Origin of the sequence: Mesorhizobium sp. ISC11 (assembly GCF_037162595.1) — a bacterium.
Classification (GTDB): Bacteria; Pseudomonadota; Alphaproteobacteria; order Rhizobiales; family Rhizobiaceae; genus Mesorhizobium; species Mesorhizobium ciceri.
On record NZ_JAVSPW010000001.1, the window covers coordinates 6,145,238 to 6,260,580 of the forward strand.

At 63.6% G+C, this 115,343-nt stretch carries 105 protein-coding genes (2 of these 105 running past the window's edge); 42 read left to right on the forward strand and 63 right to left on the reverse strand.

All coding sequences use genetic code 11. The features are described from left to right. Positions 1 to 173, reverse strand: partial view of a proton-conducting membrane transporter gene (locus RPF88_RS29720; RefSeq protein ID WP_337123714.1) — the beginning only. It extends 568 nt beyond the left edge of the window; 173 of the gene's 741 nt are visible here — the first part of the coding sequence; it begins with the start codon at positions 171 to 173; its stop codon lies off the left edge, out of view. Positions 174 to 534: 361 nt separating this feature from the next. Next, on the reverse strand, positions 535 to 2,367 hold the full coding sequence (locus RPF88_RS29725; RefSeq protein ID WP_337123923.1) for a M3 family oligoendopeptidase: 1,833 nt from the start codon (positions 2,365 to 2,367) through the stop codon (positions 535 to 537). A gap of 175 nt (positions 2,368 to 2,542) precedes the next feature. Between RPF88_RS29725 and RPF88_RS29730 the strand changes: the two genes are divergently transcribed. The 3 genes from RPF88_RS29730 to RPF88_RS29740 all read left to right on the forward strand — a co-directional run bounded on the left by RPF88_RS29730 (position 2,543) and on the right by RPF88_RS29740 (position 6,682). Then, complete coding sequence (locus tag RPF88_RS29730; RefSeq protein ID WP_127367010.1) at positions 2,543 to 4,078, forward strand: sigma-54-dependent transcriptional regulator; 1,536 nt, start codon at positions 2,543 to 2,545, stop codon at positions 4,076 to 4,078. Between the two features lie 409 nt (positions 4,079 to 4,487). Further along, positions 4,488 to 6,314, forward strand: coding sequence for a DUF882 domain-containing protein (locus tag RPF88_RS29735; protein WP_013529738.1), 1,827 nt, complete (start codon positions 4,488 to 4,490; stop codon positions 6,312 to 6,314). Positions 6,315 to 6,490: 176 nt separating this feature from the next. Next, on the forward strand, positions 6,491 to 6,682 hold the full coding sequence (locus tag RPF88_RS29740) for a hypothetical protein (protein WP_013529739.1): 192 nt from the start codon (positions 6,491 to 6,493) through the stop codon (positions 6,680 to 6,682). Between the two features lie 87 nt (positions 6,683 to 6,769). Here RPF88_RS29740 and RPF88_RS29745 read toward each other — a convergent pair whose 3' ends face one another. Beyond that, positions 6,770 to 7,408: a 2-dehydro-3-deoxy-phosphogluconate aldolase gene (locus RPF88_RS29745; protein ID WP_063173036.1), complete on the reverse strand. Its 639-nt coding sequence runs from the start codon at positions 7,406 to 7,408 to the stop codon at positions 6,770 to 6,772. Between the two features lie 311 nt (positions 7,409 to 7,719). Between RPF88_RS29745 and trhO the strand changes: the two genes are divergently transcribed. From trhO to RPF88_RS29760, 3 genes are all read left to right on the forward strand, one after another. Further along, on the forward strand, positions 7,720 to 8,640 hold the full coding sequence (gene trhO / locus RPF88_RS29750; RefSeq protein WP_013529741.1) for an oxygen-dependent tRNA uridine(34) hydroxylase TrhO: 921 nt from the start codon (positions 7,720 to 7,722) through the stop codon (positions 8,638 to 8,640). A gap of 115 nt (positions 8,641 to 8,755) precedes the next feature. Next, on the forward strand, positions 8,756 to 9,493 hold the full coding sequence (locus RPF88_RS29755) for a tellurite resistance TerB family protein (protein ID WP_013529742.1): 738 nt from the start codon (positions 8,756 to 8,758) through the stop codon (positions 9,491 to 9,493). A gap of 257 nt (positions 9,494 to 9,750) precedes the next feature. Then, positions 9,751 to 10,506 carry an SDR family oxidoreductase gene (locus RPF88_RS29760; RefSeq protein ID WP_064995626.1) on the forward strand — a complete coding sequence of 252 codons (756 nt, stop codon included), beginning with the start codon at positions 9,751 to 9,753 and terminating at the stop codon, positions 10,504 to 10,506. On the opposite strand, the gene RPF88_RS29765 is transcribed toward RPF88_RS29760, so the two are convergent. Then, the gene (locus RPF88_RS29765) at positions 10,507 to 10,881 is read right to left on the reverse strand and encodes a YciI family protein (protein WP_013529744.1); all 375 of its coding nucleotides are present in this window, start codon (positions 10,879 to 10,881) and stop codon (positions 10,507 to 10,509) included. A gap of 152 nt (positions 10,882 to 11,033) precedes the next feature. Continuing rightward, the gene (locus RPF88_RS29770; RefSeq protein WP_337123719.1) at positions 11,034 to 12,218 is read right to left on the reverse strand and encodes a pyridoxal phosphate-dependent aminotransferase; all 1,185 of its coding nucleotides are present in this window, start codon (positions 12,216 to 12,218) and stop codon (positions 11,034 to 11,036) included. Between the two features lie 83 nt (positions 12,219 to 12,301). Here RPF88_RS29770 and RPF88_RS29775 point away from each other — a divergent pair, with 83 nt between their 5' ends. From RPF88_RS29775 to denD, 4 genes are all read left to right on the forward strand, one after another. Continuing rightward, positions 12,302 to 12,988, forward strand: a complete 687-nt coding sequence (locus RPF88_RS29775; protein ID WP_013529746.1) for a GNAT family N-acetyltransferase — start codon at positions 12,302 to 12,304, stop codon at positions 12,986 to 12,988. A 10-nt stretch (positions 12,989 to 12,998) separates the two neighbouring features. Further along, positions 12,999 to 13,967 carry a cation diffusion facilitator family transporter gene (locus tag RPF88_RS29780; RefSeq protein ID WP_063168938.1) on the forward strand — a complete coding sequence of 323 codons (969 nt, stop codon included), beginning with the start codon at positions 12,999 to 13,001 and terminating at the stop codon, positions 13,965 to 13,967. An 89-nt stretch (positions 13,968 to 14,056) separates the two neighbouring features. Next, a complete protein-coding gene (locus RPF88_RS29785; protein ID WP_013529748.1) occupies positions 14,057 to 14,269 on the forward strand; it encodes a hypothetical protein in 213 nt (70 codons plus the stop codon). Between the two features lie 16 nt (positions 14,270 to 14,285). Further along, a complete protein-coding gene (gene denD / locus RPF88_RS29790; RefSeq protein ID WP_024502716.1) occupies positions 14,286 to 15,263 on the forward strand; it encodes a D-erythronate dehydrogenase in 978 nt (325 codons plus the stop codon). A gap of 25 nt (positions 15,264 to 15,288) precedes the next feature. Here denD and RPF88_RS29795 read toward each other — a convergent pair whose 3' ends face one another. The 4 genes from RPF88_RS29795 to RPF88_RS29810 all read right to left on the reverse strand — a co-directional run bounded on the left by RPF88_RS29795 (position 15,289) and on the right by RPF88_RS29810 (position 19,335). Then, positions 15,289 to 16,482, reverse strand: coding sequence for a nickel/cobalt transporter (locus tag RPF88_RS29795; RefSeq protein WP_063173033.1), 1,194 nt, complete (start codon positions 16,480 to 16,482; stop codon positions 15,289 to 15,291). After that, positions 16,479 to 17,147, reverse strand: a complete 669-nt coding sequence (locus tag RPF88_RS29800) for a DUF1007 family protein (protein WP_027161413.1) — start codon at positions 17,145 to 17,147, stop codon at positions 16,479 to 16,481. The genes RPF88_RS29795 and RPF88_RS29800 overlap by 4 nt, the downstream gene beginning before the upstream one ends. A gap of 89 nt (positions 17,148 to 17,236) precedes the next feature. Next, positions 17,237 to 18,136 (reverse strand): LysR family transcriptional regulator, encoded by a 900-nt coding sequence (locus RPF88_RS29805; RefSeq protein WP_024502714.1) that lies wholly within the window; start codon positions 18,134 to 18,136, stop codon positions 17,237 to 17,239. A 2-nt stretch (positions 18,137 to 18,138) separates the two neighbouring features. Beyond that, a complete protein-coding gene (locus tag RPF88_RS29810) occupies positions 18,139 to 19,335 on the reverse strand; it encodes an amidase (protein ID WP_027161414.1) in 1,197 nt (398 codons plus the stop codon). Between the two features lie 540 nt (positions 19,336 to 19,875). Here RPF88_RS29810 and odc2 point away from each other — a divergent pair. Both odc2 and RPF88_RS29820 read left to right on the forward strand, forming a co-directional pair. Continuing rightward, the gene (odc2, locus tag RPF88_RS29815; RefSeq protein ID WP_024502712.1) at positions 19,876 to 21,009 is read left to right on the forward strand and encodes an ornithine/lysine decarboxylase; all 1,134 of its coding nucleotides are present in this window, start codon (positions 19,876 to 19,878) and stop codon (positions 21,007 to 21,009) included. A 153-nt stretch (positions 21,010 to 21,162) separates the two neighbouring features. Beyond that, on the forward strand, positions 21,163 to 21,732 hold the full coding sequence (locus tag RPF88_RS29820; RefSeq protein WP_337123722.1) for a GNAT family N-acetyltransferase: 570 nt from the start codon (positions 21,163 to 21,165) through the stop codon (positions 21,730 to 21,732). 95 nt (positions 21,733 to 21,827) lie between these two features. On the opposite strand, the gene RPF88_RS29825 is transcribed toward RPF88_RS29820, so the two are convergent. The 9 genes from RPF88_RS29825 to RPF88_RS29865 form a co-directional block, all read right to left on the reverse strand. Then, positions 21,828 to 22,112 carry an SCP2 sterol-binding domain-containing protein gene (locus RPF88_RS29825; RefSeq protein WP_013529756.1) on the reverse strand — a complete coding sequence of 95 codons (285 nt, stop codon included), beginning with the start codon at positions 22,110 to 22,112 and terminating at the stop codon, positions 21,828 to 21,830. 197 nt (positions 22,113 to 22,309) lie between these two features. Beyond that, positions 22,310 to 22,825: a hypothetical protein gene (locus RPF88_RS29830; RefSeq protein ID WP_013529757.1), complete on the reverse strand. Its 516-nt coding sequence runs from the start codon at positions 22,823 to 22,825 to the stop codon at positions 22,310 to 22,312. A gap of 97 nt (positions 22,826 to 22,922) precedes the next feature. After that, positions 22,923 to 23,348 (reverse strand): hypothetical protein, encoded by a 426-nt coding sequence (locus RPF88_RS29835; protein WP_013529758.1) that lies wholly within the window; start codon positions 23,346 to 23,348, stop codon positions 22,923 to 22,925. 13 nt (positions 23,349 to 23,361) lie between these two features. Beyond that, a complete protein-coding gene (locus RPF88_RS29840) occupies positions 23,362 to 23,973 on the reverse strand; it encodes a rod-binding protein (protein ID WP_032808145.1) in 612 nt (203 codons plus the stop codon). A 99-nt stretch (positions 23,974 to 24,072) separates the two neighbouring features. Continuing rightward, positions 24,073 to 24,966: a carbohydrate ABC transporter permease gene (locus RPF88_RS29845; protein WP_275954458.1), complete on the reverse strand. Its 894-nt coding sequence runs from the start codon at positions 24,964 to 24,966 to the stop codon at positions 24,073 to 24,075. A 1-nt stretch (position 24,967) separates the two neighbouring features. Further along, on the reverse strand, positions 24,968 to 25,819 hold the full coding sequence (locus tag RPF88_RS29850; protein WP_420828973.1) for a carbohydrate ABC transporter permease: 852 nt from the start codon (positions 25,817 to 25,819) through the stop codon (positions 24,968 to 24,970). Between the two features lie 193 nt (positions 25,820 to 26,012). Then, entirely contained in the window at positions 26,013 to 27,338 is a 1,326-nt protein-coding gene (locus RPF88_RS29855; protein WP_013529762.1) for an ABC transporter substrate-binding protein, read from the reverse strand. Between the two features lie 37 nt (positions 27,339 to 27,375). Then, on the reverse strand, positions 27,376 to 28,461 hold the full coding sequence (locus tag RPF88_RS29860) for an ABC transporter ATP-binding protein (protein ID WP_063168933.1): 1,086 nt from the start codon (positions 28,459 to 28,461) through the stop codon (positions 27,376 to 27,378). Between the two features lie 422 nt (positions 28,462 to 28,883). Beyond that, a complete protein-coding gene (locus RPF88_RS29865) occupies positions 28,884 to 33,341 on the reverse strand; it encodes an autotransporter domain-containing protein (protein ID WP_337123724.1) in 4,458 nt (1,485 codons plus the stop codon). Positions 33,342 to 33,853: 512 nt separating this feature from the next. Here RPF88_RS29865 and RPF88_RS29870 point away from each other — a divergent pair. Continuing rightward, entirely contained in the window at positions 33,854 to 35,293 is a 1,440-nt protein-coding gene (locus RPF88_RS29870; protein WP_337123726.1) for a sensor histidine kinase, read from the forward strand. Positions 35,294 to 35,297: 4 nt separating this feature from the next. Beyond that, positions 35,298 to 35,993 (forward strand): response regulator transcription factor, encoded by a 696-nt coding sequence (locus RPF88_RS29875; RefSeq protein WP_337123728.1) that lies wholly within the window; start codon positions 35,298 to 35,300, stop codon positions 35,991 to 35,993. A gap of 186 nt (positions 35,994 to 36,179) precedes the next feature. Here the strand turns inward: RPF88_RS29875 and RPF88_RS29880 are convergent, their stop codons facing one another. From RPF88_RS29880 to flhA, 3 genes are read right to left on the reverse strand one after another with little or no spacing between them, the layout of a single operon-like run. Further along, positions 36,180 to 36,563, reverse strand: a complete 384-nt coding sequence (locus tag RPF88_RS29880; protein ID WP_013529767.1) for a hypothetical protein — start codon at positions 36,561 to 36,563, stop codon at positions 36,180 to 36,182. 2 nt (positions 36,564 to 36,565) lie between these two features. Continuing rightward, positions 36,566 to 37,318 (reverse strand): flagellar biosynthetic protein FliR, encoded by a 753-nt coding sequence (fliR, locus tag RPF88_RS29885; RefSeq protein WP_013529768.1) that lies wholly within the window; start codon positions 37,316 to 37,318, stop codon positions 36,566 to 36,568. Next, the gene (gene flhA / locus RPF88_RS29890; protein ID WP_027161423.1) at positions 37,315 to 39,402 is read right to left on the reverse strand and encodes a flagellar biosynthesis protein FlhA; all 2,088 of its coding nucleotides are present in this window, start codon (positions 39,400 to 39,402) and stop codon (positions 37,315 to 37,317) included. The genes fliR and flhA overlap by 4 nt, the downstream gene beginning before the upstream one ends. Positions 39,403 to 39,549: 147 nt before the next feature. On the opposite strand from flhA, the gene RPF88_RS29895 reads away from it, so the two are divergent. Together RPF88_RS29895 and RPF88_RS29900 are read left to right on the forward strand one after the other, a co-directional pair. Further along, positions 39,550 to 39,849: a putative quinol monooxygenase gene (locus RPF88_RS29895; protein ID WP_063168928.1), complete on the forward strand. Its 300-nt coding sequence runs from the start codon at positions 39,550 to 39,552 to the stop codon at positions 39,847 to 39,849. Positions 39,850 to 39,980: 131 nt separating this feature from the next. Further along, positions 39,981 to 41,762, forward strand: coding sequence for a chloride channel protein (locus tag RPF88_RS29900; protein ID WP_063168927.1), 1,782 nt, complete (start codon positions 39,981 to 39,983; stop codon positions 41,760 to 41,762). Positions 41,763 to 41,784: 22 nt separating this feature from the next. Here RPF88_RS29900 and RPF88_RS29905 read toward each other — a convergent pair whose 3' ends face one another. The 31 genes from RPF88_RS29905 to RPF88_RS30055 form a co-directional block, all read right to left on the reverse strand. Next, complete coding sequence (locus RPF88_RS29905) at positions 41,785 to 43,428, reverse strand: MFS transporter (protein WP_337123729.1); 1,644 nt, start codon at positions 43,426 to 43,428, stop codon at positions 41,785 to 41,787. Positions 43,429 to 43,657: 229 nt separating this feature from the next. Next, positions 43,658 to 43,924 carry a flagellar biosynthesis protein FliQ gene (gene fliQ / locus RPF88_RS29910; protein WP_013529773.1) on the reverse strand — a complete coding sequence of 89 codons (267 nt, stop codon included), beginning with the start codon at positions 43,922 to 43,924 and terminating at the stop codon, positions 43,658 to 43,660. A gap of 24 nt (positions 43,925 to 43,948) precedes the next feature. Then, the gene (flgD, locus tag RPF88_RS29915) at positions 43,949 to 44,356 is read right to left on the reverse strand and encodes a flagellar hook assembly protein FlgD (protein ID WP_013529774.1); all 408 of its coding nucleotides are present in this window, start codon (positions 44,354 to 44,356) and stop codon (positions 43,949 to 43,951) included. Then, a complete protein-coding gene (gene flbT, locus RPF88_RS29920; protein ID WP_337123731.1) occupies positions 44,356 to 44,799 on the reverse strand; it encodes a flagellar biosynthesis repressor FlbT in 444 nt (147 codons plus the stop codon). Before flbT ends, flgD begins: the two co-directional genes overlap by 1 nt. Continuing rightward, on the reverse strand, positions 44,796 to 45,143 hold the full coding sequence (gene flaF / locus RPF88_RS29925; RefSeq protein ID WP_013529776.1) for a flagellar biosynthesis regulator FlaF: 348 nt from the start codon (positions 45,141 to 45,143) through the stop codon (positions 44,796 to 44,798). Before flaF ends, flbT begins: the two co-directional genes overlap by 4 nt. Before the next feature lie 31 nt (positions 45,144 to 45,174). Then, positions 45,175 to 46,218, reverse strand: a complete 1,044-nt coding sequence (locus RPF88_RS29930) for a flagellar hook-associated family protein (protein WP_337123733.1) — start codon at positions 46,216 to 46,218, stop codon at positions 45,175 to 45,177. Between the two features lie 4 nt (positions 46,219 to 46,222). Continuing rightward, complete coding sequence (gene flgK, locus RPF88_RS29935) at positions 46,223 to 47,677, reverse strand: flagellar hook-associated protein FlgK (RefSeq protein WP_337123735.1); 1,455 nt, start codon at positions 47,675 to 47,677, stop codon at positions 46,223 to 46,225. A 27-nt stretch (positions 47,678 to 47,704) separates the two neighbouring features. Next, complete coding sequence (locus RPF88_RS29940) at positions 47,705 to 48,964, reverse strand: flagellar hook protein FlgE (RefSeq protein WP_337123737.1); 1,260 nt, start codon at positions 48,962 to 48,964, stop codon at positions 47,705 to 47,707. Between the two features lie 79 nt (positions 48,965 to 49,043). After that, positions 49,044 to 49,712 (reverse strand): response regulator transcription factor, encoded by a 669-nt coding sequence (locus RPF88_RS29945; protein WP_013529780.1) that lies wholly within the window; start codon positions 49,710 to 49,712, stop codon positions 49,044 to 49,046. Positions 49,713 to 49,935: 223 nt separating this feature from the next. Continuing rightward, a complete protein-coding gene (locus RPF88_RS29950; protein ID WP_050580446.1) occupies positions 49,936 to 50,523 on the reverse strand; it encodes a transglycosylase SLT domain-containing protein in 588 nt (195 codons plus the stop codon). Continuing rightward, complete coding sequence (fliK, locus tag RPF88_RS29955; protein ID WP_337123742.1) at positions 50,453 to 51,829, reverse strand: flagellar hook-length control protein FliK; 1,377 nt, start codon at positions 51,827 to 51,829, stop codon at positions 50,453 to 50,455. The genes RPF88_RS29950 and fliK overlap by 71 nt, the downstream gene beginning before the upstream one ends. Continuing rightward, complete coding sequence (locus tag RPF88_RS29960; protein ID WP_024502693.1) at positions 51,826 to 53,208, reverse strand: chemotaxis protein MotC; 1,383 nt, start codon at positions 53,206 to 53,208, stop codon at positions 51,826 to 51,828. The genes fliK and RPF88_RS29960 overlap by 4 nt, the downstream gene beginning before the upstream one ends. Further along, positions 53,205 to 54,542 (reverse strand): MotB family protein, encoded by a 1,338-nt coding sequence (locus RPF88_RS29965; protein WP_013529784.1) that lies wholly within the window; start codon positions 54,540 to 54,542, stop codon positions 53,205 to 53,207. Before RPF88_RS29965 ends, RPF88_RS29960 begins: the two co-directional genes overlap by 4 nt. After that, the gene (locus RPF88_RS29970; RefSeq protein WP_024502692.1) at positions 54,539 to 55,165 is read right to left on the reverse strand and encodes a hypothetical protein; all 627 of its coding nucleotides are present in this window, start codon (positions 55,163 to 55,165) and stop codon (positions 54,539 to 54,541) included. Before RPF88_RS29970 ends, RPF88_RS29965 begins: the two co-directional genes overlap by 4 nt. A gap of 3 nt (positions 55,166 to 55,168) precedes the next feature. Then, on the reverse strand, positions 55,169 to 56,815 hold the full coding sequence (gene fliF / locus RPF88_RS29975; protein WP_013529786.1) for a flagellar basal-body MS-ring/collar protein FliF: 1,647 nt from the start codon (positions 56,813 to 56,815) through the stop codon (positions 55,169 to 55,171). Positions 56,816 to 56,949: 134 nt separating this feature from the next. After that, entirely contained in the window at positions 56,950 to 58,014 is a 1,065-nt protein-coding gene (locus tag RPF88_RS29980; RefSeq protein ID WP_024502691.1) for a flagellin N-terminal helical domain-containing protein, read from the reverse strand. Positions 58,015 to 58,281: 267 nt separating this feature from the next. Then, complete coding sequence (locus RPF88_RS29985) at positions 58,282 to 59,283, reverse strand: flagellin N-terminal helical domain-containing protein (RefSeq protein WP_337123747.1); 1,002 nt, start codon at positions 59,281 to 59,283, stop codon at positions 58,282 to 58,284. A gap of 200 nt (positions 59,284 to 59,483) precedes the next feature. Then, positions 59,484 to 60,215, reverse strand: a complete 732-nt coding sequence (fliP, locus tag RPF88_RS29990) for a flagellar type III secretion system pore protein FliP (protein WP_013529789.1) — start codon at positions 60,213 to 60,215, stop codon at positions 59,484 to 59,486. Further along, positions 60,212 to 60,706 (reverse strand): flagellar basal body-associated FliL family protein, encoded by a 495-nt coding sequence (locus RPF88_RS29995; RefSeq protein ID WP_013529790.1) that lies wholly within the window; start codon positions 60,704 to 60,706, stop codon positions 60,212 to 60,214. Before RPF88_RS29995 ends, fliP begins: the two co-directional genes overlap by 4 nt. A gap of 17 nt (positions 60,707 to 60,723) precedes the next feature. Continuing rightward, the gene (gene flgH, locus RPF88_RS30000) at positions 60,724 to 61,431 is read right to left on the reverse strand and encodes a flagellar basal body L-ring protein FlgH (RefSeq protein ID WP_013529791.1); all 708 of its coding nucleotides are present in this window, start codon (positions 61,429 to 61,431) and stop codon (positions 60,724 to 60,726) included. After that, on the reverse strand, positions 61,428 to 62,015 hold the full coding sequence (locus tag RPF88_RS30005; RefSeq protein ID WP_337123751.1) for a MotE family protein: 588 nt from the start codon (positions 62,013 to 62,015) through the stop codon (positions 61,428 to 61,430). Before RPF88_RS30005 ends, flgH begins: the two co-directional genes overlap by 4 nt. 3 nt (positions 62,016 to 62,018) lie before the next feature. Beyond that, on the reverse strand, positions 62,019 to 63,260 hold the full coding sequence (locus RPF88_RS30010) for a flagellar basal body P-ring protein FlgI (protein WP_013529793.1): 1,242 nt from the start codon (positions 63,258 to 63,260) through the stop codon (positions 62,019 to 62,021). Then, positions 63,257 to 63,784 (reverse strand): flagellar basal body P-ring formation chaperone FlgA, encoded by a 528-nt coding sequence (gene flgA, locus RPF88_RS30015; protein WP_063168917.1) that lies wholly within the window; start codon positions 63,782 to 63,784, stop codon positions 63,257 to 63,259. The genes RPF88_RS30010 and flgA overlap by 4 nt, the downstream gene beginning before the upstream one ends. Positions 63,785 to 63,787: 3 nt before the next feature. After that, entirely contained in the window at positions 63,788 to 64,576 is a 789-nt protein-coding gene (gene flgG, locus RPF88_RS30020; RefSeq protein ID WP_013529795.1) for a flagellar basal-body rod protein FlgG, read from the reverse strand. Between the two features lie 11 nt (positions 64,577 to 64,587). Continuing rightward, positions 64,588 to 64,914 carry a flagellar hook-basal body complex protein FliE gene (locus RPF88_RS30025; RefSeq protein ID WP_013529796.1) on the reverse strand — a complete coding sequence of 109 codons (327 nt, stop codon included), beginning with the start codon at positions 64,912 to 64,914 and terminating at the stop codon, positions 64,588 to 64,590. Next, positions 64,914 to 65,330, reverse strand: coding sequence for a flagellar basal body rod protein FlgC (gene flgC, locus RPF88_RS30030; RefSeq protein ID WP_013529797.1), 417 nt, complete (start codon positions 65,328 to 65,330; stop codon positions 64,914 to 64,916). Before flgC ends, RPF88_RS30025 begins: the two co-directional genes overlap by 1 nt. A 2-nt stretch (positions 65,331 to 65,332) precedes the next feature. After that, positions 65,333 to 65,713 (reverse strand): flagellar basal body rod protein FlgB, encoded by a 381-nt coding sequence (flgB, locus tag RPF88_RS30035; protein ID WP_013529798.1) that lies wholly within the window; start codon positions 65,711 to 65,713, stop codon positions 65,333 to 65,335. Between the two features lie 80 nt (positions 65,714 to 65,793). After that, on the reverse strand, positions 65,794 to 66,633 hold the full coding sequence (locus RPF88_RS30040) for a hypothetical protein (protein ID WP_337123757.1): 840 nt from the start codon (positions 66,631 to 66,633) through the stop codon (positions 65,794 to 65,796). Further along, on the reverse strand, positions 66,620 to 68,023 hold the full coding sequence (gene fliI, locus RPF88_RS30045; protein WP_024502685.1) for a flagellar protein export ATPase FliI: 1,404 nt from the start codon (positions 68,021 to 68,023) through the stop codon (positions 66,620 to 66,622). Before fliI ends, RPF88_RS30040 begins: the two co-directional genes overlap by 14 nt. 3 nt (positions 68,024 to 68,026) lie before the next feature. Further along, a complete protein-coding gene (gene flgF / locus RPF88_RS30050; RefSeq protein WP_013529801.1) occupies positions 68,027 to 68,749 on the reverse strand; it encodes a flagellar basal-body rod protein FlgF in 723 nt (240 codons plus the stop codon). A 7-nt stretch (positions 68,750 to 68,756) separates the two neighbouring features. Beyond that, on the reverse strand, positions 68,757 to 70,568 hold the full coding sequence (locus RPF88_RS30055; RefSeq protein WP_024502684.1) for a DUF1217 domain-containing protein: 1,812 nt from the start codon (positions 70,566 to 70,568) through the stop codon (positions 68,757 to 68,759). Between the two features lie 147 nt (positions 70,569 to 70,715). Between RPF88_RS30055 and motA the strand changes: the two genes are divergently transcribed. The 6 genes from motA to RPF88_RS30085 are packed head-to-tail and all read left to right on the forward strand — an operon-like array spanning position 70,716 to position 75,554. Beyond that, entirely contained in the window at positions 70,716 to 71,591 is an 876-nt protein-coding gene (gene motA, locus RPF88_RS30060; RefSeq protein WP_013529803.1) for a flagellar motor stator protein MotA, read from the forward strand. A 32-nt stretch (positions 71,592 to 71,623) separates the two neighbouring features. Further along, positions 71,624 to 72,571, forward strand: a complete 948-nt coding sequence (locus RPF88_RS30065; RefSeq protein ID WP_013529804.1) for a FliM/FliN family flagellar motor switch protein — start codon at positions 71,624 to 71,626, stop codon at positions 72,569 to 72,571. A 16-nt stretch (positions 72,572 to 72,587) separates the two neighbouring features. Beyond that, a complete protein-coding gene (gene fliN, locus RPF88_RS30070; protein WP_023809994.1) occupies positions 72,588 to 72,974 on the forward strand; it encodes a flagellar motor switch protein FliN in 387 nt (128 codons plus the stop codon). A gap of 43 nt (positions 72,975 to 73,017) precedes the next feature. Then, entirely contained in the window at positions 73,018 to 74,028 is a 1,011-nt protein-coding gene (locus RPF88_RS30075) for a flagellar motor switch protein FliG (protein ID WP_013529806.1), read from the forward strand. 9 nt (positions 74,029 to 74,037) lie between these two features. After that, positions 74,038 to 75,120 carry a flagellar biosynthesis protein FlhB gene (gene flhB, locus RPF88_RS30080; protein WP_027161440.1) on the forward strand — a complete coding sequence of 361 codons (1,083 nt, stop codon included), beginning with the start codon at positions 74,038 to 74,040 and terminating at the stop codon, positions 75,118 to 75,120. After that, entirely contained in the window at positions 75,117 to 75,554 is a 438-nt protein-coding gene (locus RPF88_RS30085) for a hypothetical protein (RefSeq protein ID WP_024502682.1), read from the forward strand. Before flhB ends, RPF88_RS30085 begins: the two co-directional genes overlap by 4 nt. 34 nt (positions 75,555 to 75,588) lie before the next feature. Here RPF88_RS30085 and RPF88_RS30090 read toward each other — a convergent pair whose 3' ends face one another. From RPF88_RS30090 to RPF88_RS30105, 4 genes are all read right to left on the reverse strand, one after another. Next, positions 75,589 to 76,359, reverse strand: coding sequence for a helix-turn-helix transcriptional regulator (locus tag RPF88_RS30090; protein WP_027161441.1), 771 nt, complete (start codon positions 76,357 to 76,359; stop codon positions 75,589 to 75,591). Next, the gene (locus RPF88_RS30095) at positions 76,356 to 77,066 is read right to left on the reverse strand and encodes a helix-turn-helix transcriptional regulator (protein WP_013529810.1); all 711 of its coding nucleotides are present in this window, start codon (positions 77,064 to 77,066) and stop codon (positions 76,356 to 76,358) included. The genes RPF88_RS30090 and RPF88_RS30095 overlap by 4 nt, the downstream gene beginning before the upstream one ends. Positions 77,067 to 77,617: 551 nt before the next feature. Continuing rightward, complete coding sequence (locus tag RPF88_RS30100; RefSeq protein WP_127367437.1) at positions 77,618 to 78,649, reverse strand: histone deacetylase family protein; 1,032 nt, start codon at positions 78,647 to 78,649, stop codon at positions 77,618 to 77,620. 26 nt (positions 78,650 to 78,675) lie between these two features. Continuing rightward, entirely contained in the window at positions 78,676 to 79,437 is a 762-nt protein-coding gene (locus RPF88_RS30105) for a TetR/AcrR family transcriptional regulator (RefSeq protein WP_224675608.1), read from the reverse strand. Positions 79,438 to 79,591: 154 nt separating this feature from the next. Between RPF88_RS30105 and RPF88_RS30110 the strand changes: the two genes are divergently transcribed. From RPF88_RS30110 to RPF88_RS30145, 8 genes are all read left to right on the forward strand, one after another. After that, positions 79,592 to 81,271, forward strand: coding sequence for an amidohydrolase (locus RPF88_RS30110; RefSeq protein ID WP_337123766.1), 1,680 nt, complete (start codon positions 79,592 to 79,594; stop codon positions 81,269 to 81,271). Between the two features lie 141 nt (positions 81,272 to 81,412). Then, a complete protein-coding gene (locus tag RPF88_RS30115) occupies positions 81,413 to 82,507 on the forward strand; it encodes an ABC transporter ATP-binding protein (RefSeq protein ID WP_013529814.1) in 1,095 nt (364 codons plus the stop codon). A 2-nt stretch (positions 82,508 to 82,509) separates the two neighbouring features. Then, positions 82,510 to 83,430, forward strand: a complete 921-nt coding sequence (locus tag RPF88_RS30120) for an ABC transporter permease (protein ID WP_013529815.1) — start codon at positions 82,510 to 82,512, stop codon at positions 83,428 to 83,430. After that, positions 83,423 to 84,223, forward strand: coding sequence for an ABC transporter permease (locus RPF88_RS30125; RefSeq protein ID WP_013529816.1), 801 nt, complete (start codon positions 83,423 to 83,425; stop codon positions 84,221 to 84,223). Before RPF88_RS30120 ends, RPF88_RS30125 begins: the two co-directional genes overlap by 8 nt. Before the next feature lie 23 nt (positions 84,224 to 84,246). After that, complete coding sequence (locus RPF88_RS30130) at positions 84,247 to 85,281, forward strand: ABC transporter substrate-binding protein (protein WP_027161445.1); 1,035 nt, start codon at positions 84,247 to 84,249, stop codon at positions 85,279 to 85,281. 64 nt (positions 85,282 to 85,345) lie between these two features. Beyond that, on the forward strand, positions 85,346 to 86,542 hold the full coding sequence (locus tag RPF88_RS30135; protein ID WP_337123767.1) for a serine hydrolase domain-containing protein: 1,197 nt from the start codon (positions 85,346 to 85,348) through the stop codon (positions 86,540 to 86,542). Positions 86,543 to 86,579: 37 nt separating this feature from the next. Continuing rightward, positions 86,580 to 87,761, forward strand: a complete 1,182-nt coding sequence (locus RPF88_RS30140) for a serine hydrolase domain-containing protein (protein WP_063168912.1) — start codon at positions 86,580 to 86,582, stop codon at positions 87,759 to 87,761. Positions 87,762 to 87,887: 126 nt separating this feature from the next. Further along, on the forward strand, positions 87,888 to 90,215 hold the full coding sequence (locus RPF88_RS30145; RefSeq protein ID WP_337123768.1) for a Tex family protein: 2,328 nt from the start codon (positions 87,888 to 87,890) through the stop codon (positions 90,213 to 90,215). A 58-nt stretch (positions 90,216 to 90,273) separates the two neighbouring features. Here RPF88_RS30145 and RPF88_RS30150 read toward each other — a convergent pair whose 3' ends face one another. The 3 genes from RPF88_RS30150 to RPF88_RS30160 are packed head-to-tail and all read right to left on the reverse strand — an operon-like array spanning position 90,274 to position 91,793. Next, positions 90,274 to 90,585 (reverse strand): type II toxin-antitoxin system RelE/ParE family toxin, encoded by a 312-nt coding sequence (locus tag RPF88_RS30150; RefSeq protein WP_024502672.1) that lies wholly within the window; start codon positions 90,583 to 90,585, stop codon positions 90,274 to 90,276. Positions 90,586 to 90,588: 3 nt separating this feature from the next. Next, positions 90,589 to 90,843 (reverse strand): type II toxin-antitoxin system ParD family antitoxin, encoded by a 255-nt coding sequence (locus tag RPF88_RS30155; protein ID WP_063173003.1) that lies wholly within the window; start codon positions 90,841 to 90,843, stop codon positions 90,589 to 90,591. 53 nt (positions 90,844 to 90,896) lie between these two features. Continuing rightward, positions 90,897 to 91,793: a LysR family transcriptional regulator gene (locus RPF88_RS30160; protein WP_337123769.1), complete on the reverse strand. Its 897-nt coding sequence runs from the start codon at positions 91,791 to 91,793 to the stop codon at positions 90,897 to 90,899. Between the two features lie 137 nt (positions 91,794 to 91,930). On the opposite strand from RPF88_RS30160, the gene RPF88_RS30165 reads away from it, so the two are divergent. The 8 genes from RPF88_RS30165 (at position 91,931) to amaB (ending at position 104,549) form a co-directional block, all read left to right on the forward strand. After that, a complete protein-coding gene (locus RPF88_RS30165) occupies positions 91,931 to 93,127 on the forward strand; it encodes an acyl-CoA dehydrogenase (RefSeq protein ID WP_337123770.1) in 1,197 nt (398 codons plus the stop codon). A gap of 112 nt (positions 93,128 to 93,239) precedes the next feature. Then, positions 93,240 to 96,599, forward strand: a complete 3,360-nt coding sequence (locus tag RPF88_RS30170) for a transglutaminase family protein (protein ID WP_337123771.1) — start codon at positions 93,240 to 93,242, stop codon at positions 96,597 to 96,599. A 6-nt stretch (positions 96,600 to 96,605) separates the two neighbouring features. Then, positions 96,606 to 99,017, forward strand: a complete 2,412-nt coding sequence (locus tag RPF88_RS30175; protein ID WP_063173000.1) for a circularly permuted type 2 ATP-grasp protein — start codon at positions 96,606 to 96,608, stop codon at positions 99,015 to 99,017. Between the two features lie 3 nt (positions 99,018 to 99,020). Then, entirely contained in the window at positions 99,021 to 99,905 is an 885-nt protein-coding gene (locus RPF88_RS30180) for a transglutaminase family protein (protein ID WP_013529827.1), read from the forward strand. A gap of 84 nt (positions 99,906 to 99,989) precedes the next feature. After that, positions 99,990 to 101,096: a DNA topoisomerase IB gene (locus tag RPF88_RS30185; RefSeq protein ID WP_224675618.1), complete on the forward strand. Its 1,107-nt coding sequence runs from the start codon at positions 99,990 to 99,992 to the stop codon at positions 101,094 to 101,096. A gap of 107 nt (positions 101,097 to 101,203) precedes the next feature. Beyond that, positions 101,204 to 101,578, forward strand: coding sequence for a YciI family protein (locus tag RPF88_RS30190; protein WP_013529829.1), 375 nt, complete (start codon positions 101,204 to 101,206; stop codon positions 101,576 to 101,578). After that, positions 101,575 to 102,849 carry an RNA polymerase sigma factor gene (locus RPF88_RS30195; protein ID WP_013529830.1) on the forward strand — a complete coding sequence of 425 codons (1,275 nt, stop codon included), beginning with the start codon at positions 101,575 to 101,577 and terminating at the stop codon, positions 102,847 to 102,849. Before RPF88_RS30190 ends, RPF88_RS30195 begins: the two co-directional genes overlap by 4 nt. A gap of 185 nt (positions 102,850 to 103,034) precedes the next feature. Continuing rightward, positions 103,035 to 104,549 (forward strand): L-piperidine-6-carboxylate dehydrogenase, encoded by a 1,515-nt coding sequence (amaB, locus tag RPF88_RS30200; protein ID WP_337123772.1) that lies wholly within the window; start codon positions 103,035 to 103,037, stop codon positions 104,547 to 104,549. A 62-nt stretch (positions 104,550 to 104,611) separates the two neighbouring features. Here amaB and RPF88_RS30205 read toward each other — a convergent pair whose 3' ends face one another. From RPF88_RS30205 to RPF88_RS30220, 4 genes are all read right to left on the reverse strand, one after another. Further along, on the reverse strand, positions 104,612 to 105,472 hold the full coding sequence (locus RPF88_RS30205; protein WP_164919874.1) for a hypothetical protein: 861 nt from the start codon (positions 105,470 to 105,472) through the stop codon (positions 104,612 to 104,614). 386 nt (positions 105,473 to 105,858) lie between these two features. Beyond that, complete coding sequence (locus tag RPF88_RS30210) at positions 105,859 to 106,191, reverse strand: hypothetical protein (RefSeq protein WP_024502663.1); 333 nt, start codon at positions 106,189 to 106,191, stop codon at positions 105,859 to 105,861. Between the two features lie 62 nt (positions 106,192 to 106,253). Further along, positions 106,254 to 107,102, reverse strand: a complete 849-nt coding sequence (locus RPF88_RS30215) for an endonuclease/exonuclease/phosphatase family protein (RefSeq protein WP_013529834.1) — start codon at positions 107,100 to 107,102, stop codon at positions 106,254 to 106,256. A 108-nt stretch (positions 107,103 to 107,210) separates the two neighbouring features. Next, the gene (locus tag RPF88_RS30220) at positions 107,211 to 108,674 is read right to left on the reverse strand and encodes a phospholipase D-like domain-containing protein (protein WP_024502662.1); all 1,464 of its coding nucleotides are present in this window, start codon (positions 108,672 to 108,674) and stop codon (positions 107,211 to 107,213) included. A gap of 308 nt (positions 108,675 to 108,982) precedes the next feature. Here RPF88_RS30220 and RPF88_RS30225 point away from each other — a divergent pair, with 308 nt between their 5' ends. The 4 genes from RPF88_RS30225 to RPF88_RS30240 all read left to right on the forward strand — a co-directional run. Further along, positions 108,983 to 109,183: a hypothetical protein gene (locus tag RPF88_RS30225; protein WP_082826544.1), complete on the forward strand. Its 201-nt coding sequence runs from the start codon at positions 108,983 to 108,985 to the stop codon at positions 109,181 to 109,183. 614 nt (positions 109,184 to 109,797) lie between these two features. Then, positions 109,798 to 110,160 (forward strand): hypothetical protein, encoded by a 363-nt coding sequence (locus tag RPF88_RS30230; RefSeq protein WP_063168905.1) that lies wholly within the window; start codon positions 109,798 to 109,800, stop codon positions 110,158 to 110,160. 12 nt (positions 110,161 to 110,172) lie between these two features. Continuing rightward, a complete protein-coding gene (locus RPF88_RS30235; protein ID WP_064995671.1) occupies positions 110,173 to 110,688 on the forward strand; it encodes a helix-turn-helix transcriptional regulator in 516 nt (171 codons plus the stop codon). A 195-nt stretch (positions 110,689 to 110,883) separates the two neighbouring features. Further along, positions 110,884 to 115,343 carry the 5' portion of a beta strand repeat-containing protein gene (locus RPF88_RS30240; RefSeq protein ID WP_337123773.1) on the forward strand. 535 nt of this gene lie beyond the right edge of the window, so the window shows 4,460 of its 4,995 coding nt (coding positions 1–4,460); the start codon lies at positions 110,884 to 110,886; the stop codon falls past the right edge of the window.

Genomic DNA, 115,343 nt, shown 5'->3' on the forward strand with positions numbered 1-115,343 from the left:
TCGAGTTCGCCGGTCAGGCGGTCGCTGTCGGTGCGCAGCCTGTCGCGTTCGCTGCGTGTACGGTCGAGATCGCCGCGCAAGCTGTCGAGTTCACCGCGCAGGCGCCCCCAAAGGAACCAGCCGACCAATACGCCTATCAGGAACGCCAGGACCACGTAGAAAAAAGTGCCCATTGTCTCTCTCCAGTCAGATCCGTCTGCCGTGGGTCATGATCTTCGGCGAAGGACTACTCTTGGTGGTTCCGCGGTAAGCAGAACAGCCGGCTTCGGTTCGAGCTGTCGGCGATCGGCTTTGCTTGCCCATGGCCAACGGCCGTTGTCGCGTTCGCCTGAGCGCCACGGCCGGCTGAGATTTCTCCTCGCCGATCCGCATGCGCTCCGGCTGAGCTTGGAGCGAAGGCTATCATAGAGCTTGTGGAAAGCTATCGGAAAACTTCGGTGGAGAGTACTTCAAGAACAGATATTTAGGGCGATAGTAGAGCTGTCCCAACATGCATTCCGGCTAAACTGTTAGAGCGACGCCTGGGGGCGCATTTCAAGTGTCGAGCGCTTCCAGCTCGTCGATCAGGCCACCGATGACGCCAAGTCCGATCTGCCAGAAGGCGGGATCGGTGGCGTCGAGCCCGAAGGGCGCCAGAAGCTCGGAATGATGTTTGGTGCCGCCGGCGCGCAGCATTTCGAAATACTTGTCCTGAAAGCCGCGCTCGGCGTTCTGGTAGACCGCGTAAAGCGAGTTCACCAGGCAGTCGCCGAAAGCATAGGCATAGACATAAAAGGGCGAATGGATGAAGTGCGGGATGTAGGTCCAGAACACCTCGTAGCCTTCGCGCAGCTTGATGGCGGGACCCAGACTTTCGGCCTGCACTTCGAGCCAGAACTGACCGAGCCTGTCGGAGGTCAGTTCGCCGTTCTTGCGTTCGGCATGCACCTTGCGCTCGAATTCATAGAAGGCGATCTGGCGCACGACCGTGTTGATCATGTCCTCGACCTTCTGGGCGAGCATGGCCTTGCGCTCGCGCCGGTCGGTGGTCTGGTCGAGCAGCGAGCGGAAGGTCAGCATCTCGCCGAAGACCGATGCCGTCTCGGCCAGCGTCAGCGGCGTCGAGGCCATCAGCGCACCCTGGCCGCCGGCCAGCACCTGATGCACGCCATGGCCAAGCTCGTGCGCCAGCGTCATCACATCGCGCGGCTTGCCCATGTAGTTGAGCAGGACATAGGGATGCGCCGACGGTACGGTCGGATGCGCGAAGGCGCCAGGCGACTTGCCGGGCCGCACCGGCGCGTCGATCCAGTTGCGGTCGAAGAAGGTTCGCGCGATCTCGGCCATGTCGGGCGAAAAGCGCTGATAGGCGGACAGCACGGTGTTCCTGGCCTCGTCCCAGCCGATGATCGCCTGGGGCGTATCCGGCAACGGCGCGTTGCGGTCCCAATGGTTCATCACCTCCATGCCCAGCCAGCGTGCCTTCATCGCGTAGTAGCGGTGCGAGAGGCGCGGATAGGCATCGCGAACGGCGGAGGCCAAGGCGTCCACCACACTGCGCTCGACGCGGTTGGCCAGATGGCGTGAATCGGCGATATCCTCGAAGCCACGCCAGCGGTCGGATATCTCCTTGTCCTTGGCCAGCGTGTTGGTGATCAGCGTGAAGGTGCGCAAGTTCTTGCGGAAGGTCGTGGCCAGCGCCTCGGACGCCCGGCGGCGCACCTCGCCGTCGGCGTCCTGCAGACGGTTCAGCGCCGGCTCCAACGTCAGTTCCTCGCCGTCGATGTGGAAGCGAAGGTCGGTCATCGTCTCGTCGAACAGGCGGTTCCAGGCGCCGCGTCCGGTGATCGACTTTTCGTGGAAGAGCTGCTCGACGCGGTCCTCGAGCTGGTAAGGCTTGTCCTTGCGCAGATCGAGCACCCATGGCCGATAGTGGCCGAAGGCGGGATCGCCGGCGAGCGCGCCTTCGATCGACGCATCGTCGATCAGGTTGAGTTCGAGCGCGAAGAACAGAAGGTGCGCGCTGGCGTCGGTCATCTTCTCCTGGATGTCGCCATAGAGCTTGGCGCGCTGGGGATCGGCGGTGTTTCCGGCATAAACCAGTCCCGCATAGGAGACGATGCGGCCGATCAGTTCCTCCAGCGCCTCGTAGGCGACAAGCGCCTCGCCCAGCCTGCCGGCGCCGCCGCGCTCGGCTTCGGCGGCCAGCGTACCCTTCCAGCGGCTCTCGAAACTGGTCGCATCGGTGGCGGCCTTGGCGATGTCGCGCTTCAGCTCCGGCGCGTCCATGCCGGCATAGAGGTCGGCAAGGTTCCATTCCGGCAAGTCGCCCAGCTCGGCCGCGCCTTGACCCGACGCCGGCGCCGCCAGCCGCCGTGCGGAAATCATGTGGCCAGAATCCCTATGCATTGCCGACACCTTCCGTGGCCAAGGTTCAAGGAGAAACCAGAAGCCGGTCAAATCCTAAGGAATTCATTCACCGGGTTTTTTGAAACCTTATTTAGAACCCTGTGCCAAGATGGTCCACAGGGCAGAATTCCTCGGGCGGGCAGTCACACCAGTCATGACAGGTTCCATACTCATAGTCGATGACGATCCGGTGCAACGCCGGCTGCTCGAAGCGGCGGTGACGCGGTTCGGCTACAGCGCAATCGTGGTCGACGGCGGCGCGGCCGCTCTCGACATCCTCGATGGGCCCGGCGCCCGCGAGGTGTCGGTGGTCATCCTCGATCTGGTCATGCCCGGTCTCGACGGTATCGGCGTGCTGAAGGCAATGCGCGAGCGCGACATCAACGTGCCGGCGATCGTGCAAACCGCGCAGGGCGGAATCGAGACCGTGGTTTCGGCGATGCGTCATGGCGCCTTCGATTTCGTCGTCAAGCCGGCGTCTCCCGACAGGCTGCAGGCATCGATCGGCAATGCGCTCAAGGTCGAGGCCGTCGAGGGCGAGGTCAAGCGCACATCGCGCCGGCGCGGCGGCCTCCTGACCTTCAAGGACATGATCACGCACAGCCCGGCCATGGACAGGGTGATCCGTCTTGGCCAGAAAGCGGCGGCATCCAACATCCCGATCCTGATCGAGGGCGAGTCCGGCGTCGGCAAGGAACTGGTGGCGCGTGCCATCCAGGGCAGTGGCGACCGCCGCACGAAGCCCTTCGTCACCGTCAATTGCGGCGCCATTCCAGACAATCTGGTCGAATCGATCCTGTTCGGTCACGAGAAGGGCTCGTTCACCGGGGCCACCGACAAGCACACCGGCAAGTTCGTCGAAGCGCATTCGGGCACGCTGTTTCTCGACGAGATCGGCGACCTGCCGCTCGACGTGCAGGTCAAGCTGTTGCGCGCGGTCCAGGACGGCGAGGTCGACCCTGTCGGTGGGCGCTCGACCGTCAGGGTCGACATCAGGCTGATTTCGGCGACGCACCGCAACCTCCTGCAGCAGGTCAAGGACGGCAAGTTCCGCGAGGATCTGTTCTACCGGCTGAACGTCTATCCGATCTTCGTGCCGCCGCTGCGCGACCGCCGCGACGACATCCCATATCTGGTCACCCATTTCATGGAGAAGGTCGCGCCGGCCGACCCGCACCGTCGCCTGCAAGGTATTTCGGCGGCAGCGCTCGCGGTGCTGCAGGCCTATGACTGGCCCGGAAACATCCGGCAGCTCGAAAACGCCGTCTTTCGCGCTTCGGTGCTTTGCGAAGGCGATGTGCTTGCCGCCGAGGACTTCCCGCAGATCCGGGCGCAAGTGGAAGGCACCGTCAACCTCGATGTGGATGGCGACGCGCCGTCGCCGTCCTTGCCTTTGCAGGCGCGCGATGACGAAGCCTTGCCCGGCGAGGGCGGCCCGGCAATCGCGTTCGATCCGCCGGCAAGGCTGCAGCCTCGCTTCGGCACGTTGCGGGCGCTCGACGAGCGCGGCAATGTGCGGGCACTTGCCGATGTCGAACTCGAGATGATCAAGCTTGCCATCGATCACTACAACGGACAGATGAGCGAAGTCGCCCGCCGACTCGGCATCGGCCGCTCGACGCTCTATCGCAAGCTCAAGGAACACGGCATCGATCCGGAGACAGGCCGCGTCGATCGACTAGCCTCCTAAGGGCGATGCCGGGCTGAGCTTTGGCCCGGCTTCCGGCTTTGCCACAAGGCCGGCGCCAGCTTGCAATGCCACAACGGGCCTTGTATCGCCGTTTCGGCGGCATTGTGGCTGTCCCGTGGACAGCTCTGTTCACGCATTAAGGCTAACGGTAACAGATCGTGTTTGGGGCGAAGGCGAAAATCCGATCTAAACCAGCGGTTTACCAAGAAACCTTGTGAACAATTTTTGACGGGATATCGCCACGGTGTTACCGCATTTCGGCTTCAATAAGCGATGATTAACCATTAGGATCGATATTCGGGTGTGCTAATGCCACATCCGTTTGGACAAATCCGGGGACAAACGGCAGCCTGCAAGGCCTTTTGATTTGAACAGAATCGAACGACACACAAACAGGCGGCACCATCATTTGAGCGTCTGGCCGAAGTGGCTGGCAGTGTTGGTTGTCGCTTTTGGTTTTGTTGCCGCGGCTGCGAGCGGAGCCAGCGCCGAAACACGGTCGCTGAAGCTGTATCATCTCCACACCCACGAGAAGGCCGAGATCGTCTACAAGCGCAACGGCCGCTACGTTCCCGAGGGTCTCCGCAAGATCAACATCATTTTGCGCGACTGGCGTCGCAACGAGCCGACCAAGATGGATCCGCGCCTGCTGGATCTCGTCTGGGAGGCGTATCGGGAAGCAGGTGCCACGGACTACATCCAGGTCGTGTGCGGCTATCGCTCGCCGTCGACGAACTCGATGCTGCGCAGCCGCAGCAGGGGCGTGGCCGAGAAGAGCCAGCACATGCTCGGCAAGGCGATGGATTTCTATATTCCCGGCGTGCCGCTGAAGAAGCTGCGCAACATCGGCCTCAAGATGCAGGGCGGCGGCGTCGGCTACTATCCGTCATCCGGTTCGCCGTTCGTCCACATGGATGTCGGCAATGTGCGCCATTGGCCCGGTATCAGCCGCCAGGAACTGGTCTCCCTGTTCCCCAATGGCAAGACGCTGCATGTGCCGAGCGACGGCAGGCCGCTGCCCGGTTTTGAGCAGGCGCTCGCCTCCTACAAGGCGCGCAAGGGTTCAGGCTCGCCGGCCATCGAGATGGCCAGTGCCGGCGGCAGCAGCAAGAAATCGGGTGGATTCCTGTCGGCTTTCTTCGGTGGCGGCGGCGACGACGAGGCCGACGACAGCGCCGATGTCGAGACCGCTTCGGCCGCCCCCCCGCCCAAGGCGAGAAACCTGAAGCCGGCAGCGGCGGCCAAGACCAGCAACCTCCCGGGCATCGCCATCGTGGCGCCGGAGAATGCGCGGCGCGCCGAGATTCCGCAGGTGACCGAACAGCAGGCTCCGGAGCCTGAACAGGACACGCCGGAGACGATCATCGCGGCATTGCCGGCCCGAAGCATTCCGCTGCCGGATTTCGCACCGCGGCCGAAAGCCGATGTCGGCGCGCAGCAGCCTGAGAATGTTCCCTTTGCGATGGCGGAGGCGACAGCCACCACCGAGCAGGCCGTGGCGACCGCGCATGCGCCGGCGAGCGTTCCTTTCGGCATGGCCGATGCAACGGCTTCGGCTGATGCGACCCAGGTCGCGGTCAACAACATACCGTTGCCGACATGGCGTCCCGACAATTCGCTGCCGGCCGCTCTGGCTGCGCCGCCCAGCAAGGATGTGCTGATGGCGCTGGCCGAGACGGCCGACCAAGGCAAGACCGCGACCGATGCGTTCTCGGTGCTGCCGACGGCACGGCCCGAGATGGCCAGGCCGGACGCGGTCAAGGCCGTGCTCGACGAGGCCAATGCCCAGGTCGGTGCGGCCGATTACCAGCTTGCTTCCTTGTCCGGGTCCGAGCCGCGTTCGGCGTTCAACGATCCGGGCACCAACGCCGCATCGCCGCGCGATGCTGTCGTAGCCCGCCCAGTCGGTTCCGATCCGGCCGCCGCGATCGGCGCCGGCGTCAAGACGACGCGCAAGGAATCGAGAGCCACCGCCCGCGACCTGAAGCCAGGCCCCAAGGCCATGGTGGTTGCAGCCGCACCGCAGGCCGCCCGTTGGGCCTTGACCAGCGGCGAGCAGGTCGCCACCGTTTCAAGCGCGACGACGGCGCCGGGTTACGCCTACAGCATCGTGCACACGCCGCCGAGCGAGGTCTACACCGCTGGCTTCCAGCCGAGCAGCCAGGTGGCCGATGCCAATCGCTTCACCGGCAACGCCGTCAAGTTCATGTCGGTAGCCCGCTTCCAGACCAAATGACGGCAAACCAATCGACAAAGCCGCGCCGGGCAACCAGCGCGGCTTTTTGCTGCGTGGCCGGATCCGGTCGCGCGGCCCGCCGGCTTCCGATCACACCGGCCTGACATTGCCGTGATCGTGGAACGCCTCGGGCCGTCAACGGTTTCTCCCTCGTTCGTTCAAACCCGGGGATACCCATGAAGAAGATTCTACTGGCATCGGTCATCGCGTTGGCAACCGCTTCGGCGGCCATCGCCCCTACGCAGGCCGAAACCATTGTCGTCAAGACCCACGATCACATGCACATGAAGAAGCACTGCCGGACCAAGGTTGTCACGACCTGGAAGCATCATCATAGGGTGGTCAGGGAAGTCAGGGTCTGCAACTGATCCAGCCAAGGCAGGCCTGGAAAAAACATCCGGCGGAAACCCGGTCGACGCAAGTCGGCCGGGTTTTTCCATGCCGCCATGAAAGCCTTATTTTGTGAGCTTGCTCGCCGCGCGCGCCAAGGCTTCGATCTCGTCCCATTTGCCGGCCTTGACGAGGTCGTCGGGCGCCACCCAGGAGCCGCCGACGCAGACCACGTTGGGCAGGCTGAGATAGTCAGCTGCGTTCTTGGCCGAGATGCCGCCGGTCGGGCAGAATTTCACATCGGCGAGCGGCGAGGCGAAGGCCTTCAGCGAAGCGATGCCGCCCGACTGCTCGGCCGGGAAGAATTTCAGGAAGCGCAGGCCGGCTTCGCGCGCGGCCATGATCTCGCCGGGCGTGATCGCACCGGGCAGCAGCGGAACATCGCTGGCGGCGGCTGCCGACAGAAGCTCGCGGGTGATGCCGGGGCTGACGATGAAGCGCGAGCCCGCGGCGGCCGCCTCTTCGAACTGCCTGGCATCAAGAATGGTGCCGGCGCCGACGATGGCTTCCTCGACTTCACCAGCGACCCGCCGGATCGCTTCCAGCGCGTCGGCGGTCCTCAGCGTGATCTCGATCGCAGGCAGGCCGCCGCGCGCCAGAGCGCGGGCCAGCGGCACGGCATTGGCGACATCGGAGATCTTCAGCACCGGGATGACGGGCTGGCCGTTGAGGAGCGACAGAAGTTTTTCGGTCTTGCTGGGCATGTGTCTCTCCGTGGCGTGGGACAATTCAACCGATTAGCAGAAGGCCGTTTTCCTGTCCACGAAACCGGCCGTGTCGCGATGTCACGCGTCGCCCATACTCGCCAAGCCCAAGTTGACAAGGGTGGCTGCCGGCTCGATGGTGCCGACAGCTTTTGTCCGGGTGGCTTTTCAGGATAGGAATTTTTTCTTGACTCCCTGATCTCAGCTATGGTACAAATTCACCCATGGTGCAGATTTGCGCCAGTGACCCGCCGAACAGGATGCCTGCTTTGCCTTGAATCGGCTTGCTCGAGCGTCTAGTGGCTTCGGCGATGACATCACTTCCACTCCTTCGCGTCGCCGCGCTCTACCGGTTTGCCCGGCTCGACGCTTTCGAAGAACTGCGCGCGCCGCTCGCCGCATTCTGCTGCGGGCGCGGCATAAAGGGCACGCTGCTGCTGGCGCATGAAGGCATCAACGGCACCGTCGCCGGCAGCGAGACGGCAATTGCCGAACTGATCGCGTATCTCGAAGCCATCGAAGGGCTTGCCGGACTCGAGGTCAAGTACAGCGCGGCCGCGGACATGCCGTTCCATCGCATGAAGGTGCGGCTGAAGCGCGAGATCGTCACCATGGGTGTCGATGACATCGATCCTTCGAAAAGTGCCGGCACCTACGTTGCGCCGGCCGACTGGAACGCTCTGATTTCGCAGCCCGGCACTGTCATCATCGACACGCGCAACGCCTATGAGGTGTCGATCGGCACGTTCAAGGGTGCGATCGACCCGGCCACCGCAAGCTTTCGCGAGTTCCCGGCCTGGGTGGAAACGCACCGGGCGGAGCTCGAAGGCCGCAAGGTTGCGATGTTCTGCACCGGCGGCATACGCTGCGAAAAGGCGACCGCCTATGTCAAATCGCTCGGCTTCGAGGATGTCTTCCATCTCAAGGGCGGTATCCTCAAATACCTCGAAGAGGTTCCGGCTGAACAGAGCCTCTGGCAAGGCGAGTGCTTCGTCTTCGATGAGCGGGTTTCGGTGTCGCACGGCCTTGCCGAGGGCGACGCGGAACTGTGCCGCGCCTGCCGCCACCCGCTGACGCCGGGCGAGCTGACGTCGCCCAAATTCGCTGCCGGTATTTCGTGCCCGCATTGCTTCGATGCGCGTTCGGACGAGGACCGCCAGCGTTATGCCGAGCGCCAGCGCCAGGTCGAGCTTGCGCAGGCGCGGGGCAGGGGGCCGCATATCGGCTCCTGATCCAGCATCGTGCTGCTGCAAAGCGGCTGCCTGTCATTGCAATCTCAAGTTTCGGGACCTACGTCTTCGACGTTCGAAACCCGCCCGTTGGCCGGGCAAATCCTGGAGGCACTGAATGTTCGATCCCAAGAAGCTTCTCGACGATCTGCTCGGCTCGCAAATCCCCGGCACCAGCGGCACCGTTCGCGACAAGGCGGGGCAGGCCGTGCAGATGGCCAAGGACAATCCGCTGGCCGCCGGTGCGCTGGCCGCGGTGCTGCTCGGAACCGGTACTGGCCGCAACGTGACGGGCGCCGCGGTGAAGCTTGGCGGACTGGCCGCGATCGGCGGCCTCGCCTACAAGGCCTACCAGAATTACAAGGCCGGCAACGCGCCCGCGGAAGCACCGGCGGCCGGCCAACCGGAATTGCTGCCGCCGCCCAAGGATACCCCCTTCCACCCGTCGCAGGCGCCGCAAGGCGAGGACGAATTCACGCTGACCCTGGTGCGGGCGATGATCTCGGCGGCGAAGGCCGATGGCCATATCGACGATGAAGAGCGCCAGAAGATCGCCGGCAAGCTCAGCCTGGCCGGCATAGGCTCCGATGCCGAAAAGTTCCTGATGGCGGAGCTGGCAAGCCCGCTCGACCTCGACACGCTGGTGGCCGGCGCCAAGACCGATGCGCAGAAGCTCGAACTCTACACGGCGTCGCGCCTGACCATCGATCCCGACACACGCGCCGAGCGCGGTTATCTCGATCTGCTCGCCGGCCGGCTCGGCCTGCCGGACGCGCTGGTCGACCATGTCGAGGCGACGGTTTCGGCGGCCAAGGTACCGGCCAAGGCCGGGACGTCACCCAATCCGCGCTGGTAGGCCAAAACGGCACAAGGCGCACTTTCCGGGTTAACCGCTCATTAACCCAGCAAGCGCATCATTCTATCCAGTCGGATCGGCTTTTCCTCCTCCCAAGCCCGGTTCAGATCAGGGGCGGTCGCCAATGGCCGCCCTTTTTGTCGGTCCGCCGGATGGACGCGCTTGCCATCGCCGCCGTCATTTGCGATGCCTTCCTTTTCGAGCCAACCCCCCAAAATCAGTCGAGCAAGCGCAGCGCTGCCGGAGGACAATAGCCCATGACCGAGCAAAGAACCGCCATCGTCACCGGGGCCGGCACGGGCATCGGCAAGAGCGTTGCCACGGCGCTGCTCAAGGCCGGCTGGAACACGGTGTTCTGCGGACGCCGCAAATCCGTGCTGGATGCAGCCGTGGCTGAGGCCGGGTCCACCGGCGCCAAGGCCCTGGCGGTTGCCTGCGATATCAGCAAGGCAGGCGAGGTCGACGATCTGTTCGAGACCGTGGCGGCGGCCTTCGGCCGTGTCGACCTGCTCTTCAACAATGCCGGCATGGGCTACAAATCGACGCCGATCGACGAGATACCGGTCGAAGTGTGGAACGATATCGTCGGCGTCAACCTCACCGGTTCGTTCCTGTGCGCCCGTGCCGCCTTTGGCGCCATGCGCAAGCAGAAGCCGATGGGTGGCCGCATCATCAACAACGGTTCGGTGTCGGCCTATGCGCCGCGCCCAGGCTCGGTGCCCTACACGGCGACCAAGCATGCCATCACCGGACTGACCAAGACGCTGGCGCTCGACGGCCGGCCCTATGACATCGCCTGCGGCCAGATCGACATCGGCAATGCGCTGACCGATATGGCACAGCCGATGACGGTCGGTGTGCCGCAGGCCAATGGCTCGATCGCAGCCGAAGCGGTGATGGATGTTCAGCATGTCGCCAACGCCGTCGTCCACATGGCCAGCCTGCCGCTCGACGCCAACGTGCTGTTCATGACCGTGATGGCGACCAAGATGCCGTTTGTCGGGCGTGGGTAGTTATTTCCCGGCCAGCGGCACGCCGGGCTTGAACAGCAGAATGGGCCTGATCTCGTAAACGGCGGTGGGATTGACGCGGCGAAGGTCGCGGGCGATCGCGATGGCCTCGTCTCGCGTGGCGCAGTCGACGACATAGAGCCCGAGCAACTGTTCCTTGGTTTCGGCGAAAGGACCGTCGATGATCACACCGTCGCCCGGGCCGCGCAGGGTGATGGCATCCTGTGTTGCGCCCAGACGCGCGGACGGCCCCAGCGTGCCTTCCTCATGAAGCCGGGTGTTGATCTTCAGCAGGTCGGCCATAAGTGCTGCATCTTCCTGCGGCGTCAGCGCCTTGATCGCATCTTCCACGTGATAGGCAAGGATTGCGTAGAACATTTTATGTCACCTGCTTCGATCCTGATCCAGGGAGCGTAGCGGTTCCCGACACGCCCGCCCAGCCTTGGCCGTGCGTGTCCGGACAGATCATGACACCATCATGGTCGCCAGCCGCAACCATCCGGAAAGAGGCCACCGGCCCGCTTTCAAACCTACTTCGCCAGGAATGCTCCGATCCGCTCCAGCGCGCGCAAGATGTTCTCCTCGGAATTGGCGTAGGAGAGCCTGATATAGCCTTCGCCGAGAATGCCGAAATCGGGGCCGCCGATCAGCGCCACGCCGGCCTCGTCGAGCAGTGCCGAGGCGAGCTTCTTGGCCTTCCAGCCGATCTTCGAGACGTTGGGGAAGGCGTAGAACGCGCCCTTGGGCGTGATGCAGGAAATATTGGGCAGGGCATTCAGTCCCTCGACGACGATCTTCCGGCGGCGGTCGAAGGCGCGCATCATCTTGTCGACGTCGTCCTGCGGGCCGTCGATGGCGGCGATGCCGGCAAACTGGCTCGGCGCGTTGACGCAGGACCAGCAATTGACCGCCAGCTTGCGCACCTTGTCGTAGAGATGGGCGCCCTTGTCGCCATTCGGCCAGATCGACCAGCCCATGCGCCAGCCGGTCATCGCCCAGGTCTTCGACCAGCCATTGAGCACGATCAGCCGGTCGCGGATTTCGGGAAAGCCGAGCAGCGAGCAATGCGTCTCGCCATCATAGGTCATGACGTCGTAGATCTCGTCGGAGAGGATGGCGACCTGCGGATGCGCCTCCAGCCCCTTGACCAGTTTCTCGATCTCGGCGCGAGGCGTGACGCCGCCGGTCGGATTGGCGGGCGAGTTGAGGATCAGCAGCCTGGTCTTCGAGGTGATCAGCGCCAGCGTCTCCTCGGCCGAGAAGGCAAAGCCGTTTTCTTCGCGCATCGGCACGGGAATGGGTGCCGCACCCGTGAACTCGATCATCGAGCGGTAGATGGGGAAGCCGGGGTCCGGGTAGAGGATCTCGGCGCCGGGCTCGCCGAACATCAGGATCGCGGCGAACATGGTCGGCTTGCCGCCGGGCAGGATCATCACCGTTTCGGGCGATATCTCGACACCGGTGGTGGTCAGCGTGCGGCGCACCACCGCCTCGCGCGTCGCCAGCAGGCCATTGGCCGGCGTGTAGCCGTGATGGCCGTCGCGCAGCGCCTTGATCGCCGCCTCGACGATGTGCTGCGGCGTCTTGAAGTCGGGCTGGCCGATGCCGAGATTGACGATGTCGCGGCCTTGTTGGGCAAGTGCTGTGGCCCTCGCAAGCACGGCGAAGGCGTTTTCCTCGCCAAGGCGGTCGAAGGCCGAAATCGTGTGGAGCATTTTTCCCGTCCGTGTGGTTCTTGCTGTTGGGTCGCGTTTTTGTGAGCCTCAGCCCGCAAAAGTCAAACGGATTGGAGCATTCGGTGTCGGAAAATCTGAAGGATTGGCAACCGCGTCCGCGGCCCGAACGCAAGACCATCGACGGTCGATACGTCCGGCTTGAACCGCTAAGCGCTGCAAAACACGGCGACGGCCTCTATGAAGCGTCCTCCGTGTCCGATATCGACGACCGCTTCGCCTGGTTGCCCGACTATCCGCCGGAGACCCGCGCCGCCTTCCAGCCATGGCTGGACAAGGTCGAGGCCAGCGAGGATCCGCTGTTCTTCACCGTCATCGACAAGGCCAGCGGCAAGGTCGCCGGACGCCAGACGCTGATGCGCATCGATCCGGCCTACGGCGTCATCGAGATCGGCAACATCTATTGGGGACCGCTCATCTCGCGCAAGCCGGGAGCAACCGAAGCGCAGTTCCTGTTCATGAAATACATCTTCGACGGGCTCGGCTATCGCCGCTACGAATGGAAGTGCAACAACCGCAACGAGCCATCGAAGCGGGCGGCCGAGCGGTTCGGCTTCAAGTTCGAAGGCATTTTCCGCCAGCATCTCATCGTCAAGGGTGAAAACCGCGACACTGCGTGGTATTCGATCATCGACAAGGAATGGCCGGCGCTGCGCAGTGCCTATGAGGCGTGGCTCGATCCGGCCAATTTCGATGGCGACGGCCGGCAGAAGCGACGGCTCGAGGATTTTCGCGCGGAATTCGGCGCTTAGGAGTTCACTATTGGCACATACCCACGATCACACCGGGCACGGTCACGGCCCTGGTCATGTGCATGGCTCGACCGACAAGAAACGCGTTCTGATCGCAGCCTGCCTGACCGGCGGCTTCATGGTCGCCGAGGCGCTTGGCGGCATCCTCACGGGCTCGCTGGCGCTGCTGGCCGATGCCGGCCACATGCTCGCCGATTCGATCGCGCTCGGCCTTGCCTGGTATGCGTTTCATCTTGGCGGCCGGCCGGCGACCGTTCGCCTCACCTATGGCTTCGGCCGGGTCAAGACGCTGGTGGCCTATACCAACGGCATCGCCATCTTCGTCATCGCGCTGTGGATCGTCTATGAAGCCTGGGGACGCCTGCAGGCGCCGGCGCCGGTGCTTGGCGGGCCGATGCTGGTGGTGGCGATCCTCGGCCTGCTGGTGAACCTCGGCTCGTTCTTCGTGCTGCATGGCGGCGACCGCGAGAGCCTGAACATGCGCGGCGCCATCCTGCATGTGCTTGGCGACCTGCTCGGCTCGGCGGCGGCCATCGCGGCGGCGCTGGTCATCCTGGCGACCGGCTGGACGCCGATCGACCCGATCCTGTCGGTCCTGGTTTCACTGCTGATCCTCTACACGGCGTGGTCGCTGATGCGGGAGGCCGCCCATGTCCTGCTCGAGGGCGTGCCGCCAAGCCTCGACCGAGATCTGATCGCCAGGGATATCCAGACGACGATCCACGGTGTGCGCGAAGTGCACCACATGCATGTCTGGTCGCTCGACGGGACCAGCAATATGGCGACGCTGCATGCCTGTCTCGACGAGGGCGTCGATGCGCATCAGGCGGTGAGTGCCGTCAAGAAGCGGCTTGCCAGCGAGCACGGCATCAGCCATGCCACCGTGGAACCGGAATTCGGGCAATGCGCCGACGATGGCGACGAGCACGACCACGGGCACGAGCATGAAGCGGCTGCATATCACGACCACCATCACTAGGACCGGATCGATCGATGTCGATCGTCCTGCCTCAGGAGTTGCAAAACCTTGAAAACCAGCTTGACGAACGCCCATCCTCCGGACGCGGCATGATGGACCGCGACACCAGGAACGCGGTCATCGCTGCCGCGTGGATCATGCTGCTGTTCGGTATAGGCGCCTACTATCTGCCGACCGTGATGCTGGCACTCGGCAGCCTTTCCACTGTGCTGGCCGGCGCCTTTGGCATCGTCTTCGTGCTGGCGTTCTTCTCGGTGTTCTGGCTGCGCGCCCGCAACCAGCGCAAAAACCAGGGTAAATAGGCAAGGGATCTTCGACATGCGCATTCTGATCACTGGCGCCGCGGGTATGGTCGGCCGCAAGCTCATCGCCCGGCTGGCCAAGGACGGGACGCTGCGCGGGGGCAAGATCACCGCGCTCGATCTCCACGATATCGTGCCGCCACAGGCGCCGAGCCTGGATGGCGTCAGCGTCACGCTGCACACCGGCGATCTCGCCGAAGCGGGTGCCACCGAGCGCCTGGTCGCATCGCGCCCCGACGTCGTCTTTCATCTCGCCGGCATCGTATCCGGCGAGGCGGAGGCGAATTTCGAACTCGGCTACCGCGTCAATCTCGATGGCACGCGCGCCCTGTTCGATGCCATCCGGGTGGCGGGCTTTGCGCCGCGCGTCGTCTTCACCTCGTCGATCGCGGTGTTCGGCGCGCCGTTCCCGGACGTCATTCCCGATGACTTCCATCCGACGCCGCTGACCTCTTATGGTACCCAGAAGCAGATGAGCGAAGCGCTGCTGGCCGACTATTCCAGGCGCGGGTTCTTCGACGGTATCGGCATCCGGCTGCCGACCATCTGCGTGCGGCCGGGCAAGCCGAACAAGGCGGCGTCGGGCTTCTTCTCGGGCATCATCCGCGAGCCGTTGAGCGGCCATGAGGCGATCCTGCCGGTGCCGCGCTCGGTCGTGCACACGCATGCCAGCCCCCGCTCGGCGGTCAACTTCCTGATCCATGCGGCGGGGATCGACGGCAGCGCTGTCGGGCCACGCCGCAATCTGACGATGCCCGGCGTCGCCGTCACCGTCGGCGAGCAGATCGAGGCGCTGGAACGCATCGCCGGGCCGAAGGCGGTAAGCCTGATCCGCGAGGTTCCGGATGACACGATCTGGGCGATCGTCAAGGGCTGGCCGACGCGCTTCGAGGCAAAGCGGTCGCGGGAGCTCGGCTTCAGCGCCGAAAAGAGTTTTGACGAGATCATCCGCGCTCACATCGAGGATGAGCTCGGCGGCAAGATCGCGGGTTAAACTCCGACCCTCGTGGCGCCGGGCATCATCCGCCGCTCGCCAGGCTTGCCGACAGCAGCAGCAGTCCGAACAGGAACACGAAGGCGGCGCCGCCGATCTCGACGATCGAGTGGATGCGGTTGCCCATGCGGCCGTCGCCGGCGAAATAGACCGCCCAGTTCTTGGCGGTCACCGCCAGCGTCGCCAGTGCCGAAACGGTGATGGCGGTGCCCAGCGACATTGCCAGCACCGACAGCAGGCCGCCGAGCCAGAGGCCGTTGAGCAGGGCGAAGCTGAGCACGATCAGCGCGCCGGAGCAGGGGCGGATGCCGACCGCCGCCACCGCTGTCCAGGCCGTGCGCCAGTCGAAGCGGTCGCCTGACAGCAGCGCCGGATCGGGTGCGTGCGAATGGCCGCAGGTGTCGCAGACTTCGCCGGCCGCGTGATCGTGATGAGCATGATCGTGTTCGGCATGATCGTGATGATCGTGCGAAGGGCCGTGCACATGGTCATGCGCGTGTAGAGCGTGCGAATGGGCATGCGCCGAATGGCTGTGAGCTGCATGGGAATGGCCGGCATGCGAATGCGCGCCGTGCGAATGACCCCCATGAGAATGACCCGCGTGAGAATGGCCGGCATGAGCCGCCGACAGGCTGTAGGCCGGGCCCTTGCCGAACAGACGCAGGACGGAAGGACCGAGTTTGCGCCACAGCAGCCAGGCGCCGAACAGGGTGACGAAGACAAAGCTCATGATCTCCATGAACCAGGCTGCGTCCGTCATCGAGACGGAGGTGCCGCGCAGGACGAAATAGGCGACCCCCATCACCGCGACCGCGGTCAGGCCCTGCAGCAGCGCCGAGACGAAGGACAAGAGGATGCCGCGCCGCAACGCCACTTCATTGGCCACCATGTAGGACGAGATCACCGCCTTGCCGTGACCGGGGCCGGCGGCATGGAAAATACCGTAGGCGAAGGACAGGCCGACGAGTATCCAGATCTTGCTGCCGTCCTGGCGCATCGCCTTCATCGCCGTTGCCAGCGCGCGGTAGAATTCCTGCTGCCTGAGATTGATCCACATCAGGATATGGGCGAACGGGCCGGTGGTGGGCGCCATGCCGTCATTGACGCCGATGCCGAGCGAACTCTGGGCATGAGCGGCGTCGGCGAAATGCATCATGGCGACTGTGAGGGCCAACAGGCCGAATGCCAAACGCAGGGACGGTTTCGTCACCGGCTTCATCCTTCTGGCTGACAGGTCAGTTCGAGCTTGGTGGCGAAGATCTTGCTCATATCGGTGCCGGTCGGATCGTTGAAGAAGGCATCGGTGAGGGTCTTCTGGTTTTCCTTGATGGCCTCGTCGGGGTCGGGACGGACCACCTTGCTGGTGCAGTTCGAGGGCAGGCCTTCGACCGTGATGTTGGAGTCCTCGGTGAAGTCGATCGCCGTGTAGAATGTCGGATCGTAGACGCCGATATCGATCTTGCCGTTGAGCTTGATCGGCACCTTCGGTTCGGACTCGAACAGGATGATCAGCTGGTCGTTGTCGAAATTGGCCATCAGATGCGGCGGCGGCGTCATCGCCACGTCCTTGCCGTCGACGGTGACGAGCTGGAAGTAATTGAACTCCGCCAGCGAGGCATGAACGGTGTCGGCGACTTCCTTCAGCTCCTTGTCGTCGAGCTTCAGGTCGGAGTTCTTGTCGAACTCCATCATCACCGTCGAGGAAAACAGGTCGTCGAAGCGCCAGAGATGACGCAGAGCCTTCACGCTTTGGTGATCCGGGGAGAGGATCACATCGAGGCGAGCCTCGGCGAAGACGTGTGGATGCACGTAAGCCGGTCCAGTGGCGGCAAAGCTAGCCGCCAAGGCCGAAGCCAGCATGATTGCGTGCCGTTTCAGGTGCATTCTCGGTCGCGATTCCCTAGGCCTCGGAAGAGTTGCCGAGAGTTACCAGAAAGGGGGCGAAATTGGGACCGCTGCTCGGCTGAAGTGGGTCAGGCAACTTCACGCGTCCTGAACCACTGCACCAGGAAGTCGACGAAAACGCGGACCTTGGCCGGCAGATAGCGGCGGTGCGGGTAGACGGCGAAGATGCCGCCGCCCGACAGGATACGGTCATCTATCACCGACACCAGCCGGCCGCTCGCGAGGTCGGGCGCGGCAATGAAATCCGGCAGGACGGTGAATCCCAGCCCGGACACGGCCGCGGCTCTCGCCGTCATCGGGCTGTTGACCTCGATCGGACCCGACACCGAAACGCTGACCGGATCGCCATTGTCGCCCTTGAACGGCCAGTTGTTCAGTCCGCGGCCATTGGTGTCGACGATGCAAGGCATGCGGCTGAGATCCTGCGGCCGTGTCGGCGTGCCGTGCTTGGCGATCAGTTCGGGGGAGGCGCAGAGCTTTATCGAAAATGGCGCCAGACGCCTGGCGATCAGCGACGAGTTCTCCAGCCGCGAGATGCGCACCGCAAGGTCGAAGCCTTCCTCGACCAGATCGACGAAGCGGTCGTCGAGCTGGATGTCGAGCACGATGTCTGGATGCTGCTTGGCGAAGTCGATCAGCGACTGGCCGATCGGCGCGTCGGCGAAGGTGCGGGGCGCCGACAGCTTGATCCGGCCGCGCACGTCGCCGGAGGATTCGCGCACCGCGTCGGCCAGGCTGTCGACCTCGCGCACGATCTCCGAGGCGCGCCGGTAATAGGTGTGGCCGGCCTCGGTCATCGAGAACTGGCGCGTGGTGCGGTTGAGCAGCAAAGCGCCGAGTTCGTCCTCCAGCTCGCGCACATATTTCGACAGCAAGGCCTTGGAGCGGCCGATCTTGCGCGCCGCCGCGGAAAAGCCCTCGGCCTCGACCACGTCGATGAAGGCACGCATGCGCGTCAGTGTGTCCATGGTCAGGCCTTTCGTGCCGCGTCGAGAAGTTTCCGGCCGAGCCGTATCAGGGCAATGTCGCTGCCGGAAGGGCCAAGCAGCGACAGGCCGAACGGGGCGCCGGCGACCGAGCCGACGGGCAGTGTGATCTGTGGAAAACCGGACAGGCCGGCCAGGCACAGAAGCTGGAGCGCCCGTTCGCGATAGGCCTGGAACTGCTCCGGCGTGCTGTCCACGTAAGGCGCCGGACCAGGCACCGTCGGCAGGACAAGGAAGCCGTCCTTGCCGAGCAGGGCGCTCAGTTCGCCGCGAAAGGTCAGACGCCGCACCTTCTCGGCCTGCGCTGTCTTGTCGTCGACGGCGCGGCCGAAGCCGAAACGCTCCTCGACGCCGGGGCCGAGGCCGCGCTCGCCGCTGGTGATCCATTCGCCATGCACCGCCCAGGCCTCCCTGGCCTGCAGCCGGCGAAAGCACCAGTAAAGTTCATCGGGAGATGAGGAGAAGCGGATTGCCGGCGTCGCCGGCGCGCCGAAAACCGCGCCCGCCAGCCCCTTCATTCCGGCATATTCGGCCAGCGCCGGGCGGGCGACCAGCCCGTCCAGCCAATCCAGCGCCAGCGGCCGGTCCAACACGTGCTGGTGCGGATCGCGGCCGAGCAGCAGCTTGCCGACGGTCTCGTAGGTCTCGATGTCGTCGGCGAACCAGCCGAACGTGTCAAGGCTCGGCGCCAGCTTCATCGTGCCGTCGAGCGAAATGCGGCCATGCGTGGTGCGCAGCCCGATCAGTCCGCAAAAGCTCGCCGGCGCGCGGATCGAGCCGCCGGTGTCGGAACCAGTGGCGATATCGGCCAGCCTGCCCGCCACCGCCGCCGCCGACCCCGATGAGGAGCCGCCGGTGACGCGGTCGGGTGCCGCCGGGTTCACCGGAAACGAGAAATGCGCATTCTGACCGAACAGCGCGAAGGCGAGCTCGTCGGTCTGCGTCTTGCCGACGAAGCGTGCGCCGGCATCGAGGATCATCTGCACGGCGGGTGCGGTGCGCGAGGCTGCGTGGCTTTCGGCGAATTTTTGCAAATTGCCGCAACCGGTGCGGTAGCCGGCGACGTCGTATATGTCCTTGACGGCCAGCCGCAGGCCGGCCAACGGGCCGAGCTGGGCATGTGCCACGGGCATCTGGCGAAGATCGAGAAAGGCGTTGAGAGGGCCGTGCGTGCCTGTCATCGTTCGATATCCGGATACGGTTGCCGCAACATTGTTCGACGCCAGAAATTTTACAACCTGCGATACGATTTTTATTGATTGTGAAAGTCTTCGCCCTTATATCGCGCTTGCCCAAAGTCGCACGTGCCTGTGGGTGTCCGCCGATCCTCGAATGGTGAGGGAAATCGGTAAGGTAACTGGAGCCAACCCCTCCAGTCGGTCTAGCGGCCAACCGCCAGCCCGAGGACACCTTGAAGCAACGACGGTGCGGGCCTTTCTGGTGTTCTGCCGGTTGTCCAAAAACCGGGGTTACTGAAGAGGCACACCTTCATTGCCGGCAGTGCGGACGGGTCTCCCATCCAAGCCAAGGCAGACAAAGCGAACCGAGGCCGGGCAAGGCCAAGGTTCACCGCCGCGAGACGGCGCTTCATGGTTCCGGGGTCTCCACCGGCTGGTTCCATGGATTTCCGTCCCGCCTTTGTCCACCGCGAGTTCGCGAGGCCGACAGCCCGCGTCCCGCAGCCTTATTGCGCGCCGAAAGGCGCTGATGGAGAGACCCCGATGGCCACCCAGCGCATCCTTGACTTCCTCGCCACCCGACGTCCGACCGGCCCCTGCCTCGTCGTCGACCTCGATGTCGTGCGCGACAATTTCCGCGCCTTCGAGAAGGCGCTGCCCGATTCCAGGATCTACTATGCGGTGAAAGCAAACCCGGCGCCGGAAATCCTGCGCCTGCTTGCTGCGATGGGCTCGTCCTTCGACACCGCTTCCGTTGCCGAAGTCGAGATGGCGATGGACGCTGGTGCACCGGCGGACCGCATCTCCTTCGGCAACACCATCAAGAAGGAGCGTGACATCGCACGCGCCTACCAGCTCGGCATCCGCCTGTTCGCCGTCGATTGCGTCGAAGAGGTCGAGAAGATCGCCCGCGTCGCGCCCGGTGCGCGCGTGTTCTGCCGCGTGCTGACCGATGGCGAGGGCGCCGAGTGGCCGCTGTCGCGCAAGTTCGGCTGCGTGCCGGCGATGGCCGTCGACGTGCTGCGCCATGCCAAGGGGCTCGGCCTCGACGCCTATGGCGTGTCGTTCCATGTCGGCTCGCAGCAGACCGACCTGACCGCCTGGGACCGCGCGCTGGCCGACGCCAAGGTGGTGTTCGCGACGCTCGCCGAGGAAGGCATCGTCTTGAAGATGGTCAATATGGGCGGTGGTTTCCCGACGCGCTATCTGCGTGACGTGCCGGCCGCCCAGGCCTATGGCCAGGCGATCTTCTCGGCGCTGCGCAAGCATTTCGGCAATGCCATTCCGGAGACCATCATCGAGCCGGGCCGTGGCATGGTCGGCAATGCCGGCGTCATCAAGTCGGAAGTCGTGCTGATCTCGAAGAAGGCCGCCAACGACAATGTGCGCTGGGTGTTCCTCGACATCGGCAAGTTCGGCGGCCTGGCCGAGACGATGGACGAGGCGATCCGCTACCCGATCGTCACCGCGCATGACGGCACGGAGACCGCACCTTGCGTGCTCGCCGGCCCGACCTGCGATTCGGCCGACGTGATGTACGAGAAGACGCCCTATCTGCTGCCTTTGTCGCTGACCATCGGCGACGAGGTGCTGATCGAAGGCACCGGCGCCTACACGACCACCTACTCGGCGGTCGCCTTCAACGGCTTCGAGCCTCTCCGATCCTACGTGATCTGACGGCGCTTGCTCAGCGCATTTTCGAACGGCGAACCGGACACAACTTCGCCTGAAAATGCGCTGAGAGAGCCGATCAGATCATCCCAGGTGGGCGACTTTCGTCCACCCGGGCTCGCCTGTGGAACAGATCTCCGCTCGCCAGGGATTACGGAAATGGAAATGCCAGTTGAAATTGGGGGCCACGCACCGGCCTTTGTGATGGTTGCCGAAACCGCCGCCGATGTTGCGGCGCGCGAGGCGTTGCTCGATCGGGCCATGGGGCCGAAGCGCAGGAAAAAGTCGTCGGAGAAGCTGCGGCGTGGCCGGCGGCCCTCGGAAGGCCTGGTCTTCGTCGCCCGCGATGCCTCGGGCGGCGTCGCCGGCACCGTGCGGCTGTGGGATGTAAGGCTGGGCGAGGGCGGTGCGGCTGCGCTGCTGCTTGGCCCGCTTGCCGTCGATCCGTCGCTCAAGAACGCCGGCATCGGCTCGGCCCTGATGCGCCATGCCATCGCCGAGGCGGCACGTCTTGGCCATGCCGCGATCCTTCTGGTCGGCGATGCGCCCTATTACGCGCGCTTCGGCTTCTCGGCCGAGAAGACCGGTTCACTTGCCATGCCGGGACCCTATGAGCGGCACCGCCTGCTGGCGCTGGAACTGGTGGAAGGCGCGCTTGACGGCGTGCACGGCACGCTGAAGGCTGCCGGCCGCAAGCTGAAGGCGCAGGCGTTGACATCGGCGGCCTGAGATACGAAGCCGCCAGCATTTCATGCAAAAACGCCGCCCGAAAAGGCGGCGTTTTTTCGCGATTGGTGGGCGCCACCTTGGGCGCCTGCATGCCTTCAGCCGATCAGTTGGCTGAGCGCCATGGCAACGGTCATGTCGCCTTCGACCTTTATCTTGCCGGTCATGAACGCCATTGTCGGGTTCAGGTCGCCAGCGATCAGCGAATCGAGATCGTCGAGCGAGAGCTTGATGGTGCAGTCGGTGGGTGCATCGGTGTTCGAGACGGTTGCGCCGTCGATGACGATGACGCCGTCGCTGCCGGTGTCGAATTTCACGGAACGATCGAACCCGCTGCTGGCCACGCGCGACTTGATCTTCTCGGCAATCTCCTGAACGCTCACGCTGTTCTCCTTGTCTGGTTGCATCTGTCTCGCAACGGCGCTTCGATCCAGCCGAAGCCCGTGCCGCGGTTTCGCGATCACGGTCGCTGCCGCATATAGCTTTGGGTTGACGTTTACGTCAACGCGAATTCAGGCGGTTGGTTCCTGCCGTTGCGGCAGGCGAGCCTGGAGGAGGCCGGGAATGCGAGCCCGGCAACTCAGTGTTCCTTGAACGCCTTGGTCATTTCGCTCGCCGTCTCGCTTTTCTTGCGGCGCAGCCAGTTGTCGCGGATTTCGTCCTTCGACAGGAAATTGACCTGGTCGATCAGAACCTCATGCACCAAAGGCGCCCCGACACGCGTGTTGACGGTATCGCGGATGGCGGCGCGGAAGGCATCGAGATCGATCGTCGCCTTGTTGGTGAAGTCGATCTGCGGATTGGAATAGAGGTAGGAATAAACCTGGTCGGTGATCAGCGCTTCGGCGGGAATGGACAGTTTCTTGATCTGCTCGGGTTCGACCGTGTAGACAAGCTTGGTCAGGAAATAGCCGCCGATCTCGGAGTCGCGGATCAGCGGCACCGAAATGATGTCGGTCTTGACGTAGTCGAGGCCGCCCAGCATCGGCTTCGGCGTTTCGCCGACACCGCGCTCGCCGGCCGCCTGGAAAGAATAGAACACGGCGCCCAGCGTTGCGGCGCAGATCCAGACGGCGATGGCGATGACCTTGATCATCGGGCCTTGTCAGTCCCTTGGTCAGTCCCTTGCAATGGCAACGCGGCACGGCGCCGTTGCCGAGGCAGGATCTCCGATGTGTCGCCTGTGTTCGCCATCACGCCTTTATCCAGCCGAACTCGCCGGCGGAATAGGTGCCGTCGGTCTCGGCGCGCTGGATGGCGTGCCGCAGCAGGCTGGCGACTTCGTTGACCGCGCTGAGATGCGCCAGGATCGCCGCTTCGTTCTTCGCCAGCTTCTGGCGCAGCCGGGTCAGGCCCTCGCGGTGCTGCTCGAGGAATTCGGCTTCGCTGCCGCCCTTCATGGCGCGGGTCAACTCGTAGAGGTAGCGGCTCTTGCGGGCGTTCGATGCCTTGAGATCATAGTTGGTGGCGTTACGGATGCCTGCCGTCTCTTCCTCGACCACTTCCTCGATGCGGCCGATGATGGCGGCGAGATTGCCGGGCCGCGCGAACGGGATCGGCGCTTCCGACGTGGTCGTGCGTGCTGGCAGGTTGGGGGTGGATTCCGAAAAGTCGGCCATGGCGTTTCCCAGTTTAGATCTTGATATTTGTTTTTATGGTCGTCTCGTCACCGGTCATCGATCCCGCAGCCTTGCGCTGCAATTGATGGACCAGCGAGGTCGACAGGCTGTTTTGCTGGTCGACCTCGGTCTTTTCCGGCCCGCCCGAAACCGGACCGACGGGCACGACGCGCTTGCCTTCGAGATAGTGGTCGGCGAGCATCGATTTGGCGATGCCGATGCCGCCGCGTTCGGCCATCACGTCGGCCACCCGCTCTGCAAGCTGCGATTTCCACATGTCGCCGGCCAAGCCCTTGCCGTAGACGCCCTCGGTGTCCTTGGGCAGCATGTTCTGGATGAAGGTCTGCAGCACCATCGCCTCGAACTTCTTGAATTTCTTGGCCGGGTCGGTTGCAGCGGCGGCCTTGTCGGCTGTGGCGCGCGACAGGATCGAGCCGGCATCGACGGAAGCGGCTGTGTCGAGTGAAAACGTGCCCGTAGCGCCGCCGGCCCGCTTTGCCAGCGCGGCGCGGGCGGTCTCGATATCCGCCGGGTCGACGGCTCGGGCCACATCCATAACGATGTCGCTGGGTGGAGAAATCGCCAAGAAAGTCCGCCTTTTACCGGTTTTCCCTGACCAGACCATGCCTCAACAAGCTTGTGGCAGGCTTGCGGGAAGGAGAGGGAGCGGAGTGCGGGGATCGGATCGAAGCTGCCGGCCGAGGGTGGGATTTGCGCCTCAGCCTCACTCCTTGACCGCCCCCGTCATCGAGGAGACGTAGTGCTCGACAAAGAATGAATAGAGCACCACCACCGGCAGGGAGCCGATCAGCGCGCCTGCCATCAGGGCTCCCCATTCATAGACGTCCGAACGTACCAGCTCGGTAAGCACGCCGACCGGCACGGTCTTGTTTTCGGACGACTGGATAAAGGTCAAGGCGTAGATGAATTCGTTCCATGACAGGGTGAAGGCGAAGATGCCGGCGGAGATCAGGCCGGGCACCGACAGCGGCAGAACTATCTTGGTCAGGATTTGCCAGCGGCTCGCTCCGTCGATCAGCGCGCATTCTTCCAGTTCGAAGGGTATCGAGCGGAAGTAGCCCATCAAGAGCCACGTGCAGAATGGAATGAGGAACGTCGGATAGGTGAGGATCAGTGCGAACGGCGTATCGTAAAGGCCGAGGTTGAACACCATTACCGACAGTGGAATGAACAGAATCGAGGGCGGCACGAGATAGGCCAGGAAGATCGCCAAGCCGACCTGCCGCGCCCCGGAAAACCTCAAGCGTTCGATCGCATAGGCTGCGAACACCGCCGCCAGCAGCGACAGGAAAGTTGCGGCGGTCGAGATGATGATCGTGTTGAGAAGCCAACCCGGATAGGACGTCTCGAAGAGCAGATACCGAATATGCTCGAGCGTCGGATGGACGACCCAGAACGGGTTGAAATTGGCATAATCCGTCATCTCGAGATTGGGTTTCACCGCCGTGATCGTCATCCAGTAGAACGGGAACAGCAACACGATGACGAAGATCAGGAGCGGCAGATAAACGGTCACCACGCGCCGGGGCAGGCTCTGAAGATAGCCCATGCCGCCTTCATCCGTGTTCGGACGATCGTTCGTTTCGATCGCGGCCATGTCAGTCTCCACCGCCCTGCTGCCATTTACGACGTTGCAGCCCGAAATAGCTGAAAAGGATCGCCGCAAGCAGGAACGGGATCATCGCCACCGCGATCGCGGCTCCCTCGCCAAGCTGGCCGCCGGAAATGCCGCGCTGGAACGAGAGCGTCGCCATCAGATGGGTGGCATTCACCGGCCCGCCGCGAGTCAGCACATAGATCAGCTGGAAATCGGTGAAGGTGAACAGGACCGAAAAGGTCATGGTGATGGCGATGATCGGCGTCAGCAGCGGCAGCGTCACATAGCGGAACAACTGCCAACGGCTGGCGCCGTCGAGCGTCGCGGCCTCGTAAAGCGATTGGGGAATCGTCTGCAGGCCGGCCAGCAGCGTGATGGCCACGAAAGGAATGCCGCGCCAGACATTGGCGGCGATCACCGAGGCGCGCGCGTTCTCCGGATCGCCAAGGAAATTGATGCGGTGGTCGATCAGTCCCATCTGCTGCAGCGCCCAGGAGAGGATGGAGAACTGCGAATCGTAGATCCACCAGAAGGCGATGGCCGAGAGCACCGTCGGCACCACCCACGGCAGCAGGACAATCGCGCGGAAGAACGATTTGAAGGGAAGGTTCTGGTTGAGGAGGAGCGCCAGCCAGAGGCCGAGCGCGAATTTCAGGATCGAAGCGCTGATCGTGTAGAGCAAGGTGTTGAAGACGGAGAGCCAGAAGACGGCGTCGCTCCACAGATATTCATAGTTTTCGATGCCGATGAAGATGCCGGGGCGGCCGATGCGGGCATCGGTGAAGCCGAGCCAGACACCGAGCCCCAGCGGATAGGTCAGGAAGACAAGCAGCAGTGCAGCCGCCGGAAGCATGAAGCCGAAGCCAAGTGCGTTCCGGCTTTCGCTCCAGCGCGATAGAATCCGTGAGAAGATCGAAGATCGCGGCTGGATAGCAGCTGACGGCACGGCCATGGGTCGGCTCCTGCTGAGGTCTCATTGATCGGCCGGATCGGCCACGATGCAATCCGAAGCCAGCCGGGCAGCCGCGCTGCCCGGCTGAACCGGCTCAAACGCGATAATAGCGATTTGCCCGCTTCTCGGCCTCTTCCATTGCCTCTTGCGGCGTCGCCTGGCCGGTCACCGCTTTGGCGAACATATCGACCAGCACGTAGTCGGCCATGGTTGCCGCCGAAGCATAGCCGAGCGGCCCGGCATAGCCGTTAGGCCGCAGAGTAGCCGAAGCCTTGGCGTAAGCGGCGTTGTTGGGATCGGCAGTCCATACCGGGTTGTTGTCGAATGCCTTCAGGGTCTGGCAGCAATATCCGGCCGAGGAGGTGATCCAGTCCTTCATTTGCGGTTCCTCGAACATGAACTGCAAATACGCCTTGGCCGCGTTGGGGTAGGGCGTGTAATTGAAGATGACAGCCGTGGTCACCTGGAACAATTCGACGGATTTGCCGACAGGACCGATGGGCAGGTTGGTGGTGCGTATGTCCTTGGCGATTTCAGCCAGCTTCGGATCATTGTCTTTATTGATTTTGGCGGTGTTGTAGGCCGAGATGCCGTTGGCGATGACAGCCAGTTCGCCGGCCAGGAAGGCGCGGTTGTTGTTGACGTCGAGCCAGCTTTCCGTGCCTGGAATGAAGGTCTTGTAGAGTTCCTGCGCGTATTCGATGGCCTTGAGGGTCTCGGGGCTGTTGATCGTTACCTTGCCGCTCTCGTCGACCATCTGGCCGCCATGGCTCCACAGCAGCCAATGAGCATAGTTGTTGCCGTCGCCGACGCCATGGCCATGCGTGAAGCCGGCCGGATGGCCCTTCGCCTGCAAGGCCTTGCAAAGTTCCAGGAAGCCTTTCGTGTCTTTGGGAAACTCCGAAAAGCCGGCCTCTTTCACCCAGCTTTCCCGATAGACGATGGCATTTCCGATCGTGGCCAGTGGCAGGCCGATGAATTTGCCTTCCCGGGTCGCATATTGCTTTGGTCCATCATGCCAGCCGCCGTATTTCGAGCCGAGATACTCGCCCAGTTCGCTCACGTCGTGCAGCTTGTCGGGATATTGGTGCGGGTCATCGAACCAGACGAACATCAGGTCGGGGCCGGAGCCGACATTTGCCGCGACCGCCGCCTTGGGGCGAATGTCCTCCCAACTTTCCTTGTCGACGCGGACCGCGACACCGGTCGCTTCGGTGAAGCGCTTGGTGTTGGCCAGCCATTGGTCCTCGTCGCCCTGGACGAAGGGCGACCAGCGCAGCAGCCTAAGCTTGGCGCCATCCTCGGGTTTGTATTTCGGTCCGTCCTGGGCAAGGGCCGGAGAGCTGATGAACCGACTTCCCAAGGCACCCGCCGCCGCGCCGGCGGTGGTGCGGATCACGTCACGTCTGGTGAACTTCATGCTCGTTTCCTCCTGCTTGTTGTCCTTGCCTGTGGTCCTACTGATCGGTACGTGTTTGGAACCTCTGTCCGGTTTCTCCGTGAAAGAGATGGATGAGGCCGGGCTCGGCCGTAAGCCGGATGGTTTCGCCCGGCGTGAAGGAATGTCGTTCCCGGAAATTCGCGACGATCTCTTCGCCGCCGGCTGTCCGGCCGATGAGCTGCACTTCGGACCCGGTTGGTTCAACCACCGCGACGGTGACCGGAATGCCCCGGTCGTCGGACAGCCGCAAATGCTCGGGCCTTATTCCCAGCACCACAGGCTCGCCATTGGGGATGGAAAGTGCCGAGGCCAACGGGACTGAAATCCCCCCGGCGCCGCGGAACGAGGGTGAGCCGTCAATAGCGATCTCGCCCCTCAGCAAATTCATGGCCGGCGAGCCGATGAAGCTGGCGACAAAAAGATTGTTCGGCCGGTCATAGAGTTCCAGCGGCGGCCCTATCTGCTCGACGATGCCGTCATGCATGACCACGATCTTGTCAGCCATGGTCATGGCCTCGATCTGGTCGTGCGTGACGTAGACTGTCGTGGTCTTGAGGCGCTGGTGCAGTTCCTTGATCTCGGCGCGCATCTGCACCCTGAGTTTGGCGTCGAGATTGGACAGCGGTTCGTCGAAGAGAAAGACCGCCGGATCACGCACGATCGCGCGGCCCATGGCGACGCGCTGGCGCTGGCCGCCGGAAAGCTGCCGAGGATAGCGCGCCAGCAACGGCACCAGCCCAAGGATTTCGGCCGCGCGGCGCACGCCTGCATCGCTCTCCGGCTTGGAAACTCCTTTGAGCATCAGCGAGAACGCCATGTTCTCGGCAACGGTCATGTGTGGGTAGAGCGCATAGTTCTGGAAGACCATGGCGACGTCGCGCTCCTTGGGCGCAACGTTGTTGACGACACGTTCGCCAATCGCGATCTGGCCGCGTGAAATCTTTTCCAGGCCGGCGATCATTCTGAGAAGGGTTGATTTTCCGCAGCCCGATGGTCCGACCAGAGTGACGAACTCGCCGTCCTCGATGTTCACGCTGACCCCGTGCAGGATCTCGACAGCGCCGAATGATTTGTAGACTTCGCCAATTGCGACAGACGCCATCGATCCTCCCAAGAAATTCCTGCGACCTCGTCGAAGGAACAACGCTTCCGCTAGCGACAGCCCTGGCTCCTCCCAGGCTCACGCTAGGCCGAAACGGTAGCGCTACCAAACCGGGCTGTAAAGCGTTTAGGGGAAAGCCGAACCTTGGGAGGGTCCGCTTCGCGCCACACAATCCTCCCAGCTGCTCCTGCGTCCGCTTCTGCGCGATCAAGTCCGGCACCTGCGGTCGCAGCGTTCGCGTTCATCACAGTTGCGCACGTCCTTGTAGGCTCGCTCCGACCGGCGGCGATAAGGCTGGCTTCCTGCCTGGCGCTCGCGAGGTTCGCTTCCTGGCGTACGACCGCCTGGGCGATGCGACAAGCGGATTGAATAGCCCCTTTTCCGTCAGGGGCAGTCATTCCGGAACGATCCTTCCCGCTTGATTAGAATTCCACGTTGAGTTTTGCATTGAAGCCGTTCTGCTGGACGCCGGAGCCGAACTGACCCTGGTAGGCGACGCTGAGGGTTGCGGCATCGGTCAGGTTGAGATCGAACCCCGCTTCGATGGCGGCACTGTCCTTGGCGATCGGCACGCCAGCGATCGTGAAGGCATCACCGGCAGAGAAGGCATGTGTGCTGGTCGGTATGACGTCGCCATAGGCATGGCGCCAGCCCAGCATGCCGCGCGCTGTGGCATTGATGGCGCCGAGCGTGAAGCCGGCGGAGGCTCTGAGACCAAGCGTGGTGAAGGTGGCGTCGGTGGTCTGGCTTGCACTGGTCAATGCCGCCGCACCGCCCTTTTCCGTGAAGCCGTCCGTATGCAGGTTGACATAAGCGAGGTTGGCAAAAGGCTCGAAGGCCGCGACTGGCGTATCGATGCGATAGCCGAGTTCCCCGAACGCCTGGAAGGTGCCAGCGTTGTAGTCGCCGCTCAGGCTGTCGGCAAAGCCGGGCATGGCCACCGAGCGCGATGTCTTCATGTCATGCCACGTATAGGCAAGCCCGGAGCGGAAGGCGAGAGCGCCCCGCTGCGTGCCACCATAAAGGCCGAGATGATAATTGTCGCTCGAGCCTGACGAGGATCGGCCGTCGGCATCGAAGCTCGTGTGGCTGTAGCCAGTCATGATGCCAAGCCGCACATCCTCCGCGACAAGGCCGTCGACGCCGGTAAGAAAGCCGCCGGTGGAGGTATCGAGGCCTGCGGCATTGCCGTCGCCGTCGAAGGAACCCCATGACCCGAAAGCCGTGCCCCAGGCGGCAAAGCGATCGGTGGTGGCAGGCGCCAGCATCGGACCGCCTTCGCCATAGGCCAGCACCGGCGATGCCGGGATACCTACCCCCTCGAAGGCCGCACGCAGGCGGTCATTGATGGCATCGCGGACAAAATGGCTGTCCTCGATCAGCGCCGATTTGGCGGACGCATGGATCTCGCCAGATAACACATCGAAGGCTTCGCGTGCGGTTTCATCGTCCGGCAGGCCGGCGATTGCATCGTAGATCGGGTTGCCCGACCCGGCGCTTTCGGCGCCATTGGCGGTGGCACACTGGTTGCGGGTGCCGGCCACGTCGCAGAACGACACGTCATTGCGGGCAACGTCGAGATAGATATTACTGGCGTCATAGGCGAGTGCCAGATCGACAAACGGGGCGTTCTGGTCGAACGCATCATAGGTGCCGGTCACGCCCTGATCCGCGCTCAGGATCGTGTAGCGGGTTCCGGCACTGTAGCCGCCCGGCGCTTTGAGCGCGAAGACGGTGCCACCCTGGATGGTGGCTTTGCCCGTCACGTCGATCAGGTCGGAATTGCCGGCCGGATTGATCTCGACTTCGTAGGTCGAGCCTATCTCCTGCGTGTAATCGCCTGACACATTCAGCGTGCCGATCGAATTGCCCGGCGTAATCGTGCCGCCAGAAGCGATCGTGGTCGTACCCACCGTTCCCGAACCGCCGAGCGTGCCGCCGGCTGCAACCGCAATGGCGCCAGCAATGCTTGCCCCGGAATGGCTGCCGTCGCCGACAACGAGCTTGCCGCCGCCGATGGTGGTCAGACCGGTATAGGTGCTGACGCCGTTCAGCGTCAGCGTGCCGGCGCCGGTCTTGACGAGGCTCCCTCCGATGCCAGTGCTGCCATCCTGGATGACGCCGCCGATGGTGTCGTTCTTATCCAATCCGCCAAGCGTCAGCACCTTCGAGCCGAGAAAGACGAGACCATCGCCCGAAAGCGAGCCAATCGCGATACCGTCCGACGTCATTTCGGAGATGTCGACCTTTCCCCCCGTATCGTTGATGATCGTGGCGCCATCCGCGGTGTTGGCGCCATGGAAGCCAACGAAGCCGCCCTTGTTGGTGATGGCGGCGCTGCCGGCAGACGCGGTGTCGTAGAAGTCGAGCGTTCCTTGGATTGTAACGCCAATCGTGGCATTGGCGGCGCTCGAATTGCCGTTGAAGGACGTCCTGCTACCATTGCCGGTGATCGAAGCCGCACCGGCCGATGTTTCGTCGTTGAAGTTGATGCGGCTTTGGGTAGTGACGATCGTCGCCGTTCCCGCCGACGCACTGCCATCGAAGCGCATCGTTGCGTTTGTTTCCATGACGATGTCGAGGCTCTCGGCGCTTGCATCATTGATGAAGCGGAGGTCACCGGCCTTGACATTCACCGGTCCGCTGCCCAGCGCGCCTGTCGTCGCCGCGGTGATGAATCCTGCCGAAACCGTCGTCCCACCGGCGTAGCTGTTGGCGCTCGAAAGCACCAGCCCGCCGGCCCCGGTCTTGGTGAGCGCGCCGGTCCCGGAGATGACGCCGTTCGCCGTCAGGTCGGCATCGGTCTGGAACGTCCCACCGCCGGCATCCAGGGTGACGTTGCGCGCCGTCGCGAACGCCGCCGTGTTCCGCAGCGTGCCGCCGTTGAATGTCAGGGCACCGCTTGCAGCGCCGAGATTGGCATCGGAAGAAACGGAAATAATCCCGCCTAGAAGCCGCGTGCCGCCCTGATAGCTGTTGCTGCCTTCCAGGACGAGCGTGCCGCCTTCCGTCTTGCTGACCCCGCCCGCGCCTGTAATCGTCGTCGCGATGGCGGCTGCCGTGCCTGCCAGCACCCGGATCTCGGCATTGCCGGAGCCGCCTACGTCAAGTGTGCCTGGGCCTTCCAGGCGATAGCCGTTGTCGACGAATTGCAGGCCCTTGAAGCTTTGCGCTCCCTCGACGGCGATCGTGCCGCCGTCGAAGCCGCCCGGTTCGTTCTTGAACACCGCATGGTTGCCTGCCCAGGAGACGAGAGTATCGCCGCCCTGGTTCAGCCATTTTTCGTTCGTGGTGTTCCAGGTCCCGTCGCCGCCCTGCCAGTGCTGCAGCGTGTCGTCTCCCGGCGTGCCCGAAGCGGGAACAAACAGATCGACATTGCCATTCCCGGCCTGGATTTCATAAAGACTGGCATCGCGATAGGGAACCGCACCGATCGTCAACCCATCGCCGGACAGCGTTCCGCCATAGGTCATCAGCCGGTAATAACCCAAGCCTGCCGACCCGTCTCCCGGGTTTCCGCTCTGTGCCAGGTTAATCGTGCCATTAAGCGTAAGGTTGTCACGCACTGCTATCTGGTCGCTCACGCCCGTGGCCGGATTTCCGGCCGTGCCGGGACTACCCAGCTCGTAATCGAGGATCGATCCGGCCGACAGCTCCAGATTGCCATCGACCGTCAGCGTACCCACCGAATTGCCTGGCGCGATATGCCCGCCATCGGCAACCGTCGTCGTGCCCACCGTGCCCGAGCCACCGAGCGTGGCGCCGTCCTCGACATTGATCGTGCCACCGAGGAAGCCGGCACTGGCATGGTTCCCGACAAGAAGCGTGCCGCCTGCAACAGTGGTGGCACCGGTGAAGCTGGAACTGTCCGTGGCCAAAACGGTCGTGCCGCTTTCATGGAGGATGGTCCCCAAGCCGGTCAGGGAAGGGGTGAAAATCAGATCGGACCCATCGGGATTTCCCAGATGATTGAACACAACCGTGCCTGTGCCAGCGCCAAAAGCTATCGATGCCGCATCAACCGTGCCGGCGGCCTTCGCCACTTCCCCACTTGCCGCACCGATGTTGAGCGTTCCGAATGATCCTGGCTGGGCCGCCAACCCAACGATAGCAGGACCCCCGGCAAGCGAAACCTGTCCGCCCTCCGACAGAGTCAGCGTGCCCTTGCCCAAGACGCCAACGGCAATGATGGAGTCGCCTGTCCAAACCGACCCGGGGCCCGTAATATTCACAATTCCGGTGGCTTGAGCATCCCAACCAACAATGGCGTTGTTGCCGCTGGAAACCTGCCCGCCATTTTCAATGCTGAGCGATCCATTGCCAAAGAGACCAACTGCGATGGCATCAACGAGTGTCCAACCCGAATCATTTCCGGAAATCACCGCGGAGCCAGTGCTGCCCGCGCCATACGCCACAACTCCCGAATCGTTGAAAACCTGACCGCCATTCTCGACGATCAAGCTCCCTTTCCCTTTGGAATCCCCATTGGAATCCCCGACCCTAAGGACGTCGGCAGTCCAGGTGGCCGACCCTGAAACTCTTGCGGTTGCCCACTCGTCCGGATCAGTTCCGTCAGTAGCAATGATCCCGGTAAAAGAGGTGAGCTGTGTGTCGATGTCGAGCGTGCCCCCCATGACGCCCAGGTTGCCCGCGAGGTCGGAAGCGTCGCCTGACAGCGTCAGCGTACCGGCGCCGGCCTTGCCGAAATGGCCGGGGCCGGTAATGGTCCCGGCATAGGTACCGTCGCTCGCCTGGTCGAAGACGACGGCGCCGGTGTTCACGCCTGAGAAGGTGAGATTGCCGCCGAAGCTGTTGGTGTCGCCGACCAAGGTGCCTTGATCGATGGTCCAGTCCTGCGCACCCGTGCCGGTCAGGGTCACGGTATTCGTCCCGGCCTTGTTAAAGCTCGTGAAGCCGACGAACTCGTCACTCGCGCCTACCGTGGCCGTATTCACGAGCTTCGAGACATCGAAGGCCGGTGTGGAAGGCCCCCGCGAGCGCCGTGGAGCACAAAAGTACAAGCGGGCGTATGAGCGAGCGACGATCGCGAATTGTCATGGAATTCCCCCCGTGTGCCGCAAGCAACGATTCCGCGGCCGGCCCGATCGCCGAGCGTCCCGCGAAAATCATCGCTTGCCGCTGCGTCGGGTCGCGTGCGTCCGCCACGCACATCGCCCGACTGCTTCCTCACAATCCGCCCGGCGAAACCACCAAGACGATCGCGGCCGATGATAAAACGTCCTCTCCCGACAATTCCACCGATCAATTCTATTGAATTCTGACCAATTCTTGCACGGGCGGATCGCGCTTGCCTCCCCGCACAACTCCTGCGAGATTCAACATTTGGCGCATCGGGGGGTGCGGCAGGGGAACCCCGTGCGAATACTCGACCATGCTTGATCTGAAGACCGTTCTGGTTGTTACGTTTGCAACCGCAAGCCTGCAGGCCGTCACCTGGTTGTTTGTGTGGCTGGCGTGGCGCCGCCTCTATGAGTTGAAGTTTCTTGCGGCCGGCTTCGTCGCTATCGCGGCGGGGGTGCTGCTGATTCTCCTGCGTGGGGAGCAGCCGGCGGCCTGGGCCATCGTGCTCCACAACACGATCATCAAGCTAGGCCTGGTGTTGCTGGCCGAGGGTCTGGCGCGCTTTCTGGGACAGCCACGCTATACCTGGATCAGCATTTCACTGCTGATTTTCCAAATTGTCGCATGGAGTGCCGCCCTCGCGATGGATCCGGGCGACATTGCTATACGCATTCACGCATCGACCTTCTTTACGGTCGTGATGATGTCGGTGATGTGTCTTGGGCTGATGCGGGACCGGACGCAACCAACCCTCCTGCGCTGGATCACGATCGGTGTGCTTGCCGAGTATATCGCGGCTAGCGTTCTCCAGAGCATCATCGAATACCGGCTGCCGGTCGATTTTCAAGGCGCCTCGGTTCTGGCCGACCGCAACGCCTGGTATCTGCTGCAGGGCGCGCTGTTCCTGATCGCCTTTTTCGGCTGCCTGCTGTTCATGGTCAGTTCGCGGCTGTCCTCTGCGCTGCTGGAGAAAAATATCGCCCTGTCGCGGGAGGTACGGGAACGACGACGGCTGGAAAGCCGGTTGAACGCGAGCCTGGCGGCCGAACGTGTGCTTCGCGACGAGCAGGCGGACTTCATGCGCGTCGTCAGCCACGAGTTTCGCACCCCGCTCGCCATCATCCGCAACGCGGCCGACATGATCGGCCTTGTCGGCCACAAGTCGCCCGAAGCGACACGAGAACGGATTGCCGGCATTGGCGAGGCGCTCGATCGCCTGTTTTCCCTGATCGACCGCTTCATGGCCAATGATCGCGACAGCGGGTTTCAGCCGGAGATGATACGCGTCGGTTTGCTTATTGCCGATGTGCGGCTGCATTTCGGGATGACCGGGCGCGGCGAGCGCCTGATCTTTACGGCGGATGACGACGCCGTTTCGCTTGTCGCCGATCCCGAGATGCTGGCGACCGTCCTGATCAACCTCATCGACAATGCGCTCAAATATTCGTCGGAGGACCAGCCAGTGGATATCGATGTGCGCAGCGAAGGTCGAAGTGCGGTCATTCGGGTGCGTGACCGTGGCATCGGCATTCCACAGGCCGAGCTTCACAAGATCGGCAGGCGCTTTTTCCGGGCCTCCAATACGATGGCGGGAACCGGAACCGGTCTCGGCCTCTATTCTTCGCGCAAATTGCTGGCCTATCACGGCGGCAAGCTGCAGTTGCTCGCCAACGACGACCAGGGCATTACGTCCATCGTCAGCCTGCCTCTGGCAGGCGAGGCAACGGATCACTTTCGCCCGAGGAACTGACCGCATGACGCATATTCTGATCGTCGAGGACGAGCCCCGGCTGCGCAAGGATCTGGCGGATTTCCTGGAACTGACGGGCTTCACGGCCGAAAGCGTCGCCACGGCAGGGGAATTGCGCCAGACGCTGGCCAACGGCAGCTCGCCCGCTGTCATCATCCTCGATGTCGGGCTGCCCGATGGGAACGGGTTCGATCTGGCAACCGAAATCCGCAAATCACATGCCTGCGGCATCATCATGCTGACGGCGCTCGGTGACAGCGACGACCGTATCCGTGGCTTTGAGAGCGGCGCCGACATCTACCTGGTCAAGCACAGCACGCTGCGCGAGATCGACGCCGCAATTCGCAGCCTGCTGCGACGGACGGGAGCCCCGCCCGACTCTGCCAACGGCAGCAGCGATCGGTGGGTGCTGGACGGCACGAACTGGATGCTGATCGCGCCCAATCACCGTTCGCTTAAACTGACGGCGGCCGAGTTCGCCTTCATGAACGTGCTCTGCAACCGTAGCGGCGAAATCTGCCAGCGCGAGGATCTGGTGGAGCTTGTCGCCCGTCCCAGGTCGAACTTCGACAACAGGCATCTCGACGCAGTCGTCAGCCGGCTACGCCGCAAACTGGAGGAGCACATCAGCTTGCCCGCGCCGATCAAGGTCGTCTATGGCGTTGGCTACATCTTCACCGCAGCCGCCGCCGTGCAATGAACGTCTGCTCAACGGCTGCTTCCAGACCGAAGCATCGACTGGTCACGGCGCGGCAGGACCTCGATGTGCAGCCTGCAATGTCCGCTCTCAGGAAGCCACCATGCCCGCCCCTAAGACCGAGATTGCCGCCATTCGCAACCTGGTCAATGACGCTCACCGTTGGCCCCATAGCAGAACACCCTCAGCTTATTCCTCGCCCTGCTTCTGCGCGATGATGTCGAGCCGCTCGCGGTCGGAGCGTTCGCGCTCGTCGCGGTTGCGCACGTCCTTGTAGGCACGCTCAACCATGTTGGTGCGGGCGGTCGCGGCGGCGATGAGGCCGGCTTCTTGCTTCGCGCTTGCCAGGTTCGCCTCCTGGCGCACGACCGCTTGGGCGATGCGGCGGTGGTAGAGATCGGGGAACAGGGCGGAAAGCGAATCGGGCTGGTCGAAATGGCCGACCAGTTCCCTGGCTTCAGCCTCGGCGGCACTGGCCGCGGCAAGGAAGGTGGCGTGGCGGGTTTCGTGCAGCGCCTTCAGCTGTTCCTGCACCTTGACCAGTTTCTTGAGGCGGTCCTTGCGCGTGCTCATGGTCATCTCGCCAGCGTCAGGTCGACGAAGCCGTCGACGAACAGCGACAGCATGGTGCCGACGGCGAAATAGAAGATGATCATGCCGCCGGCGATGATGAAGGGCTGGGAGATGAAATAGATCGGGATCTGCGGGGTCAGCTTGTTGACGAAGCCGATCGTCAGATTGACGAGAATGGCATAGGCGACGAACGGGCTGCCGAGGCGGATGACCAGGAAGAAGGTGTCCGACACCGTGTCGGTGACATCGACGAGGGCTGCCTGCGGGTTGAAGAAGATGTTGACCGGCGCGACCGTGTAGGAGGAAACCAGCGCGCGTATTATCTCGTGGTCGAAATCGAACACGAACAGCATCAACAGCGCCGAGAACGAGATGATCGCGGCAAGGGCTGCCTGGGGTTCGGGCTCCTCGATCGCCGGTCCGCCGGTGCCGCCATAACCGACCAGCATGGCGATGGCCGAACCCATGAAGCGCAGGGCTTCCATGTAGAGCCTGGTCATGGCGCCGATCAGGCCGCCGACCAGAAGTTCCGAGATGATCATCGGCACCAGGATCTGCGGGCGCGGGTCGACGAAAGGAAAGATCTTGTCCCACAGGAAGGCGAGCAGGCCGCCGGTGGCGGCGACCGCCACGAACAACCTGACCTGGACCGGGACGCGGGCGCTGGACAGGCCCGGCATCAGCATGAAACAGGCGCCGATGCGGCAGAAGGCGAGGAACGCCGCGATGACGACGCCTTGCGACAGCACGCTCACGATATGGTTCCGAGCACCCTGATCTCGACGCCCTTGGCGATTTCGACGTGGCTGAGCACCGGCAGCGTGGTGAACAGCCGCTCGATGATCATGCGCACATAGGGGCGGGCGTCGGGCGCGGTGACGAGGACGAAACGTTCGCCGGCTTCCAGATATTTCTTGATCGCCTTGGTGGCGTCCTGGCCGAACTCCTCGAGCTGGCGCGGGTCGATGTCGAACTCGCGCACCTCGCCCTTGGCGTCGCGCTTGAGGCTCTGGTGGAAGGCGAGGTCCCAGCGGTTGCCGAGGCGAAGCACCTTCAGCACGCCGCCCTCGGACAGGTCGCCGCAAATCTGCTGGGCCATGCGGATGCGGACATGTTCGACGATCTGCTCGGTGCGGCGCACATGCGGCGCGATCTCGGCGATCGCCTCGATGATCAGGTGCAGGTTGCGGATCGAGACGCGCTCGGCGAGCAGCAGCTTCAGCACCGCCTGCAGGCCGGGATAGGAGATGTGGGTGGTGCAGATCTCGTCGGCGAGCTTGCGGTATTCCTGGTCCTGGCGTTCGAGCAGCGCCTTCATATCCTTGTAGGACAGAAGCTGCGGCAGGTTGTTGCGGATAACCTCGGAGAGATGGGTGAGCAGCACCGACATGTTGTCGGCGAAGGTGTAGTTCTCGCGCTTCAGATCCTCGGCGAAGGCTTCGACGACGGAATAGGCGCGCATGCCGAAGGCCGGCTCACGGATTTCCTCGCCCGGTATCTCGGGTACGTCGCGATTGCCGAGCAGCACCATGATCTCGCCGACGCGCATCTGGTATTCGGCCACCACGGTGCCGTGCACCTTGATCTGGTAGCTTTTCGGCGGGATGGCGAAATCGTCGGCGACACGCACTTCCGGCACGACGAAGCCGTACTGGGTGGCGAATTTCTTGCGCATCTTGCCCATGCGGAAAACCAGTTCCTGATGCGACGTCAGCAGCCTTGTCGACAGCTGCTTGCCGATCAAAAGCTCGATCTCGGCGGTGGCGAGCGAGGCCTTGACCGAGTTCTTCTCCTCCTCGACCTTGGTCGCCTTTTCCTGGTCCTTGATCGCCTCGGCTTCGGCGAGGACACGGTTGGCGCGCATCGGGATGACGTAGCCGAGACCGGCCATGCCGGCGGCGAGCGCAAAGAACGGGAACAGCGGCAGGCCGGGCATCAAGCCGAGCAGGACCAGCAGCGATGCCGCGACATAGAGGGCGCGCGGGTGGGCGCCGAGCTGGCCGAACACCGCCTGGTTGGTCGAGCCGCGGGTGCCGCCCTTGGAGACGAGCAGGCCGGCGGCGAGCGACACGATCAGTGCCGGGATCTGGGTGACGAGGCCGTCGCCGACCGACAGCTTGATGAACACGTCGGCGGCTTCGCCCATGCCCATGCCGTGCCTGATGTAGCCGATGGCAATGCCGCCGACGATGTTGATGGCGGTGATGATGAGGCCGGCGATGGCGTCGCCGCGGACGAACTTCGAGGCGCCGTCCATCGAGCCGAAGAAAGAAGATTCTTCTTCCAGTTCACGGCGGCGCAGCTGCGCGGTCTTGTCGTCGATCATGCCGGCCGAGAGGTCGGCGTCGATCGACATCTGCTTGCCGGGGATGGCATCGAGGGTGAAGCGCGCGCCGACTTCGGCGATACGCGTGGCGCCCTTGGTGATGACGATGAAGTTCACCACGATCAGGATCATGAAGACGATGAGGCCGATGACGAAGTCGCTGGCCATCACCAACTTGGAGAAGCCGGCGATGACGTAGCCGGCGGCATGCGTCCCTTCATTGCCATGCGACAGGATCATGCGCGTGGTGGCGATGTTGAGCGACAGCCGCAGCATGGTGGCGATGAGCAGCACGGTTGGAAAAGACGAAAAATCGAGCGGCCGCTGGATCCACAGCGCCACCATCAGGATCAGCACCGAAAGCGCGATCGAAAAGGCGAGGCCGACATCGATGAGAAAGGCCGGGATCGGCAGGAACAGCACGGCAAGTATGATGACGATGCCGATGGCGAAGAAGACGTCGCGGCCGTTCTTGGCGGCCGCGCCGGGCTGAATGCTTTCGCTGATCGCCATATCGTCCTCAAACCCCATAGACTGCCGAGCGCGCGACAGCCCTGTGAGGGTAGTCCGCCAAGCTTGCGCGAGGGTGGGAGACTGGCTAGTTCGAACGATCATGCGCAGGTCGCCGTGTCGGCTAGCCTCGCCAGGAAAGGGAAACCCATGCTTCTGATCATCGGCACCATCCGCTTGCCGCCAAACAAATTTGAGGAAGCCAAGCCCGCAATGGAACGCATGGTTTCAGGCAGCCGCGCGGAGGTCGGCTGCATCCAATATTCCTATGCGCAGGATGTTTTTGATGCCGGGCTCATCCGGGTCACGGAAGTCTGGAGCGACAGGGCAGCGCTCGACGCGCACTTCGCCTCGCCGCACATTGCGGACTGGCGTGCGAGCTGGCCGGCGCTCGGCATAGGCGAGCGCAACCTCGTACTCTATGAAGCCGGCGAGCCCATGCCGACCTGAACGGTCCATCGGCCCGATCGATATCGCGCTGTCGCCAACATGGTGTCTGTCGGCATTGTGGTTGCCATGCCGTGCCGCCGGGCGTATCAGGCTGGCTTTCCACTGCCTTTCGATATCGGCGAGCCGCCCCGGTGCTTTCCAGAAACCACAGCGAAGTTTACGCCCGCCGGCTGCGCGCGGTGCTGATCAGGTCGTTGCCCCTGCTCGAGGCACGCGGCATCGTGGTGGTCATCCTCGCCGGTGTCGTAGGCGTCATGGCTGGCATATTGGTCACGGCGATGAGCCAGATCGTGCAGGACCTGCACGGGCTGCTGTTCGGCGTTCAGCCTGGCGGCCGGCTTTCCGGCATGTTCTCGCTCGCCAATCCGATGCAGGCGCTGATACCGGCGATCGGCGGCATACTGCTGGGGCTGACGGTGGTCTGGCTCCGGATACGGAAATTCCGCACACCGATCGACCCGATCGAAGCCAATGCGCTCTATGGCGGGCGCATGTCGCTGACCGACACCTTCATCATCGCCGGCCAGACGATGATCTCCAGCGGTTTTGGCGCCTCGGTCGGGCTGGAAGCCGGCTACACGCAGGTTGGCTCCGGGCTGGCATCGCGGCTGGCGGGCATCTTCAGGCTGCGCCGCAACGATGTCCGTATCCTGGTCGGCTGTGGTGCGGCCGGCGCCATCGCCGCTGCCTTCGATGCACCGCTGACCGGCGCCTTCTACGGCTTCGAATTGGTCATCGGCATCTACTCGGTCGCCAATGTCGCGCCTGTCATGACCGCCGCGATCTCAGCCTCGCTGACCGCTGAAATGTTCGGCGGGGTGCCTTTCCCGCTCGAGCTTTCGGGTCTGCCGGCGCTCACCGCCAGCCAGTATGTGCCGTTCCTGCTGCTCGGGCTGCTCGGCGGTGCCGCCTCGATCGCCATCATGCATCTAGTGACGCTGATCGAGCGCGGTTTCGCCAGGCTGTCGATCGATGCGTCGCTGCGCCCCGTCATTGGCGGCGTCATCGTTGGCTTGTTGGGGCTGATCACGCCGCAAGTGCTGTCCAGCGGCCATGGCGCGCTGCATCGCGAATTCTCGATGAATTACGGGCTGGCCGTGGTGGCCAGCGTCTTCGTGCTCAAGCTGGCGGCGTCGGCGGTCTCGCTGGGGTCGGGTTTTCGCGGCGGACTGTTCTTTGCCTCGCTGTTCCTCGGCGCGCTGCTCGGCAAGGCGTTCGCGGATGTGATGCTTGTTATTTCTCCGGCAACCGGCATCGACCCTGCCGTCGCCGCCGTCGTCGGCATGACGTCGCTCGCCGTCGGTGTCGTCGGCGGTCCGCTGACGATGACCTTCCTGGCGCTGGAATCGACCCGCGACCTGACGCTGACCGGCGTCGTGCTGGCCGCCTCGATCATGTCGGCCATCCTGGTGCGCGAAACCTTCGGCTACTCGTTCTCGACATGGCGCTTCCATCTGCGCGGCGAGACCATCCGCAGCGCCCACGATGTCGGCTGGATGCGCAGCCTCACAGTCGGCTCGATGATGCGCAAGGACATCAAGACCATCTATGCCTCGACGACGCTGGCAGCCTTCCGCAAGGAGGTGCCGCTCGGCTCTGCCCAGCGCGTCATCGCCGTCGATGCGGGCGACCACTATGTCGGCGTGCTGATCGTGGCCGAACTGCACAGCGATCCGTCCGATGGCGAGGTGCCGGTGCGCGATCTCGCCAAATACAAGGACGCGGTGCTGGTGCCGAGCATGAACGTGCAGGCCGCCGCGGAAACATTCCAGCGGGCGGGCGCCGAAGAACTCGCCGTGGTCGAGGATTTCACCGACCATATCGTGCTGGGCCTGTTGACCGAAGGCCATTTGATGCGGCGCTATGCCGAGGAACTCGACAAGGCGCGCCGGGACCTGTCGGGCGAGGGGTAAGCGGGCAAAAGGGGTTACGGGCTTAATGCTCGATCGGCCCCTTGGCCATCACAAGCGCCGTGCCGGCGGTGGTCGGGCGCTCGATCATGCGTCGTACGCGGGGCGGTTCGTCGCCGCTGTGCAGGGCCCGCACGCGTTCGCCGATGACGGCGTCGGCATGGGTGATGCGTCCATTGTGCCTGATATACTCGATCCAGGTCGGCGTGTGATAATGCTCGATCCATACGGTGGGATTCTCGAGATCGCGCGCCAGCGTCCAGTTGCGGGCGCCGTCACGGCGGCGGATGCGGCCGCGTTCGGCCATGATGGCGAGGAACTCCGGTTCGTCCTCGTGGCGGATCACATACTCGATCATGATGGCGATGGGACCACTGCGCGGCTTCAGGTCAAGCGCCAAATGCGGTTCCTTGAAGCGATTGAGCGGGTCGAGGTTGAGCACCTGCTGTTGCGGCAGCGGGAGCAAAAGACCGATGGCACCGCCGGCCAGCATGGCGATGCTGGCGGCGATCAGCGCGGTTTCGGCGCCATGCGCGTCGGCGACGACGCCCCAGATCCAGCTGCCGAGCGCGATGCCGCCGAAGGTCGCGGTCTGGTAGACCGACAGCACCCGGCCGACCACCCAGCGCGGCGTCGCCATCTGCACCGTGACGTTGAAATGCGAAAGCGCGATCACCCAGCAGGCACCGCCGACAAGCAGGCCGAGCGATGTCTGCCAGGCATGCTGGCTGACGGCGGCATTGAAGGCGCAGACGGCGAAGCCGGCGAACGCACAGCGCACCATCGTCTCGCTGGAGAGCAACTGCCGCAGCCTGACGCTGATCAAGGCGCCGCCGACCGCGCCGATGCCGAAGGCGCCGAGCATGATGCCATAGGTAAGCGCATCGCCCTTGACGACGTCGCGCGCCACCAGAGGCAGCAACGCAAGCACAGCGCCTGCACTGAAGCCGAACGCAGCACCCCTGACCAGCACCTTGCCGATGTTGGGCGACATGGCGACATAGCGCAGGCCGGCGCCCATGGCGGCCCCCAGCGACTCGCGCGGCAAGGTCGATACCGGCACGTTCGGCTTCCAGCGCGCCAGCACGACGATCAGGCCGATATAGCTCACCGCGTTCGCCGCGAAGGCGGCTGCCGCACCGGCGGCGGCGACGATGATGCCGCCGATCGCCGGACCGACGCTGCGCGTCAGGTTAAAGCCCATCGAATTGAGGGCGACGGCCGCCGGCACCTTGTTGCGGGGAACGATATCGCCGACGGAGGCTTGCCATGACGGGCTGTTGAGCGCGGTGCCGCTGTCGATCAGGAAGGTGAAGGCAAGCAGCGTCCATGGCGTGATCAGGCCCGAATAGGTGAACAGGGTCAGAAGCACCGACACCACCAGCATGAAGGTCTGGGCGACCAGCATCACCTTGCGCCGGTCGAAACTGTCGGCGATGGCGCCGGCGACCAACGCAAACAGCATGATCGGCAAGGTGGTCGAAGCCTGGACAAGGGCCACCTGATAGGGCGAGGCGGCGATCGTGGTCATCATCCAGGCGGCGCCGACACCCTGGATCAGGCCACCGAAATTCGAGACGAGACTTGCGCCCCACACGGCGCGGAAAATGCCGTGCCGGAAGGGCGCCAGCGCCGAGACGCTCTCGCTGTCCGGCTTTTCGTCAATCATTTGGGATTCCTGCCATGTCGTGCCTGCCCGTCAGACAATCCGTTTGCGCAGACCGTTTGCCGAAAGTAGGGCATGGCGCCGCAAAGGGCAAAAAAGCTCATGGTCCAACAATGGGATAGAGGCGGTCCAGGCCTTGTCTGCCGTGCGTGCGGAGGCGCCAAGGGGATCGGCGGCGTCTGTCTTCGGACAATTACGAACGGCATGCCGCGGCACGCCTTCCCAAAACAGGTTAGAACCCGTTCTGGATGCGCTCGAAGATGACGTTGGTGAAGGCCGATATCTGGCTGCCGATGAAGGGGCCGGTCAGCGCCACCACCAGCATGATGGCGACGATCTTCGGCACGAAGGTCAAGGTGATTTCCTGCACCTGGGTCAGCGCCTGGATGAGGGCGATGCCGATGCCGACCACCATGGCGACCAGCACCACCGGAGCGGACGCGACGAGCACCGTCCATACCGCGTACTGGACGATGTCGAGAGCGTCGGCCTCATTCATGGGACTGGCTCTCTGTCGAAAGCGTCAGCTTGCCGCCTTGACCGAAACTCCCGGACCGACCGCGACTTCGGTGCCGTTCTGCAGCACGGCGATGAGACCGTTGCTGGCGAGGCGCACCGAAGCCACGGTGCCCGTCGTCAGGCCGTCGGCGGAGGTTATCGAGCGCCCGATCAGTGCGTCGGCCTGTGACAGCGCCGAGGACTGCATGATCTGATTGAGCTTGGTGTTGGTCTGCACCGATTGCTCGACCTGCGAGAAGGTGGCGAGCTGGGCGACATACTGCGTCGAATCCATCGGCTTGGTCGGATCCTGGTTCTTCATCTCGGCGATCAGAAGCTTCAGGAAGGACTGGTAGTCGACTGCTGTCTTCGAGGTGGACGCGGTGGCCTGATTGGCGCCGGTCGGAATCGTCGTCGTCATGTCCACGTTCATCAGTATCCTGCTCCCACAGCCAACGGGCGCTCGGCACCCGAAACATCGTCATTGCCACCCAGCGCGCGGCGTTCGAGCGGATAAAGTGCGCGGATCGCCTTCAGCGCTTCGTAGATATGGTCCTCGCCGACCATGCGGTCGATCTGTTTCAGCGCGCTGCAGATCTGGCCGTCCTCGAAGCTTGCCAGAAGCAGCGGCAGCGAACGACGGAACATCTCGCGTGCGGCGGCGGCGCCGGCCGGGTTCATCAGCATGACCTGCAGGATGAAATAAAGCTGCTTGAGCGGTGTCGAGGCATCTTCGGCCTGGATCACGTGGTTTTCGAGCAGGAACTGGACGTCGTTCATCAATTCGACGGTGACCTTGCGGTCGACCCGGATGACGGCGCCGTTGATATAGATCTTTTCGTTCGGCTTCAGCGATATCTTCAGCGTGTTGGTCATTGAATGCCGTCCCTGATGATCTGGGACACCTCGATCAGCCCTTCGAAATTGTTGGTGCGGCCCTGACGGATGTCCTCCGCCTCGCGCAGCAGCCACAGGCCGATGGAAATGAGGTTGGCGCGCAGTTCCTTTGGCAGGGCGTTGTCGCTGGAGCCAAGATCCTCGACGAAGGCGGTCCAGACGCGGTTGGTGAAGTGAAGCGCCTCTATCGCCTCCATCGAACCGTGGCCGGCCACTGCTGCTGCCGCCAGCATGTCGATCGAGCGGGTCAGAAGCTCGCGCTCGCGGTCCTTCGCGTCGGCAACGGAGTTGCTCTGGATGTCGGCGTAAGAGAATTGGTACATCGTTGGGGCTCTACCGTTCCGTTAAGCGTTGTCAGGTCAGGTAATTCAACAGGCTGAGCTGCTGCAGGCGTGCGGTCAACGCGAAAGACGTTTCGATGTGCTGTGTCAGGTCCGCGACCCGTGTCGCGGCTTCGGCCGGATCGACAGCTTCCAGGTCGAGAATGTGCCGTTCGAGAAGGTCGACCTGCGTTTTCATCCGATCGTTGGCATCGGAAACCCGCTTCTGGACGATGCCGGTCTCGGATTGAAGCTGGCCAATGCCGCTCAGCGCTTCGCCAACCAATGTGGTGGAGCGGCTGACAACCGTATTCTTCGCCGCCTGGCTGATGTTGCTGGACATCAGGCTGCTGACCATGGCTGCCGCCATTGCGAGCTTCTGGATGCCGGCGCTGTTGGCGCTGGTCGACGTCGGTGTGGTTTCGTTGAGTGCGATGCGGCTGACGATCTGCTGGTCGGTGGCGTTCGACCAGTTGCCCTGCCAACCAGCGCCCGTGAACTGCGGGGCGACATCATTGGTGATGAAATCGTCCATCTGGGCAGCCGTGATGTCGGCCGCGAGCGGATCGTCCTGGGTGAAGCCGAAATTGGCGACGAAAGCGGCGTCGAATGCCGCCTTGGCGGGGGAGCCGGCAGCTGTGAAGTCGTTGATTGGCTTGACGTCGGTGTTGGTGCCGGCGAACAGGTATTCGCCATTGACGCTGGTGTTGAGGATCGAGGTCAACTGCTGGATGGTCGCCTTGCCGGAGGATTGGGTGAGGCTGTTGGATGAGTCACTTGAGGAGGCGGTGGTCAGGGCGGACAGGAACGTCTGAGCGGCGGTCGAGAGTTGACCAAGCGAGGTCTGCGTCGAGGAGAGCCGGGCGCCGACCAGGCCGTTGGAATCGATGATGACGTTGAGCCGGTCAAGATCGCGCTGGAAAGTGACGGCCTGGGTGGTGCGCCCGCCGAGAGCCAGGCCGACGTCGGCGACCCTGCCCGTCGAGGATTCTTTCGTGGCTTTGACGAGTTCGGCCTGCATGCGCATCTGCTGGGAGCGCATGGCATTGGAGATTGCGGCCGAGGAGACTGAAGTCATGGAATTATCCCACCGCGTTGAGCAAGGCCGTCATCATGTCGTCGACGGTTTTCATCATCCGGGCCGATGCCTGGTAGGTGTGTTCGAGGTCGAGCAGCAGCGACATTTCCTGGTCGACATTGACCCCGGTCGCGTTGGACAGCGCCTCGGCGCTGCGCGACGCCAGTGCTTCCTTGGCGTCGGAGGCGGTCGAAGCCTGCTGGCGCACGCCCTCGAACCAGCCGATCGAACTGGCGGCGTAGTCGGACACGCTGGACGTTGCCGAAACCCCGGCGGCGGGGTCGAAAGTCATCGGCTGGTCGAGCCGGTCGCCATAGGCAACCAGAAGGGTGGAATAGGATGCGCCACCGCCCGTGTTGGCGACGTAGGCCGCACCGTTGGCTCCGCCGTCGCGCAGCAGCATCGGGTTGCCGCCGGTGCTCGGGTCCATCGCTGCATTGACGCTGATGGACGCGGCAAGGCCGTTGACCAGCGTGCCGGCCGCCGGCACGGCCGGCGCACCAGACCAGGTGAACAGGCCGGCGGCGTTGGCCATCGAGGGTGCGGTCTCGGCAAAGGCTGTGATCAGGCCACGCGCGGTCTCGTCGAGCTGGCTCTGCATGGTCGAGGCGACGCCGTCACGCAATTGCAGCAGGCCGGCAAGCGTGCCGCTGGCGCTGGTGTTGCCACCGGCTCCCGCCGAGATCGGCACATTGTCGATGTAGACGGCATTGCCGGCGGCACCCGCGGTATAGCCTGCCGACGCCGCGAAGGCGACCGTGCGCGGTATCGTCTCGAACAAGGTCGTGCCGTCGCCGGTGGTGATGACCATGTCATTGTCGCCTCGCGTGAAGGTCGACACCGGGACATAGTTCGAAATCTTCTTCAAAAGCGCATCGCGCTGGTCGAGCGCATCGGAAACGTCGGTGCCGGAACGGGTTCCGGACATGACGGCCGTGTTGGCATCCTGGAATTGGCCGAGCAGCGAGTTCAGGTCGTCGACGGCGGTGGCAATCTGACCGTCGGTCTGGGTGCGGAAATCCTGGACTGCCTTGGAGCCCTCATTGAGCGAGCGCACGACCTGTTTGGCGGCGTCGATGACGGAGGCGCCGAGGTTCTGATTCGACGGCGAGGTGGCGTAGAGCTGCAGCGCCTGCTGCAGGTTGGCGATCGCGGTCGAGGGCGAGGACGCATTGTCGACGCCATTGACCGCAACACCCAACTGATCCATGCCGTTGTAGAGAGCGTTCTGGCCGCTCCAGGCTGATAGCGCGGCGAGATTCTGGCGAAACAGAAGCTCGTTGGCTGCGCGCTGGATATCGACCGAGCGCGCACCCGGCGCCGTGCTGGTGACGACGGCCTGGCGCCGCGAATAGTCCGGGTTGGAGGCGTCGGCGACATTGCGCGAGACAACGCTGGTCTGTCGCGCGGTGTTCATAAGCGCCGACTGGGCGATACTCAATGCGGTAGACAGTGACATGCGGGTCTTTCGCGGGCGACGCCCGTCTTATCTCTTCAGGTTGACAAGGACGTCCATCAGATCGGAACCGGTCTGGAAGACTTTCGAATTGGCGGTGTAGCTGCGCTGTGCCGCGATCATGTTGGTCAGTTCTTCGGCGATATCGACGTTGGAATTCTCGAGCGCGCCGGAGATGATGGAGCCGAGCTTGCCTTCATTGGCAAAGCCGACACGAACCGCGCCGGACTCGGTGCCTTGCGAATAGACGTTGCCAGGCAGCGCCTTGAGCTGGTCCGGGCTCTGTACGTCGGCGAGCGGGATCTTGTAGAGCGGCTTGGTCGAGCCGTCCTTGTACTGGGCGTAGATGGTGCCGTCCTTGCTGATCTGAACCTTGTCGATGGTGCTCGGTGCGTTGCCGTTGACCTGGGCGTCGGAAACCGTGAAGCCGGTGCCAAGCTGGGTCAGCGCCGACAGATTGAGATTGAGGGTGGCGCCGTTCGGCACAGTAAATGAAACGTTGGTGGGCGTGCCGGTGAGCTTGCCGGTGGTGGTGTCGAAGGTCAGGTTGGCCGAGCCCAGCAAGCCGCCGGCGGTGTAGGGGAACGATGTTCCAGCGGTGGCCTTCGACTGATCGAAGACCGCCACCTGCCAGGTGCCGGCGCCGGTGTTGGTGAAGTAGACGTCGAGCAGCTTCTTGTTGCCGAGATTGTCGTAGGCGACCATCGAGGATTTCGACGTGTATTGCGCGGTCGCAGCGTTGGCGGCGGGCAGGTTGGCGGTCGCGACAGGTGTCGCACCCGCCGGCAGGTTGCCGGCAAAGCTGCCCTCGGTGCTCGGCGTTGCGGTCATGCCCTGGTCGGAGATGACAACCGGGACCAATCCCTCGAAGCCGTTGACCGTCGCTGCCGGTACGCCGTTCTCGTAACTGTAGGCCATCAGCTGGAAGCCGGCCGAGTTGACCAGCCTGCCCTGACCGTCGGGAACGAAAGCGCCGGCTCGGGTCAGATAGGGGGTGCCGCTCGGATCCTGAACGACAAAGAAGCCATCGCCGCTGACGGCAAGGTCGGAAACCGAGGTCGTGTACTGAAGCACGCCCGGATCGCTGACGGCCTGACGGATCGTCGTGGTGACGCCGCCGGAATTGTAGGCGCCGCCGGTCGACGGCATGACCAGCGTCGAAAATTCGGCGGAGGACCGCTTGTAACCCGTGGTATCTGAATTGGCGATGTTGTCGGCGACCGTCGACAGGCGGTTTGCCTGCGCGTTCATGCCGGAAACGCCGGTCCGCATCATTCCATAGAGGCTCATCGAAACGTCTCCGCTGTGTCCATGCTGCTGGCTGCGAGGCTACGCATGTTTTCTTGCGCGAGGCTGGCGCGGCGCTGCATCAGAAGACGAGCCGGTAGCCGAGGAAACGCTTGGAATCGATCGGGTCGGTGCCCAGCTTCTCGCGCAGCTTCTTGCGCAGTTTGCTGATGTGGCTTTCCACCACGTTCTCCTCGACCTCTTCGTCGAAGATGCCGTAGATGGCGTTGAAGACCTGGGTCTTGGTGACCCGGCGCCCGCGATTGCTCGCCAGATATTCGAGGATGCGGCGCTCGCGGCGTGGCAGGGGGAGGGGCTGACCGTCGATCTCGGGGTCGCGGCCGTCCATGAAGATGCGCATGGCGCCGATCTCGGTGTAGGCGACGTCTTCCTGGGCGCGGCGGCGGATCGCGGTGATGCGGGCCAGGATCTCACGGATATGGACGGGCTTGCGAATGACGTCATCGACGCCGCTCTCGAACAACCGCAGCGTGTTCTCCAGCGAATGCTGTTCGCTCAGCGCAATCACCGGGGCGCCGGTGCGGTCGCGGATCTGGCGCGGAGAGATGGAACCTTCGCGGCAATCGCCGATGAGGAAGGCCCTGACCGAGCGCAGATCGGTGTCGGCGGCCGAATTCACCCACTCACCGAATTCGCCGGATGCAAAGCCTGCACAGGCGATGCCCTCACGATCGAAAAGTGAATTGTATCCCTCTGTTACGAGCTCGCGCTCGTCAACGATCACAATCATCGGCCCCGCCTTCCGAATCAAATCATTTTCCCCGTGAAGAGAGGCCTATCCGCTGGCGAGAATCCTGAACAACCGTCATTTCTTGTAGCTAGTTTCTTGGGAGTCTGGAATCGTATCGGTTGCATTAGCGTGCAGCCAGATACGCATTCGGCGCCAAGTTTTGGCCAGGCCAGAACAACAATTCGGGGTTGTGTGGTAGGTCTATTAGTAATGGGAAATGCGCTTATGGGTTGCAGAATCCGCGGGCGTTCGCGGTCCATTTTCCAAAGCCGGTGGCGACCATGTTGGCAATGACGCGGCAGACATAGATCTTCTGCGCCGGGTCATTGTCGGGGCCGGCATGATAGCGGGCCACGGCCATCGACCAGGTCTCGTGACGGGCATGAAGGCTGGCCAGGAAGCGCGCCGCATAGTCGACGTTCTGACGTGGGTCGAGCATGTCCTCGACGCTGCGAAAATGCGATGCGTGGTAGTGGTGGTTGATCTGCATGCAGCCGAGATCGATCAGGGTCTTGCCCTCGCGCCGGGCATTGGCGAAGGCGGCAAGGGCCTCGGTCCGGCTCCTGGGAAAGACTGCTTTTCCCTCTATATTCAAAGCGTTGGGTTGAAGGCTGCCCTTGTTGCCGGTCTCCGTCAGGCCAACGGCATAAAGGATGCCGGCGGGAACGCCATAGCGGTCGGCGGCGCGCAGGATTTCCGGCTCGCAAGGGTTGGTCGCGGCTGCGGCAGCTGTCACCGTGCTAGATAAAGATATCGCCGCCAGCGCGCTCGCGAGAAGGCGAAGAGCCGCGGCCGTAGTCCTGCGCGTCATCGTTGCGGTTCCCTGAGGATTGCTGGCCCGGTTGCTGGCCGCCGGCTCCACCATTGCCGCCGCCCGAATTCCCCGGTTGAAAGGATGCTGGATCGCGGCCTGTTGCCGCCGCCAACGGAGCGGTTGTATCCGTCCGAGTTGCAGCGGGAACTGCTACCGAAGGTTGCAGTATCGTGACCTTGTCAACCTCGAAGCCGAGCCCTCGCAGCGACTTGACGATGGCCTCGCTGTCGGCCGACAGCCGACGATAGGCATCGTGTGTTTCAGGCTTCAGCTCAATCGAAAGTTGTTCCCCGGAGAGGCGAAGATTGGCCGTCACCATGCCGAGTTCGGCAGGGTGAAGTTCGATCTTCAACACATGTGTCGGAACGGCAACAGAGCTGGCCAGATGGGTGGTCGTGGGTGAGGCTGAAAGCGCCTTTTGCGGCCCGGCGTCGGCGGCTATGGCGTTGATCACATTGAGGGCCGCCTGGCTGATGGGACCCTGCGGCAGCGCGGGGAAGCTCCGTTCCGACACCACGTCGATGCGCGCGGCGGACAGGGACTGTTTTCCCGCTTCGGGACGCATCGAGGACCGCACATCCTCGATGCTCTTCATCGCATTCGTGGTGGGCTTCGACGGCACGCCGGGCACATCGGCAGCCGGCGCGTCCGACAGCTTCTGAGCCGCCGCTGTGACGTCGCGTTTTGGCGCGCTGGAGGCAGCGCTCGGCGACTGACCGTCAAGCGCCGTCAAAGGTCCGTCGACGATCGACGCCTGCTCCGGCTTCGACATGGTTTCGAGTGCTTCGCGTCCGCCCGACGATTTTGAGCGGTAGGTCTTTGGCAGTGCAGCCTGTCCGCCGAGCGCCGGGTCCGACGGATTCTCGCCGGTGGCCGCATTGCCCCCTGCTGCCTTGGCCGCTGTCGAGAAATGCCGCAGGTCATGAAACGCGATCAGCAGCGGCAGGTCGTCCTGAAGCGGCGCGGTATCCGACGCCGTCTGTTCGGCGTCGGCCTTGTGCGCCTTTGCTTCCAATTCGTCCTTGCCGGTTTTCACGCTTGCGCCTTTGGCCGAGGTGGTCCTTCCGGGCTCGGCCGATGCCGGTTCGGCCTTGGCGCCATGCCCGGCGAGGCCGGCAGCGAGCTTGCTCCAGCGCCGGTCGCGCGATCCCGCCTCTGTCGACGCCTGCCGTTCCGGGCGGGCATCGTCGCGCAGCATTTTGCCGAAGCCGGCGTCATCGTTTCTGCCGTTCGCGGCAGGCTGCTCCGACGTCGCGCGCGTGGAGGCAAATCCTGGCAAGGCCGAGCCGAGGCTGGTGGTCATTTAGGGGCGGCTCCAAGCATCTGGTCGATCAGGTCGAGCTGTCGACGTGTTCTGGTCATGGCGGCGTCGGTCGGATCGGCGGGCTCTGGACCGGCGGCGGGCGAAGGTGCCGACGCCGGCACGACGGTCGCAGGCTCGGCGGATGTGGCTGCAACTGCCGCCGTGTCCGGCGCATTGGCGGCCGGTCCGCCGGAGGCCGCGGTGGCGGCGGGTTGCTCCGAGATGGCGCCTTCGACCGGTGGCAAGCCACTGTCATCGGCGTTTTGCGGCGTGGCGATCTCGGGAGCCGGAGGTTGCTCGGCCGCGACAGGGGCAGGCTTTTCCGCCGGAAGGGCGGTGGGCGGCGCGACGACCTCGCCGGCAATGGCCTGAGCGGCGTCGAGCAAGGCGCGGTCGCCCTCCGACAGCCGGCTGCGATCGATCTTGCCGAGCTTGGCACGAATGTCCTCGATTGTGCCCGAGGTGACGGTGGAAAGGCTGGCATAGAGCAGGGCGCGTGGATCGTCCTGATTGGTGTTGCCGTCACGGCCCTGCTCGGCCCGCGCCGAAGCGAAGGCCGAAAGGTCGTTCAGGCCGTCTATCGCGGCACGGCGGGCGATGCGCAGATAGATCACCTTCTCGCGCTCGGGATCCATCATCGAGGTGATGTCGCCCAGCTTGTCCTGGCTGATCGACATGTGCAGCGCGATGACGCCGGAGACAAAGGAGTCCGCGAACTGGCTGGCATAGGGCGAATAGAGGTAGCGCTCGACATACTGGGTGGAAGCAAGGGCGAAACGTGCCGCGTCGCCTTGCGCGACTGCAAGGCCGACCGAACGGCGAAGTGCCGCCTCCTCGACCAGCGTGCCGGGGCTGAGCAATCTTGCCTCGTCGAGCAGACCGAGTGCGGTCGCCGGTTGATCGCCGGCAAGCAGCGAGCCTTTGACCAAAGCGAGGAAGGCGCCGAGATCCGGAGGCAGCGCCATGGGATCGATCGGCCTCAAGGCTTCGATAGCCTTGCCGGGCCGGCCGTTGAGGTACTCAATCACGCCTTTGGCGATTGCAAGGCTTTGCGGGTCCGCCGTAGCGCGCGACGTGGCCGCTTCGACGGTCACCGGGTTGCCGCCGCTCATGCCGTAGACAAGCAGGGCCCGAAAATTCTTGGGATCCTTGTAGTCCTCGGCATTCGCCGCGCGCAGGCGCGCATCCGTCATCTCGAGCAGCTTGGCCTGCATCGGCAGGGCGGCATGATCGCCGGCGGCTATGCGGTCCTGGATGAGCTGCAGCGAGCGCACCAGCTGATACGGCTGCAGGGCCTCCTGGGCGAAACCAGTGGACGGGTGTCCGCCGGCCAGCAGCAACAGGCCAATCAACCGGCGGGTGACGGCCGCTCGCTTCATCCGCCGGTCGCCATCAGGATCTCGATGCGGCGGTTCGCGGCCGCCAATGGATCGGCTGCTATTTTCGGCTGGCGGTCCGCGAAACCGGCGACCTCGGTGATGCGGCGTTCGTCGACGCCGCCGCGCACGAGCATGTAGTACGCGGAATGCGCGCGCGCCGTCGACAGCCGCCAATTGTCGTAGCTGTCGCTGCGGAACGGCCGGGCATCGGTGTGGCCGTTGATGCTGATGGTGCCCTTCTGGCTGTTGACGATGCGGCCGATCTTCTCCATTGCCAGCACCAGTTCGCGTCTTGGCAACGCCGAGCCGACCTCGAACATGCCGAAGTCGAGCTGATCGGTGATCGAGATGACGACGCCCTTGTCGGTGGCTTCGACCGAGACGCCGTCGTGCAGCTTGTCGCCAGGCTTGAAAGCATCGGCCAACTGCCGCTTGACGTCGGCCGCTGCCTTCACGGCAGCAGCGGTTGGCGCCTTCTCCCCGATGTCGGGCTGGACGGCCTTTTGCGCCTCAGGCTCAGCCTTCGCTACCGCGGCCTTGGTGCCGTCCGGTTTCGTCTCGCCGGCCAATGCCGTGGCAGGGTTCGCGGCCTGTTTACTGGTCGCGTCCTTTGCCAGTGGCTCGAGCGGTGCCGCGACAGGCGGCACGGCTTTGACTTTGAGCACCTGCGTTTCGGCGGTCTTGTCGCCGGGCTTGGCCGGATCGCCCTCGATCTTGGTGCGCTGGGCGCTGGCCTCGGCGCCGGGCGCCGCGACCTGCTGCGACCAGAAATCCGGCTCGAAAGGATCGCGGTAGGAGGCGCCACCGGAGGCGCCGGTAGCCGGGCCGGCAGCCTGCACGCCGCCATCGCCTTTCTGGCTGACATTCTGCATGACGCCGGTATCTGTGGCGATTTCCGAAAGCACGGCGTAGGGGTCGGCGAAGAGATGGTCGTCGGAGTGTTCCGCCTGCTGTGGCTCCTGCTTGTCCTGCTTGCGCTCGGACGCGCCCGCGCCGGCATTGCCGTTCTGTCCGGCTTTGCTGGTCGCCTCTTGCGGATCGTCGGCCGTCAGTCCCATGGCGCGCGGGCCGTCGCCGAGATCCTCCAGGCCCTTGCGGCTCGAATTGCGGTCGACCAGCTTGACCGGGTTGAAGTAGCTGGCCACGGCTGCCTTGGTCTGCTCGTTGGCGGCGTTGATCAGCCACATGACCAGGAAGAAGCACATCATGGCCGTCATGAAGTCGGCGAAGGCGATCTTCCAGACGCCGCCATGGTGGGCCTCGTCATGGTCGTCATGACTGCGCCGCACGATGATGATCTCGTGGCGGCCCTGATCGGCGTTGGCGACGCTCATGCCAGGACCTCCGAGAGGGTCGTCGACCATTCGGCCATGCGCGTTTCGAACACCGCCTCGTCGATAGCCACGGTCAGGTCGAAGCCTGGCGCCTCGACAAAATCGAGATTGGCGGCGCGGGGTCCGAGCGATGCCTTCAGTGTTTCGAACATCGAGAGCGGGCCGCGCACGACGATGCGCACAGCCTCGGCGTCGCCAACCGCTTCGCGGACGGCGTCTGCCAACGCATCGATCGAACGTTTCTGCAGATCGTCGCTGACGATGCCGCCGATGATGCGGGCGACCGTGCCGGCGACAAGTCCGGTCACGCGCGCCTCCATCGCATCGATGTGCAACGAGACCGCCTTGCCGACATCGTCGCCAAGGCTTTCGAGAAATATCCTTGCTTCCTCAGCATTGGCCTGGCGTTCGGCTTCGAGCGCGGCGTCATGCGCAGCCGCCAGGCGGCCCTCCAGCGCTGCCTCCGCCTGGGCAACCGCCTCGGCGATCAGCGTGCCGATATCGGCTTGCGGCGCCGGCGTCTCGGGCTTGTGTTCGGGATCGACTGCTGCCCGGGGCTGGCCGGCACGCTGCGCGCGCGTGCCGAAATCAGGCAGAAGGTCGAAGAGGGCTACGGAAGGCATGGTTTACACCGCCACTTCCTGGGAAGCCCATTTGCGCAGGATCTGCGCGGTGCGCTCCTCGTTGAGGTCGACCATCCTGGCAAGCCGGTCCTGCGGCGCCGGCCGGATCTTCTGGCGAAGATCGTCGAGCGGAGTGGGGCCTGGGCGTGTGCCTGGCAAGGCGCCAACCGCGGCATTGTCGGTGGCCGCCATTGCCTCCGGCGTCGGCAGCGAGCGCTGGACGTCGTCGAAGCTGGGACCTGCCAGGGCTGGAGCAGCCTTTGCCGTCAGCGCCGCGGCCATCGGCCTCAGGCCGAAGAAGGCCACCAGGAACACCACGACGATGAAGGCACCTGCATTGATCATCGTGCCGGCATGCTGGCCGATCGAATCGAGCATTCCCGCCTGCGGGATCGCCTCGCCATCCAGGCCATCGATGAACTCGACCGCCGAGACGTCGATGATGTCGCCGCGCTTTTCATCCAGGCCGGTGGCGGATGTAACCATCTTCTGGATCTCGGCGACGCGCTTGGCGATCTGCTCCGGTGTGGCGTCCTTGCCGAGGATGGTCGTCAGCCGCTGCTGGTTGACGACCACGGCAATCGACATCTTGGTGACGGTGTAGCCGTTGGAGACGGTGGCGATCTTCTTGGAATTGATCTCGTAGTTGGTGATCTCTTCCCTGCGGTCGTTCTGCGAGGAGGATTGCGGGCCATCGGTGGCGGTTGCCTGGGTCTCGGGCAGGTTCTGCTCGACGCTGGCCGGAGTGGAAGCCTGCTTCTGGTTGTTGTTCTCGTTGGCGCGCACCGACTGCACCGAGCGCTCGACGCGGGAATTCGGATCGAAGATGGTCTCTTCCGTCTGGCGGGTGTCGGTGTTGACCTCGGCCTTGACGCTGGCGCGGAAATTGTCGGGGCCGAGATAGGCCGTCAGCGCACGGCGGATGTTGTCTCCGATCTGCGCCTCGACGGTCTGCTCGACGCCGAGCGTGCGGGCGGCGCTGGTGTTGGAAGGGTCGTCGCCCGCAGCCAGCAGATTGCCGCTGGAATCGAGCACCGTCACCTTGTCGGCCGACAGGCCGGGGACGGCGGCGGCGACGAGATGGCGGATCGACATGGCGCTCTTTTCGGCGTCGATGCCGGCGTAGCGGATGACCACGGAGGCGGAAGGCTGCTGCTCGTCACGGCGGAAATTGGCGCGTTCGGACATGACGATGTGGACCCGCGCCGCCTTGATGCCCGATATCGACTGGATGGTGCGGGCGATCTCACCTTCCAGCGCGCGCACGCGGGTGATCTGCTGCATGAACGAGGTGAGGCCGAGCGAGCCGACATTGTCGAACAGTTCGTAGCCGGCATTGGCGCTGGTCGGCAGGCCCTTTTCGGCGAGCAGCATGCGGGCCTGGGCGGTGGTGCCGGCCGGCACCAGAACCGAGGTTCCGTCGGCGCCGACATCGAAGCCGATGCCGGCTTCGCCGAGCACCAGGCCGATCTGGTTCACGTCGGCGCGGTCGAGTCCGACATAGAGCGTGTCGTAGGCGGGGCGGTTGAGATAGACCGAGGCGATGCCGATGACGCCCATCACCAGAACGGCGATGCCCGCCAGCATGGCGAGGCGCTTCACGCCAAACCCGCGGAGATTCGAGATGATGCTCTGGATCTGTTCCGGCACGGTTCAACGACTCCCAGCATGATTGTCCGCCGGAACTCTAGTCTTCGAAGCTTGTGCGAAAATGAAATCGGGCCGCGCTTGCGGCGCGGCCCGTCAATCGGAGTGCGAAAAGGAGGCGCCGGTGGCGCCCGCGATTAGTTCTTGAACAGCGACAGGATCGACTGCGAGGAGCTGTTGGCGATCGACAGTGCCTGGATGCCGAGCTGCTGCTGCACCTGCAGGGCCTGGAGGCGGGTCGATTCCTTGTTCATGTCGGCGTCGACGAGCTGGCCGACGCCGCGGTCGATGGAGTCCATCAGGCTCTGGGTGAAGGTCTTCTGCAGGTCGATCGAGCTCTTGGCCGAACCGATGATGGTGGCGGAATCAGTCAACTGGGCCATGACCTTGTCCATCATGGTGACCATCTGGGTGATGATGCCGTCGGTCACCCCTGGGGCCGTGATGTCGAGGTTGTAGGCGGAAATATTGTCGACCTTGGTGACCGCTCCCGCCGCCGTCTGGCCGGCAGTGTTCGCGGCGATATCCGTTCCTCCGCCCGCGATCACGCCAGCATAGGCGTTGTCATACAGGGTCTGGGCGGCGCCCGTGGAATAGATGGAGGTCTGGCGATCGAGGACGCCCTGGTTCTTGACCTCGGCGGCAAGGCCGTAGTCGAAAAGCTTGGTGCCCTCGACATTGATGTTGATCGTTCCGATCGAGACAGCGCCGGATGAAGAGCGATTGAATGAGGACACGATCTGCGAGTCGGGCTGGACGCCATCATTGGCGGACGTGACCTGCTTGGAGGTCACCGCGAGGAAATTCGAGCCGGAGAAGGTGGCCGCATCGGCAAAGGACTTCATCTGCGTTTGAAGCGCCTTGATCTCGGTCTGGGTCTTCGCCTTGGCGGCATCCGTCTGGCCGACCATGGACAACACCTTGGTCTTGATCTGGCCGATCGTCGTCAGCACGTTGGTGATGCCGGTGTAGGCGGCATCGACTTTCGAGGCGCCGAGGCCGAGTGCATCCTGCACCGTCGACAGGGCCGAATTGTCCGAGCGCATGGTGGTGGCGATCGACCAATAGGCGGCGTTGTCCGAAGCCTGCGAGACCCGATAGCCGGTCGATATGCGGGCCTGTGTCTGTTCGAGCGACTTGTTGGTGGCGCTGAGGCTTTGAAGTGCGGTTAACGCCGAGGCGTTGGTCATGATGCTCGCCAAGAAAGTCGCTCCTTCTCAAAAGCCGACATGCTCAGACATGCCGGATGGGCCTGTTCAACGATTGGCATCGTGCCGGTCGGACCGATTCGCCAACTGTCGTAAGCTATTGGTTAACCATAACTAGCGCGGCATGGTTAACAGCCTGTTAAAAGCTGGTTTTTGAGAGTTAAGGATCGAGGATTGTGCGGGGCTGGAGCAAACGCAAATAGGGCCGCGCTTTTGGCGCGGCCCGAATTTCTAGTGCGAACTGTGGTTGAGCGGAGGCGATCAGCCGCGGAAGAGCGACAGGATCGACTGCGAGGAACCGTTGGCGATCGACAGCGCCTGCACGCCGAGCTGCTGCTGGACCTGCAGGGCCTGCAGACGGGTCGATTCCTTGTTCATGTCGGCATCGACGAGCTGGCCGACGCCGCGGTCGATGGAGTCCATCAGGTCCGAGGTGAAGGTCTTCTGCAGGTCGATACTGCTCTTGGCGGCGCCGAGCGTGGTGGCCGAGTTGGTCATGTCGGCAAGCGCGGAGTCGATGACGGTCAGCATCTGCTTGATCTGCGAATCGCTGGCAGCGGTGCCACCCGAGAAGATGGAAAGCGAGGCGGCCGAATAGGTGTCGGTGGCCAGTGCAGCCGCCCCTAGAGCTGTCTGCGTGCCGGAGACCGCTGCGGCCACACTGCCGTCGCTGCCGAGGCGGTACGTGTCAAGGATGCCCTTCGCGAGGCCCGTGGTGGTACCAGCTTCATAGAGCTTGATGCTTTCCACCTTGACGTCGATGGTCGAGATCGAAGATGCGCCGGCCGCGTCACGGTTGAAGGCCGAAAGGATCTTCACATCGGCAGCCGTCGTGGCTGTTGAGCCGCTGTCTACGGACAGCATGTTGGTGCCGGAGAAGGTGGCGCCGTCGGCGTAGGACTTCATCTGCGCCTGAAGAGCGGTGATTTCGGTCTGGGTCTTTTCCTTCGAGGCATCCGTCTGGCCGTAGGAAGCCAGCAGCTTTGCCTTGATCTGGTTGATGGTGGAGATCGCGCTGTTCATGCCGGTATAGGCGGTGTCGACCTTCGAGGCGCCGAGGCCGAGAGCGTCCGAAACGGTGGACATTGCCTGGTTGTCGGAGCGCATCGTGGTGGCGATCGACCAGTAAGCGGCGTTGTCCGAGGCCTGCGAGACGCGATAACCGGTCGAGATGCGGGCCTGGGTGTCCTGGAGGGATTTGCTGGTGGCGTTAAGGCTCTGCAGAGCCGTCAACGCGGCGGAGTTCGTCATGATGCTGGACATGGTACTCGTACCTTGGTTTTTACAGGTGTTTTTTTGACATACCGGGCCTCCCGGTATGACGGTGCGGCATCATGCCAATGATCTCTGAAATTGATCACCCGCCATCTGCGAGCGAATATGCGGGCAAGTCCCTACCAAAGGGCTAAACCGGACGGTTAATCGAAAATATATTGCTGGAATTTCGAGCCGGCGCGGCAGAGTCAGTTGAAGGAGCGCACCAGGCTGCCGACAAGCAGGTTCCAGCCGTCGATCAGGACGAAGAACAGGATCTTGAACGGCAGCGACACCACAGTGGGCGGCAGCATCATCATGCCCATCGCCATCGTGATGGTGGCGACGATCAGGTCGATGACCAGGAATGGCAGCACGATCAGGAAGCCGATTTCGAAGCCGCGCCGGATCTCCGAGATCATGAAGGCGGGCACCAGGATGCGCAGGTCGACGGTGTCGCGCGAAACGGTCTGGCCGCGCTCGCGGGCGAGATCGGCGAAGAGGTCGAAATCCTTGTCACGCACATTGTGCAGCATGAAGGTGCGGAACGGATCGGAAATCTTGTCGAAGGCTTCGGTCTGGGTGATCTGGTTGTCCATCAGCGGCTTGACGCCGGTGTTCCAGGCCTGATCGAAGGTCGGCGCCATGACATAGAAGGTCATGAACAGCGACAGCGAAATCAGGATGAGGTTTGCCGGTGTCGACTGCAGGCCGATGCCGGCGCGCAGGATCGAAAAGGCGATGACGAAGCGGGTGAAGCTGGTCACCATGATCAGCAGGCCCGGCGCGACCGACAGAACAGTCAGCAGGCCGAACATCTGGATGATGTAGCCGACGGTGGTGCCGTCAGCCTTGCCGATGCCGCCGAGATCGAGCTGCTGAGCCGCCGCGATGGAGGTGGCGGCGGCGATCATGGCGGTGGCGAGAAGGAACTTTCTCATTCGAGCAGCAATGTCCTGATGAGTACCTGTTTGGCGTGACCCTGGCTGCGGATCGCGGCGCGTTCTTCGAGGTCGGCCTTCAGGTGCTGGTAGCCGCTGGCTCCCTCGATCTGATGCATCTTCAAGGTGCGCACCAGGGCCAGGAGATCTTGGTGGATGTCATCCGACATTGCCTGTGGCTGCGGCGCGTCATAGACGACGGACACCTCCATCCTGATCCAGGTGCCGGCAGGCGAGGCGATGTTGGTGGTGATCGGCGCCAGCACGACAAGCATCGGGCCCAGGCCTGGTTGCTCGGCTGCGGCGGGCTGCATGATCTTACCTTCGTTCTCAGGCGCGACCGGTACCGACGCCGGTGCGCCGACGCCCTTGAGATAACCGCCGGACATCCAACCCACGCCAATGGCGGCCGCCGTCACAAGCAGCAGCATGCCGGCCTGAATGACAGGGGAGGGACCCTTGCGCGGCTGAACCTGTTCAATATTTGCCACGGCGCCCTGCCCCGATCCTAGAACGGAAGAACCTGGTCGAGGATCTGCTGGCCGTAGGCAGGTTGCTGGACCTCGGTGATGCGACCGCGTCCGCCGTAGGAGATGCGGGCCTCGGCGATGCGTTCGTAGGGGATGGTGTTTTCGGCGCCGATATCGGCCGGCCGCACGATGCCGGCGAGCGTCAGCACCCTGAGCTCGGCATTGACGCGCACTTCCTGCGATCCGGTGATCATCAGATTGCCGTTGGGCAGCACATCGGTGACGATCGCCGCGACATTGAGTTCAAGCGTTTCCGAGCGCTTGATCTCGCCGTCAGCCGTCGTGTCGGTGGTGGAGCTGAGAGCCCCGGCGCCCTTGCCGGCGGTGCTCCACTTGTCCCACTGCGCGCTGAGGTCATAACCGAGCTTGCGATTGGCGGTGCGGCTCCTGTCGTTCTGGTTCTTGAAGTTGGCGCGATCGTTGATCTTGATCTTGACCGTCAGGATGTCGCCCTGGGACAGCGCCCTCGGGTCGGTGAACAGCCGGCTCTGGCGGTCGTCCCACAACGAGAATTTCTTGACCGGCGCTGGCGGCGTTTGCGGATATCGATAGAGCGAGCCGGTGCTGCCGCCATCGATGCCGGAGCCGACCGGGGACAGGGCTGGCTCTCTGCCGACCTCCTTGAGGTTGGTTCCGCAACCGGACAGCATGGCAACCGCGCACAGGACAAGCATCTTCCGGATCATGACGGATCTACCCTTCGGGCTGCGCTGGCCATAATGCCGGTGAGCGTCGCCGCCGCCTTCTGGTCCATTTCGTTGAGGATGACGCTCGCCTTGCGTGAATCGAGCTTCATCAATATAGCCGCAGCCAGGTCGGCGTTGACGATGGCCAGCCGCTCGGCGGCGGCGTCGGGTTTCATACCGGCGTAGATCTGGACGACGCCGTCCTCGGCCCGGGCCAGGAAAACCTCGCGCCGCTTCAGCCAGGTCTCGTATTCAGCTTTCTTTGCATCAAGAGCTTTCATGCGCTCGTCAATGCCAGCCTGGAGCTGCTTCAGTTCCTGCGCCTGCAGGACATAGCGGCGGTCGCGGGCGGCGTCGGCGATGTTTGAGCAGAAGCGCTCGATCTCGCTTTGGTCCGGCGCCTTTTCCCGTGTCAGTTGCTGCGGCGCCGCCGCCACCTGTGCTCCCGGCAGGACCTGGCGGACCGTCTCCTCGCCGCGCGCGGTGCCGCCGGCAAAGGGCAGAGCCGCGAGAAAAGCGGTCGCAAGCAGGATCGCGGCTTTGCGGTGTCTGTGGTGGCTTGGGAAGGAGCGCATCATCGGCATCGCCTATTGCAGAACCAGGTCGGCCTGCAGGGCCCCGGCCGACTTGATGCCCTGCAGAATGGCGATGATGCCGTCCGGCTTGACGCCGAGGCGGTTGAGGCCGGAAACGAGGGTCTGGAGATCGGGCCCGTCAAGCACGGCAACGCGGGCGTCGGGCCGGCTGGCGTCGATGGCGGTGAACGGTTCGATCGCGGTCTCGCCCTTGGAGAAGGGCTCGGGCTGGACGACGCGCGGCGCTTCGGTGATGCGCACGGTGAGCGTGCCGTGGCTGATGGCGACCCGTGAGATCTTGACGTCATTGCCGATGACGATGGTGCCGGTGCGCTCGTCGATCACGACACGGGCCGGCGTGTCGGATTCGACCACCAAATTCTCGATTTCGGCATAGAAGCGCGCCGCCGAGACACCCTTCGGCCTTCTGATCTGGACGGTGCGCGAATCGCGCTCGGCCGCCACCCGCATGCCGAAGCGCTGGCCGGTGTAGTCGTTGATGGCATCCGCGATGCGGATAGCGGTCGAGAAATCGGGATTGCGCAGCTGCAGCGTCAGGATCGCCTGATCGTCGAATTCGGCTTGGACAGCACGCTCGACGATGGCGCCGTTGGGCACGCGGCCGGCGGTCGGCACGCCTTGCGTCAGCTGCTCGGCCTGTCCTTGCGCGGTAAAGCCGGACACGATGACCGAGCCCTGGCCGACGGCATAGATTTCGCCGTCCGCCGCCTTCAGCGGCGTCATGATCAGCGTGCCGCCGGAAAGCGAGGTCGCGTCGCCCATCGAGGAGACGTCGATGTCGATGCGGGCGCCCGACTGCACGTAGGGCGGCATGTTGGCGGTGACGATGACGGCGGCGACATTCTTGGCGCGCGCGCTGCCGCCTTCGGTGGCGATGCCGAGGTTTTCGAGCATCGCGCGGATCGACTGTTCGGTGAATGGCGAGTTGCGCAGGCTGTCGCCCGATCCGGCAAGGCCGATGACCAGGCCGTAGCCGACGAGCTGATTGTCGCGCGAACTCTGCAGCTGGGCGATGTCCTTGATACGCGAGGCGACCTGGCCCGGCGGCAGCGAACTCGGCCCGGTCGAGACCCGGAACATGCGGCTGGTGGTGGCCGGATCATATTCGGGATCGTTGTAGACGCCGCCATTCTTGGCGGCGAGCTCGCGCTTGGCCTTCGGCGTCAGGCCGTCGGCCAGCGCCGGCTGCAGGCCAAGCACGGCTGCCAGGATCAAGGTAAGCCCGCGCATCATGAAGCGCTGACCTGGATGGTTCCATCCGCCATCACCGTGCCGGACAGGATTTTGCCGCTGTCGATGTTGCGAACCTTGACGAGGTCGCCCGCGGCTCCTGGTTGCAGCGTTACGGCGGTCGCCGAGATCGTCAGGCCGCCGGCGATGAAGAAGATCTGCACGGAGGCACCCTGTTCGACCAGCCAGGCCTCGCGGATGGCGGCGGAGGGAATGTAGCGGCCGGGCAGCAAGGTGCGCTTGGCGACCTTGCCATCCAGTTCCTCGGCCCGTGTGGCGACCGCCTCCGGCTTGTGCTTGCCGACGATAAGGGTGACCTGCTTCAGGGCAGCCAGGTTGATGGTCTCGCCGGGATAGATAACCCGGCTCGGAATAAGCACCACCTCGCCGCCAGCTTGATTGCTGGCGATCCGGGTGGCCGACTGGTTGGCCGATTCCTGGGCAAAAGCCGGCATCGTGCCGGTCACCAGCGCAAGGACGAGCGCGGTGCGGCGGAATGCAGACAGGAGGCCGGGCGTCGACATCATGCGTTACCTGATGTTCTTGGAGACCACGGAGGCCATGTCGTCGGCGGCCTGGATGACCTTGGAGTTCATCTCATAGGCGCGCTGCGCCGAGATCAGCTCGGTGATTTCCTTGACCGGGTCGACGTTGGAGGCTTCGAGATAGCCCTGCTGGATGGTGGCAAAACCGGGATCGCCAGGCACGCCGACGTTCGCCGGCCCCGAAGCCGTGGTTTCCTGGAACAGATTGTCGCCGAGCGGCGCCAGGCCGGCCTCGTTGGCGAAATTGGCGATCTGAAGCTGACCGAGGTTCTGCAGGTCGGTCTGCCCGTCGATGCGGGCGAAGACCTGGCCGGTCTTGTTGACGATGACCTCGACGGCATCAACGGGAACATTGATTGCCGGAATGACCGCAGCGCCGTCGACCGTCACCAGCTGGCCGGTGGCGTTGGTGTTGAGAGCGCCGGCGCGGCTGTAGAGCGTGCCGCCGTCGGCACCCTCGATCTGGAACCAGCCCCTGCCGGTCAGCGCCAGGTCGAAACTGTTGCCGGTGCTGGTCAGTTCGCCCTGGGTGTGCACGTTGCGCACCGCCGTCGTCTTGACGCCGAGGCCGATCGAGACGCCCTCCGGCACCAGCGAGGCGTTGGAGCGGTTGGGCACGCCTTGCGTGCGGTCGACCTGATAGAGCAGGTCGGAGAATTCGGCACGGGCGCGCTTGTAGCCGGTGGTGTTGATGTTGGCGATGTTGTTGGCGATGACTTCCAGATTTGTCTGCTGGGCATTCATGCCGGTGGCGGCGATGGCGAGTGCTTTCATGGCGGAATTCCTCAGATGCCCATTCGACTGACTTCGAGATAGGCGGAGACCACCTTGTCGCGTATCGCGACTGCGGTCTGAAGCGCCTGCTGCGCGCTCATCACGGCGTCGACCACCTGGCGGGTGTCGGCATCGCCCTTGAGCGCCTGCATCGATACCTGCTCGGCGTTCTGCATCGTGTCGACGGTCTTGGAGGCTGCCTGGCTCAGCGCCTCGGCAAAGGAGGTGCCGACATTGCCACCGGCCGACGGTGTCGCGCCGCCCTGGAGCAGGCTTGTCGCCGCGTCGTCGCCGCCGATCGACGGCTTGAACTGAAGGGCTCCGATACCGCTGATCATTACTGGTTCCTCATCAGGTCGATGGTCATGGAAATCAGGTCGCGGGCCTGCTTGACCACCTGAAGGTTGGCCTCGTAGGAGCGATTGGCCTCGGTCATGTCAGCCATTTCGATCAGCACGTTGACGTTGGGCATCTTGACGTAGCCCTTCTCGTCGGCGGCCTCGTTGCCGGGCTGGAACTCGACTGGAAAGTCACTGGGATCTCGATCGATCGAGTTCACTGCAACCGTTGAACTGCCGGAGGCCCGGTCGAGCTCGGAGACGAAGCTGATGGTCTTGCGGCGATAAGGGTCGGAGCCGGGCGCGGTGCCCGTCGACTGGGCGTTGGCGAGGTTTTCGGAAACCACGCGCAGGCGTTCCGACTGGGCGCCGAGGCCCGATGCTGCGACTTTGAGGGCTGCGGTCAGTGCGTCCATGGTCAGCTCTTCACCGCCATCATCATCATCGAATGGAACGCCTTGACGATCGCCGTGTTGAGCTCGAAGGACCGGCGCACCTCGCCGGCCTTCAGCAACTGGTCTTCCAGCACGACCGAGTTCTTGGACGGCATGACAACGCCGTCATCTTCCTGCGGCTTGATGGTGAAGCCGGCATTGGTCGCTGCATTGCCGAGATGGCCGGCCTGGGTGGCCTGCAGCGATACGGCGGCGCGGTCGAGCACCTTTTCGAATGGCTCGACGTCGTTTGCCGTATAGCCCGGCGTGTTGGCATTGGCGATGTTGCCGGCCACGGCCGACTGGCGCACGGCCAGCCATTGCGCTTGCTTGGCGGCGAGGTCGAAAAGGGAAACGGGCTCCATGGGAATCTCCGAGCAGGTACCCAGAGACTAGGCCGCCAGTCTTGCGCGGGCCTTGCGGATGGCCGGAAGCCGGAGATCGTTTACCGGGACAGTTCGATCACCTGGTCGGCACTGGTGACCATGACCCATTTGCCGTTGCGCTGCTCGATGGAGGATACCTTGCTGGAATCCGGCAGTATCGAGCCGCGCTGGACCATCCAGAGGCCAGCGTCGTCCTGGATCATGGCGCGGCCGTTGGCGACATGAACCATGCGGAATTTCGCCGCGTCGGCCGGAAACGGTTGCTCGTCGGATGCGGCTGCGGGATCGGCATCATCCCGCACCGTCCCCGTGGCAAGAAGATCGAGATTGGCCGCGGGAACGTCCTTTGCCGTCAGCGGCGCGCTGCGTTCGGCGACCACGCCGCCGCCCGCTCGCCCGGAATTAGAGCCTGTGCCGCCGAACTTCATCGCCTGGACGCCAAACTGGTCCTGGTTGAAGAAGATATACCAGGGGAACAGGGCGCAGATCAGGCCGAGCGCGATGCCGAGCGCGGCAATGACGAAATCGCTGCGTCGGTCGGACTTCTTCTCCAGTCGGGGAAACGGCGCCTTTGGCGGCTGCGGCCATTCGGCGCGCGGGAACAGGCCGTCGATCAGCGATTCCCGGCTGGCCTGCGTCATCTCGGCAGCCACCGCCTGGGGAGCCCGGGACAGAGCGGGTTCGACGGGCCTGGCCAGATCAGGATCGGCTTTGCCAGCCCGTGGCAGGATTGGCTTGACGGCTCTGGCCAGAACGGCCTCGGCTTTGGCCGCGATGGCACGGGCGGCCTTTGCCTTGGCAGTTCTCGCCGTGTCAGCCTCTGCCTGCTGCGCGGCATTGGCCTCGGCGATCATATCGCGCAGGATGCGCTCGGTGTATTCGCGTTCAGTCTCCGGCATCGGCGTTCAGCTTGCTCTTGAGGTGGCGGGCGAGATCGGAGAACGGGTCGGCTGAGGGGCGATCCTTCGGCCCTTGCGTCAGCGCTTCATAGATCAGCGGCACCTGGCGCACGGCGATGTCGAGTTCGGCATCGACGCCGCCCTGATAGGCCCCGAGCAAGCGGATATCGCGTGTGTCCTCGAAGCGCGAGATCATCGACTTCAGCCTTGTCACCAGCGCGCGCTGTTCGACGCTCCAGGCCTTTCCGGCCAACCGCGATATGGACGACAGCGGGTTGACGGGGGGATAGCGACCCTGTTCGGCGATCGTGCGGTCGAGCACGACATGGCCGTCGAGGATGCCGCGCACGGAATCGGCGACCGGGTCGTTGTGATCGTCGCCGTCGACCAGTACGGAAATGATGGCGGTGATGGATCCCTTGCCTTCCGTACCCGGCCCGGCGCGTTCGAGCAGCTTGGGCAATTCGGTGAACACCGAGGCCGGATAACCGCGGGCGACCGGCGGCTCGCCGGTTCCCGTCGCCACCTCACGCAAGGCATGAGCGAAGCGGGTGATCGAATCCAGCACCAGCAAAACGCGATGCCCCTGGTCGCGAAAATGCTCGGCGACGCGCATGGCGGTGTCCGGCGCACGCCGGCGCATCATGGCGCTTTCGTCGCTGGTGGCGACGACGGCGATGGTCTTGGCCATGCTGTCGCCGATCGTGTCCTCGAGGAATTCACGGACTTCCCGGCCGCGTTCGCCGATGAGCGCCACCACGACGGTATCGAATGCGTCGGCTCCGGCGAGCATGGCGAGCAGCGTCGACTTGCCGACGCCGGAGCCGGCAAAGATGCCGAGGCGCTGGCCGAAGCAGAGCGGCGTGAAGATATCGATGACCTTGACGCCGGTCATGAAGGCAGTGCCGACGCGTTGCCGCGCCATGGCGCCCGGCGTCGTCTGGGCGCCGCGCGATGTGTCGTCTCCCCGGGCGAGCGGCGGGCCGCCATCGATCGCCCTGGTGAGTGCGTCGATGGTGCGGCCGCGCCATGAGGCATGCGGTGCCACCACAAGCGGACCGCGGCGGAACACGGCATCACCGATGCCGGAATCGGCGCTGCGTTCGAAGGGTGCCACGACGGCCTCGTCGCGGCCGATCTTGACGATCTCGCCGCGGCGCGCACCGGCATGGCCGGGCTGCTCGACGATGTCACCCAGCCTGGCGAAGCCGGAAAGGCCGTGCACCTTGTAGTGCGTGGGCGTGACTTCGATGACGCGGCCGCCGCGCTTGAGCAGTGCCTCGGCGTCGGCGAAACGCCGCCAGACCCGTTCCAGGGCGGCAAGCCGGTCTTCCGGTGCCGGCTGGAGTTGTCTTTCGAGTGCCCGCAGGGATGGCTGGTCGAGCGACATGGACTATTTCGAGCCGAGCGTCTTGATCGCCTCGTCGGTGGACGAGTCGGTCTGGCGCATCAGGGCGGCCGTGTTCTCGAAGGCGCGCTGGACCATGATCAACCTGGTGATCTCCAGCACCGGATTGACATTGGACTCTTCGAGAAAACCTTGGGCAACGCCGATATCGGAGCGATCGGTGACAGGCTCCGGGGTGCGTGCCGGAACAATGCCGGAATTGCCATAGCGGACGAAGTTCGCGCCTGGATCGAAATTGTAGAGGCCGATCGATCCGACAAGCTGATCGTTCTGGCGCAACGAACCATCGGCCCCGGCCTTGGGCGGACCGTTGCGGGGGTCAAGCTGGATCGGCGAGCCGCCGGCATCGAGCACCGGGTGGCCTTCGATCGACATCAGTTCGCCGTTCTCGTTCATTGAAAAACGGCCGTCGCGGGTCATGACGGTGCCGACCGGCGTCTCTATGGCGAACCAGGCATCGCCCTGGATGGCGAAATCGAAGGGATTTCCGGTCTCGCTCAAAGCACCGTGGGCGCCGGAAAGGTAGGTCTTGCCCGGGGAGGCGAATGACACCGATTTCTGCCCGGTGCCAGAGACGACGTCCTCGAACTTCACGCCGGTGGCGCGAAAGCCGATCGTGGAGGCGTTGGCGACGTTGTCGGCGATGGTGTCGAGGCGCCGCTCGAGCGCGATCTGCGATGAAAGAGCGACGTACAGGCTGTCCCGCATGATGGTCTCAGAACCTCAGTTTCTGCATGGCCATCATCAGGTCGGTGGAGATGCCGACGGTGAGTGGCTGGGCAAACAGCACGCTGACCGAGGTGACGGCCGATGAAGTCGGGTTGTTGATCTCGTACATACTGGTGAAGCGCGTCAGGAACTTGCCGAGTTTCTCGGGGTCGGAGAAATCCGAGATGTCGAGTTTCTGCTCGAACAGCTGCGCCTGCTTGTCGACATCGGCGGTGGCGAAGGAATCGGGCAGGCCGAGCACGGTGCGCACGACACTGGCAAGCGCAGTGTCGGCCAGCACGTCATACCAACTGGTGATGGTTGGGGCCTTGCGATCGAAATAAAGCGCCAGCCGCACGCCCTGGTTGGTCTGGCCGGCATCCTCTTCGAGGGTCTGGCGCATGTATTTGTCGACGGTCGGCTGCTGCGCCGGATTGATGGTGGTGGCCGCTTCGCCATATTGTTCGAAGTTGAAGGCGGCGGCCAGCCCGGCATAGGCCTTGTTGGTCATCTTGTTGGCGACGCTGTCGGCGTCGCGAATGCCACCGGCAAGAACGTTGCGGATGAGGTCCTTGCTTTCCGTCGCCGGGTCCAGTCCGTAGGCCGAGAGCACGTAGTTGTACAATCGGCTGTTGGCCATCAGGTCGTCGATGGACTTCACGTTCGTGACGTTGGCAAGGTAGTACGCGGTCTCCGACTTGATGTAGTCCGCATTCGGCGCGATCAGGCCAAGCGCCGACTCCGTCGTATAGATTTTCGGCGTGTCTTTCTGCACTTCGTCGCGCGACGTTGTCTGATCGCCATATTGGGCAAAGTTGAAGGCCGTGACGAAGTTGGCGTACCGTTTATCCGTCAGCTTGTTTGCTGGGCTGTCGGGGTCGCTGACGCCGCCCTCGAGCATTGTGCGGATCTGCTGCGGCGTTTCGGTTGACGCATCAAGTCCGTAGGAAGCCATGGCGAAGGTGAGCAGGCGCTTGTCCGCCATGAGGTTGTCGATCGACGTCACCTTGGAAATGTTTGCCGCGTAATAATCGGCCTCGCCCTTGATATATTGCGCGCTTGGCTCGACCAATGTCAGTCCGGCTCCGGCCATGTATCCTTTCGGCACCGCCTGCTGGACATCGTCGCGCATGGTCGTCTGATCGCCATACTGGGCGAAGTCGAAGGCTGCGACGAATTTGGCGTAGCTCTTGTCGGGCAGTTTGTTGGCGGGACTGTCGGGGTCGCTGACGCCACCTTCGAGCATCGCCTTGACGGTTGCGGCAGGTTCGGTTGCGGCGTCGAGTCCGAAAGCGGCCATCGCATATGTCAGCAGGCGGCTGTCGCCCATCAGGTCGTCGACCGATTTAACCTTGGCGATGTTGGTGACGTAGTAGGCGGTTTCGCTCTGGTAGTAAGGGAGCCCCTTCTGCGAGGCGCCGATCTGGACTTGCAGCGCATAGTTGCTGGTCACCAGTTGCTGCGCCTTGTTGTAGACAGTCGTACTGGTGCCGTTGGCGGCGAAATTGAAGGCCCTGACGAATTCGGCGTAACGCTTGTCGGTCAGCTTGTTGGCGAAGCTGTTGGGATCGGAGACGCCTTCCTTGAGTGCCTTGACCATGAAGGCCTTGGCGTAAGCCATGTCCTCGAGCCCGTAGGCCTTCATGGCATATTTGAACAAACGGTCATTCTTGACGAAATCGTCGATCGATTTCACCTTGGTGATGTTGTCCAGATAATACTTGGTGTCGCGATCAACCACGGGCTGCTGCTCGATCCTGTCGATCGACTTTGAAATGTCCCTGGTGATGAGCTGGTAGCTGGTAAAGGTATTAAGCAAAGAGGTGCCTCCGGCCGAAGCTATGTCGGGACAATACCCCTACTTCCTTGCGCGAAACTGAATCGTCTCCGACGCCTTCGATTCAAGCCTCACACAAGGCACGGGGGCTATCCCTAGCTCCTGATGTGAAATGCGGAAGGACCTGTCGTGGGCATTCTGATTGGACTGGTGGTAACGCTCGGCTGCGTCCTTGGCGGCTTCATGGCCATGGGCGGCCATCTTCACGTGCTGATCCAGCCCTGGGAGGCAGTGATCATCTGTGGTGCGGCTTTTGGCACCTTCCTCGTCGCCAATCCGATGAAGACGGTCAAGGATACCGGCAAGGGCATTCTCGAAGCTTTCAAGCAGGCGGTGCCGAAGGAACAGGACTATCTCGAAACGCTCGGCGTGCTGCACTCGCTGATGCGCGAGCTGCGCTCGAAATCCCGCAGCGAGGTCGAGGCGCATATCGACAATCCGGAAGAGTCGGCGATTTTCCAGGCGTTCCCAACCGTGCTGCATAACCACGATCTGACGCATTTCATCTGCGACTACTGCCGCATCATCATCATCGGCAATGCCCGCTCGCACGAGATCGAGGCGCTGATGGACGAAGAAATCCAGACCATCAGGTCCGACAAGATGAAGGCCTATCACGCGATGGTGGCGGTGGGCGATGGCCTGCCGGCGCTCGGCATCGTCGCCGCCGTGCTCGGCGTGGTCAAGGCGATGGGCGCGCTCGACCAGTCGCCGGAAATTCTCGGCGGTTTGATTGGTGCCGCACTTGTCGGAACGTTCCTCGGCATCTTCCTGTCCTATTCGGTGGTCGGACCGGTCGCCACCAAGATCAAGACAGTGCGCGAGAAGAAGAACCGCCTCTATATCATCGTCAAGCAGACGCTGTTGGCCTACATGAACGGCGCGCTGCCGCAGGTGGCGATCGAGTTCGGCCGCAAGACCATCTCGTCCTATGAACGGCCGACGATCGACGCGGTCGAGCAGAGCACGATGAATACCGGCACCGTCGAAAAGAAGGCCGCCTGAACGATGCGCGACAGATCGGTCCCGGCACTGTCATGACCAGCCTGGGCAGTCCAGCGGAAGCGCGCTCCCTGATCATCGAGCGTCTGGTCGGCGACAGCGGCGAGGCCGCGCAGGTCATCGACGCAGGCCGCGCCATGGCCGAACGCGCCGTGCCGCTGCTGCAGAAAACCCTGACCAGCGAGTTTGGCGTTCCGGTCGTCGTCGATCTCAAAGCGATCGAGGTCAGCCGCGTTCCCGAGGCGCGTTCGCGTGCCGGCGACACGTTTGCGATGACCGTGATCGGCTCGTCGGCGTCCTCCGATGCGATGACCCTGGTAATCGATGCTCCGGCGATCGCCATCATGGTCTGCACGCTGTTCGGCGGCGACCCGGATCTGCCGGCATCGCCGATCGAACGCGATCTGTCGCAAATCGAAATCGATGTTTCGACCATGGTGTTCCAGCAGGTCGCACAGGCCCTCAACGGATCGGGAAAGCGTTCGCTCGACCTGCGCCTGCCCGCGCCGCGGGCAATGTCGGGCACCGAGGCGAAGCGGTACGTGCTGCGCGATGGCGCGGCAATCCGCATCGTGCTTGGCATCTCGACGCCGGCCGACAGTGGCACCGTGACGGTGACGATGCCGCAGCGCGTCGTGCTGGCCAGCCGCGACGGAGCCGTGCCTGTCAGCGACGACGATCACGGCCCCAGCTGGCGCGCCCGCTTTTCGGAAGAGGTGATGCGCTCCACCGTGGCGCTCGAGGCCACGATGCCGCTGGCGCGGCTGACTCTCGGCGACCTCGCCGGTTTCGAAATCGGCGATGTCATCGAATTCGAGGAAACGGCCCAGTCCCAGGCGCGTCTCAGCGCACGGGGCAAGACGCTGTTCGTATGCGAGTTCGGCAAACTGGGACAGAATTACACAGTCCGGATCAGGCAACCTTACGATGCCGGGCAGGACTTTATCGACGGGCTGATGCCGGCTGCCGCCGGACGCGCCTGAGCATTTGGAGACGATCATGGCCAAAACCAAGGCGGAAGCCGACCTCGACCAGCCGGACGAGCAACTCGACCGTGCCATCGAAGAATTGCGCGGGGTCCTGCATGAAGAGGAGCAACGCCCCGATGCGGCGTTCAGGGCGGCCTCGTCGGCCAATTCGAGCGTGATCATGAACATCCCCGTCGATGTCCAGATCATCCTCGGCAGCACCGAGATGCCGGTCTCCGATCTGATGGCGCTGCAAAAAGGGTCGACCGTGGCGCTCAATCGCCGCATCGGCGAACCTGTCGACGTCGTGGTCAACGGCCGAAAGATCGCGCGCGGCGAGATCACCGTTCTGGAAAGCGATCCTTCGCGCTTCGGCATCAGACTGACCGAAATCATCGCCGGCACGAAGGGCGCCTAGACATGGTTTGCGGGGCTTGCCGGTGGCAGCGGAGGCGAGTGGCATGACGACGCCGGTGACCTTGACCCGCGCGCAGAAGGCGGCCGCCATACTTGTGGCGATGGGCAAGCCGTCGGCCAGCCGCCTGCTGAAATTCTTCAAGCAGGAAGAACTGAAGGCCCTGATCGAGGGCGCCCGGCTGCTGCGGACGATTCCGCAAAGCGATCTTGAGCGCATCGTCGCCGAGTTCGAGGCCGAGTTCACCGAAGGGGCGGGATTGCTCGATTCCGCCGACAGGATGGACACCATCCTCAACGAATCGCTCTCGCCCGAAGAGATGAGCGCGATCATGGGCGACAGGAAATTCGAGGTCGCACCGGAAGGTCCGCCGCCGATCTGGCCCGAGCTCGAAAAGCTCGAACCGGCGCGGCTTGGCGCCTTCCTGGCCGGTGAGCATCCGCAGACAGCGGCCATGGTGTTGTCGAAGCTGGCGCCGCAGGTGGCGGCGAGCGTGCTGCTGACACTGACCAAGCCGATGCGTGGAGAAATCATCAAGCGCATGGTGACGATGGCCAATGTTCCCGACGCTGCCGCCAGGATCGTCGAAAACCGGCTGCGCACCAGTGTGCTGGCCGAAACCTCGACCAAGGATACCTCGGCCGGACAGGCGCGTGTCGCCAGCGTCCTCAACGAACTGGACAAGCCGCTGCTCGAGGAGGTGATGCAGGATCTGGAAGCCGCCGGCACGCCTGATCTCGACGGCGTGCGAGCCCGGCTGTTTGCTTTCGACGATCTGCCGCTGCTCACCCAGAAAGCGCGGGTGCTGCTGTTCGACGGGCTATCGACGGAGCTGGTCACGCTGGCCTTGCGTGGCACGTCGGCCGCCCTCGCGGAATCGGTGCTGTCGGCCATCGGCGCCCGCTCGCGGCGCATGATCGAAGCCGAACTCGGGCAGGGCTCGGACGGGATCCCTCTCGCCGACATCATGGCGGCCCGCAAGACGATCGTCACGACGACGATCCGGCTGTCGCGCGAAGGCGCCTTCGAACTCCCCTCGACCCAAGACGCCGCCTAGGACCGCGCCATGGCTGACGCGGTCGACAAGGATTCGAAAACCGAAGAGGCGACGGAAAAGAAGATCCGAGACACCATCGAACAGGGCAAGCTGCCCCATTCGCGGGAGACAGCGCTCTTTGCCTCGTTCGTTGCCATACTGGTGTTCACCGTCTTCTACGCCAAGGATGCGATCATCGATCTCGGCATGTTCCTGTCGATGTTCCTGGAGAAGCCGGAAGCCTGGCCGATGGACACCGAGACCGACGTCATCGCGCTTTACAAGATCGTCCTGCTCGAGGTCGGCCGCGCCGTCCTGAGCTTGATGGTGCTGCTGACCGTCGCCGGCGTCGGCGCCTCGGTGTTCCAGAACATGCCGCAATTCGTAGGCGAGCGGGTCCGGCCGCAACTCTCGCGCATTTCGATCGCCAAGGGTTGGAACAGGCTGTTCGGCATCCAGGGTTGGGTCGAGTTCCTGAAGTCACTCGGCAAGGTCGGGTTTGCCATCGTCGTGCTGAGCTTCACCCTGTCGGAAGACCACCGCAAGCTGCTCGCCGGGATGATCACCAATCCGGTCGCCTTCGGTCTCGTCATCCGCGGCATCGCCGTCGACATCCTGGTGGCCATCGTCTTCGTCATGGGGCTGATCGCGGCAGTCGACATCGTCTGGTCGCGCTTCCACTGGAAGCAGGATCTGCGCATGAGCAAGCAGGAGGTCAAGGACGAGTTCAAACAGTCCGAGGGCGACCCGATCGTCAAGTCGCGGCTGCGCTCGCTGGCGCGCGACCGGGCGCGCAAACGGATGATGACGGCGGTGCCGCGCGCGACGCTGATCATCGCCAACCCGACGCACTTCTCGATCGCGCTGAAATATGTGCGCGACGAGGACTCGGCGCCCATGGTGCTGGCCAAGGGCCAGGATCTGGTGGCGCTCAAGATCCGCGAGATCGCGCGGGAACACAACATCCCGGTCTTCGAGGACGTGGCGCTCGCCCGCTCCATGTACAAGCAAGTTTCGGTCGATAATGTGATCCCGTCACAATTCTACCAGGCCGTCGCCGAACTGGTGCGGATCGTCTACTCGAAAAAGGCTGAGCGCAGACAGATTTCATGAACCGGCAACCGCACGCAAAATCCCGCGAGATCATCGTCGCCAGCGCCATCGAGCAGGTGGTGGGCGAACTGAGGCTGATCGATGTCGCCGACTACATCGCCTTTATCCGGCTGGAGCATTTCGCATGCCTGTCGGACCTTGTCGATTCAGCGGTTGAGTTGTTCTTCATGCCGGGCACTCTGCGGCTCGGCCATGGTGGTGAGGCGCATGTCGACTGGAGCGGCAGCCCGCGCATCGTGCTCGATCTGGAACTGAGGCCGCCCGGCGTCACCGTCTATTTCCAGCTGACGCTGAGCGAGCTCGGCGCGTCGGTGGCGGTCAACTACGTATCGTTCGAGAAGCCGGGCGAAGACCCGGAGCGCAACACGGCGCTGCTCGAAGCGGTGATCGAAGAGGCGCGTATCCGCAAGGTCGAGCCGCTGGCCTATCGCTGACCGTCGGTCGCTTTCGAAGCGCTGCCGAATTCCCCTATTCGATCAAGCCCAGCCGCAGCGCCTTGGCAACGGCCTGGTTGCGATTGACGGCGTTGAGCTTCTGGGTCGATTGGGTCAGATACTGGTTGGCGGTGTGCACCGACAGTTTCAGGAGTCGCGCGATCTCCTCGCTGGTGTTGCCGTTGGCGGTCAGCTTCAGGCATTCGAGTTCGCGCTTGGAGATTGCACGCATGCGGCCGGCATCGCCCGGACGGATGCGGGCGACGGCGGCGAACAGCGAAAAGCAGCGAGCGTGTATTTCGTAGAGCGCATCCTGCTGCAAGGTCATCTCCGAGCCCAGGAACACGACAAGGCCGCATTGGCCGCGGTCGGCGTGCACGGGAAAAGCGATGCCGCTGGTTCCGGGCACCAGCGCCGCCATCCGCTCGGTCCAGGCGAAATCGCCAAACAGCTCCGCCGTGGCAGGGACGCCGTCATCCGTCCACCAGCGCGGTTCGGTCGAGATGCGGGTGTGGCGCACGATCTCCTCGCCGTTGGCGCCTGAGATGAACTTGGTCGCCACCGCAATGCCGGGATAATCGGAATCGAAGCATGGCACGAGCCGCGCCCGCTCGGGCGAGGGGCTTACGAAGAAGAGGCCGAAAGCCGAGGCATTCATGTCAACGGCGATCCAGCGGCAGCGGCGCACGGCATCGGGAATGGTGACCGCGTGATGGGTTTCGGAGCCAAGGGTGAAGGCCCCGAACGGGTTGCGCTGCTCGTTGAAAAGGGCTTCGGCCGTTTCCTTGATATCGGCGTGTTTCAAATGATGCCGCTCCTGATCGCCGTGGCGATGGCCATCGCGCGGTTGCTGGCCGCGAATTTCTGGATGGCGTGGGTGATGTAGCTGTTGACGGTGTTGGAGGAGACGCCAAGGATGACGGCGACCTCGTCGGTGGTCTTGCCTTCGGAAACCCAGAACAGGCATTCGCGCTCGCGATCCGACAACGGGTCCTGCATGGCGGCGGCGGCAATCAGTTGCGGGATGTGCGAGAGCGCGTAGCAGCATTTCAGCTGCGCGCGCATCAGCGCCGGCTGGTCGATGCTGCCGGCGGTCGCCGCAGAGAACAGGGCAAACAGGCGCTGGCGGCCGACATTGAGGCGCAGCGAATAGATCTCGGCATGGCCGAGCACGTCGAGAAGGCGGGCTTCCTCGCCGGTGACCAATCCGTCTGCTTCTGGTGCCCGAGATGCCACCAGGGGCTGTGGGCGGATGCCTGGCGCGACGGTGAGCGCGCCTTGCGCAAGCCCGGCGATCAATCGCTTGCCGATCAGCTCGATGGCATCGAAAATCCAGTTGGAGGAGACGATGCGCGCATCGTTGCGGTCCTGGTCGTGGACGATGGCGACCAACATGTAGCTGTCGGCGCCGATCTCGGCGGTCAATTGCATGAAAAAGCTGGTGAGATCGCCGCGCGACGTCAGGCGCGAGCCCAATGTGTCGGATTGAAGACGTGCGGCGGGACTGCTCATTCTTGTTGCTTTTGGCCGGAATCGTTTCTGCTGTCCGGATACTGGAAGCCAGCCGCCGAACCCGAATACGCATTACTTTGACGAAGACACACGCGTGGCGCAGGGCTGCACCGAACCAAATCCCGAATCCATTCAGGGAACGCGAAGCCGTCCGCGTCTGGTGCCGGAAAAGCTCCGGAACAAAAGACTTTGGGTGGTCGCCGCGCCCCCCAGGACCGGCTGATTCGGGTCTAATCTACCCGCAGTTGAATCTGACATCAAACGCGATTTGACAAAATCGAATCCGGTGGACTCATGTGCGACTCACAAGTCGGTTTTCGCGCCCTGGACAGAAGACCGGGACGCGAAAATCTTCGCCGGCCACCTCGGCGGCTGGTCGATTTCGCCAGGGTCGGGAGCATTGGACAGACGGGCGCGCCGGTTGCTGTGCCGAAGACTGGTGCCTTGGCCCGATAGTGGGAGCCGGGCGATGTTGCCGCCCGGTCCCGGTGGTCCTTTGCTTATGCCTGTCGTTGTCCCAAAATCGCCAGATGCTCCTGGACGACAGGCATTTACCGATCCTCGAACCCGGTCAGCACGCCGACCGCGTTGATGCCGATCTCCTCGACGGCATAGCCGCCTTCCATGATGAACAGCGTCGGCAGGCCGAGCCTGGCGATGCGGCGGCCGATCTTGGGATAATCAGACGTCTTCAGCTTGAACTGGCTGATCGGGTCCTTCTCGAACGTATCGACACCCAGCGAGACGATGACGACATCCGGTGCATAAGCGGCGAGCCTGCCGCAGGCATCCTCGAGCGAGGCGTTCCATGCATCCCAGTCGGTGCCGAAGGGCATCGGATAATTGATGTTGAAGCCTTCGCCGGCACCCGCGCCGCGTTCGTCGGCATGGCCGAGGAAGAACGGGTACTCGACCATCGGATCGCCATGCAGATTGAGCACCTGGACGTCGGCACGGTCGTAGAAGATCTCCTGCGTACCGTTGCCGTGATGGTAGTCGACATCGAGGATCGAGATGCGTTTGGCGCCGTGGTCGCGGAACCATTGCGCGGCGACAGCGGCGTTGTTGATATAGCAATAGCCGCCCATGAAGCCAGCCCCGGCATGGTGGCCGGGTGGACGGCAGAGCGCGAAGGCGGAAGCCTCGCCATCCTTGAGCAGGCCGGCGGCGGTCAGCGCTACGTCGTAGGAAGACTTGATCGCGGCCCACGTGCCTTCGACGAAAGTGGCGCCGGCATCGAAGGAATAATAGCCGAGCAGCGCGTCGACGCGCTTTGGCGGCACGTCGCCGCGCAGGCCGCGCGTCGGCCATGTGAAGGGCATCGCCGTGCCTGTGAGACCTGCTTCCAGCCATTGCGGCCAGACCGTCGGGAGAAAGTCGATATAGTCTGATTTGTGGATGCGCTTGGCGGCGGCGAGGTCATGTTCGTGCGGCGCGATGATGGGACCCAGTTTCTCGCTTTCGACCCGCGCCTTGATGAATTCGGCCCTCGATGGCTTCTCGAAACCCGGCACGATGGCTGATGTGACCAGTTCCATTTGACCGGCATGGCCGGCGTGAAGGGGGGAGAAAACAGTCTTCATAAATTCCTCTCGAAGTGCGAAATCAGTCAAGATTCAAGATTGAGATAAGGGCTCACCAGAGCGAGCCACATTCTTTCCACATCGTCCTCGATGAGGTCGTATGTCTTGCGGTCTCTTTTCAGCCCGACAAGCCGGCAGGCGTGCCCGACGTCCATCATCAGCACGCCGAGCCGGCTGGCGACATTGTCTTCAAGCGCCGGGTTCACATGCTGCAGCCATGCGGCGTAGAGCGCGATGATCTGCTCGTCATATTCGTTCTGGATCGGCCTGAGGTCGGCGTTGCCTGAAATGGCCTCTATCACCGGCATCAGGCTGGCGTTTTCGAGGTAGAGTCTGGACGTGTCGATGAAGAGCTTGCGCACTTCCTGCCGAAACTCTTCACGGTTGGTGGGCGGGGCGACCTTGATACGCTTGGCGATCACCTCGGGAAAGGATGACAGCCAGCGCCGGGCGAGGTCCAGAAGAATGGCTTCCTTGTTGGGAAAGTATTGGTAGATCGAACCAACCGACAAGCCTGCGCGCTGCGCAATGGCCAGCGTCGTCGGCGTCTTGGTTCCTTGCTCCCGCGTCAAGACCAGCGCTGCGTCGAGAATCCGGTCGACCACCTTGCTGGAGCGTTTTTGCCGCGGCTGTTTGCGCGGTTCGAGCGCTATCCTGGTTTTGCGGTCGAGACTGCGCTTCACCGTCCGATGTCCTCGTTCCCCGCCCGGTCTCAACATGGTGGGAGCTTGCTGTCCACGATACATTCCAGATTCGGTATGTTGACAAACGCGAATAATCAGTCGCATTCTTTATCCACGCTGCCTCTTGGGATGACAAGGGGAATTTCCAAGACAGCGCGCTGGCATTCTTTTTCGTCCCATGGCGCCGCTCCGGTGGAGTGGCAGGTCGTTGGCCAAGAGGTTGTCGGTCTCAGTCAGTCGTCAAAAGCGCGGAGTCGCGATGTCTGTCACAGGTGCAGGTCACAATGCGGATCTGATCGTCATCAATGGTCGTGTACTGACCATCGACGACGACAATCCCACCGCCGAGGCCGTCGCCGTCAAGGACGGCGCAATCATCGCCATCGGCAGCCGCGCCTCCATCGAAGAGTTCAAGGGACCGGCCACCAAGGTAATCGACGCCAAGGGCGGCTCCGTCCTGCCGGGTTTCATCGAAGCCCACATGCATCTGTTTTCGGGCGGGGCTGAACTTGCCCACCTTCAACTCACCGGTATCCATGGCTTCGAGGCGCTGCAGAAGGCGATCCGCGACTATGCGCCTACCCGGCCCGACGCGAAGATGCTGGTCGGCCAAGGCGTCGACTACACCGTGCTCGGCAGCGAGCGCGTGACGCGCCATCACCTCGACGCCATTTTGCCCGATCGTCCGTTCTGCATGGCGGCGCCCGACCATCACACCATGTGGGCCAACACCAAGGCGTTGGAAATGGCCGGCATCCTGCAGGGGCGCACGCTCGGCCCTGGCAATGAGATTGTCATGGGTGACGATGGACTGGCCGCCGGCGAATTGCGCGAAGGCGAGGCCTTTGGCCCGGTGCTCGACCTTGCCGGCGAAAACCGGGTGCGGCTGGGGCTGTCGACCGGCGGCGAGCCGGACCCGATGCCGACGGCGGCCGAGCGGGACGCCGACCGCGACATCATGCGGCGCGGGCTCGCCTGGTGCGCCCGCCACGGCATCACCTCGATCCAGAACATGGACGGCAACCTCTACCAGCTTGAGCTGCTGGCCGAGATCGAAGCCGAGGAAGGCTTGCCCTGCCGCGTCAAGATCCCGTTCCACTACAAGAATTTCATGACGCTCGACATGCTCGACAAGGCATCTGGTATGGCCGAAAGCTACAACAGCGAATGGCTGTCGTCGGGCATGGTCAAGGTGTTCTACGACGGGGTGCTCGACTCCTGGACAGCTGTCATGGTCGAGCCATACGCCGACCGGCCCGACTGGGTGGGCGAGCCGCTGTTCACGCCGCAACAATTCATCGATCTGGCCGTCGCGGCCGACAGGCGCGGGCTGCAGATCGCCGTGCATTCGATCGGCGACGGCGCCGTGCGCGCGGTGCTCGACGGTTATGAGGCGGCGCAGAAGGCGAACGGCAAGCGCGACAGCCGTCACCGGGTCGAGCACATCGAGGTCACGACCACATCGGATGTGCCGCGTTTCGCAGAACTCGGCGTCATTGCTTCCATGCAACCGCCGCATCCGCCCGGCGCCATGGATTTTCCGCTGGAGCCGACGGTGTCGCGCATCGGGCCGGCACGCTGGCCGCTGAGCTATGCCTGGCGAACCTTGAAGGATGCCGGCGCGCATGTCGTCTTCGCATCCGATTGGCCGGTGTCGCCGATCGATCCGATCCTGGGCATTCAGGCGGCAGTGTTGCGCAAACCATGGGCAGAAAGCGACCCGGACCAGAGTTTCTCGCTGCATGAAGCGATCGCCGGTTACACGATCGAGGGCGCCTACGCCGAATTCGCCGAGCACCGCAAGGGCACGCTGAGATCGGGCTACATGGCCGATCTGGTGGTTTTGTCGATGGATATCGAGAACACCGCCCCGGCCGATCTGCACAAGGTGCGGCCGGTGACGACGATTTGCGGCGGCAAGATCACCTATCAGGCCTGACTATGGCATGGGGCTTGCAGGCCTCAATGACTGACTGAACTGTGACCCAATGCCGGGCTTGCCAACCCACCGGCCATGTGGTCACATCGAACAGGGGAAGAGCTCCGCCAGCAAGAGCGGGGTCAACAGTGAGGCGTAATCGTGCCGGACAAACCGGATCGGAATGCGATTGAAGTAGTAAACGTCAGCAAAATTTTCGGATCAGGTGAGGGGCAGGTGGCTGCCCTCGACACGGTCTCGGTATCTATCCGCGAGAACGAATTCTTCACGTTGCTGGGGCCATCCGGCTGCGGCAAGACGACGTTGCTCAGGCTGATCGCCGGCTTCGACTTTCCAACCGCCGGTGAAATCCTTCTCTACGGCCAGGACATCGCGCCGCTGCCGCCCTTCAAGCGGCCGGTCAACACCGTTTTCCAGTCCTATGCGCTGTTCCCGCACATGACGGTCGCCGACAATATCGGCTTTGGCCTGGAAATGCTGGGTAAGCCGAAGGCCGAGATCAAGGCGCGCGTCGCCGAGATGCTGAAGCTGGTCAAGATGGAGGCACTCGCCGGTCGTCGCACCAGCCAGATCTCCGGCGGCCAGCAGCAGCGCGTGGCCTTGGCCCGCGCCTTGGCACCGCAGCCGAAGGTGCTTTTGCTCGACGAGCCACTGTCGGCGCTCGACTACAAGCTGCGCAAGGAGATGCAGATCGAGTTGAAGCGGCTGCAGCACGAGACCGGCATCACCTTCATCTTCGTCACCCACGACCAGGAAGAAGCGCTGACCATGTCCGACCGCATCGCGGTCATGTCATCGGGCAAGATCCTCCAGGTCGGTTCGCCCTGGGATATCTACGACAAGCCGGCCGAACGCTTCGTCGCCGACTTTATCGGTGAAACCAACTTCCTGACGGCCGCCATCAGCGAGATGGCCAACGGCAAGGCGCGCGCCACGCTCAAGTCCGGTGCGACCATTGAGGCGACCGTGGCCCAGGGTTTCCAGCCCAAGCCCAATGCCACGGTCGTGGTTCGGCCTGAACACGCCAAGCTGACCAAGGCCAAGGGCGAACTGTCGGGGAGGGTCGATAATATCGTCTATTTCGGCACCGACACCCACATCCATGTTCATCTCGACAGCGGCGAACTCTTCACCGTACGCCAGCAGAACACGCGCAGCGCGGGCTGCGGTTTCGAGAAGGGCGACGCGGTCGGCATCCTCATCGGCAGCGATGCCGCCCAGGTCCTGAAGGACTGACGATGGCGACCGCGGAAGAAGTCGCCAAGGCAGCGGAGCGGCGCGATGTCCGCGACCGCTGGCTTTTGTCAGCGCCAGCGCTGCTGGTCATTTTCCTCGCCGCGACCGGCCCCTTGCTGATCGTGCTGGTCTACTCGTTCCTGACGCCAGGCTCCTATGGCGACGTGAAGTGGCAGTTCTCGCCGGAAGCCTGGATAGCGGTGTTTCTGGAACGCGATATCTTCGACGACACGCTTTCGATCGCCGCCGCCCACGTCACCATCTTCCTGCGCTCGATCAAGCTCTCGGTGGTGACGACGATCGCCACCTTGGTGCTTGGTTTCCCGACCGCCTATTTCATGGCGACGCGCAGCGAAAAGACCCGCGATCTCTGGCTGTTCCTGATCACCATTCCGTTCTGGACCAACCTTTTGATCCGCACCTTCGCAGTGCTGCAGATCATCCGCAACGAAGGCATCATCAACACGATGCTGCTCAAGCTCGGCATCATCTCGGCGCCGATCCAGATCCTCTACACCGACACGGCGATCCTGATCGGCATGGCCTATGTCTACCTGCCGCTGATGGTGCTGCCGATCTACGCCAGTATGGAAAAGCTCGATTTCCGGCTGGTCGAGGCGGGCTACGACCTTTACGCCACGCGCTTCCAGGTGCTGCGGCGGATTATCTTTCCGATGGTCAAGCCGGGCGTCATCGCCGGCTCCATCCTGGTCTTCATTCCAGCGCTTGGCGCCTATGTGACACCGAGCGTGCTTGGCGGCGGCAAGAACATGATGCTGTCCAACCTGATCGAATTGCAGTTCGGGCAGGGCCGCAACTGGCCACTCGGCTCGGCGCTGTCGATCGCCGTCATGATCATCGTCATGGTGGCGCTGCTTGCCTATGTGCGCAATGCCGGCAAGTCGGGGGTGCGTCATGGCTAAGAACTTTTCCATCAAGCACCAGCCAGGATTCAGCGCGATCGCCGCGACCTGCTTTATCGTGCTGTATCTGCCGATCATCGTGCTGGTCATCTATGCCTTCAACGCGGCGAGCTCGACCTCCGAATGGGGCGGCTTTTCGCTGAAATGGTTCCAGTCGGCATGGCAGAACACGCAGGTCGTCGATGCCACGCTGCGTTCCTTCCAGATCGGCTCCATCGCGGCGGTGCTCTCCACGATCTTTGCCACCATGGCGGCGCTCGCCACCACCCGCACCGCGTCCTATCCCGGCCTCACCTTCAAGTATGCGGCGATCAACCAGCCGCTGATGGTGCCCGAGATCGTCACCGGCGTGGCGCTGCTGATCTTCTTCTCGCGCATCAAGATCTTCACCGGCTATTCCGGCATCGGCTATCTGGTCGCCGCGCACACGGCGTTCTGCATTCCCTTTGCCTATTTGCCGATCCGGGCGCGGCTTGAGAATATGGACCTGACGCTGGAGCGTGCCGCAGCCGACCTCTACGCGACGCCCTGGAAGACGTTCCGGCGCATCACGCTGCCGCTCCTGTGGCCCGGCATCCTGGCCGGGCTGATGCTGGCCTTCGTCATCTCGCTCGACGACGTCGTCATCACCGAGTTCGTCAAATCGGGCGGCCAGGACACGCTGCCCACCTACATGCTCGGCCAGATCCGCCGCGGCATCACACCCGAGATCAACGCGATATCGACCGCCTTCCTGCTGCTCTCGGTTGCCATCGTCACGTTGTTTTTCTTCGTCAGCAGGAAACGAGACTGAACCGAAAAATGGGAGTTAAAACCATGAACTGGAAGACAACAGCAACCGCCATGGGGTTGGCGTTGCTCGCCTCGACGGGCCTGGCCCGCGCCGACGGCGTGCTCAACATCTACAATTGGGGCAACTACACCAGCCCCGACGTGATCAAGAAGTTCGAAGCCAAATACAACGTCAAGGTGACCATCACCGATTACGATTCCAACGACACCGCGCTGGCCAAGGTTCGCCAGGGCGGCACCGGCTTCGACATCGCGGTGCCGTCGCAGACCTATGTGCCGATCTGGATCAAGGAAGGTCTCCTGCTCGAGACCGATCCGGGCAAGATGGAGAACTTCAAGAACGTCGCGCCGGAATGGGCCAATCCCGAGTTCGATCCGGGCCGCAAATATTCGGTGCCGTGGGCCTGGGGCACGATCGGCGTCGTCGTCAACACCGATGCCTACAAGGGTCCGGCCGACAGCTGGGGCATCGTCTTCAACACGCCGGACGAGCTGAAGGGCAAGGTCAACGTCGTTCCGGAGATGGGCGACGTCATCTTCGCGGCGATCAAATATGTCGGCGGCCAGCAGTGCACCGACGACAAGGCGGTGCTGAAGAAGGTGCGCGACCTCCTGGTGGCGGCCAAGCCGAACTGGATCGCGATGGAATACAACACCATCGAGAAGATGGGCGCCGGCGATTTCAAGGCGACCAGCGACTGGAACGGCTCGGCACTGCGCCAGCGGCTGGCCAATCCGGCCATCCACTACAACTATCCGAAGGAAGGCTTCGGCCTGTGGAGCGACAACGTCGTCGTTCTGAAGGAAGCCAAGAACGTCGACAATGCCAAGCTGTTCCAGAACTTCATCATGGATCCGGAAAACGCGGCGGGCCTCTCGGCCTTCCACCGCTATGCCAACGCCATCACCGGCTCGGACAAATACATGCCGGCGGACATGAAGGATGCGCCGGAAGTCGTCATTCCGGCCGATGCCAAGCCGAAAGGCGAATTCCAGAAGATGTGCCCGCCGGAAACGCAGGAACTCTACACCAAGATCTGGACCGAACTGCAGAAGTAATCGCTGCATGAGAGACCCGGCGGCACATGCCGCCGGGTCTTTTCTTTTCCGGGAATGGCCTTTCATGGACTCCTATCGCAACAGCGATCCGCGGCCGCCGATCATGCAGGGCTCGCCGCCCGCCATGGTGCCGCCGAAGCTCGACTGGGACCGGCCGCCGTGGAACCGCTGGGCGTTCCAGCACATCCGTGAAATTCTGCCGACCGCCGAAGTCTGGCGCGGCAACGGCCATCGCCGCCGTCTCGAACGCGCCGAGGTCGATCTTGACGGGCTGGCGGTCGAGGACAGCGAGGGCAAGCCGACGACACTCGCCGGGCTGCTCGACGAGACCTATACGGACGGTTTTCTGGTGCTCAAGGACGGCAAGATAGCCTATGAGCGCTATTTCAACGGCATGGACGAGCGCACGCTGCACCTGTCGCAGTCGATGGCCAAGTCCGTCACCGGTTCGGTATTCGGCATACTGGTCGGGCGCCGCTTGATCGATCCGGCCAGGCCGGTCACGGATTATTTGCCGGAGCTCGGCGCCACCGGCTGGGCCGGCGCCAATGTGCAGCATGTGCTCGACATGACGAGCGGCGTGCGTTTCTCCGAGGAATATACCGACCGCTATTCCGACATCGGCCAAGTCGATGTCGCCACCGGCTGGAAGCCGGTGCCGCCGGGCAGCGATCCGGATTTTCGCTGGCCCTCGCACATGTTCGAGCTGATCCTGGGCTTGAAGGACACGATCCGCCCGCACGGGGCTCAATTCGAATACCGCTCGATCGAGACCGACGTGCTTGCTTTCATCATGGAGCGGGTGACAGGCAAACGGCTGCCGCAACTGGTTTCGGAAGAACTCTGGCAAAAGCTCGGTGCTGATGAAAGCGCCTGCTTCACGGTCGACAGCGCCGGCTATGCGGTGGCCGACGGTGGTTTCAACGCGACGCTGCGCGATTATGGCCGCTTCGGCCAGTTGATCCTCGACAATGGTGGCGGCGTCGTGCCGGCCGGCTGGGTCGAGGCGACGCGCAACGGCAGGCATGGGCCGGACTTCAGCCCCAGCCTGCCGGAGGGCAGCTATCGCAACCAGTTCTGGATCGAGGACCCGCGCTCGCGCGCACTGATGTGCCGCGGCGTGTTCGGTCAGATGATCCATATCGACTGGAACACCGGAATGGTCGTGGTGAAGCTTTCGACCTGGCCGGATTTCGCCAATGGTGCCTATTCCATAGCGACGCTGAAAGCCGTGCACGCTATCGCCACGGCACTTCGCTGAGCCTCCACAAAGAAGAAACGACCCGGAAGGAAACGCCATGACCGGCAAAACCGTGTTCGAGACCCGCTATGGCTTCCGGCGCAACCAGGTCGTGCTCGCCAATTGGCGCGAGAACCCGTTCAACCGATGGTCGTTCCAGAATCTCGGCGAACTGGTGCCGACCGCCCGGGTGGCGGCGACGTCGGGCGTTGTCGAAATCCCCGTGCGTGATATGGGCGGCCTGCTCGGCGAGAAGGTCGCGATCGCCGGCACACCGGAGACAGTGGCTGATTTTCTCGCACGTTCGAGCACCGACGCACTGACGGTGATGAAAGGCGGCAGGATCGTCGGCGACTGGTTCGCGCCGCATATGGATTTCGGCGCCCGCCACATCATCTTTTCGATCAGCAAGTCGCTGACCGCCATCATTGCCGGCATACTAGAAGGCGAGGGGGTGTTCGACCCGGAAGCGCCGGTGACGGCCTACATCCCCGAAGCCGCCGGCTCGGCCTATGGCGATGCGAGCGTGCGGCATGTGCTCGATATGAGCGTCAGTCTCGATTTCGAGGAAGCCTATCTCGATCCGGAAAGTGCTTTCGCCCGCTATCGCCGTGCCACGCTGTGGAATCCGGGCGGCGGTACGGAGAGCCTGCGCGAATTCATCCTGACCCTGCAACGTCTTGCAGAGCCGCATGGCCAGACCTTCCGCTACCGCTCGCCGAATTCCGACCTGCTCGGCCTGCTGCTCGAGCGTGCGTCGGGCCAGCGGTTCACCGACCTGATGCGCGAGAAGCTGTGGCTGCCGCTCGGCGCTGTCAGCGAAGCCTCGATCGGCGTCGACATGGAAGGCACGGCGCGCACGGCCGGCGGCATTTCGGTGACGCCGCGCGACCTGGCGCGTGTCGGCGAGATGATGCGGCAAGGTGGCATGGCCAATGGCCGCCGCATCGTACCGGAAGCCTGGGTGCGCGACACGACCAGCACTGGCGGCAGTGCGGACGCCTGGCAGCGCGGCGCGATGCTGCCACTGTTTCCCAAGGGCCGTTACCGCAACAAATGGTACCAGACTGGACACGAGAACGGCGCCTATTGCGGCATCGGTATTCATGGCCAGTGGCTGTATGTCGATCCCAGGACCGAAGTGGTGATCGCCAAGATGTCGTCGCAGCCGGAGCCTGTCGACGATCCGCTCGATATCGAGATCGTCGCGTTCTTCGAGGCGCTCAGCCGGCTGATCTAGGCGCGCCGCGATCGCCACATTGGCGCACGCTTTCCTGTGGACCGCCGGGCTGATCGAAGCGCGGCGGTTGGCGGGCCGGACGTCTGCGCCTATGGTCGCCGCTCTTTGGATGAGAGCAGGAACGACATGGCATCCGACATCAAGCGCATTGCAGCCATCATCGCGGCCGAGATCAGCGCACGGCCCGAACAGGCGGCCGCGGCGATCGAACTGCTCGATGAGGGCGCGACAGTGCCGTTCGTGGCGCGCTACCGCAAGGAAGTCACCGGCGGGCTCGACGACACGCAATTGCGCGATCTTGCCGAACGCCTTGCCTATCTGCGCGAGCTCGACGCGCGCCGCGACACCATCCTTGGCTCGATCCGCGAACAGGGCAAGCTGACCGAGGAGCTTGAAGGCAAGATCGTCGCCGCCACCACCAAGGCGGAACTTGAGGACATCTACCTGCCCTACAAGCCCAAACGCCGGACCAAGGCCGAGATCGCCAGGGAGCGCGGGCTGGGGCCGCTGGCCGAAGCCATCTTGGCGAACCGCTCATTGGTGCCTGCCGAACTGGCGCTGGCCTATGTCAGCGAAGAGGTGGCCGATACCAAGGCGGCGCTCGAGGGCGCGCGCGACATCCTTTCGGAACAATTCGCCGAGAATGCCGATCTGGTCGGCAAATTGCGCAGCTACATGAAGGAGCGCGCCTTCATGCGGGCCAGGGTGGTCGACGGCAAGCAGGAGGCCGGCGCGAAATTCTCCGATTATTTCGACCATGTCGAGCGTTGGGCAAATGTGCCGAGCCATCGCGCGCTGGCGATGCTGCGCGGCCGCAACGAGGAAGTGCTGTCGCTCGACATCGAGGTCGATGCCGATGACAGCTCACCGGTGAAGCCGGTCGAGCGGATGATCGCCAATGCCTATGCCATCGGCGGCAGCCTTCCGGGTGACAGATGGCTGATGGAGGTGGCGGGCTGGACCTGGCGTATAAAACTGTCGCTGCACCTGACGCTCGATTTGATGCGCGATCTGCGCGAGCGGGCGGAGGAGGAAGCGATCCACGTCTTTGCCCGCAATCTCAAGGATCTACTGCTGGCCGCTCCCGCCGGCTCGCGCGCCACGATGGGGCTCGACCCCGGCATCCGCACCGGCGTCAAGGTGGCGGTGGTCGACGGCACCGGCAAGGTGCTGACAACGACGACGGTCTATCCATTTCCGCCCAGAAACGATGTGCGCGGCACGCAGGCGGAACTCGCCAAGCTCATCCGCCAGCACAAGGTCGAGCTGATTTCGATCGGCAACGGCACCGGCAGCCGCGAGACGGAAAAGCTGGTGGCCGACATGCTGTCCGACATGCCGGCGGACGGCGGGCCGAAGCCACTGAAAGTGATCGTCAGCGAGGCCGGCGCCTCTGTCTATTCGGCATCGGCGACGGCGGCGGCGGAATTCCCCGGCCTCGACGTGTCGTTGCGCGGCGCCGTGTCGATCGCCCGGCGGCTGCAGGATCCGCTGGCCGAACTGGTCAAGATCGAACCCAAATCGATCGGCGTCGGCCAGTACCAGCACGATGTCGACCAGTACCGGCTCGGCCGCTCGCTGGAAGCGGTGGTCGAGGACGCGGTCAATGCCGTCGGCGTCGATCTCAACACTGCCTCGGCGCCGCTTTTGGCGCGCGTTTCAGGTCTGGGCGCATCGCTGGCCGACGCGATCGTTGCGCATCGCGATGCGACGGGGCCCTTCGCCAGCCGGAAGGACCTGCTCAAGGTGCCGCGGCTCGGACCTCGGGCCTTCGAACAATCCGCCGGCTTCCTGCGCATTGCCAATGGCAGCGAGCCGCTCGACGCCTCGTCGGTGCATCCGGAGGCCTATGGCGTGGCGAAGAAGATCGTCGCTGCCTGCGGGCGCGATGTGCGGTCGTTGATGGGCGATAGTGCCGCGCTCAAGGCACTCGACCCACGCGTCTTCGTCGACGAGCGTTTCGGCTTGCCGACGGTGCGCGATATCCTGGCGGAGCTGGAAAAGCCCGGCCGCGACCCGCGCCCAGGCTTCAAGACGGCGACCTTCGCCGACGGCATCGACGACATCAAGGATCTGAAGCCCGGCATGCTGCTGGAAGGCACGGTCACCAACGTGGCCGCCTTCGGCGCCTTCGTCGATATCGGCGTGCATCAGGACGGGCTGGTGCATGTCTCGCAGCTGGCCGATCGGTTCATCAAGGATGCGCATGAGGTGGTGAAGGCCGGCGACGTGGTGAAGGTGCGCGTCGTCGATGTCGACATCAAGCGCAAGCGCATCGCGCTTTCCATGCGCAAGGATAGCGGCGAGGGTGGTGCTCCGCGCAGCGGACCGCGCGACAATGGTGGCGGCAGGCCGGCACCACGTTCGCCGGCACCCCAGCAACGCCAGCCGGAGCGGCCGGCGCAACAGGGAGCGTTCGGTGCTGCTTTGGCGGATGCGCTGAAGCGAAAGTAGCTATTCTGCGACGAGCCCTATGAGTGTTCCAGCCCAACGAGACAGGGAGGCGTGGAGTTCAAGAGCCATTGAGTGGCTGTCCTCCCTCAAGAATAGTTGGGATGTCGCGGGCACCATGCAAGACGCGCTCGACACGCACCTCATCGCCGTCGGTGGTGTAGAAAATAACATAGCGATGAAATGCAAAGGAGCGCAGGCCGGGCCATAGGGTCGGGCGGGGGACGCCGCCATGCGGCACGTCTGCAATGCGGCTACAGCGTTCCCTGAGCGCGGCAATGAAGCGCCGACCCGCAGCCGGATTTTCAGCATGGATGTAGTCGCTGATCTCTTCGACGTCCTGCGCGGCGGCTGGCGCAAATATGACCGCCATAGTTCACGGCTTTCCGCCGCGGTATTTTGCTTCCAGCCGCTGAAATACCTCTTCGGCAGGGATACCTGGGCCGCTTTCCACGCCTTTGCGGATATCCGCGCGCAACGCAGCAAGCTTTGCCTTGCGCTGTTCTTCGCGCTCTTCCAGCAGGCGCAGGCTATCGCGCATAACCTCACTGGCGCTGGCATAGCGGCCGCTTTCCACCAACTCGCGAACGAATGTCTCATAGCGGGTGCCGATGCTGTAGCTTGCAGGCATGGTCTCTCCTTTCGCTTTATCCAATATTATCAATTTTTGATAAACCGGCCAAGTCAAATTTGACGTGCGACCTGGCCCAGCAGCCAGTCGCGAAAACTGGCGACCGGCGGATGGCCGCGCTTGTCGTACGGGACGACGAGATAGTAGGCACTGCGGCTTTGCATGGGCTGGCCTGGCGCCGGCACCAGCTGGCCGCGCTGCAATTCGCCTGCAATAAGGATCAACGGCAGCAGCGCCACACCGAGCCCCGCCATGCAGGCCTGGGCGGCGGTGCCGAACTGTTCGAACTGCATGCCGGGTCCGGTCGGCGCGCTCAGGCCCTGATGCTCGAACCATTCGGTCCAGGCGCCAGGACGCGTCGCCATGTGCAGCAGCGGCAGGCGGCCGATATCGGCCGGTGAGGCGATGGCGCGGCCGGCGAGGAATTCGGGCGACACGACCGGCGCCACGGTTTCGCGCACCAACAGTGTCGAGTCGGCCTCCGGCCAGTCCGGCAGGCCGTAGTGGATGGCGGCATCCAGCCTCTCCCTGGCGAAGTCGAAGCGGCCGACGCGGGTGACGAAGTTGATGGTGATATCGGGATTGTTTTCGACGAAATCGGGGATCATCGGCATCAGCCAGCGCGTGCCGAAGGTCGGCAAAATGGCAAGGTTCAGCATGCCACTATGCCGATTGCTCATCAATCCAAGGGCTGCGTCACGCAATTGCCCAAGTGCTGAACGAACCGCCTCGGCGTAGATCTCGCCCGATGCCGACAGCCTGACATTGCGGCTGTCGCGTTCGAACAGCCGGCGGCCGAACTGATCTTCCAGTAACCTGATCTGGCGGCTGACCGCGCCCTGGGTCAGATCGAGCTCCTGGGCGGCGGCGGTGAAACTGCCGAGCCGGGCCACAGCCTCGAAGGCGGCAAGGGCGCTGATGTTGGGCAAAAGGCGGCGCTGGACACTCATGATCCATTCCTAACGATCATTGATCGGTGAATCAATTTCGTTTGATTTTTTCGAGGCACAGGCCGATAGAACGGGCCAACATTTTGCTTCATGCGTGTCATCGTTTTGAGCGACATGCATTGGTTTGGGAGAACGTCATGGCCGCCGACAAGAACGCATTCGTCTGGGAAGACCCGTTCCTGATCGAGGGCCAGCTTTCGGAAGACGAGCGCATGGTGCGCGACGGGGCGGCCGCCTTCGCCGCCGACAGACTGGCGCCGCGGATCGAGGACGCCTACCTCAACGAGACCTTCGACACCGCGATCTTCCGTGAAATGGGCGAGGCCGGCCTGCTCGGCATCAACATCCCTGAAGAATTCGGCGGGCTTGGCGCGAACTACGTCACCTATGGGCTGGTCGCACGCGAAGTGGAGCGCGTCGATTCCGGCTATCGGTCGATGATGTCAGTGCAGTCGTCGCTGGTGATGTATCCGATCTATGCCTATGGCTCGGACGAACAGCGCAAGAAGTACCTGCCCAAGCTCGCCAGCGGCGAGTGGATCGGCTGTTTCGGCCTGACCGAGCCGGATGCCGGCTCCGACCCGGGCGGTATGAAAACGCGCGCCGAGAAGACCGCCAACGGCTACAGGCTGTCCGGTTCGAAGATGTGGATTTCCAACGCGCCCGTCGCCGATGTGTTCGTCGTCTGGGCGAAGCTGAAGGGCGAGAACGGCAAGGACGAGATCCGTGGCTTCGTGCTGGAAAAGGGCATGAAAGGGCTTTCGGCGCCGAAGATCGGCGGCAAGCTGTCGCTGCGGGCGTCGATCACCGGCGAAGTGGTGATGGAAGGCGTTGAGGTCGGCGAGGACGCGCTGCTGCCCAACGCAAAGGGCCTTGGCGGACCGTTCGGATGCCTCAACCGGGCTCGCTTCGGCATTTCCTGGGGCTCGATGGGCGCCGCCGAGGATTGCTGGCACCGCGCCCGCCAATACGGTCTCGACCGCAAGCAGTTCGGCAAGCCGCTGGCCGGCACGCAGCTCTACCAGAAGAAGCTTGCCGACATGCAGACCGAAATTGCGCTGGGATTGCAGGCGTCCTTGCGCGTCGGGCGGCTGCTGGATGAAGGCAAGATGGCGCCGGAAATGATCTCGATCGTCAAGCGCAACAATTGCGGCAAGGCGCTGGACATCGCCCGCCAGGCCCGCGACATGCATGGCGGCAACGGCATCCAGATCGGCTACCACGTCATGCGCCATGCGCAGAACCTGGAGACGGTCAACACCTATGAAGGCACGCATGACGTGCATGCGCTGATCCTGGGAAGGGCGCAGACGGGGTTGCAGGCATTTTTCTGAGCCGGCAACCGTTGCTTAAATTAGGTGCACCGCAACATCTCTGCTTGGAGAATGGTCGCCAGATGTGTCAGGGTTCAGCGAAATCGTTTGAAACGCTGAATTCCGGGGCCCCATGGCAATTCTGGCAGCCGTCTACCACCTGACCCATTACAAATACGACCGGCCGGTGGTTCTCGGGCCCCAGATCATCCGGCTGCAGCCGGCGCCGCATTCCCGTACCAAGGTGCTGAGCCATTCGCTCAAGGTCGAGCCGGCGAACCACTTCGTCAATCTGCAGCAGGATCCTTACGGCAATTTCCTCGCCCGCTTCGTCTTTCCGGAGCCGGTGACGGAGTTGAAGATCGAGGTTGACCTCGTCGCCGACATGACGGTCTACAATCCGTTCGATTTCTTCGTCGAGCCGTCGGCCGAGGCGTTTCCGTTCGAGTATCCGGAAGAAATACGCGACGATCTCGCCATCTATCGCACTCCGGAGCCGGCGGGACCGCTGCTGTCGGCGCTGCTGAAGACCATCGATCGCAGCGCTGCCAACACCGTCAATTTCCTGGTCGATCTCAACGCGCGGCTGCAGCGCGAGATCGCCTATATCGTGCGCATGGAAACCGGTGTGTTCTCGCCGGAAGAGACCTTGGCCGCGAAAAAGGGATCGTGCCGGGATTCGAGCTGGCTGCTGGTGCAGATCCTGCGCAATCTCGGCATCGCGGCGCGCTTCGTTTCCGGCTATCTGGTCCAGTTGAAGCCCGATCTGGTGGCGCTGGACGGTCCAGCCGGAACCGCCGTCGACTTCACCGATCTGCATGCGTGGTGCGAGGTCTATCTTCCCGGCGCCGGCTGGATCGGCTTCGATCCGACCTCGGGCCTGCTCACCGGCGAGAGCCATGTGCCGCTGGCCGCCACGCCGCATTTCCGCAACGCGGCCCCGATTTCCGGCATGGCGAGCTTCGCCAATGTCGAATTCGGCTTCGAGATGCGGGTCGACCGCATCGCCGAACATCCGCGCATCACCAAGCCATTTTCGGACGAAAGCTGGCAGGCGCTCGACGCTCTGGGCAACAAGGTCGATAAAGCACTTGCCGCCGGCGACGTGCGGCTGACGATGGGCGGCGAGCCGACTTTCGTGTCGATCGACGATTTCGAGTCGGCCGAATGGAACACCGCCGCCGTCGGTCCCACCAAGCGCGAAAAGGCGGACGAACTGATCCGTAAACTGCGCGAGCGCTTTGCGCCGGGCGGCTTTCTCCATTACGGCCAGGGCAAATGGTACCCGGGCGAAAGCCTGCCGCGCTGGACCTTTTCGCTCTACTGGCGTGCCGACGGCCAGCCGGTGTGGAGCGATCCGTCGCTGATCGCACGCGAAAAGAGCGAGGCCGATATCGGCCCGAAGCAGGCCGAAAGCCTGCTCACCGCGATTGCCGGCGAGCTCGGCATCGACAAAGCCATGGTCAGCGAAGCCTATGAGGATCCGGCCGAATGGCTGCTCAAGGAAGGCAAGCTGCCCGACAATGTCGATCCGTCCAACTCCAGGCTGGAGGATCCGGAAGAACGCAGCCGCATGGCGAAAGTGTTCGAGCGCGGGCTGACCAAACCGTCCGGCTATGTGCTCCCCGTCCAGCGCTGGAACAGCCAGGCATCGGATCCGCGCTGGCGTTCGGAAAAATGGAAGACGCGGCGTGGCCGGCTGTTCCTGGTGCCAGGCGATTCACCGGTCGGCTACCGGCTGCCGCTCGGCACGTTGCCCTATGTGCCGCCGGAGCAATTCCCTTATATCGTGCCGGTCGATCCGTCACTGCCACGCGGCCCGCTGCCCGCGCGTGAAGCCATACTGGCCGGACCGGCTCCAGCCGAACTGGAAGGCGCCGACGAGATGGCGCGCCGCCAGCAGGCGGCATCGTTCACCGCTGCGACCGGCCAGCAGGAGCGGGTCGAGCAGGAGATCACCGAGATCGGCGGCGCGGTGCGCACCGCACTTTCGGTCGAGCCGCGCGATGGCCGGCTTTGCGTGTTCATGCCGCCGGTCGAGGCGCTGGAAGACTATCTCGAACTCGTCGCGGCGGCCGAGAACGCGGCGAAGGCGATAGGCCTTCCCGTGCACATCGAAGGCTATGGCCCGCCGCACGATCCGCGCCTCAACGTCATCCGCGTCGCGCCTGACCCAGGCGTCATCGAGGTCAACATCCATCCTGCTTCCAACTGGCAGGATTGCGTGGCGACAACGACGGCGATCTACGAGGAGGCGCGGCAGACACGGCTTGGCGCAGACAAGTTCATGATCGATGGCCGCCACACCGGTACCGGCGGCGGCAACCATGTCGTGGTCGGCGGTGCGACACCCAATGACAGCCCGTTCCTGCGAAGGCCGGACCTGCTGAAGAGCCTGGTGCTGCAATGGCAGCGCCATCCGTCGCTGTCCTACCTGTTCTCCGGCCTGTTCATCGGGCCGACCAGCCAGGCGCCACGCTTCGACGAGGCGCGTCACGACTCGCTCTACGAGCTTGAGATCGCTATGGCGCAGGTGCCGCATCCAGACCAGGGCAACGCACCCTTGCCATGGCTGGTCGACCGGCTGTTCCGCAATTTGTTGACCGACGTCACCGGGAATACGCATCGTTCGGAAATCTGCATCGACAAGCTGTTCTCGCCCGACGGACCGACCGGCCGGCTGGGGCTGGTCGAATTCCGCGGCTTCGAGATGCCGCCCAATGCGCGCATGAGCCTCGCGCAGCAACTTTTGGTGCGCGCCATCATCGCCCGTGCGTGGAAGAACCCGCTCGACGGCCGCTTCGTGCGATGGGGCACTTCTCTGCACGATCGTTTCATGCTGCCGCATCATGTCTGGGCCGATTTCCTCGACGTGCTCGACGACCTCAAGCTCAACGGTTTTGAGTTCCGTCCCGAATGGTTCGACGCCCAGCTCGAATTCCGCTTTCCGTTCTGCGGCGAGGTTCAGCATGCCGGCATCAAGCTGGAACTGCGCCAGGCGCTGGAACCGTGGCATGTGATGGGCGAGCAAGGCGCGCTCGGCGGCACCGTGCGCTTCGTCGATTCCTCGGTCGAACGGCTGCAGGTCAAGACCGAAGGGCTGAACCCGGAGCGCCACGCAGTCGTCTGCAACGGCCGCATCGTGCCGATGAAGGTCACTGACAATCGCGAAGTGGCGGTGGCAGGCGTGCGCTTCAAGGCCTGGCAGCCGGCATCGGGCCTGCACCCGGCGCTGCCGGTCAACACGCCGCTGGTCTTCGACATCTATGATCGCTGGTCGGGCCGAGCGGTCGGCGGCTGCGTCTACCATGTCGCCCATCCCGGCGGGCGCAATTACGATACCTTTCCGGTCAATGGCAACGAGGCGGAAGCTCGGCGGCTCGCCCGCTTCGAACCGCGTGGTCATACGCCATCCGCCTATGTGATCCGTGAAGAACAACCGGCGGAAGATTTCCCGATGACCCTTGACCTTCGGCGGCCGGCAAGACTCTGATCAGCGATGGCAAAGGGGAATCACAAGAGGGGACGCGGCAAGCCGCAGACCCACAGCCTGCTGGAGCACTACCAGCCCATAGACGGCGTCGTCGACGAGATGGTCGATGCATCGGGCAATCCTCGCCCGGCCTGGAAGCATTTTGTCGAGGCGCTCGAGGAACTCGGTGCTGAAAAGCTCGGCCAGCGCTTTGCCCGCGCCGACCAGTATCTGCGCGATGCCGGCGTTTATTACCGCGTCTATGATAAGGCCGGCGCCAATGAACGCGAATGGCCGCTGGCGCATGTCCCGGTTCTCATCGAAGAGAGCGAGTGGGCGGCGATCAGCGCCGGCCTCGTGCAGCGCGCCGAACTGTTCGAGGAAACCATCGCCGATATATACGGGCCGAACCGGCTGGTCGAAAAAGGCATCCTGCCGGCGGGATTGATCGCCGCCAGCCCCGAATATTTACGGCCTGTCGTCGGCACCAAGCCGGCCGGCGGCCACTTCCTGCATTTCTGCGCCTTCGAGCTCGGCCGTGGACCTGACGGCCAGTGGTGGGTGCTTGGTGATCGCACGCAGGCGCCGTCCGGCGCCGGTTTCGCACTGGAAAACCGCGTCGCCACCACACGCGCGCTGTCCGACATCTATGGCGAGATGCATGTGCACCGCCTTGCCGGCTTTTTCCGCCGTTTTCGCGACGCGCTGATCGGCATGGCCAAGGAAACCGACGGCCGCGTCGCCATCCTCACGCCGGGGCCGCTCAACGAAACCTATTACGAACACGCCTACATCGCCCGCTACCTTGGCATCATGCTGCTCGAAGGCGAGGATTTGACCGTTTCAGGCGGCCGGCTCATGGTGCGCACGGTTTCCGGCCTGATGCCGATCAGCGTGTTGTGGCGGCGGCTCGATGCCGCCTTCGCCGACCCGCTCGAACTGCGCCCGGATTCGCAGATCGGCACGCCGGGCCTGGTCGAGGCGATCCGCCAGGGCGCGGTTGCTACCGTCAATGCGCTTGGCTCCGGCCTGATGGAGACGCGTGCGCTGCTCGCCTTCCTGCCCAAGATTTCACGGGCCTTGCGGGGCGAGGAATTGCTGCTGCCAAGCGTCGCGACATGGTGGTGCGGGCAAGCAACCGAACGCGCGCATGTGCTGGCCAACATCGATCGCATGGTGATCGGGCCGGCGCTGTCGACGAGACTTGCCTTCGAGGATGACGATTCAACGAAGCTCGGCTCGGCGCTGTCGGCCGGAGAGCGGGCGGAGCTGGTGGCGCGCATCGAACGCGATGGCGGCGATTTTGTCGGCCAGGAAGCGGTGACGCTTTCGACGACGCCCGTCTATGTCGGCGGGTGGCTGGAGCCGCGGCCAGCGAGCCTGCGCGTCTACCTGGCGCGAACGCCGGAGGGCTGGACGGTGATGCCGGGCGGTTTTGCCCGCATCGGCCTGTCGCTCGACCCGACGGCGATCGCCATGCAGCGTGGCGGCCAGGCGGCGGATGTCTGGGTTGTCAGCGACAAACCGGTGGAGCGCGAGACGCTGCTGCCGCAGGAAGGCGACAGTTTCAGCCGCACCAGGCCCGGCAGCCTGCCCAGTCGCGCGGCGGAGAACCTGACCTGGCTCGGCCGCTATATCGAGCGCTCGGAAGACACGGTGCGCATCCTGCGCGCCTACCATGTGCGGCTCGCCGAAACGTCCGACCCGGACATGCCGCTGCTCGCCGACATCAGGGATTATCTCGAACCTTTCGGCATCGACGTCGAGACGGCGATCCCGTCAGGGCTGATCGGCACGCTGGATAGCGCGGTCTACAGCGCCGGGCAGATTCGCGACCGCTTCTCGCCCGATGGCTGGCTGGCGCTGAAGGACCTGTCGAAAACCATCCATCAGTTCGCAACGACGGTCGCGCCCGGCGACGACGCGACCCGGGCGATGACAGTCATCCTGCGTAAGCTCGCCGGCTTTTCCGGCCTGCTGCACGAGAACATGTACCGCTTCGCCGGTTGGCGCTTCCTCGAGATCGGCCGCCGGCTGGAGCGCGGCATCCAGATCTCCCGCACGCTGTCGCGGCTGACCAGCGCCAAGGCGCCGGACGGCGCGCTCGACATGATGCTGGAGATCGGCGACAGCGTGATGACCCATCGCCGCCAATATCCGGTGCAGGCCGGCCGGCGCACGGTGATCGACCTGCTGGCGCTCGATCCGCTTAACCCGCGCTCCATCCTGTTCCAGCTCGAAAGGCTGAAGGCCGAAATCGGCCTGTTGCCGTCGCTCGGCGGGGAGGGGCAAATGTCGCCGGCGGCGAAGGAAATCCTGCAGCTCAACACCCAGATCGCCATCAAGGAGCCTTCGGATATGACGGCAAAGGCGCTGGACGAGCTCGCCCACGAAATCGGCGGCCTCTACAACAGCCTCGCCAAAGCCTATTTCGGATAAATCATGCTCTACGATATCAGGCTTCATCTCCACTATGATTACGCTTCCGCTGCCGGCGGCGGTCGTCATCAGGTGCGCGTGCTGCCGTCGACGATATCAGGCGTGCAGCGCGTCATCGCCGCATCACTGTCCTTTGCGCCGGCGCCCAACGAGCGTTCCGACTTTTCCGATTTCTTCGGCAACAACGTCACCTCGATCGCCTTTCGCGATGCGCATGATGCGCTCGACATCAGGATGAGCGCCCGCGTGTCGGTGTCTCGGCCCGAGCCCGGGCTCGACGTGTCGCCCGATATCGCCCGGCTCAGGCAGGAACTCGCCGCGGTGCGGTCTCTGGCACCTGATGCACCGCACCATTTCCTGACGGCCAGCACCCATGCCGGCATCGACGATGCGATCACTGCCTACGCACGCAGCAGCATCGCCGGTTCCGCCGCCAGCACGGCCATGAACCTGTGCCATCGCATTCATCGTGATTTCACCTATGACGGCGAGGCGACGACGGTGCGGACCCGGGCCAGCGATGCCTTCAGGCTGAAGCGCGGTGTCTGCCAGGACTTTTCGCATATCATGATCGCCGGCCTGCGCGGGCTCGGCATTCCCGCTGGCTATGTCAGCGGCTTCCTGCGCACCATCCCGCCGAAGGGCAAGCCCCGGCTGGAAGGCGCCGATGCCATGCATGCCTGGGTCAAGGTCTGGTGCGGGCGCGACGCAGGCTGGCAGGAATTCGATCCAACCAACGGCATGCGGGCCAGCAACGACCACATCACAGTCGGCTACGGCCGCGACTATTCGGACGTAGCGCCGATCGTCGGCGTGCTCAAGACCACGGGGGGACAGGTCGGCGAGCAGGCTGTCGATGTCATTCCGGTTGTGCTCGAGAAAGCCTGAAGGCAGGCTCGACACCGTTTTCGGACGGCGCGTGGAACCAGCGGTCGGCCAGTGGCTTATCTACGGAATTCGCGTGGAGCCGACATGTTGCAGAAATCCGGAATGTCGCCCGGCCGACCGGCTGGCGAGGACGCTTTATCGCCAGATGGTGTGTTCAAAAACGGGGCACAAAGCTCGGCCGATCATGCGTCGCTTAGTTATGTCAGCGATGCCGAGCCTGGTATCCGGCGGCTGAAGACAGGCAAGGGCTTTTCCTACAAGGGACCGGACGGACGGACGGTTTCGGACGCCACCAAGGCCCGCATCGAGGCGATCGTCATTCCGCCGGCCTGGACGGATGTGTGGATTTCGCCCGACGCGGACGGCCATATCCAGGCAACCGGCAGGGACCAGCGGGGACGCAAGCAATATCGTTATCATCCGCAATGGGCCGAAGAGCGCGATGGTGCCAAATATTCGAGCCTTGTCGCATTCGCCGAGAGCCTGCCGGACCTGCGGCACAGGGTCGATAGCGATCTGCGCCGTCGTGGCTTGCCGTTCGAGCGGGTCGTCGCCGCGGTTGTCTGGCTGCTCGACAACACGATGATCCGCGTCGGCAATGCCGCCTACGCCCGCGACAACAAGAGCTTCGGGCTGACCACGTTGCGCGACCGGCATGTCGATATTGTCGGTTCAAGCCTGCGCTTTGCCTTCAAGGGCAAGTCGGGCAAGGAGTGGAAGCTGAAGCTGGCCGACCGCCGCATCGCCAGGATTGTGCGTGGCGCGCAGGACCTGCCAGGCCAGAAGCTGTTCCAGTATCTCGATGAGGATGGCGACAGGCGGCCGGTCCGCTCCGAGGACGTCAACCGCTATATCCGTGAGGCGGTCGGTGACGCCTTCAGTTCGAAGCATTTCCGCACCTGGGGCGGCACCATTCACGCCGCGTCACTGTTTGCGCAAACGGAACTGCCGCAAAGCCAGGCGCAGCGAAACAGGGCGATGAACAGCGTCATCGACAAGGTTGCCGAACGGCTGGGCAATACGCGTGCCGTCTGCCGCAAATGCTATATCCATCCGCGGGTCTTCGAAGCGTGGTCCGAGGGACGGTTGCTGGATGAAATGGCGCAGGCCAACAAGCGCAAACGGGCGATTGCCGGTCTCGATGACGAGGAAGCTCTCGTGCTGCGATGGCTGAAACTGGGAGAAAGCTGACCGACGCGGCCGACGGTGGCCAAATCCGTCACATCTGGATTTTTTTATCGACGTCATGTCGGGATCGGTCTTACTGTTTCGTCCTTTGACAGAGAAAAGGACCAGCCATGCTCTACGCAATCCTCTGCTATGCCTCCGAAGATGTCGTCTGCTCCTGGAGCAAGGCACAGGACGACGAGGTCATGGCCAATCTCCTCGACGTTCAGGACAAGTACGCCAAGGCTGGTCGGCTCGGCCCGGTGGCACGGCTTCTGCCGACCACGGCCGCGACGACGTTGAGGAAGGTCAAAGGCGAATCGGTCGTCATCGACGGGCCGTTCGCCGAGACCAAGGAACAGTTTCTCGGCTTCTACACGCTCGAATGCGCCGATCTCGACGAGGCGGTGGAGTTCGCCCGCGAGCTTTCCGAGGTCAACCCGAGCGGCGGCTCCTATGAAATCCGGCCGGTTTCGGTCTTCAACCCAACAACGGTTTCCGCATGACCGAAATGGCCTGGATCAGCTCCGCGATCAGCGCCGCCCGCCCGCAGGCGATGGGCGCGCTGCTGCGTTATTTCCGCGATCTCGATACGGCGGAGGAAGCTTTCCAGGACGCGTGCCTCAGGGCGTTGAAGAACTGGCCGCAGAACGGGCCGCCGCGCGACCCGGCGGCCTGGCTGATCTTCGTCGGCCGCAACAGCGGCATCGATGCGGTGCGCAAGCGCGCCAAGCAGGCGCCGATGCCGGAGGAAGACCAGGTTTCCGATCTGGAAGACGCCGAGAGCGATATCGCCGAGCGGCTGGACGGGGCGCACTACCGCGACGACATATTGCGGCTGCTGTTCATCTGCTGCCATCCTGATCTTCCGGCAACACAGCAGATCGCGGTGGCGCTGCGCATCGTCTCCGGTCTCACCGTCAAGCAGATCGCGCGCGCCTTCCTGGTTGGCGAAAGCGCCATGGAGCAGCGCATCACTCGCGCCAAGGCGCGCATTGCGGACGCCGGCGTGCCGTTCGAGACGCCTGGTGCGGTCGAGCGCTCGGAACGGCTCGCCGCCGTCGCAGCCATGGTCTACCTGGTCTTCAACGAGGGCTATTCGACCAACAGCGGCGAGGCGCCGGCCCGCGCGCCGCTGTGCGAGGAGGCGATCCGGCTGGCACGGCTGTTGCTGCGGCTGTTCCAGACCGAGCCGGAGATCATGGGGCTGACGGCGCTGTTGCTTCTGCAGCATGCGCGCGCACCGGCCCGTTTCGACGAAAGCGGCGAGATCGTGCTGCTCGAAGACCAGGATCGCAGCCTGTGGAGCCGCAAGATGATCGATGAGGGGCTGGCACTGGTGGACAAGGCGCTGCGCCATCGCAAGCCCGGCCCTTACCAAGTGCAGGCGGCGATTGCCGCGCTGCATGCGCGGGCCGAAAAGGCCGAGGATACCGACTGGAACGAGATCGACCTGCTCTACCGCTTGCTGGAGCAGATGCAGCCGTCGCCGGTGGTCACGCTCAACCGGGCCGTCGCGGTCTCGAAGGTGCGTGGACCGGGGGAGGCGCTGGCCATGATCGAGCCGCTGGAAGAACGGCTTTCCGGCTATTTCCACTTTTTCGGGCTCAAGGGGGGCCTCTTGATGCAGCTCGACCGGGGCGACGAGGCGCGCGTCGCCTTCGACCGCGCCATAGCGCTTGCGAACACGGCGGCAGAGGCTGCCCATATCCGCATGCATATCGACCGGTTGATCAAGGACGGTGCGGTGCGCCCGCCGGCGAAAAAGGCAAACTGAGCGTCACCTCCCCATCTGGCTCAATCGTGTAGTTTGGGCTTGGACCATGCCGGGGTGGCGATTTTCCCCTGAAACGAGTAATGCCACGCCATGACTGCGCCTGAAGTGCCTTTCGGCACACGGGCGACACGGCGAAGGCTTAACCCAGCGCCGTATGATGGCGACGGGATCTGAAAGGGACAAGAATGACGATAGGCAAGGAAACGACCGAACTGCTGGCGAAACTGGGCGTGACCAAGGAGGCGCTCGTCGGCGGCGACCTGATCGTGCGCAGCCCGGTGACGGGCGAGCAGATCGCGGCGCTGAAGACGATCTCGCCGGCTGACGCGGCCAAGGTGATCGATGCCGCGCACAAGGCCTTCCAGGCCTGGCGCATGGTGCCGGGCCCGCGGCGTGGCGAACTGGTGCGGCTGCTCGGCGAGGAACTGCGCGCGCACAAGGCCGAGCTTGGCCGGCTGGTGTCGATCGAGGTCGGCAAGATCCCGTCCGAGGGGCTCGGCGAAGTGCAGGAGATGATCGACATCTGCGATTTCGCCGTAGGCCTCTCCCGGCAATTGTACGGCCTGACCATCGCCACCGAGCGGCCGGGCCATCGGATGATGGAAACCTGGCATCCGCTCGGCGTCGTCGGTGTCATTTCCGCCTTCAATTTCCCGGTCGCGGTGTGGTCCTGGAATGCCGCCCTGGCGCTGGTCTGCGGCGACGCGGTGGTGTGGAAGCCGTCGGAAAAGACGCCGCTGACCGCACTTGCCTGCGAGGCTATCTTCAAGCGTGCGGTCAAGCGCTTCGGCGCGGACGCACCTGATGGCCTGGCGCCGGTGCTGATCGGCGACCGCGCCGTCGGCGAGATCCTGGTCGATCACCCCAAAGTGCCGCTGGTTTCGGCGACCGGCTCGACCCGCATGGGCCGCGACGTCGGCCCGCGGCTGGCCAAGCGCTTTGCCCGCGCAGTGCTCGAACTCGGCGGCAACAATGCCGGCATCGTCTGCCCGAGCGCCGATCTCGACATGGCGCTGCGCGCGATTGCCTTTGGAGCGATGGGCACGGCCGGCCAGCGCTGCACGACGCTGCGGCGCCTGTTCGTGCATGACAGCGTCTACGACGCCCTGGTTCCGCGCCTCAAGAAGGCCTACGAGAGTGTGTCTGTCGGCAATCCGCTGGAGACCTCCTCGCTGGTCGGGCCGCTGATCGACAAGGCGGCATACGAGGCCATGCAGAAGGCGCTGAAGGAAGCCGCCGCCCATGGCGGCAAGGTGACCGGCGGCACGCGGGTCGAGAACGGTCATCCGGATGCCTATTACGTGCACCCGGCGCTGGTCGAGATGCCCAAGCAGGTGGCCCCTGTCACGGAAGAGACCTTCGCGCCGATCCTCTATGTGATGAAATATTCGGATTTCGACGCCGTGCTCGACGAGCACAATGCCGTGGGCGCAGGCCTGTCGTCGTCGATCTTCACCCGCGATCTGCAGGAATCCGAGCGTTTCCTGGGTGTCGACGGATCGGATTGCGGCATTGCCAATGTCAACATCGGTACCTCGGGCGCTGAGATCGGCGGTGCCTTTGGCGGCGAAAAGGAAACCGGCGGCGGCCGCGAGAGCGGCTCCGACGCATGGAAGGCCTATATGCGGCGCGCCACCAACACGGTGAACTATTCCAAGGCGCTGCCGCTCGCCCAGGGCGTGTCGTTCGACATCGACTGAGAACTTCGGGATTTTGATCGCCCGCATTGAAAGGCATCCCCGTAACGGGGATGCCGCACCGATCAGCTTCCAGCCGGCGGAAAACAGGCATTGAAAGCGGTGTCGACGATGGCCAGTTTGGCCGCCTGGACTGTCATGTATTCCTGGTAGAATGTATTCGACACCCACATCACCGAATGGCCGCGCTGGCCGAGCCAGCCGATGCTGCCGAGATTCTCGGCAGCGCGCAGCTTGCGGGCCAGATGGGTCCGCGAGAGCTTGAGCCATTTGGCGAAATCTCCGATCGAAACCACGCTGGTCGGAATCTGGTCCAGGCCGGCGTGATCGGGGTCGATGCCCGACATCAGCCAGTCCATGACGATGCCGCCATTGTTGAGCCAGATGAACAGCGAAAAGGTCTGGTTGGGTTCGCGCACCGGCTTGGAGGCAAGCAGGCCGTCCGCCACCAGAGGCTGCAGCCCGGCAACCATCTCGGGGTGTTCGAGGAACCTGGTCAAGCGGTCAGCGCCGTCGAGGCGATCCAGCGTCCGCAGATGGGCAAGGACCCAGCCGGTAAAGGTCTGCACGGTTGCCGCCGTCGGCTGCAAAGGGTGCGTACGGCCGTCGCCACCCGACACATACTCGGCGATGTGGTAGTGCAGCATCTCCTTGATGAAAGCGTCCGCCGTGTTGCGGCTGGCGACCGCATGCTGGTGCACGAACTCGATGAACCGCGATACCGTCAGTTCCTTGCGGCGGTCGTGCGGATCGCGCCTGAAATGCATGGCGAGGCCGACATGACCCATCAGCCAACGCTGTTGCGTGGCGAAAATGGAAGCCAGGCGAGGGCTCTCCTCATAGATTCGGATCAGCGCCAGGGACTGTTCCTGAACGTAGCGATGCAACGCCGGATGGCCGGCAATATCTTCCAATTTCAGCGCCATCCTCCTGGTGTTCCGGTTCAACTCAAAAAGCCGAGTTGCGCTCCACATTTTTCAGCCTTCCACGGCTGTGTCCAGAGGCACCAAATGCGAAGAGCAAGCCCAACCCGAACACGGGTCGGGCAACGACCGGTCCATGGTGGGATCGGCTAGCCGATTGCCATGCCCTGGGAAGCGCGCCGGTGATCTGCGGCTTGACGGGGATGGTGGAGAGTGAGTTACCGTGCCAAGCGCAATCGCGACAAGATCAGCCAGGTAATCCAGCTGCGCGAACCGCGCCGCGCGTCAGTCGTCTGCAGGGGCATTTCCAACTGGTCGATGGCGGCATCTCTCGCCACCATACGCGATGAAACCGGCCGGCTTTCGCCGGCCGGTTGGTTCGATCAGGATCAGCCGCAGACGCGAACCTCTTCGATCACCCTGTGGTGGTGGCGCCAGTGCTTGACCAGTTCGATATGGCAGCGATGATGCCGGTGGTGGCGGCGATATTCGCCGTACCGGTATTCGCCATCGTCATACTGAACGTTCCGGTCGCCATCATACTGATTGTCGGAATAGCGATCGCGGTGATGACGGCGAATAACGATCCCACTGTCGGAATCGTCGTCCGGCAAATATCGATCGTCGTCGGACTGGATGGTCACGCTTGCCGCTCGCGTCGGCGCAGTGATCGCCGCTGTCGCGGCCAATGCCAACAGGGAAGCCAGAATCAACTTCTTCATCTCGTCCTCCTACACGTTCAAGACATGGTAACTCGCGGAAGAACTGGGCGTTCCGACTAATTTTACACTCTTTGCGACGCGGGAGACATCAAGGCGTTATCGTCCACCCGCTCCAGGCGCACGAAGGCCGTCAGCGGCAGGTGGTCGGAGGCAACGCGTGAAAGCGGCGTGTCATGCGCGTCGATGGCGGCAATCATGCCATGCCGGTTGGCCATGATCCGGTCGAGCGCCAGCAGCGGCAGGTTCGACGGGAAGGTGGGGACCGCCGGCGGCTGCGGGCCGAACGTCGCATGCAGCGTGTTGAGAGCGGAGCGGTTGCCAAGTCGCCATTCGTTGAGGTCGCCGAGCAGCAGGGTCGGTCTTTCGTCCGGGCTGTTCATCAGGTCGAGCACGACGCGCGCCTGCTGGGAGCGGGAGCGGCGCAGCAGGCCAAGATGGGCGGCGATGATGCGCAGCGTCCGGCTTCCATCGAGGTCGATCTCCGCCACCACCGCGCCGCGCGGCTCCAGCCCCGGAAGCTTGATCTGGTGCACGTCGCGAACGACGCCCTTCTTGAACAGCAAGACGTTGCCATGCCAGCCATGGCCCTTGCCGGTGGCGGAAATCGGCACCGGAACCAGTCCGGTTTCCCGTTCGAGCCGCGGCAGGTCGAGAAGACCATCACGGTCGCCGAAGCGGTTGTCGGCTTCCTGCAGGGCAATGACATCCGGATCGATTTCGCGGATGACGCGGATGGTCCGGTCCGGATCGAACTTCCTGTCGACGCCGATGCATTTGTGGACATTGTAGGAGGCAACCAGCGTGCCGGTGGTGGCTGTCGTCTTGAGTGCGGCGGCGTTAGCTTTCTGCATCCGGCGGTCACGAAGGGACAGAAGCATGCTTGCCGGGAGGCTGCGTCCAATTCTGTGCATCTGTGCTGCTCGTTCTCGCTGGCTTCAATTCAGAAGCCGGATACAGTCAAAATAGGCAATTTCGGCGTATGTTCCATGACAGACGAGTTCCTCAAGCGCACCTCCGCCTTAGAGATAGGGTGAACCGAGCCACAATGCCCGGTCGAACAGCCTGATAAGGAACGGCCGGGCTCGCAAGGCTTCCAGCGTTACCGGCACGGCGGAGGCAATCGCCGACCCGATCCGCGCCTCGATCTCGCTGGCAAAGCCGGCATCGAGCACCTCCAAGTCGATCTCGAAATTGAGCCGCAGCGATCGGGCGTCAAGATTGGAAGATCCGACATAGGCCCACACGCCGTCGATCGAAAGCAGCTTCGAATGGTCGAATGGTCCCTCGGTTCGCCAGACACGGCAATAGTGTTTGAGCACCTGATCGAACTGCGCCATCATCGCGCGGTCGACGAGGAAAAGATTGTTCACCGCCGGCACCACGATGTCGATCTCGACCCCGCGCCTGCCGGCGGTGATCAGTGCGCTGATCAGTTCCCGATCCGGCAGGAAATAGGGCGACATCACGCGTATGGACTTGCGGGCGACCGAGAACGCACCGATCAGCAGCTTGTGGTTGGTCTCGTTGCTGGCATCCGGGCCGGAAGCGACCGCCCGCACCATCATCGGTGCGCCTGGCGACGGCGACAGCGGGGCAATGCGCCAGGCGTCGCCCTTCAGCGCCTCGTTGGTGGCGAAGCGCCAGTCCTCGGCGGCGACCGAAAAGAGGTCGGCGACGATCGGGCCGGTCACCCGGAAATGTGTGTCCCTGGCGCTGTTGGAGCCGGCGAATTCGGCGGAGAAGCCTTTTCGGATGTTCATGCCGCCGGTGAAGGCGGCGATGCCGTCGACCACCAGGATCTTCCGGTGGGTCCTCAGATTGGCGTAGGGCAGGCGCAGGCCCATGACGATGTTGCCGTTGAAGACATCGGCGGGGATGTTGGCCTCGCGCAAATGCCCCAGGATGCTCGGCACCGAGTAGCGGGCGCCGACGGCATCGATCAGCACGCGGACGGTGACGCCGCGCCGGACGGCGCCGGCCAGCGCCTCGACGAAGAGCAGGCCGACGGCGTCATTGTCGAAAATATAGGTCTCGAGCAGGACGCTGCGCTCGGCGCCGTCGATTGCCGCGCACATGGCGGCATAGGCCTCGTCGCCGGTCTCCAGCACATCGATTGCGTTTCCAGGGTTGAGCGCGCGCCGCGCCACCCTGTCGCCGAGTGTCCGCAAGCCCGTGAACCGTTGCCCATATCGCTCGACGATCAGGGCCTCTTCGACAGCGACGTCGCGCTCATGCTTGGCGGACACCACGCCGTCGGCAAACGGGCGCTGGGCGGTGATCGTGGCACGGCGGATGCGATTGATGCCGGCGACGGCGTAGATCAGCACGCCGAGGATCGGGGACAGCACCATCACGCCGACCCAGCCGGTGGCGGCGCGCACATCTTCCTTGGTCATGACGGCATGGACGATGCCGACCGTCGCCATCACCACGGAGATGATCGCCAGAATTTGCGGCCAGTGAGTCGCCAGGGTCGCCAACATGCCGAGACTATCCAGCGAGCGGTTGCAGAAGGCAATGCGGCCGGTCCTGCCGCGCATTCGCCGGATGGTGGCATGCGGCCCTGGCCGAAGGTTTCGACCAGCCGCAGAGATTGATGGGTAGAAGCTTCCCGACGGACCCTGTTCAGAAGGACAAACCTGACCTAGCGGAAGCATAGAGCCTGGCATCATCCTGTTCTGCTCAGAGCCTCCGAAGCCTCTTATGCTTTGGTGCGACCTCTATTGTATATCAGGATGAATGAACTTAATGATATGAACACTTTGATTGATGGCGAGGGGGGCGCCTAACGATGAAATTCAACTTCGATGAACCTCCCGGCGATGACATAGTTGCCGACACGTCGGCAGAATGCCAACGCCAATTGCTGCCTCTCGTCCGCGAGATCGTCCAGGCGGCCGTCGCTGCCGGATGGAGCGAGGAGGACGTTCTTCTGGGGTTTGTCGAACTTGCATGGGATTTGTATGAGAATCGTCGCGACGATCTGCAATGACCGGTAGCCAATCTGGTAGCTCTGCATTGCTGGCGGTGTCGCGGCTTTTGCGTCGGCAGCTTTTCGCGATAGGAATTTTTTCTTGACACGGTGATCTCAGCTAAGGTATATATCCGTGCATGGTGCTGATTTGCGCCAGTGACCCGCCGAGCAGGCGGGTTTTTCGTTTGATGCTCCGTCAGCCAATGCGCCGAAGGGTCCAAAGGAACCTGTTGACCCGTAGTCGCGACCTAAAGGCCTGGGTTCCTCGCCCCGAGGGGCTTTTATCCCGAACAAAATTTTTTGTTTGCGTACGGATGTTATTCACTATCCGCAGCATGTGCGTTACGTTGGATCCGGGTCGGGCTAAGGGGGATTTCAGGCGACAGACAAGCGGCTGAGGCCAGGCAATGGAAAATACGGACGATGCTCGGGAAGGCGGCAATTCCCAGGGCGTCAATCGAGAACGGACAGCTCGATATGTCCTGGACATAATCCCTGAAAGCGCAGGCCCCTGGAGGGCCACCGCGGCGCGGAGTGTCATAGACTCAGCCCGCGATCCCGTCTCGCAGACATTCCCGGCCAAAGAGCATTCCACTGGAATTGCGCTGCGGCCCGCACGCCGATCGAGAGCCTTGCTCGGCAGCGACCGGATCACGCGGTACGATACGCCGACCGGATGTCGCGTCGTCAATCCGGCGGGTGTCGATAGCAAGCCGGCCTGGTCCCTGACCCGGGAGAACGCCGTCGTTTCCATCGCTCCCGAAGCGCTGGCGCAATTGGCCGTGCATGAATTCGATCTCGCCGAACTTGATCCGCCTGCTTTCGGCACGGTCGACCCGGCCGATCTGCTGCGCACCCACCCAGGCCGCAACAGGCGCCTTGCGGCGTTTTCCAGAATACATCTTGCTGCAAATCCGCCCCAAGCTCCGCAGGAATCGTCTGGAATGTCATGCAGTCCGCGCGTTGTACGCCGTCCGGCCGGAACGCTCTCATGAATGGGGTTGGCGATGCCGGTCGGCTTCGATCAATCACGAATTGTTTTTCAGGGGAACGCGGAAGGAAGCCTAGGGTTGAACCTCATCCGGGACGAATCAGGAGGCCAAGAAATGCCGGGTGAGGATGGTGTCCCCGGACCGGTTTCCGGACCCAATTCGCGACAACCGACGCTCAACGCAAAAGGCGGGCTTTCCGTCCGCGCTGCGAGCCGCGTGCGGCAATTCCTGGACGAGAACTTTACGCGCAAGCTGGCGCTTGCCGAGATGGCCGCGGTTTGCGGTCTTTCACCCTATCATTTTGTGCGGGCTTTCTCGAGGACGTTCGGGATGCCGCCGCATCAGTACGTGCTCGGTCTGCGGCTGGATTTCGCTGAAAGGTTGCTTGCCGACAGCGGCATGACGATCGCCGACATCGCTCACTCCAGCGGATTTTCGAGCCAGAGCCATTTTACCACCGTGATGAAGAAATACCGGCAGATGACGCCGCTGCAGGCGCGGATGGGAAAGCTTAGCGCGAAGTTTAGATGAGACGGCGCTTAGGGAGTTGCTTGATTATTTGATTCTAAAGCATTGGCAGGGGTAACGAGCCGTTAACCTATGCCGGTTTGCTCGCCTCTTTTCTCACAAGACAGCAATATCGTGAAATACCGCACGCAGGAATCATGTCTTCCTGCGATGGAGCGGAATTGTCAGACATTTCGTGCCGGCCAGCGGAGAGGGACCATGACCGACAACCAGATTTCGAACGGCCAGATTTCGAGCGGTTCGTTTGTTCGGCGTCGCACAGCGCATTTCGCCGGGCAGTGGATCGCGGGGGCCGATCTGAGCTCTCGCTCGGTTCGCCGCCGTCTGATGGCGGTGCTGCGGATGGCGCATAGCGTGCTCGGCATGGGGCGCAGGCGCCTTGGCCTGGGAACGCTCGGCGTCGGCGGGATGTCGGCGGCGGCCGCGGTGCTGAGCGCCTTCGCGATCGGCATGGCTGCGACGCCGGCCCTGGCGCAATATCAGGCCGGTGGCGGTTCGGCGACCGGCGGCAACGCCGTAGCCATCGGTAACGGCACCGCGACGAATGGCAATAACAGCGTGGCGTTGGGCAGTTCCAACAGTGCAACGGGCGACGGCACGATCGCCATCGGCTATGCGATGGGTGTCAATGGCCTCAATTCCATAGGCATAGGCGTCTTCGCAGGCGCAACTGGCGTCAATGCCCTCGCCCTGGGCGGAAACGCCCATGCCAACGGGGACGCGGCAAGCGCCATTGGCGTCAATTCGGTTGCAACCACAGGCGCGGCCGCCTTTGGCAATAATGCGCGTGCCGACGGAGTGAGCTCGACGGCGATCGGCTATGTTACCCGGGCGACCGGGCTGCGCGCCACCGCGCTTGGGTTTCAGGCAAACGCATCGGGATTGGATGCCTTCGCCCAGGGCAACTCGGCCAGCGCAAGCAACCAAAATGCCATCGCTATCGGCTTTCAGGCGGTGGCGTCCGATATCAACGCTATCAACATCGGCGGACGCACTCTTGCAGGAGCGGGCGCTACTGCACAGGGCGCCATCGCTCTTGGTACGGATGTGGTGGCATCCCAGGTAAGAAGCGTCGCCATAGGCGTCCTGACCAAAGCAACGGGAACGGGCGCAACGGCGATGGGCAACACCGCCAGCGCCTGGGGCAACCAGTCGATCGCGTTCGGTGTCGGCGCGCAGGCAGGCGTGCAGGCCAACACGGCCCTGCCCAACAGCATCGCCATCGGCACCAATTCGCTCTCTTCCGGCGCTTTCGCCACCGCGATGGGCGCAACCTCAGTTGCGAGTGGTTCAGCCAGCACGGCGATTGGCAACACGGCCGTTGCCAGCGGCGCAAACGCCTCCTCGTTCGGTTCTGGGACGATCGCGGCAGGCGACAATTCTCTCGCTGCCGGCGTCAGCGCCAGCTCGGCCGGTGCGCAGTCGGTGGCGCTCGGCAACCAAGCCAATGCGCAGACAGGCGCGGCGATCGCGATAGGCGCGCAAGCGACCGCCTCCGGCGGCGTCCCCGGCGCTGGGGCGATCGCCATGGGCATCGGCGCCAATGCGGTTGCCACCGGCAGCGGTTCACCGACCGCCATCGGCGCTTTCGCCAATGCGAGCGGCGCTTCGGGCACGGCGCTTCCCGGCGGCTTCACATCCTTCGAAGCGACCGCGATCGGCAACAGCTCGGTCGCCACGGGGCAGGGCGGCACGGCTGTCGGCGTCGCGAGCAAGGCAACGGGCACCTGGTCCACCGGCCTCGGCTTGAGCAGCACTGCGTCGGGCGTCAACGCGACCGCGGTCGGCGTCCTGTCCAGCGCGACGGGAAACAATACCCTCGCGGCCGGCATCAACTCCGGTGCCAGCGGAGCCGGCAGTACCGCGCTCGGCAACGGTGCCCGAACCACCGCCCTGAATGCCGTCGCTGTCGGCGCTGGGACAAGTGCGTCCGGGATAAACTCCGTCTATGTCGGCCAGAGCAGCTTTGCGACAAGCGCCAGCGGACAGAGCGCCATCGCCGTCGGCACGGACGTGACGTCATCCGGAGACGACGCGATCGCGATGGGACGCGAAAGCTTTGCGACTGCAACCAACGCCATCGCGGTCGGTCTCCAGTCCTTTGCTGAGACCGCCGACTCCGTCGCCATCGGCACCAGGGCGTTCGCAAGCGGGGGGAAGGCCGTCGCAATCGGCGCCGACAACGTCGCTTACGGCGACGGCGCGGTTTCGATCGGCGATCCCAGCTACGCCAGCGGCACCGGCGCCTTCACCGGCGGCGCCAACAACATCGCCAACAGCGACGGCACGGCGACGGCCACCGCCGCCAATATGGCCAACGGCGCTGTCGCCATCGGCAACAGCAACAAGGCGATCGGGCAAGGCTCGGTGGCGCTGGGCAACGGCTCGACGGCGGGCGCAGCCGGCCTCGCCGGGAACGTCGCACTGGGCGATGGCGCGACGGCGGCGGCAAGCTCCGGCGATGTCGCGCTCGGTTCGGGCTCGGTCACCACCACGGCGGTCGGCACGGCCAGCGGTGTGGTCAACGGAACGACCTACGCCTTCCAGGGCACCAATCCGACCTCGACGGTCAGTATCGGTGCACCAGGCGCGGAGCGCACCATTACCAATCTGGCGGCGGGGCGGATCAGCGCGCTCTCGACCGACGCCATCAACGGCTCGCAGCTCTTCGCCACCAACCAGGCAGTCGACGCCATCGGCGTCACGCTCAACAACATCAATGTCGGCGGCGGCATCAAGTACTTCCACGCCAACTCGACGCTGGCGGATTCCCAGGCACTGGGAACCGATTCCGTCGCCGTCGGCCCGAATGCGGTGGCCAACAATGCCGGCGATGTGGCGATCGGCCTGAATTCCACGTCTGGCGCAACGACAAATGTCGCCGGAACGACGATCGGCGGTGTCAACTACACCTTCGCGGGCACCACGCCGGCCGGCGCTTTCTCTGTCGGGTCGGCGGGAGCCGAGCGCCAGATCCAGAACGTCGCGGCCGGACAGTTGAACGGCGGCTCGACGGACGCGGTCAACGGCTCGCAGCTCTTCGCCACCAACCAGCAGGTGACGCAGAACACCACCGATATCGCCAATATTGGCAGTGGCGTCACCAATCTCGGCAACACGTTCAACAACATCGCCGGCGACACCTCGACGGCCTATACCGATGCCAACGGCATAGGCATCCGCTACGCCCGCACCAACGAGGCCGGGCTGGCGCAGACCGATTCCTTCGCCCAAGGCGTCGGGTCCACAGCGGTCGGTTACAATGCGACCGCGACCGGCATCAGCGCGCTGTCGCTCGGCCGCGACAGCAAGGCCAGCATCGACGGCAGCGTGGCGCTGGGCTCGGGTTCGATCTCCGATCGCGCGATCGCTCCGGCCACCGGCCAGATCGCGGCCGGTCCGTCCAACTTCATCCAGTACAACACGAGCGACAAGACGCTGCTCGGCGCCGTTTCGGTCGGCGATGTCAACTCCTACCGGCAGATCACCAACGTGGCCGACGGCACGCAGGACCAGGACGCGGTGACGGTGCGCCAGCTCGCCGGCGCCATCGCTGCCGTATCGGTCACCTCGACCAAGTATTTCCATGCCAATTCGGCGGCGGGCGACTCGCTCGCGGTCGGCGCGGAATCGGTCGCGGTCGGCCCAACGACTGTCGTCAACGGCGACAACGGCATCGGCATCGGCAACGGCGCCATCGTCGACCTGACAGCGCCCGGCGGAACGGCCATCGGCCAGAACGCCCATGTGTTGCTGGCCGACGGCCTGGCGCTCGGCACCAATTCGCTGGCGTCCGGTGTCCAGTCGGTGGCGCTCGGCGCCGGCGCCCAGAGCACCTTCATCAACAGCGTGGCGCTCGGTGCGCAATCCATCACCACGGTCGGCGCGCAGGCCGGCTACACGGCCTTCGCGCTCGCCGGTCCGCAGACCTCGGTCGGCGAGGTGTCGATCGGCGCCGCCGGGGCCGAACGCAAGCTGACCAATGTCGCGGCGGGCTCGGCCGACACCGACGGCGTCAACGTCTCGCAGTTGCGCGGCGTGACGAAAAACGTCACCGACCTGTTCGGCGGCGTTACCACGATCAATCCCGACGGCTCGATCACCGGCCCGACCTACACTATCCAGGGCAACAACTACTCGACCGTCTATGACGGCCTGACGGCCGTCGACAATGCCCTGACCACCATCAGCAATGGCGGCGGCATCAAATACTTCCACGCCAATTCGACGCTGGCCGACAGCATCGCCGGCGGCACCAACGCGGTGGCGATCGGGCCGGAAAGCGTGGCGAGCGGCGCCGAGAGCGTGGCTGCGGGCCATGGCTCGACGGCTACCGGGGCGGGCGCCGTCGCGCTCGGCCAGGGTGCGCAGGCCAACAACGCCAACGATGTGGCGCTCGGCTCCGGCTCGGTGACGCAGACAGCCGTCGGCACCTCCAGCACCGTCATCGGCGGCAAGACCTACACCTTCGCCGGAACGACTCCGACCGGAACCGTCAGCGTCGGCGATGCCGGCGCCGAGCGGACGATCACCAACGTCGCCGCCGGGCGCGTCGATGCCGGCAGCACGGATGCGATCAACGGCTCGCAGCTCTACGCCACCAACACGGCGATCGAGGATTTGAAAGCCGGCGTCGGAAACCTCACCCAGAACGCGGT

Coding starts and splice junctions, on each gene's coding strand:
- flhA (WP_027161423.1), bottom strand. CDS start 39,402: ATGGCGATCAGCGAAAGCATTCAGCCCGGCGCGGCCGCCAAGAACGGC.
- flgK (WP_337123735.1), bottom strand. CDS start 47,677: ATGTCACTGTCTACCGCATTGAGTATCGCCCAGTCGGCGCTTATGAAC.
- RPF88_RS30025 (WP_013529796.1), bottom strand. CDS start 64,914: ATGATCAGCGGTATCGGAGCCCTTCAGTTCAAGCCGTCGATCGGCGGC.
- RPF88_RS30215 (WP_013529834.1), bottom strand. CDS start 107,102: ATGCACAGAATTGGACGCAGCCTCCCGGCAAGCATGCTTCTGTCCCTT.
- RPF88_RS29940 (WP_337123737.1), bottom strand. CDS start 48,964: ATGAGCCTCTATGGAATGATGCGGACCGGCGTTTCCGGCATGAACGCG.
- flgH (WP_013529791.1), bottom strand. CDS start 61,431: ATGATCCGGAAGATGCTTGTCCTGTGCGCGGTTGCCATGCTGTCCGGT.
- trhO (WP_013529741.1), top strand. CDS start 7,720: ATGACATCACTTCCACTCCTTCGCGTCGCCGCGCTCTACCGGTTTGCC.
- RPF88_RS29730 (WP_127367010.1), top strand. CDS start 2,543: ATGACAGGTTCCATACTCATAGTCGATGACGATCCGGTGCAACGCCGG.
- RPF88_RS30135 (WP_337123767.1), top strand. CDS start 85,346: ATGGACTCCTATCGCAACAGCGATCCGCGGCCGCCGATCATGCAGGGC.
- RPF88_RS30155 (WP_063173003.1), bottom strand. CDS start 90,843: ATGCCTGCAAGCTACAGCATCGGCACCCGCTATGAGACATTCGTTCGC.
- RPF88_RS30145 (WP_337123768.1), top strand. CDS start 87,888: ATGGCATCCGACATCAAGCGCATTGCAGCCATCATCGCGGCCGAGATC.
- RPF88_RS29785 (WP_013529748.1), top strand. CDS start 14,057: ATGATGGACCGCGACACCAGGAACGCGGTCATCGCTGCCGCGTGGATC.
- flgD (WP_013529774.1), bottom strand. CDS start 44,356: ATGAACGTGGACATGACGACGACGATTCCGACCGGCGCCAATCAGGCC.
- flaF (WP_013529776.1), bottom strand. CDS start 45,143: ATGTACCAATTCTCTTACGCCGACATCCAGAGCAACTCCGTTGCCGAC.
- fliN (WP_023809994.1), top strand. CDS start 72,588: ATGGCCAAAACCAAGGCGGAAGCCGACCTCGACCAGCCGGACGAGCAA.
- RPF88_RS30225 (WP_082826544.1), top strand. CDS start 108,983: ATGAAATTCAACTTCGATGAACCTCCCGGCGATGACATAGTTGCCGAC.
- RPF88_RS30165 (WP_337123770.1), top strand. CDS start 91,931: ATGGCCGCCGACAAGAACGCATTCGTCTGGGAAGACCCGTTCCTGATC.
- RPF88_RS29880 (WP_013529767.1), bottom strand. CDS start 36,563: ATGAGCACGCGCAAGGACCGCCTCAAGAAACTGGTCAAGGTGCAGGAA.
- RPF88_RS30180 (WP_013529827.1), top strand. CDS start 99,021: ATGCTCTACGATATCAGGCTTCATCTCCACTATGATTACGCTTCCGCT.
- RPF88_RS29945 (WP_013529780.1), bottom strand. CDS start 49,712: ATGATTGTGATCGTTGACGAGCGCGAGCTCGTAACAGAGGGATACAAT.
- RPF88_RS29960 (WP_024502693.1), bottom strand. CDS start 53,208: ATGAAGCGAGCGGCCGTCACCCGCCGGTTGATTGGCCTGTTGCTGCTG.
- odc2 (WP_024502712.1), top strand. CDS start 19,876: ATGGCCACCCAGCGCATCCTTGACTTCCTCGCCACCCGACGTCCGACC.
- RPF88_RS29795 (WP_063173033.1), bottom strand. CDS start 16,482: ATGAAGCCGGTGACGAAACCGTCCCTGCGTTTGGCATTCGGCCTGTTG.
- RPF88_RS29805 (WP_024502714.1), bottom strand. CDS start 18,136: ATGGACACACTGACGCGCATGCGTGCCTTCATCGACGTGGTCGAGGCC.
- flgG (WP_013529795.1), bottom strand. CDS start 64,576: ATGAAAGCACTCGCCATCGCCGCCACCGGCATGAATGCCCAGCAGACA.
- flgA (WP_063168917.1), bottom strand. CDS start 63,784: ATGATGTCGACGCCCGGCCTCCTGTCTGCATTCCGCCGCACCGCGCTC.
- RPF88_RS30075 (WP_013529806.1), top strand. CDS start 73,018: ATGACGACGCCGGTGACCTTGACCCGCGCGCAGAAGGCGGCCGCCATA.
- RPF88_RS30125 (WP_013529816.1), top strand. CDS start 83,423: ATGGCTAAGAACTTTTCCATCAAGCACCAGCCAGGATTCAGCGCGATC.
- RPF88_RS29985 (WP_337123747.1), bottom strand. CDS start 59,283: ATGTCCAGCATCATGACGAACTCCGCCGCGTTGACGGCTCTGCAGAGC.
- RPF88_RS30095 (WP_013529810.1), bottom strand. CDS start 77,066: ATGAGCAGTCCCGCCGCACGTCTTCAATCCGACACATTGGGCTCGCGC.
- RPF88_RS29760 (WP_064995626.1), top strand. CDS start 9,751: ATGACCGAGCAAAGAACCGCCATCGTCACCGGGGCCGGCACGGGCATC.
- RPF88_RS29745 (WP_063173036.1), bottom strand. CDS start 7,408: ATGCCCAGCAAGACCGAAAAACTTCTGTCGCTCCTCAACGGCCAGCCC.
- RPF88_RS29905 (WP_337123729.1), bottom strand. CDS start 43,428: ATGATTGACGAAAAGCCGGACAGCGAGAGCGTCTCGGCGCTGGCGCCC.
- flgF (WP_013529801.1), bottom strand. CDS start 68,749: ATGCGGGACAGCCTGTACGTCGCTCTTTCATCGCAGATCGCGCTCGAG.
- RPF88_RS30065 (WP_013529804.1), top strand. CDS start 71,624: ATGACCAGCCTGGGCAGTCCAGCGGAAGCGCGCTCCCTGATCATCGAG.
- amaB (WP_337123772.1), top strand. CDS start 103,035: ATGACGATAGGCAAGGAAACGACCGAACTGCTGGCGAAACTGGGCGTG.
- RPF88_RS29860 (WP_063168933.1), bottom strand. CDS start 28,461: ATGGCGTCTGTCGCAATTGGCGAAGTCTACAAATCATTCGGCGCTGTC.
- RPF88_RS30220 (WP_024502662.1), bottom strand. CDS start 108,674: ATGTTGGCGACCCTGGCGACTCACTGGCCGCAAATTCTGGCGATCATC.
- RPF88_RS29855 (WP_013529762.1), bottom strand. CDS start 27,338: ATGAAGTTCACCAGACGTGACGTGATCCGCACCACCGCCGGCGCGGCG.
- RPF88_RS30100 (WP_127367437.1), bottom strand. CDS start 78,649: ATGAAGACTGTTTTCTCCCCCCTTCACGCCGGCCATGCCGGTCAAATG.
- RPF88_RS29870 (WP_337123726.1), top strand. CDS start 33,854: ATGCTTGATCTGAAGACCGTTCTGGTTGTTACGTTTGCAACCGCAAGC.
- RPF88_RS29950 (WP_050580446.1), bottom strand. CDS start 50,523: ATGACGCGCAGGACTACGGCCGCGGCTCTTCGCCTTCTCGCGAGCGCG.
- flbT (WP_337123731.1), bottom strand. CDS start 44,799: ATGACCAACACGCTGAAGATATCGCTGAAGCCGAACGAAAAGATCTAT.
- RPF88_RS30110 (WP_337123766.1), top strand. CDS start 79,592: ATGTCTGTCACAGGTGCAGGTCACAATGCGGATCTGATCGTCATCAAT.
- RPF88_RS29875 (WP_337123728.1), top strand. CDS start 35,298: ATGACGCATATTCTGATCGTCGAGGACGAGCCCCGGCTGCGCAAGGAT.
- fliP (WP_013529789.1), bottom strand. CDS start 60,215: ATGAGAAAGTTCCTTCTCGCCACCGCCATGATCGCCGCCGCCACCTCC.
- RPF88_RS30150 (WP_024502672.1), bottom strand. CDS start 90,585: ATGGCGGTCATATTTGCGCCAGCCGCCGCGCAGGACGTCGAAGAGATC.
- RPF88_RS30040 (WP_337123757.1), bottom strand. CDS start 66,633: ATGCCGGAGACTGAACGCGAATACACCGAGCGCATCCTGCGCGATATG.
- denD (WP_024502716.1), top strand. CDS start 14,286: ATGCGCATTCTGATCACTGGCGCCGCGGGTATGGTCGGCCGCAAGCTC.
- flgC (WP_013529797.1), bottom strand. CDS start 65,330: ATGGACGCACTGACCGCAGCCCTCAAAGTCGCAGCATCGGGCCTCGGC.
- RPF88_RS29770 (WP_337123719.1), bottom strand. CDS start 12,218: ATGCTCCACACGATTTCGGCCTTCGACCGCCTTGGCGAGGAAAACGCC.
- RPF88_RS29810 (WP_027161414.1), bottom strand. CDS start 19,335: ATGACAGGCACGCACGGCCCTCTCAACGCCTTTCTCGATCTTCGCCAG.
- RPF88_RS29725 (WP_337123923.1), bottom strand. CDS start 2,367: ATGATTTCCGCACGGCGGCTGGCGGCGCCGGCGTCGGGTCAAGGCGCG.
- RPF88_RS30205 (WP_164919874.1), bottom strand. CDS start 105,472: ATGGCGCTGAAATTGGAAGATATTGCCGGCCATCCGGCGTTGCATCGC.
- RPF88_RS29740 (WP_013529739.1), top strand. CDS start 6,491: ATGAAGAAGATTCTACTGGCATCGGTCATCGCGTTGGCAACCGCTTCG.
- RPF88_RS30120 (WP_013529815.1), top strand. CDS start 82,510: ATGGCGACCGCGGAAGAAGTCGCCAAGGCAGCGGAGCGGCGCGATGTC.
- RPF88_RS30210 (WP_024502663.1), bottom strand. CDS start 106,191: ATGAAGAAGTTGATTCTGGCTTCCCTGTTGGCATTGGCCGCGACAGCG.
- RPF88_RS29965 (WP_013529784.1), bottom strand. CDS start 54,542: ATGAGCGTCGCCAACGCCGATCAGGGCCGCCACGAGATCATCATCGTG.
- RPF88_RS30235 (WP_064995671.1), top strand. CDS start 110,173: ATGCCGGTCGGCTTCGATCAATCACGAATTGTTTTTCAGGGGAACGCG.
- RPF88_RS30010 (WP_013529793.1), bottom strand. CDS start 63,260: ATGATGCGCGGGCTTACCTTGATCCTGGCAGCCGTGCTTGGCCTGCAG.
- fliQ (WP_013529773.1), bottom strand. CDS start 43,924: ATGAATGAGGCCGACGCTCTCGACATCGTCCAGTACGCGGTATGGACG.
- RPF88_RS30195 (WP_013529830.1), top strand. CDS start 101,575: ATGACCGAAATGGCCTGGATCAGCTCCGCGATCAGCGCCGCCCGCCCG.
- RPF88_RS29930 (WP_337123733.1), bottom strand. CDS start 46,218: ATGACTTCAGTCTCCTCGGCCGCAATCTCCAATGCCATGCGCTCCCAG.
- RPF88_RS30175 (WP_063173000.1), top strand. CDS start 96,606: ATGGCAAAGGGGAATCACAAGAGGGGACGCGGCAAGCCGCAGACCCAC.
- RPF88_RS29840 (WP_032808145.1), bottom strand. CDS start 23,973: ATGGTCTGGTCAGGGAAAACCGGTAAAAGGCGGACTTTCTTGGCGATT.
- fliK (WP_337123742.1), bottom strand. CDS start 51,829: ATGACCACCAGCCTCGGCTCGGCCTTGCCAGGATTTGCCTCCACGCGC.
- RPF88_RS30170 (WP_337123771.1), top strand. CDS start 93,240: ATGGCAATTCTGGCAGCCGTCTACCACCTGACCCATTACAAATACGAC.
- RPF88_RS30185 (WP_224675618.1), top strand. CDS start 99,990: ATGTTGCAGAAATCCGGAATGTCGCCCGGCCGACCGGCTGGCGAGGAC.
- RPF88_RS29830 (WP_013529757.1), bottom strand. CDS start 22,825: ATGATCAAGGTCATCGCCATCGCCGTCTGGATCTGCGCCGCAACGCTG.
- RPF88_RS30190 (WP_013529829.1), top strand. CDS start 101,204: ATGCTCTACGCAATCCTCTGCTATGCCTCCGAAGATGTCGTCTGCTCC.
- RPF88_RS29765 (WP_013529744.1), bottom strand. CDS start 10,881: ATGTTCTACGCAATCCTTGCCTATCACGTGGAAGATGCGATCAAGGCG.
- RPF88_RS30085 (WP_024502682.1), top strand. CDS start 75,117: ATGAACCGGCAACCGCACGCAAAATCCCGCGAGATCATCGTCGCCAGC.
- RPF88_RS30105 (WP_224675608.1), bottom strand. CDS start 79,437: ATGCGACTGATTATTCGCGTTTGTCAACATACCGAATCTGGAATGTAT.
- RPF88_RS30005 (WP_337123751.1), bottom strand. CDS start 62,015: ATGCCGATGATGCGCTCCTTCCCAAGCCACCACAGACACCGCAAAGCC.
- flhB (WP_027161440.1), top strand. CDS start 74,038: ATGGCTGACGCGGTCGACAAGGATTCGAAAACCGAAGAGGCGACGGAA.
- RPF88_RS29800 (WP_027161413.1), bottom strand. CDS start 17,147: ATGCACCTGAAACGGCACGCAATCATGCTGGCTTCGGCCTTGGCGGCT.
- RPF88_RS29850 (WP_420828973.1), bottom strand. CDS start 25,819: ATGCTTCCGGCGGCTGCACTGCTGCTTGTCTTCCTGACCTATCCGCTG.
- fliI (WP_024502685.1), bottom strand. CDS start 68,023: ATGTCGCTCGACCAGCCATCCCTGCGGGCACTCGAAAGACAACTCCAG.
- RPF88_RS29835 (WP_013529758.1), bottom strand. CDS start 23,348: ATGGCCGACTTTTCGGAATCCACCCCCAACCTGCCAGCACGCACGACC.
- RPF88_RS29755 (WP_013529742.1), top strand. CDS start 8,756: ATGTTCGATCCCAAGAAGCTTCTCGACGATCTGCTCGGCTCGCAAATC.
- RPF88_RS30160 (WP_337123769.1), bottom strand. CDS start 91,793: ATGAGTGTCCAGCGCCGCCTTTTGCCCAACATCAGCGCCCTTGCCGCC.
- flgB (WP_013529798.1), bottom strand. CDS start 65,713: ATGGAGCCCGTTTCCCTTTTCGACCTCGCCGCCAAGCAAGCGCAATGG.
- RPF88_RS29820 (WP_337123722.1), top strand. CDS start 21,163: ATGGAAATGCCAGTTGAAATTGGGGGCCACGCACCGGCCTTTGTGATG.
- RPF88_RS29845 (WP_275954458.1), bottom strand. CDS start 24,966: ATGGCCGCGATCGAAACGAACGATCGTCCGAACACGGATGAAGGCGGC.
- RPF88_RS29970 (WP_024502692.1), bottom strand. CDS start 55,165: ATGCCTTCCGTAGCCCTCTTCGACCTTCTGCCTGATTTCGGCACGCGC.
- RPF88_RS29895 (WP_063168928.1), top strand. CDS start 39,550: ATGCTTCTGATCATCGGCACCATCCGCTTGCCGCCAAACAAATTTGAG.
- RPF88_RS30140 (WP_063168912.1), top strand. CDS start 86,580: ATGACCGGCAAAACCGTGTTCGAGACCCGCTATGGCTTCCGGCGCAAC.
- RPF88_RS30130 (WP_027161445.1), top strand. CDS start 84,247: ATGAACTGGAAGACAACAGCAACCGCCATGGGGTTGGCGTTGCTCGCC.